The organism is Arthrobacter sp. SPT-J7, assembly GCF_059089965.1.
In genome coordinates, this window is record NZ_JBNHFF010000006.1 from 171,899 (window position 1) to 274,528 (window position 102,630).

Sequence of the window (102,630 nt, forward strand, 5' to 3'; positions counted from 1 at the left end):
CGCCCAGCATCTTCTTGGCGATTTCCGGCAGCCGCGCGCTGGGAACCTTGCGGACCACGGTCAGGGTGAAGGCGCCGGCCACGTCGCCGTCGCGCTGCACGGACTCCAATGAGCCGCCGACCAACTCGCTGATGTGGCGCAAGAACGCCTCGTCGGTAAAGGTTTCGGTCACCTTGGCTGCGGGGTAGGGCAGGGTGGTGGATGCGCTGAGCGCCATGAAGACTCCCGGAATTCTCGGAACTGGTTGGGCCAGCATCCATCCTACTGTGCGCGGTAAAGTTGAATTTCTGACCCTCAGTTCTTGCGAACTGGAGGGTATTCGTGTTGCGCCCCGACCGGAAGAAGATGGAAACAATGAGCCTGAACGGACTGCGCACAGCCCTCGCCCAGGACGATTCGTTCGCCAAGGTGCGGCTGCAGTCGGCCCGGCCCGTGGCAGAGCGCAGCGAGGACCTGCAGATTGGTGCACCGCCCGGGTTGCGGGCAGCGTTGCTGGCAGAGATGGTGCAGGGGCTGGAATCGGATGGTGGATCGCCCATCGTGCTGGCGGTGACGGCGACCGGCCGGGAGACGGAAGACCTGGCCGCGGCGCTGCGGAGCTACCTGCCGGACGAGTCCATCGAGGAGTTCCCCAGCTGGGAGACGCTGCCGCACGAGCGGCTGTCGCCGCGATCGGACACCGTGGGACGCAGGCTCTCGGTGCTGCGCCGCCTCAAGCACGACGACGGCGCGGCGCCGCTGCGCGTGGTCATCGCGCCGGTGCGTGCGGTACTTCAGCCGCTGGTCCAGGGGTTGGGCGAGCTGCAGCCGGTTTCGCTGGCGGTCGGCGACGAGATTGCTTTCACCGATGTGGTCCGCCGGTTGTCCGAAGCGGCCTACGCGCGGGTTGACATGGTCAGCCGGCGCGGCGAGTTTGCCGTGCGCGGCGGAATTCTGGATGTCTTTTCGCCCACCGATGACCACCCGGTGCGGATCGAATTCTTCGGCGACGAAGTCGAATCGATGCGCTGGTTCGCCGTGGCAGACCAGCGGTCCTTGGCCGGCGAACACGTCAAACACCCCACCCGGCTGTACGCCCCGCCGTGCCGTGAGCTGCTGATCACCCCGTCGGTGATGAGTCGTGCGGCAAAACTCAAGGACCAGATGCCGGCCGCGGCTGACATGCTGGAAAAGATCGCCGGGGGCATCGCGGTCGAAGGCATGGAATCGTTGTCGCCGGTGCTGGTGGATGCCATGGTGCCCTTCGTCGGTGAGCTGCCGCCCGGGTCCATCGCCGTCGTGATTGAACCGGAAAAGGTGCGGAGCCGGGCACACGATCTGGAGACCACGAACGACGAGTTCCTGGCCGCTGCCTGGGCCACGGCGTCCGACGGCGGGGACGCGCCGCTGGATTTGGCGCTGCAGGGGGATTTGGAGCAGGCCGGCTTCCGCTCCCTGGCCGACACACGTACGGCCGCCGGAGAGCATCAGGTGTCCTGGTGGTCCATCACCTCGTTCAACCCGGACGACGAAACCGTGCTGGACATCGACACATTGACCATCGCGGCCCGGGAACCTAGGGGCTACCAAGGCGACGTGGCCGAGATGATGGAGTTTATTGGTTCCCGCGTGCGCGACCAATGGCGCGTGGTGGTGGCCACCGAAGGTCCCGGCCCCGCTTCGCGGATGGCCGAGCTCTTCCACGACGCGGAGATCCCGGCCACGCGGGTGGAATCGCTGGAGAACGAGCCTCAGCCGGGGATTATCGAAATCACCACGGCCAGCACGGGCAAGGGATTCGTCTTCGACGGGCTGAAGCTCGGCCTGCTGACCGAAGCCGACCTGCTGGGCCGGGCCTCCGCGCGCTCCACCAAGGACATGCGGAAGATGCCGTCGCGGCGGCGCAACGCCGTGGATCCGCTGCAGCTGACCGAAGGCGACTACGTGGTGCACGAGCAGCACGGCGTGGGCAAGTTCATTGAACTGGTGCAGCGCTCCACCGGGGCGGGACCCACCAAGGCCATGCGCGAATACCTGGTGCTGGAATACGCCTCGTCCAAGCGCGGCGCCCCCGGGGACCGGCTGTTCGTGCCCACGGACCAGCTGGACCAGGTCACCCGGTACGTGGGCGGCGAGACTCCCGTCCTGTCCAAGATGGGCGGCTCCGATTGGGCCAAGACCAAGAGCCAGGCCCGCAAGGCGGTCAAGGAGATCGCCGGCGAACTGATCCGCCTGTATTCGGCGCGGATGGCGTCCCGCGGGCACGCTTTCGGGCCGGATACTCCGTGGCAGCGGGAGCTCGAAGAAGCGTTCCCGTACATTGAGACCCCCGACCAGCTGACCACCATTAACGAGGTCAAGGCGGATATGGAGCGCGAAGTTCCGATGGACCGACTGGTCTCCGGCGACGTGGGTTACGGCAAGACCGAGATTGCGGTGCGCGCTGCCTTCAAGGCGGTGCAGGACGGCAAACAGGCGGCGGTCCTGGTGCCCACCACGCTGCTGTCCCAGCAGCATTTCGAGACCTTCAGCGAACGCTTCTCCGGGTTCCCGGTCAGGGTGAAGGCGTTGTCCCGCTTCCAAACGTCCAAGGAAGCCAAGGACACCATGGAAGGCATCAAGAACGGCAGCATCGACGTGGTGATCGGAACGCATCGGCTGCTCTCCAAAGAGGTCCAGTTCAAGGACCTGGGCCTGGTCATTGTGGACGAGGAGCAGCGGTTCGGCGTCGAACATAAAGAAGCGCTAAAGAAGATGCGCACCAACGTGGACGTGCTGGCCATGTCTGCGACGCCGATCCCGCGGACCTTGGAAATGTCGCTGACCGGCATCCGCGAGACGTCCACGCTGGCGACGCCGCCGGAGGAGCGCCACCCGGTGCTGACGTACGTTGGCCCCTACACGGACCAGCAGACGACGGCGGCGATCCGGCGTGAGCTGATGCGTGAGGGGCAGGTCTTTTTCGTGCACAACCGGGTCTCGTCCATCGAGCGGCAGGCGGCGCGGATACGCGAACTGGTCCCCGAGGCGCGGGTGGAAGTGGCGCACGGGCAGATGAGCGAGTCGCGGCTGGAACAGATCATCGTCGATTTCTGGGAAAAGCGGTTCGACGTGCTGGTCTGCACCACCATCATCGAAACCGGGCTGGACATTTCCAACGCCAACACGCTGATTGTTGACCGGGCGGACCGGTACGGGCTCTCCCAGCTGCACCAGCTGCGCGGCCGGGTGGGCCGCGGCCGGGAGCGCGCGTATGCGTACTTCCTGTTCGACGGCGAGAAACCGCTCGGCGAGGTGGCGCTGGAGCGGCTCAAAGCGGTGGCGGCGCACAACGAACTGGGCGCCGGCATGCAGCTGGCGCTAAAGGACCTGGAAATCCGCGGTGCAGGCAACCTGCTCGGCGGGGAACAGTCGGGGCATATTGCCGGCGTCGGCTTTGATCTGTACATCCGGCTGGTCGGCGAGGCCGTGGCCGATTTCCGCGGCGAAACCGAGCAAAAGGTTGCCGACATGAAGATCGAGCTCCCGGTGAACGCTCACCTGCCGCACGACTACGTGCCGGGGGAGCGGCTGCGGCTGGAGGCCTACCGGAAGCTGGCGCAGGCGGCAACCGATGAAGCCATTGATGAAGTGGTGGCCGAGCTCACCGACCGTTACGGCGAGCTGCCGGAACCGGTGGAAAATCTCGTTGCCGTGGCACGTTTCCGGGTCCGGGCCCGGGCCGCCGGTCTGACGGATGTGGCGGTGCAGGGCAACTTCATCAAGTTCGCGCCGGCGGCACTGCCGGAGTCCAAGGTGATGCGGCTGACCCGGATGTACCCGGGCTCGCAGGTGAAACCTGCGCTGGACTTTATTCTGATCCCCAAGCCCAAGACCGCCAGGATTGGCGGCAGGGACTTGGCCGACCGGCAGATCCTGGAGTGGGCGCAGGGCGTGGTCGACGCGGTCTTCACCGAATAGCGGCGCTGTTGGTCAGGCAGCCAAGGCTGCATAGCGTCCGTCAGCGTCCAGCAGCGTTTCGTGGTTGCCGCGTTCCACGATGCGTCCCGCCTCGAGGACGGCAATTTGGTCCGCATTCCGGACGGTTGAGAGCCGGTGGGCGATGGTGATGGTGGTCCGGCCGGCAGCCAGTCGGTCGAACGCCTGCTGCACGGCATGCTCTGTTTGGGTGTCCAAGGCGCTGGTCGCTTCGTCCAGCACCAGCACCGGCGGATTGCGCAACAGCGTGCGGGCAATGGCAATGCGTTGCTTCTCGCCGCCGGAGAACCGGTGCCCGCGTGAGCCGACGATCGTGTCGTATCCGTCCGGCAGCGCAACGATGTGGTCGTGGATCTGGGCGTCGCGGGCTGCCTGCTCGATTTCGGCATCGCTGGCATCCGGCTTGGCATAGCGCAGGTTCTTGCGCACCGTGGTGTGCAGCAGGTAGGTGTCCTGGCTGACTACTCCCACGATGCGTGTCAGATCGGCCAGGCGCATGGAGCGGAGGTCCACGCCGTCGATGGTGATGCGCCCCGCCGTCGGATCATGCAGGCGGGCCACCAAGGCGGCCAGACTGCTCTTTCCCGAGCCGGTCGGACCCACCAGAGCCAGGGTGGAACCGGCCGGGACAGCCAGGTTCACCTGCTGGAGGGCCGGCGTCTCGCTGTCCGGGTAGCTGAAGCTGACGTCCTCGAAGCGGACGTGCCCCGCTACCTGCGAGGCGTCCACTGGAGTCGGCGAGGCCGGCTCGGTGATCTCGACCGGCAGGTCCAGATACTCGAAAATCCGCGCGAAGAGCGCCAGCGAACTGGTGACGGTGATGGTCACGTTCAACAGCCCGAGCAGCGGCCGGAACAGCCCGCCTTGCAACGCGCTGAAGGCCACCACGGTGCCGATGCTGATGTTCCCCGCGGCCCCGGGCAGCCCGGCGGCGAAGTAAATGACGGCCGGTACCGCGGCGAAGATGATGCTCATGGTGGCCATGCGCCAGCGTCCGGCCAATTCCGAACGCAGTTCCAGATCGGTCAGCCGCTCGGATGAGGCAGAGAACCGGGCCGCGAGGTCGTTGCCGGTGCCCAAGGTCTTGCTCAGCTGGATTCCGCTGACCGAGAGGGACTCTTCGATGGTCACATTCATGTCAGCCAGTTCCCGCTGGCGGCGGGCGGTAAGCTCACGCCGCACTTTCGCCACCTTGCGGGTCAGCACCACTGCCGGCGGCATCACCAGCAGCGAGATCAGCGACAGCTGCCAGGACAGGGCCGCCATGGCTACGGCGGTCGCCACCACGGTGGTCAGGTTGGTGGCGATGCCGGTGGCGGTGGATGTCACGACGGACTGCATGCCGCCGATGTCTTGGGTGATGCGGGATTGGATTTCGCCGCTGCGGGTCCGGGTGAAGAAGCCAACGGACTGGCGCTGCAAGTGCGAGAAGACGTCGGTCCGCAGGCTATGCATCACGTGCTGGCCCACCTTGGTGGCGATCCAGGTCTGCAGGACACCGAGCAGGGCGGTGATCGCCGCAACGGCCAGCATGCCGGCGGTCAGCAAGGCCAGCAGCGGCAGTTGCTGCTGGGGCAGGGCCGTGTCGATGACGGCACGCAGCAGGAACGGCGAGGCCATGGCGGCGGCCGAGGAAGCAACGATGATGGCCGTGACCAGGGTCAGCTGTCCTCGGTACGGACGGAAAAGGGCCACAATCCGCTTGAGAGGAACGTGCCGTGCTTGTTCTTTTTCTGTGGCCGTCGGTTCCTTCAGGGGACCGCGGCCGGGGTTCATTCCGAATGTTTCCGTCGGAACCACCTCGTTTCATGATGCAGGGGCTGCGAACACGCCCTATTGCTGAGGTTACCTCACTATGAGGCTACAACAGGGAAAGTTGATAGCCTATTCCCTGTGGCTGATGAGAATCTATTAGATGCTTTCTGGGCGGTGTCGCGCCAGCTCCGGAGGGGCGCTCGGCAAGAAATGGACCCGCTGGGTGTGGCACCCTCGCAAGCCCGCGCGCTGCGCATGCTCAACCATCATGGCTCGTTGCGCCTGGGCGAACTGTCCGAGCGGCTGCGGATAGCACCGCGGTCCGCCACCGATATCGTCGACGGCTTGGAGGAGCGAGGCTGGTGCGTGCGCGAGCCTGATCCCACAGACCGTCGGGCCACCGTGGTTGCCCTGACCGAGGCAGGGCGGGAGATGGGCCAGGCCATCCGAAAAATCCAAGTGAAACACGCGGAAGAATACTTTGCCGCCCTGACTACAGCGGAGCGCTCCGAACTCTCCGCGCTTTTGGGCAAGCTGATAGCAGCAGAAGGCTAAACGCCTAGCGGCCGAACATGAACCACAACACGGCAGCCGCAGCGGCAAGCACGACAGCGGTGCCCACTGCCCATACGGTCCCGCGGGCTTTGCTTCGCCGGGCGCTGGGTTCAGGCTGGACCTCCGCGCGAACGTAGCGGGTGGTGCCGCCCGCCTGGCCGGCGGCCGGCGGGACCACCTGGATGAGGCCGGTGCGCAGCTCGCGGCGGGCAGGCAGGGGGGTTCCGGACGGTGCGGTGACCAACGGGACCACTGGGATCATCCCGGTGGGCGGGGCTGGTTCTGCGGCGCCGGTGCGGACGTCGCGGCGGCGCGGGAAGGGCGTGCCGTCGGCAGTGGGGCTCATTAACTCGACTTTCAACCGGGCATCCGGGGCAGGAAGGTTGGACAGCACAGTGGCCCGGTGATCTACACGGGATGGTGCCTACAGCCATCCTATGTCTGGAGCTGGCGGAATCCGGGGAAGCCATGGGTGCTGAACATCTCAATGCCGCATCATTTACGGCCAGCGGCCAGCAGATGGAGCCGCGCGGTGCTACTCGGGGCGCCCAGGGCGCGGTGCCGGTGCGGAAACCGGGGGAATCCTGCCAACCAAGCAGGCAGTGCCGACGGAATCCTATTGTGATGGATTGGCCCTGTTTGTTCCCGGGACCGACGCGTATCCTGACGCTATGGGAACGGATTTAAAGCCATCGTTCCGTCGTGATCGAAGGAGTGCTTCATCATGGTAGATATGGGCTTGGCGTGGCTGTTCGGCATTCTGCTGTTGGCCATCGTGGGCATGTTGGCCGTCCTGGTGGTCCGGGCTTTCATGGGCTTGCGCCCGGGCAGTGTTGAAGATGCGGTTGCGGTGGCCGCGGCCGCCGGGAAGATGGAAAGGCCGCACGGACGCAGCACGGCGAGACAGATTCTGGACCAGCGGTTTGCCCGCGGCGAGCTGACCGCTGACGCCTACCGTGAAGGTCTGCGGGTGCTGGGCGAGGACCGCTAAAGTACCCCTGGTTTCCCCGCGGTAGCGACGAACTGTTTGAACAGCCGGCGCAGGTCCTTGCCGGAAATATCCTCGGCGAGCTTCCGGAAATCCTGCGGGGAGCCTGAACCGTCCTTAACCCACTGCCGCACAATCTTGTCGAAGTCTTTGTTGCCGACTTCGATGCGCAACGCGTGCAGGGCCATGGCCGAGCGGGTCTGCAGGCTGCTGGAAAACAGGTTGTCCGCCCCCGGATCGGACAGCCTTACCTTCCAGAACGGGTCTGCAGCGTCAATGCCCGCATAAAAGTCGAAACTGTCCTGGGCGCTCCCGGGCTCCTGATCTTCCGCCCAGAGCCATTGCGCGTAGCTTGCCAAGCCCTGGTTGAGCCAACTGTCCTGCCACCGGTAGACGGGCAACTGGCTGCCGAGCCACTGCAGGGCGAGTTGCCGGACAATAAATGAGTCGCCACTGGCCTCGCTGTAGAAGTAATCCATCGGGTAGACCGGCCTGCCCTGGGTCTCCAAGGCGTACCCCAGCCCTTCCACGTTGTCCACGATGCCGCCGGCGCTTTTCAGCGGGTATTTGCCGAACACGGAGGAGAGGAACTTGACCATCTTCGGCTGCTTATCCAGCGACTGCTGGATCTTGTAGCTTTGGGACGGCGGCGTGCTGCTCCCGGCCGTCCATTCGTTGCCGTTTGTGCGGCTGCCCTTGGGTTCTCCTTTGGCAGTCCAGCCGTCCCAGCGGTCGCCGTCGTTGTCGAAGGACGTGGAGCCGTCGGCTCCGGACACCTTGATGTCCTCGACGAAGACGCCGTCGTTCTGTCCGGTGATGTCGCTGGCATAGGTGATGGAAAGTTCCACGTCCTCGCCGGCATAGTCAGCCAGATCGAACTCCCAATGCTCCCAGCCGTCGCTCGTCCCGGTGGCAGCCCACCACTGCCCGGTGGACCCCTGCGCTGAACAGGAGCCGGCGCCGTCGTCCTTCTGGTAATGCTTCAGGAACGGATGCACCTGGTGCCAGGCCGGGCAGGAATTCCCGGTGCCGTTCTCCGCGAATCCGGTGGTGTCCTTCAACGTGGTCCAGTTGTCCTCGCCGGGAGTGCGCGCCTCGACGAACGCGTAGTCCCAGCCGGGCTCGGTGTCGCGCAGCATCCAAAAGGAGAAGTCCGCGCCGGCCTCGGGCACGCTGACCGTGCGGGTGAGGCGTTTGTAGCTGGCGTCGTCGGTTTGCGACCAGGCTAGACCGTCCCCGTTACGCGGAATGACCGTCTTCTTCAACGCCGGGTCCATGGCGTCCACGTACCTGATGCCGTCCTTGGTGTACTTCGCCAGATCAAAATGCCCGACGGCGATGGTCGCCAGATGGGGCGGGAGCGGCTCAGGTGCCCGCCAAGTGTAGATGGTGCGGCCCGACTTCTGTTCAGTTCCGCCCGGTAAGCCGTTGGACACAGCCTGCCAGCCGTCCGGCACCGAGATGTTGAAGGTGTAGCTGGCGGGATCGCTGGGGTGGTTGTTCACCGGGAACCAGGTGGGGGCGCTGCTCGGATGACCGGTGACTAGTGCGCCGTCGTCGGTATGAATGAAGCCGGCGGGACCGGGGAGAGCAAGGGTGCGGGGAACGCCGGAATACTCCACCGTCACGGTGAAGCGGTGGCCTTTCGGCACGCCGCGGGCGGGAGTGATGGCGAGTTTGCTGCCGGTCCGGTCAAATCGGGCGCCCTGCCCGTTGACACTGACGGACTGGACGGCCAGCCCATCCAGATCCAGGCTGAACGCCGAAAGGTCCTGCGTGGCCTGCGCCGTGATGGTGGCCTTGCCGTTCAGCTGATCGGTGGGCGGGTTGTACTCCAGGTCCAGTTGGTAGTGGGTGGCTTGGTAGCCGCCGTTACCGGCGTCGGGGAAGTAGGCGTCGTGCAGGGTGGTGGCGCCGGGCTCATAGACGTGGTGGCCCGGATCCGGGGCTGCGACGGCTGGTTCTGCGGTCAGTGACAGACCTGACAGCCCCAAGGCTGCAGCCGCGGCGAGGGCAAAGCCCCTCCGAACCACCATTCGATGTCCCCCCCCATCGGCCGGCACATCTGGACCCGACCCATGTTGACCTAGGGTCGGCGGCTTTGGCGCTGGCCATCCACCTAACATGCTCCTGTTCGGGGCCCCTGTCAACGGATGCGGCAATGGGCCCGTACAGGCTGGCTGTACAGGCCCATTCTGGAATGCGGAACTTGGAAAAACGCTACGGGCGTCCAATTCCCTTGAACGTCCAGCCGGCTTCGCGCCAGGCCACGGGGTCCAACACATTGCGTCCGTCCAGAATCTTCTTCTCAGTGACTTGGTTGGCGACGGCGGCCGGATCCAGTTCGCGGTATTCCTTCCACTCGGTCAGGAGCACCAGGACATGGGCGCGGTCAATCGCGGTCTTCGTATCCGGCTCATAGCTGAGTTCCGGGAAACGCTGCTTGGCGTTCGCCAGTGCCTCTGGGTCGGTGACCGTGACCGTGGCGCCCTGCAACTGAAGCTGCGCGGCAACGGACAGGGCAGGGGAGTCCCGCACGTCGTCGGACTCCGGCTTGAACGCGGCACCCAGGACGGTGATCCGTTTCCCGATCAGCGATCCGCTGGCCAGTTCGCGGGTCAGTTCGACAACGCGGGTGCGGCGCCGCATGTTGATCGCATCCACCTCCCGCAGGAAGGTCAGGGCCTGGTCAGCCCCGAGTTCGCCGGCGCGGGCCATGAACGCCCGGATGTCTTTGGGCAGGCAGCCGCCACCAAAGCCCACCCCGGCGTTGAGGAACTTGCGGCCGATCCGCTCGTCCATGCCGATCGCATCGGCGAGGGCGGTGACGTCCGCGCCGGCGGCGTCGCACACCTCGGCCATGGCGTTGATGAAGGAGATCTTGGTGGCCAGGAAGGAGTTGGCGGCCGTCTTGACCAGTTCTGCCGTTGCATAGTCCACCACCAGCCGGGGGGTCCCCTGCGACAACGGCACCGCATAGACCTCGTCCAAGGCGGCAGTGGCTGCTTCGCCGGTGGGTCCAGCGGGCACGCCGTAGACGAACCGGTCAGGGGTCAGCGTGTCCTTCACCGCATGGCCTTCGCGCAGGAATTCCGGATTCCAGGCAAGTACTGCCTCCGGGGCCATCGCCCGGACTTCATCGGCCAACCGCGCGGCGGTGCCCACCGGCACGGTGGACTTGCCGACAACCACGTCACGGGGGTTCAAGTGTTCAGCCAGCGAGGTGAAGGCGGCGTCGACGTAGCGCAGGTCGGCGGCATTCTCGCCCTTGCGCTGGGGCGTGCCCACACACACGAAGTGCACAACGGCGCCGGCAGCATCCGCCATCTCGGTGCTGAAAGTCAACCGTCCGGTCTTCTGGACCTCGGTCAGCAATTCCGGCAGCCCCGGCTCGAAGAACGGGGCACGACCGGCCTGCAACTCGCTGATTCTGCGTTCGTCCACGTCGATGCCGACAACGTCGTGGCCAAGCTTGGCCATGGCGGCAGCGTGTACTGCGCCGAGGTAGCCGCACCCGATGACGGAAATACGCATGCTGGTCCTTTGTCTGTGCGGTGAGAGAGACTAGTTCGACTTTATCGTGTTACTGGGCGCCGGTTGCGCCGGCGCTCCAGCCAGGCATACGCCAGCACCGTGCCAAGCGCGGCACCCAGTGTGTTCACCCAGACGTCCTGCAGCGACGTATGACGGCCGGGCAGGAACGTCTCCTGGCACCATTCGATGGCGGCGGAAAACAGCAACGCTCCTGCAGGCGTCAGCCAGCGCAGTGCAGACGGTAGCAACAAGGCGAATTAGTACACCGAGCGGGATGAACATCACAACGTTGACCCCGGACTCGATCAAGTTGTAGTCGAACCAGTCCGGGGCGCCCGCGCGCTGCAGCGCCGACAGATTTAGTTCTTTTTTGTTCGTTTCCGCATCGAAACAGTTACAAACTCTTTTGCAATTGCTTCAGATCGGGTAGCTTCCGGGCAGGGTCTTGCTACGGGGATAGCGAGGTCCGTCATCGCACCTATGGGAGGAACCAGTATGAAAACCCACCGTCTCAGGCGCGGAGCGGCCATCACCGCCGCTACCGCTTTGGCGTTCGGTGTCGGGCTGCCAGCCCAGGCCGACAACGGAACGAATACCAGTGCGCTGCGGGAGGCTGTCACCGCAGAGAACATCTTTAACCACCTGCAGGCCCTGCAGGACGTGGCCGATGCCAATGGCGGCAACCGCGCCGCGGGTACACCGGGGTACGAGGCATCGGCGCAGTACATCGAATCGCAACTGAGAGCCGCCGGATACACGCCGGTCCGCCAGACATTCTCCTACGAACGCTTTGTGCTCAACAGCGCAGACTTCGAACAGGTTGCACCGACGCCCACCGTCTACACGGCGGAACAGGACTTCCTCGGGATGGATTACTCAGGATCCGGCGACGTCACCGCACCGGTAACGGCCGTGGATATCAATCTGGCGGGGGACAGAGCGTCCACCAGTGGTTGTGAGACCGCCGATTTTGCTGGCTTCCCCGCCGGAAACATCGCGCTGATCCAGCGGGGCACCTGCGACTTTGCCACGAAGGTGTCGAATGCAGCGGCGGCGGGAGCTGCGGGCGTGGTGCTGTTCAACCAAGGAAACGGCGGCACACCGGACCGGCTCGAACTGTTCGCCGGCACGCTGGGCACGCCCCAGACCATCCCGGCGGTAACCACCAGCTTCGATCTCGGCGCCGAATTGGCCGGCACGGAAGGTCTGGAACTGCGCATCGCGGTGGACGCCGAAATTGTCCAGACGGAGACGTTCAACATTTTGGCCGATACGGCCGGACGCGCGGACCGCACCGTGGTGGTCGGCGCCCACATGGATTCGGTCTCCGAAGGCCCGGGCATCAATGACAATGGCTCCGGCACCGCGGCGATTCTGGAGACTGCGCTCCAGATCGCAGCCAGCGGCGATGAGCCGCGAAACCGGGTGCGGTTCGCCTTCTGGGGCGCTGAAGAGGACGGCTTGCTCGGTTCCGAGTACTACGTCTCCCAGCTGACTAAGAAGGAGATCAAGCAGCACGCGCTGAACCTGAACTTTGACATGGTAGGTTCACCCAACGCCGTCCGCTTCGTTTACGACGGAGACGGCGACGCGTTCGGACAGACCGGGCCGAACGGCTCCTCCAATGTCGAGCGCATCTTCGAGGACTACTTCGCCTCGCAGGGGCTGGCCACGGAGCCGACGGCCTTCGACGGCCGCTCGGACTACTTCGCATTCATCAACAACGGCATCCCCGCGGGCGGGTTGTTCACCGGTGCCGAAGGGATCAAGACTCCGGAACAAGCAGCCATTTACGGCGGCACGGCAGGCGATCCCTATGATCCCTGCTACCACACGCCCTGCGATACGGTGGACAACGTTGACCCCGTTGTTCTTGAACAGATGGCCGATGCGATTGCGCACGCCACGCTGACTTTCGCGGAGACCACTTCGGCGGTCAACGGCACCGCGAAGGGCAATGGAAAGGGCGCCGGCTCCAAGATGGAGTTCAAGGGCCATCAGGCCATTCGGTAAGGTCAGGCATCGTCCGGCCAGGTGCCGGCACCGGCGGTTTGACGCCGGCATCTGGCTCAGGGAGGCCGCCTCCGGGCGGCCTCCCTTTTCGCCCGCTGCGGGATTGAATCGCGGAACGTCGTGCCGGCTCCGAGCACGCTGCTCAAGGTCAGCGTGCCGCCGAAACGAGCCGGAACCACCCCGGATCAGCTGGTCGCGCGCGGGTCCTGCTGATACACATCCGGCACGCCGTCGTGGTCGGCATCTGCGGTTTCCAACTCCTCGACCTGGCGGTAGTGCCGGTTGCGGGCGCGCAGGAGGACGGCAGCCAGCAGGGCGGAGACCAGGGAGCCGGCCAAAACGGCCACCTTCGCGTGGTCGTGGTGCTCGGAGCCGAGGGTGAAGCTCAGGTCGTTGACTAGCAAGGACACGGTGAAGCCCACGCCGGCCAGCACCGCAACACCAAGCACGTCGATCCACTTCAGCGACGGATCCAGGCTGGCCTTGGTGGACTTTGTCAGCAGCCAGGTGGTGAGCATGATGCCCAGCGGCTTGCCGATCACCAGTGCTGCCGCAATGCCTATGGCCACCGAATCGGTGAAGGTGCGGCTGATGCCTTCCCAGCCGCCGAGGGCCACCCCGGCAGCGAAGAACGCGAAGACCGGCACCGCGAACCCGGTGGAGAGGGGCCGGAAGCGGTGCTCAAGTTGCTCGGCCAGCCCGGGGCCGGCGTCCGGGCCGCCGTGCTTCTTGCTGCGCAGCACCGGGACCATGAAGCCGAGCAGCACGCCCGCGACTGTCGCATGCACTCCGGAGGAATGCATGAGGGCCCAAGTGACGATGCCGAGCGGAAGCAGGATGACCCAGGCGGCCAGGTGGTGTTGGGCGAAGAACTTGGGGAACCTATGGGTCAGGAACGCGAAGGCGCCCAGCGGCAGCAGCATCCACAACAGGTAGGGCAACTGCACGTCGGAGGAGTAGAAGAACGCGATGATGGCGATGGCAATCAGGTCGTCCATCACGGCCAGGGTCAGGATGAAGATCCGCAGCGCGCTGGGCAGGTGCGAGCTGATCACGGCCAGGACAGCGACGGCGAAGGCAATGTCTGTGGCCGTCGGGATGGCCCAGCCGCGCAGGGCTTCGGGCCCGGCGCTCAGGTTCACGATAACGAAGACCAGGGCAGGCACCGCGACGCCGCCGAAGGCCGCGGCGATGGGGACGATGGCGCGGGCGGGGGAACGGAGGTCGCCCGCCACGAACTCGCGCTTGAGTTCCAGGCCGGTCAGAAAGAAGAAGATCGCCAGCAGACCGTCCGAAGCCCAGTGGCCGAGGCTCAGGTTCAGGTGCAGGGATTCGATGCCGATCTGGAAATCACGGATCGCGAAATAGCTGTCGGCTGCCGGGGAGTTGGCCCAGGCGAGTGCCGCGACGGTTGCGACCAGCAGCAGGATCCCGCCGACCGTTTCCTTGCGCAGCAATTCACTGATCCGGAGGAACTCGGGATAGCTGCCGCGGCCGAGGATGGTCTTTTGGGCGGGAGGCGGGGGAGTGGCCATGCATGGCTCCTGACGGTTGGTCGCCCCTGAGGGCTCGTTCAATTACCCGACGACCAGACTTCCCGTCACACCGTAGGCCAGTTTACACGCCGGTGAACCGGGCAGCAGTGCGCACCGGCTTGGACGCGGACCGCGAGCAGGCACACCGCCGTCGTGATTAAAAAGCGCCGGGCGCGCATCCAAGGGGCTGATCCTGCCGTGCCCTTGGCTGCGCGCCCGGGAAAGCTTAGATGCCTTCTTAGGCCTTGTGGTAAGTGTCGGCCCGCCCCATGATTTGCTTGGGAATGAAGAAGGCCAGCGTGAACAGGCCCAGTCCGATGGCGAATGCCGGGATGGGGCCGATCACCGATTCCAAACTGAAGGCATACAGGGAACCGAAGAAGACCAGCATGATGATCACGAACGTGATGAGATTGCTGACCAAATGTCCCTCGCCCGAATGGGTGCGCTGCTTGGGATGGGCTGGCATGGGGTGTTTCTCCTCAGTAGTGCGATGCGGCATCAGTAGCCGCCGGCGGCTTGCTCACCCTTAACAATAGCCACTGATGAGCTGGCGCCAATTCGTGTTGCGCCGGCACGGAGCATGGCGCGTGCGTCGTTGATGGAGCGCACGCCGCCGGAAGCCTTGACGCCGAGGTGCGGCCCGACAGCATCCCGCATCAGCGCAATGTCCTCGGCGGTGGCCCCACCGCCGCTGAAGCCGGTGGAGGTTTTGACGAAGTCCGCGCCGGCCTCGGCCGCGGCTTCGCATACCATCCGCTTTTGCTCGTCCGAGAGCAGATGGGTTTCCAGAATGACCTTCAGGATGGCGCCGCCGGCATGGACGGCTTCGGCCACCGCTGCTATGTCAGCCAGGACCGTGTCGCGGTCGTTCGCGCGGGCGGCAGCGATGTTGATCACCATGTCGATCTCGTCGGCGCCGTCCAGGTTGGCGCCGCGGGCTTCGTAAACCTTCACATCGGTGGGCGTGGCGCCGAACGGGAAGCCGATGACGGAACAGGTCTTGACGCCGGAACCCTTGAGTGTGCTGTGCACCAGGGCGGTCCACAGGGGATTCACGCAGACTGCGGCGAAGCGGTATTGCATCGCCTCCTCGCATACGGTGAGGATGTCCTCGCGGGAAGCTTCGGGCTTCAGCAGGGTATGGTCGATGACCGAAGCGATCGACGTCGGGTCGTGATAGGTCTCGCTCGGCGCGGATCCGGGTGTGCTGTCTTCAGACATGGCCATCCCTTTCATCTGCTGGGTCCAGGAACATCCATCCTTGCATATCGTGCACACCTGGTGCGGGCTCGGCGCACCGCCCCGCCGGCAGGGGACGCAGGGCCGGTACCGGTCAGTGCCTGCCGCCCGTCGGATGGCCGTGCTTTTCGGCCTCGCGCCGGTGTTCCTCGAGTTTGTCCTCGGCGTCCTTCCGCCGGCGGGCGATGGCGCGCTCGTCGTCTACCGGGATGTGTTCCTCCGAGGCCCGATGTTCCGGCTTGTCGTCGGGGCTGGGGTGCCTGTCCCGCGAAGCTGGCGAATAGTCGTCTTCGATGACCATGGCAGCATGGTCCCACAGTCGTGCGGGGCGCAAAAGGGTGTTATTCCACCAGTCCGAGGGCGTCGCGGATCTCCGCCTTGATGGCTTCCAGCAGCTGGGCGGCCTCGGCGCGGACGCTCGGCAATTGCTCGGCGGATTCGACCGGCCGGACCACCTCCAGATAGCACTTGAGCTTGGGCTCGGTACCGCTGGGCCGGATGATCACACGGGTACCGTCCTGGCTAAGGAACAACATCCCGTCGGTGGGCGGCAGGGCTTCGCTGCCCAGGGACAAGTCCGTGCGGGCCGCTATCGGGGACCCGGCGAATGACGAGGGCGGCTGCTCGCGGAGCCGGTCCATCATGGTGGGAATCAGGGCCAGGTTGTCCACCCGGACGCTGAGCTGGTCGGTGGCGTGCAGCCCATACCGCAAGGCCAAGTCGTCGAGGGCATCGAAGAGGGTGAGGCCAGACGCCTGCAGGTCGGCGGCGAGCTCCGCGAGCAGCAGGGCAGCGGACATGCCGTCCTTGTCTCGGACCAGATGCGGTGCCACGCAGTAGCCCAGGGCCTCCTCATAGCCATAGACCAACCCAGGGACGCGGGAAATCCATTTGAAGCCGGTGAGGGTCTCCATGTGGTCCACGCCAGCGTCGGCCGCGATCTTGCCCAGCAACCGGGACGAGACGATGGAATTGGCGAAGAACCGGCTGTGGCCGGCCCTGTCGTTTTCCGGCGCCAGCTGGTCCTGGCCAGCGATACGTGCGGCCATGTGCGCGCCAAGCAGGGCGCCCACCTCGTCGCCCCGTAGCATCCGCCAAGCGCCGGTTGACGGATCTTTGGCCGCCAGGGCGGCGCGGTCGGCGTCGGGGTCATTGGCAATGACCAGATCGGCACCGACTTCCGCGGCGGTCTCCAAGGCCAGGTCGATGGCTCCGGCTTCCTCCGGATTGGGGAAGGCCACGGTCGGGAAATCCGGATCCGGATCTGCCTGCGCGGCCACCATCGTGACGTCGGTGAATCCGGCCTGCTCAAGGACGGCCCGCATGGTGGCTCCGCCCACCCCGTGCATGGGGGTGAGCACGATCTTCAGTTCCCGCTCGGGGAACAGCCGGGGGTTGGCCAGAGCGGTCACGGCCGCGGTGTAGTCGCCGGCGATCGCGTCGGGCAGGACCGTCCAGCCGTCCTCGGCCAAGCGGATCGATTCCAGCTCCGGGGTGTAGTCGATCCGGGCGGCAATTTCGGCGTCGTAGGGTGCCACAATCTGGGCGCCGCGTCCGCCTTCGTCCACGGCACGTCCGCCCAAGTAGACCTTGTAGCCGTTGTCGTTGGCGGGGTTGTGGCTGGCGGTGACCATCACGCCCGCTTCGCAGCCCAGTGCCCGGACCGCGTACGCCAGGACCGGCGTGGGCAGGGCCGACGGCATGAGGAAGGTTTCGATGCCGGCGGCAGTGAAGACGGCCGCGGACTCGGCGGCAAAAACATCCGAGTTCCGGCGCGCATCGAAGCCGACCACAGCGCGCGGGGTGTAGGCGCCGTCGGCGGTGTCCAGCAGGAACCGGGCCAAGCCGGCCGCGGTCCGGCGCACCACCACCCGGTTCATCCGGAACGGACCTGCGCCCAGGGCGGCGCGTAGCCCGGCCGTGCCGAAGGCGAGAGTGCCAGAGAAGCGGTCAGCGAGTTCGGTCCGGGCCGCTGCCGCCTCCGGGCCAGCGCCGTCCGCAGCTGATATCAGGTCCTGCAATTCCTGCCGGGTCTGCGGGTCGGGGTCCGTCCCCAGCCAGGCCGAGGCAGCGGCCCTGAGCTCGTCGGTTGTCGCGGTCATCTCGCCCCGGTTCACAGCTTGGCGACAATGCCGGCCAGCAGCCGGGAGATCCGCGGTCCGGCGGCCTGTCCCGCCTCGATGACCTCGGCGTGGCTGAGCGGTGTGGCGCTGATGCCGGCTGCCAGGTTGGTCACCAGCGAAATGCCGAATACTTCCATGCCTGCGTGGCGGGCGGCGATGGACTCCAGCGCCGTGGACATGCCGACCAAATCGGCACCGATCCGCTTGGCGTACTGCACTTCCGCCGGCGTCTCGTAGTGCGGGCCGGTGAACTGTGCGTACACACCTTCGTCCAGGCTTGGGTCGACCTCGCGGGCCAAAGCACGCAGCCGCGCCGAATAAAGATCCGTCAGGTCAACGAACGTAGCCCCTTCCAGCGGTGACGCGGCGGTGAGGTTGATGTGATCGCTGATCAGCACCGGCGTACCCGGTGCCCAAGCCGGGTTGAGTCCGCCGCAGCCGTTGGTCACGACCAGGGTCTTGCAGCCGGCCGCCGCGGCGGTGCGGACGCCGTGCACGACGGCCCGCACTCCCTTGCCCTCGTAGTAGTGGGTGCGGGCTCCGAGCACCAGAACACGTTTGCCGTCCGGGGTGAGGACGGACCGGATGGTGCCCACGTGGCCCTCGACGGCGGGGGCGGAGAACCCGGGGATGTCCGCGGCCGGAATCGTATGCGTCGTGGTGCCGATGAGGTCGGCGGCTTCGCCCCAGCCGGAGCCGAGCACCAGCGCCACATCATGGCTGTCAACACCGGTCTGCTGCGCGAGGAAAGCGGCGGCCTCAGCTGCCAGTTCAAAGGGATCTGTAGTCACAGCACTTAACCTACCCGGTGCCCAACTGCTGCTGAAAGCAGAAGGCACGGCACCGCCGTCGGCGATGTGGGCATTCCGGAAGTCCCCGGCCGGCCGCAAAACGGCGGCCGCGCCGCTGCCGGCCGCCATGCAGGTTGAGGCCGTGGGGGGCATGCGACACAATGAAGGGCGTGACTAGCCAAATAGATTTCAGTGCCCCACGTCTAGCGATCCTGGGCGGGGGCCCCGGCGGGTACGAGGCGGCCATGGTGGCCAATTCACTCGGCGCCAAGGTGACGATCATCGAGCGGCAAGGGCTCGGCGGCTCGGCCGTGTTGACCGACGTGGTCCCGTCCAAGACCCTGATCGCCACCGCGGATGCGATGCGGCGGGTGGCCAGCGCCCATGACCTGGGCGTTCGCTTTGATGAGCACTCGAAGGCTGCCTACGCCGATCTGCGTACCGTGAACGACCGCTTGCTCAAGCTCGCCGAAAGCCAGTCGGCGGACATCCATCGCGGTCTGGAGCGTGTCGGTGTGCGGGTCATCCTGGGCGAGGGCAAGCTCTCCGGGCCGAACGCGATCGTTGTCACCACCGAATCCGGGACGCAGACGGTGGAAGCCGACGCCATCCTGCTGGCCACCGGCGCGACGCCGCGGGAACTGCCCACCGCCAAGCCCGACGGCGAACGCATCTTCAACTGGGCCCAGGTCTACAACCTGACCGAGATTCCCGAACACCTGATCGTCGTCGGATCGGGCGTGACCGGGGCGGAGTTCGCCTCCGCCTACCGGATGCTGGGCACCAAAGTCACCCTGGTCTCCTCGCGTGACCGGGTGCTGCCGGGGGAGGATGCGGACGCGGCTGCTGTGCTGGAAGACGTCTTCGCCCGCAGCGGGATGACGGTGCTGTCCAAGTCCCGTGCCGCGGCTGTGGAACGGACGGACGACGGCGTGCTGGTCACCCTGGCCGACGGGCGCGTGGTCGAGGGCTCGCATTGCCTGCTGGCCGTCGGCGGCGTGCCGAACACCGCCGGGCTCGGGCTGGAAGAGGCCGGGGTGGCGCTAACCGAGAGCGGCCACATCAAGGTGGACGGCGTCTCCCGCACGACGGCGTCGAACATTTACGCGGCAGGCGACTGCACCGGCGTCTTGGCCTTGGCCTCTGTGGCCGCCATGCAGGGCCGGATCGCCGTGGCCCACCTGCTGGGCGACTACGTCAAGCCGCTGAAGCTCACCCAGGTGGCGTCCAATATCTTCACCAGTCCGGAAATTGCGACGGTCGGTGTCACCGAGGAAGATGTTGCCTCCGGCCGGTATCAAGGTGACATCATCAAACTTTCGCTGAATACCAACGCGCGGGCCAAGATGATGAATGTCTCCGACGGTTTCGTCAAAATCATCGCCCGCCGCGGCTCCGGCACGGTTATCGGGGGAGTGGTGGTGGCCCCGCGGGCCTCCGAACTGATCTTCCCGATCGCGCTGGCCGTCACGCAGAAGCTGCACGTGGACGACGTCGCCAATACCTTCACGGTGTACCCGTCGCTGACCGGCTCGATTTCCGAGGCTGCACGGCGCCTGCACGTCCATCTCTAGGCGGCAGACTTCCGCCGTCATTCCGGCTTTAAGTGCACCAATTTGTCTGACTATGCGACTACAATCACCAATAAGTAGTGATTGAAACGATGAATCATAGAAGATTAGTTGGGGGACAAGGAATGAGCGAGCAGCGAACTGCCGTCATTGTGGAGGACGACCTGGACATCAGGGAGTTGATTTCCACGGTGCTGTCCAGCTCCGGATTCACGGTTCATACTGCTTCCTCCGGCATGGAAGGCGTGGCCGCGATCAAGCGCCACAATCCCGACGTCGTCACCCTTGATCTCGGCCTGCCGGACATCGACGGCTTCGAAGTCGCCCGCCAGGTGCGGCGCTTTAGCGACACCTACATCATCATGCTGACGGCGCGGGCCGAAGAGCTGGATACCTTGTTGGGCTTGGAAACCGGTGCCGATGATTACCTGACCAAGCCGTTCCGCCCCCGGGAACTGCGCGCCCGGATCACCGCCATGCTGCGGCGCCCGCGCACCACCAAGGATAACGACGGCGGCGCGGCCAGCGGGGCGGCGCCCGGGGTGGCGGCCACTGCCGCCGCTGCAATGCCGGAACCCGCCCTCACAGCTGCCGGGCTGGGCGACGGCGGGCAATCCGACCTGCAGCTGTCGCCGTCCGTCGGCGCACCGGTTCCGGCCGCTGCCGGAGGCGGGACGGCGCTTGCGGTCGCGGCCGCCGTCGAGCCAGTCCTGGCCGCGGCGGTCCCGCCCGCTGACGGAGTGCTGGAGCACAACGGGATTGTGGTGGACCGCCGTGCGCGTACGGTCATCCGCTCCGGACGCGAACTGGACCTGACCCGCAGCGAATTCGACCTGCTCTACGCCTTGATGGAGAGCGGACGCGTGGTGCGGACGAAGGCTGATCTGGTTCGACGCTTGCGCAACGAGCCGTACAACACCGGCGGCTACATTTCAGACTCCGACGAGCGCACCATTGAAGTGCACATGGCCAACCTCCGCCGTAAGCTCGGCGACGATACCAAGGCCCCCCGCTGGATCAAGACCGTCCGCGGCGTGGGCTACAGCCTGGCGCCGAAGCGGTAACCCCACACATTCACGGTGCAGCGGGCAGCATCCATCCGCCGCGTGTCGCACGAACTCGTTGCGCGAGGCCGATCGGTGGTTACTGCGCCAGCTGGTAGCTGCGCAACTGTGCCGTCGTCGACATCCCGCAGACGCGCAACTCATCCAGCAGAGTAGCAGCTGCATCGAACAGCTGTCCGTGGACCAGCCCTTCCAAATGCTCTGCCATCCGGCCAAGCCGTCCTGCCCCGACCATGCTGCTGGAGATCTTCAAGCTGAGAATGGCATCCATGGCGTCGTCGGCATCGCGTGCCAGCACCGCACCAGACACCCTGCCGTAGCGGTGATCCCACAGCTCCACGTAGTTGGTGATGAAGCGTCGGCGCATACTGCCGTCGTGGTCGCCGAGATCCGTCGCCAGTTTCTCCAGCACGTAGTCCAACACCAGCGGAACCTCGGCTGCAACGGCAGTCATGCCGCCTCCCCAGAGCCGGAAGCGGAGGGGCGCCCGGAATCGAGCATGGCGCGGTGCTCCTTCCAACTGGTTGCGGTATCGAACTACCTCTTATCGTAGGCGATTGCCGAGTCCAACCTGGGCAGGTGCGGTCAACCTTGGGTAACTCTTGAGCACCACTTGTGCGTGCCGTGGTGTTCGCGGCAGATTGATCGACACTTTGGTGTTCCGCGGGCGGTTTTTGCGGTCGCCGGCACCGCCTGGGCAAGGGGCTGCTGCACCGGGCCGGCCGAGCGAAAACTGAGCGAGTCTTTCGGAAACCTCATGCGGATCTTAGGAAGCGTCGGCCATAGTTGTGTCAGCGGTCACAGCCCGAACCAGGCTGGGCCCAGTCTCCGCAAGTCCACCATCCGCTGATAACAGCTTCCCAGCACCTTGTGCATCGTCCGGAGGGAGTGCTCCGGCAGCGCAAGGTGCTGGGGCTGCTGGATCTATCTCCCCAGCCCGGCCCGCCGCAGGGCCTCGGCCATGGCCGTGTTCGCGGAAGCTCCGGTCCCGGCCTGACGGCCACCATTTCCGCTGGGCTTTTTGCCGTCACGGCGACCGGGCCTGCCCCCACCCGAGCCGGCCCGTGAGCCTTCCTTGACGGTACGGCCACTTCCGGGACGTCCCGACTGGGCAGACTCCGGCCGGCGTGGCTCTCCGGCGGGAACTTCGTCGTCGAGTCGGAGGGTCAGCGAAATGCGCTTCCGCTCCGGATCGGCCTCCAAGACCTTGACCTTGACGACTTGGCCGGACTTGACCACGTCGTGCGGATTTGAGACGAACTTGTCCGACATCGCGGAAATGTGGACCAGCCCGTCCTGATGGACGCCTACATCAACGAAGGCGCCGAAAGCGGCGACGTTGGTCACCGTGCCTTCCAGCACCAGGCCCGGAGTAAGGTCAGAAATCTTTTCCACGCCCTCGGTGAATGTCGCGGTCGTGAAGTTGGGGCGTGGGTCACGTCCCGGTTTTTCCAACTCGGAGATGATGTCCACCACTGTGGGGAGGCCGAAGTTTTCGTCGACGAACTGCTGGGGATCCAGTACGGCCAGGGACTGGCCGCCTCGTGCCGCTGCCGCGGCGGTGGTGCCGGCGGCGGCGAGGATCTTGCGGGCGACGCCGTACGCTTCCGGGTGCACGCTGGAAGCATCCAGCGGCTCGGCCCCGCCGGTAATGCGTAGGAAGCCGGCGCACTGCTCGAAGGCTTTCTCACCCAGCCGCGGGACCTTTTTGAGTTCGGCGCGCTTGGCGAACGGACCGTTGGCATTGCGGTAGGCGACGATGTTCTCGCTCAACTGCGTGCCGAGCCCGGCCACCCGGGACAGGAGCGACGGCGACGCAGTGTTCAGGTCCACACCGACTGCATTGACGCAGTCTTCGACCACAGCGTTAAGGGAACGCTCCAGCTTGGTGGCGGTGACATCGTGCTGGTACTGACCGACGCCGATGGACTTGGGGTCGATCTTGACCAACTCGGCCAGCGGGTCCTGTAAACGGCGGGCGATCGAGACAGCGCCGCGCAAGGAGACATCCAGTTCGGGCAGTTCCGCCGAGGCCAATGCGGAGGCGGAATACACGGACGCACCGGCCTCCGAGACCACCAGCTTCTGCAGCTTGCGGGTGGAACCCATCAGCTTGATCAGCTCGGTGGCCAGCTTGTCCGTCTCCCGTGAGGCCGTGCCGTTGCCAATGGCGACGAGCTCGACGGCGTGCTTGTCGGCCAGCCGTGCCAGCACGGCCAAAGACTCATCCCATTTTTTGGCAGGAGCGTGCGGGTAGATGGTGTCGGTGGCCACCACTTTGCCGGTTCCGTCGACGACGGCGACCTTCACGCCGGTGCGCAGCCCGGGATCCAGCCCCAAGGTGGCCCGGTTTCCGGCCGGTGCCGCCAGCAGCACGTCCCGGAGATTGGCGGCGAAGACCCGGACAGCTTCGTCTTCGGCTGCGGTGAACAACCGCACGCGAAGATCGATGGCCAGCTTGACCAGGATCCGGCGCCACCCCAGCTGCGCGGTCTGCATCAGCCAGCGGTCTGCGGGCCGACCGTGATCCGCCACGCCCATTCGCGATGCGACTGCGTTCTCAAACCGGCCGCGCGCCTGCGCGTAGTCCGCGGGATCCGCGGGGTTGCCCTCGCTGATATCCAGATTCAGCACGCCTTCCTTCTCGCCGCGCAGCAGGGCCAGCACGCGGTGCGAGGGAAGGCCGGCGGGGTCCTGGGCGAAGTCGAAGTAGTCGGCAAACTTCTGCCCGGCGTCCTCCTGGCCATCGCGCACTTCGGCCCGGACCAGGCCCTGCTTCCACAGCCGTTCCCGCAGTTCCGACACCAGATCGGCATCCTGGCTGACCTGCTCCACCAAGATGGCGCGGGCGCCGGCCAGGGCGTCCGCCGGCTCGTTGATGGCGTGCTCGGGATTGAGGAATTGCGCCGCAGCAGCCAAGGGATCCTGCGACGGATCCTCCAGCAGGCCAACGGCCAGCGGCTCCAACCCGGCCTCGCGGGCGATCTGTGCCTTCGTCCGCCGCTTGGACTTGTAGGGCAGGTAAATGTCCTCGAGCCGGGCTTTGGTGTCGGCCGCGTTGACGGCGGCTTCCAGCTCAGCGGTCAGCTTGCCCTGGCCGGCAATGGCCTCCAGCACAGCACGACGGCGGTCTTCCAGTTCCCGCAGATAGCGCAGCCGCTCTTCGAGATCTCGCAGCTGGGCGTCGTCCAGCGTCCCGGTGGCTTCCTTGCGGTAGCGGGCGATGAACGGGACGGTGGCACCGCCGTCGAGCATTTCCACGGCTGCTTTGACCTGCCACATGTTGACTCCCAGCTCCTGGGCGAGCTGGGCATAGATCCGCGCAGCAAGGGCGGCCGGATCAAGCGGAGGCAGAGTCGTAGGTGGGGCGGGCTGTGCAAGTGCGGATGTTTCGGTCACCGATCCATTGTGCCGCATGGGCTGCCTGCCTCAGGTGCCGGGATAGTAGTGGGCGTAGTCATCGTAGGGGTCGCGCCACCTGGATTCGTCCCGGTGGATGCGCCGAACCTTGCCGGCGGGAACCCATGCCGTCCGGGCAGAACCCTTTGCGTCGATCCACTTCAGCTGCACGCTGGTCCGGTCCCACGAGACTGCCTTGGCGTCAAGTAGCGTGCCATCCAGTTTCACCCGCACGTACGGCTCACGGCAGTAGGGCGCACGCACGGTCCGTGGGCGGTAGGCGGTGGCACCCGGGCCACGGCCACCCGCGGTCCTGGCGTAGCTGCTGGCGGTAACCACGTCGACTTTGTTCATGGCGGCAAGAATGCCAGCCGGGCCGGACAGTATGCGCGGGAGGATAGCTGGGGCCTGGGCCTGCATCACGCCGGGCGGATGCTCAGTATGCTGTCTGTGTGCATGGCGCGGGGGCAGCGGGTGGAGAAGAACAGCCCGGTGTTGACGCGCCGACGGGGGAAGGGCGGCTGGGCATGCTTCATCACATCGGCGCGGCGGCAGGGCGCACTTTTGCCGCTGTCTTTCGGGTGCTCAAGAGGCTGCGGCCGGTGCGGCCCATTCATTCCATCGGTCTTCAGCTCGACGGGCAGTTGGAGCGGCGGGGGGCGGACTCGGCGAGCGGCATACCGTGGCTGGATGGATCAGGGACCAACGACGTCGTCGCCCGGCTATCGCGGTCGGTGGGACTGCCTCCGCGGTGTCCCGACATTATCGGGTTGGCGCTGCGAGTCAACGTCGACGGCGAACAGGCGGATATTCTGCTGGCTTCCACCGGTGCCTCCCGGATTGGCCGGTTCCTCCTCGTGCCCCGGCGAAACCTGGCGACCGGGGCCATGACCACGTTGATGCCGTACCGGGGAGCGCACGGCCCGGTCCAGCTCGCCGCACGCACGCTCCGGCCTCTCGTGCCGCTTCCGGCGGATCCGGCTGGATTCCGCCAGGCGCTGGGCAGCGAGGAGTGGATCCTGGGCCTGTACCACGCCCAGCCGTGGGGGCGTTGGCGACAGTTCGCTACGTTGACATTGCGGCCTGGGAGCAACGGACAGGATACTGCCATCCGGTTCGACCCGATCCTGCAGCGGCTTCCGGATACCGGTATGTATGCGTGGATCGAGAAGTTGCGTGAGCCGTCCTACGCAGTGTCCCGCCGGCCGCTGCGTCACTAGCCGGCCTACGTCGATTCATCAGCTCGGCGCAGCTGGCCTTGCCCTCGTGTCTGCAATCCAGCTCCTGATCAGCCGGGCGGCGGAGTCTGGGTCCTCCTCGTGCCACCAGTGGCCCCCATCCACTTCGATGACCTTCAGCACGGTCACCCACTGTTCAAGCCCATCCACTAAGCGCGGCGAAAGGAACGGGTCCCGGATGGGGACTATCACCTCCACGGGCGTCCGGCAGTCGGCGTTGACCGGGGGTGCCTGCCGGCGGTGCCAGTTCGCCCGGTACAGGCTGAGGCCGCGGGCGCCGTTGTCGCCGATGCCCCGGCCGCTGAGTTGCTCGTAACGGCGGGTCAAAAGCTTTCGCCAGGCTAGTTCCGGAAGGACCGGCAGCTGGAACCCGACAACGTAGGAGCTTCGAATGGCCTGTTTGAGTGCCTGTGGCCACAGCGCGGGCCGCCGCGCTCGGTGGCGGAACCAGCGGTGAAAGTGGCCCAAATCCGGCCCCGAGATGCTGGTGAAACTTAGGATGCGGCCGTCGGCACGGGCGTCCTGAATAGCCGCCCAACCTTGGATCGACCCCCAGTCGTGGCCCACCAGATGCACTGCCCCGGCGCCGGAGGTACCTATCACCGCGAAAAGATCGTCGACTAGGACGGGAAGCCGGAAGGAACTGCGGTGGCTAAAGTCCGTCCGTGAGTCTCCTGCATTTCGGGTGTCATAGGCGATGACGTGGCAGTCGGCGCTTAGCTTGGCAGACACGGCAGCGAAGACGGAGTGGTCATCCGGGTAGCCGTGGATGAGCAGGACGGTTGGCACTCCGGCACCCGGCGGCGGACCCGAAGTGTAGACGGACAAGGTCGCGTCCGGCCGCACTACCGTCCGGGACCGTTCTTCGGCCATGATCACGCTCCTCCCTCGGCAAGCGTTGTCCGGTTCGGGCCAGATGGCGGCGGGCGCCTCCGGGCCGCGCTGTGGTCAGCACAACAGCAAACACCGTTCCGCGATTCCTCACCTACGCCCGGCGCGTAACTGGCACAGATTTTGTGACGCACCGCTCATTACCATAGGTGTCCACATATTGAAATGGTTGTCCGAAGTGCGGACTCGCTGGCATAGAATCTATCCGATATTCATCCGAGCGAAAGCCATCATTCAATGTCCACACCAGCACCAGTCACCAAGGGGGCGCCGGCTGCGCCGGTGAACTCCCGCGGCCGCGTTATCGTCGCCAGTCTCGTTGGTACCTCCATCGAGTTCTATGACTTCTATGTCTATGCCACCGCAGCCGTGCTCGTCTTCCCCGCGCTGTTCTTCCCGAATGCCAGCGGCGCCGTCGCGCTGTTGAGCTCGTTTGCGGTCTTCGGCGTGGCGTTTATCGCCCGCCCGCTGGGATCGATTGTGTTCGGACACTTCGGTGACAAGTACGGCCGCAAGGGCACCCTGGTGGCTTCCCTGCTCACCATGGGCATCGCCACCTTCCTGATCGGCTGCCTGCCCACGGCCCAGGTGGATGGCTGGTCGTTCTGGGCTCCGGCACTGCTGGTAGTGATGCGCTTCGCCCAGGGCCTGGCCCTCGGTGGCGAATGGAGCGGCGCGGCGCTGCTGGCCACCGAGAACGCGCCGGCGAATAAGCGGGCCATCTACGGCACCTTCCCGCAGTTGGGAGCGCCGATCGGCTTCATCATCGCCAACTCGCTGTTCCTGTTGTTGAGCATCAACCTGACCAATGACCAGTTCATGTCTTGGGGCTGGCGTATTCCTTTCCTGGCCAGCGCCGTGATGGTGATCATCGGCCTGTGGGTCCGGCTGAAACTGGTGGAAACTCCGGCCTTCCAGAAGGTAGTGGACAAGGGGGAAGTGACCAAGCTGCCGCTGGGCCGGGTGTTCAAGACCAGCTGGCGCCAGCTGATTCTGGGTACGTTCATTATGCTGGCCACCTACGTGCTGTTTTATCTAATGACCACCTTCACGCTCTCCTACGGCACCGCTGCGACCAACGTGGAGGACGCCGCCGCGGCGGCCAAGGCCGCCGGAAAGCCGTTCGACCCGGACACTTTTGCTGCCGGTCTGGGCTATGCCCGCAATGACTTCCTGCTGATGCTGATCATCGGCGTGGTGTTCTTCGGAATCTTCACTCTGGTGGCTGGCCCGCTCGCCGAGAAGTACGGCCGGAGGAAGACCCTGATCTGGGTCTCCCTGGGCATTGTGGCCTTCGGGTTCCTCTGGGTGCCGCTGTTCGGCGGTGGCTTTGCCGGCACCATGGCGCACCTGATCATCGGGTTCACCCTGATGGGCCTGACCTTCGGGCCGATGGGGGCGATTCTGCCGGAGCTGTTCCCGACCAACGTGCGCTACACCGGCTCCGCCGTGGCCTACAACTTCTCGTCGATCCTCGGCGCTTCCGTGGCGCCTTTCATCGCCGTGGCGCTGTGGCAGGCCGCGGACGGGAGCACCTTCCTGGTTGGCCTCTACCTCAGTGCAGCTGCGGTGTTGACCCTGATCGCACTGCTGCTGAGCAAGGAAACCAAGGACATGGACTACGAGAACCAGTCGAGCTGACTGGTCCGCTGGACACACGGGAGGACTCGCGGCTGGTGCCGCGGGTCCTCCCGTGCTTTGTGGATCCAGTCCTCCTCTGAACCGTCATCTCCGGGATCCGGCGCTAGGGGTGCCGGACCAGCAAAGCTATGGCCGTTGCTGCCGGCATCGTGCCCGGGCCGGCGTGGCCGCTGGTCTGGAGGTTGTCAGGTCACCTTGTGGGAAACCTGCGGGAAACACCGGCAGCGGGAGGGTCAAACGCCTCTGCGGGCACAGGCAACACGGACAAGCAGGAAGAGGCAGGCACAGCAAAGGCCCGCCGCCCCGTGGGGGACGGCGGGCCGGGTGCCGCTGAAGGAGCAGTTCAAGCGGCCACAGTTAGACCGTGCTGCTCCTCCTGTTCGTGATGAAGCCCCAGATCACCAGCACGATCAGGGCTCCGATGATGGCCCAGATCCACGATGCGAGGCTGAAGAAATCGTTCATGTCGACACTCGCCACCATGCCGCCAATCCATCCGCCCAAGAGGGCGCCGATGACGCCCAGGATCAGGGTGGCGATCCAGCCGCCGCCCTGCCGCCCGGGGAGGATCAGCTTGGCAATGGCTCCGGCAATCAGTCCAAGCAAGAGGAACGCTAGAAAACCCATGACGTGCATCTCCTTTACGTAGGTGATACTTCATTTCTCCCGAACAAGCCGGGCCCTGCTCCTTGTAACCATCACGCTACAGCATAGACAGCCTGCTTATAAGTTCCCTCGCCCAGTTGATACCTAAAACGTGACAGAACTACAACGGCTGATACAGTCCGCCCCGGAAAAACGCCTCTAGTCGGCGATGGTGGCCAGCACCGCGCCGGCCGAAACTGTGTCCCCGGGCTTGGCAGAAAGCCCCGAAATCGTCCCGGCCTTGTGCGCCGTCAACGGCTGTTCCATCTTCATCGCTTCGAGTACGACGACGAGGTCGCCTTCAGCGACCGTGTCGCCTTCGGCTACGGCAACTTTGACAATGGTCCCCTGCATGGGCGAGGCCAGACCGTCACCGCTCGCCGCCGCTCCCGCGGCCGCGCCGGAACGCCCGCCGCGGGCGCGCTTGGGCTTGCCGTTGGACTTGGCGGCGGATCCCGTGCCTGAGCCAAGGCCCGCAGGAAGCACGACTTCCAGACGCTTGCCCCCGACCTCGACGGTAACGCGCTGGCGCTCACCGTCCTCGTCGGCTGAGGCGGCCGCCGGAGTGGTCTGGAAGGCAGGAATGTCGTTGTGGAACTCGGTTTCGATCCAGCGGGTGTGGATGCTGAACGCCCCGTCTTCGGGGGCGAACGCCGGGTCGGCCACGACGGCGCGGTGGAACGGCAGCACGGTAGGCATGCCGCCGATATCCATCTCGTCCAGTGCCCGGCGTGCCCGCTGAAGGGCCTGGGTGCGGGTGCTGCCGGTGATGATCAGCTTGGCCAGCATGGAGTCGAAGTTTCCGCCGACAACTTCGCCTGCTTCAATGCCCGAATCAACCCGGACACCGGGGCCGGTGGGAAGGCGCAGCGTCTCGACCACGCCAGGGGCAGGCATGAAGTTGCGGCCGGGGTCTTCGCCGTTGATGCGGAATTCGAACGAGTGGCCGCGCACTTCCGGATCCTCGTAGCCGAGCTCTTCGCCGCGGGCCAGTCGGAACTGTTCGCGGACCAGGTCAATCCCGGTGACTTCTTCCGAGACCGGGTGCTCAACCTGCAGGCGGGTGTTGACCTCCAGGAAGGAAATGGTGCCGTCCTGGCCGACCAGAAATTCGCACGTGCCGGCGCCCTGGTACTTGGCTTCGCGCAGGATCGCCTTGGATGCTGCGTAGAGGCGTTCGTTTTGCTCGGCGGACAGAAAGGGCGCCGGGGCTTCCTCCACCAGTTTCTGGTTGCGCCGTTGCAGCGAGCAGTCGCGGGTGGACACCACCACCACGTTGCCATGCGCATCGGCCAGGCACTGCGTTTCCACGTGCCGCGGAGCGTCCAAAAAGCGCTCCACAAAGCACTCGCCGCGGCCGAACGCCGCCGTGGCTTCGCGTACCGCTGATTCGTACGACTCGGCGATCGCTTGGCGGTCACGGACCACCTTGATGCCGCGGCCGCCGCCGCCGTACGCGGCCTTGATGGCCAGCGGCAGGCCATGGGCATCGGCGAAATCGAGCACTTCCTGCACGCTCGCCACCGGATCAGGCGTGCCGGGCACCAGGGGAGCGCCGACCCGTTCGGCGATGTGCCGTGCTTGGACCTTATCGCCCAGCTGGGAAATGGCGTCGGGCGAGGGGCCAATCCAGGTCAGGCCTGCGTCGATGACCCGCTGGGCGAACTCCGCGTTTTCGGACAGGAAGCCGTAGCCGGGGTGGACCGCGTCGGCGCCGGCAGCCTGGGCCACCTGCAGGAGCTTGTCCATCACCAGGTAGGATTCGGCGGCAGTGTTCCCGCCGAGTGCGAAGGCTTCGTCCGCCAGCCGGACATGCAGGGCATCCCGGTCCGGGTCGGCGTAGACAGCGACCGAGGCGATGCCTTCGTCGCGTGCCGCGCGAACTATGCGGACGGCAATTTCACCACGGTTGGCGATCAGTACCTTGGTGATGCGCTGGGTCATTCAAAGCTCCTTCTATCCTTGAGGAGCCTAGCCTGCTTTTGCGGGAATCGCTCATGAATAATGCCGTTTGTGCGTGTGCAAGGGGTGTTCTTTGTAGGAGTCCTACAAAGACCGCCGACGGGTCAGTTCCAGAGGTCGGTGATTTGCACGTTGGCATTGGCCAGCAGCCGCCGCAGGGTGGAGACTGACAGCCCGACGACGGCATGCGGGTCGCCGTCGACCCGCTCGATAAAGGCCCCGCCCAGCGAGTCGATGGTGAAGGAACCGGCAACCTGCAGGGGTTCGCCGGTGGCCACGTAGGCGTCGATCTCGGCGTCGGAAAGCTGGGCAAAATGCACCGCCGCCGAGGCGACCGCACCCACGGTGGCACCCGATCCGGCGTCGTTGTCTGGGTCTTCGGAGTCGAAGGCGGTGGCGCGGCAGTCCACCAGCCAGTGGCCGGTGTGCAGCACGCCGTGCCGGCCGCTCATCTTGCGCAGCCGTTCGCGGGCGACGGCCGGCTCATAAGGTTTGCCGTACGGGTCGCCGTCGAGTTCAAACACCGAGTCGCAGCCGAGCACCAGGGCGCCGTCGGCCTCGGGAAGGGCGGCCACCGCTTCGGCCTTGGCCCGCGCCAGCAGCAGGGCCGTGTCATGCGGGTCGGTGACCCCGTAGCTGGCCGTGACAGCGTCCTCGTCCACCTCCGAGACCAGGACCTGGTGCGTGATACCGGCTTCGGTCAGGAGTTTGGTGCGGGCGGGGGAGGCGGAGGCGAGAATCAGGCGAAGGTCGGTCACCCAACCAAGCCTATCCGCTGCCGGAAAACCAACCTTGCTTAGCGTGTTTCCGCGTTGTGATCTGAACGTAAAGAACTGCCGCGGTTCTCCCCGAGCCGGTTGCCTGACCGTACGATTTTGGGCGGGAGCTTGCTCCCGCCGGAGAGTATGCCCCCAACGGGGCAGAAGGGACCCGGCACAGGAAAGGGCCGGTGCACCGTTGGGGGATGCATCGGCCCTCCTGTTTGCCCGCGCAGGTTGAGCGGTTGTCAGCTTTCTGCTGGAACCGGTTCGTCGCCCAGCAGCGCGCGCCGCAGGGTATCCAGCCCGACCGAGCCGATGTTCAGCGCCTGGCTGTGGAATGCCTTGATGTCGAACGCAGCGCCTTCCCGGCGCCGGCGCTCGTCCCGGATTTCCTCCCAGAGCTTCTGGCCCAGCTTGTAGGACGGGGCCTGGCCCGGCCAGCCCAGGTAGCGGGTGAACTCAAAGTCCAGTTGGCCCTTGCTGATCGCAATGTTCCGGCGCAGGAACTCGTAGCCCTTCTCCGGAGTCCAGGTTCCGGAACCCCAGCGTTCGGGGACTTCCAGCTCCAGATGGACTCCGATGTCGAACACCACGCGGGCCGCGCGCATCCGCTGCGCGTCGAGCATTCCCATCCGGTCGCCCGGGTCGGCCAGGTAGCCCAGCTCGTCCATCAGGCGTTCGGCATACAGTGCCCAGCCTTCGCCGTGGCCGGAGACCCAGCAGATGTTCCGCCGCCAGTTGTTCAACAGCTCGCGGCGGTAGGTCGCCGTCGCAATCTGGAGGTGGTGGCCGGGAACGCCCTCATGGTAGACCGTGGTGGTTTCTTTCCAGGTGGTGAAGCTGTCCTCGCCTTCCGGGACGGACCACCACATGCGGCCGGGCCGGGCAAAGTCATCGCTGGGGCCGGTGTAGTAGATGCCGCCTTCGTGCGTCGGCGCGATCATGCACTCCAACCGGCGCATCGGCTCGTAAATGTCGAAGTGTCCGGACAGCTCGTCCACGGCCTTGTCGGACAGGTCCTGCATCCAGGCCTGCAATTCATCCGTGCCGTGCAGCTGCCGCTTCGGGTCAGCGTCCAGCAGTTCCATCGCTTCTTCGATGCTGGCGCCGGGCCGGATCTGCCCGGCGACGGCTTCCTGTTCCGCGATGATCCTGTCCAGCTCGGCCACGCCCCAGGCGTAGGTGTCCTCCAGATCCACCGCCGAACCCAGAAACCGGCGCGACATCAGCGCGTAGCGTTCCCGGCCAACGGCGTCCTTCTCCGGCGCGGCCGGCAACACCTCGGTTTCCAGCACGGTAGCAAGCTGGCCGTAGGCAGTGGCCGCGGCTTCGGCGGCCGCAGCCAGCCTGTCGCGCAGGTCCTGGGACAGCTCGCCTTCTTCGGCCGCAGCCTGCCCGGCCAGGGTCCGGAAGAAGCCGTCCTCGGCCGCATACGCTCCGGTCTGCTCCATGACAATGCGCACCTGCCGCTTGGCAGCGACCAGCCCGCGGTCCTTGGCTTCGCGGAGGGAGGATACATAGCCGGCGATCGCATCGGGGACGTGGGCCATCCGGCCGGCAATGTTGTTCCAGTCCTCGGCGGTCCGGGTGGGCATCAGGTCGAAGATGGCGCGGATGTCCTGGGCCGGCGAGGCGATGTTGTTCAGGTCGGCCAGGTTCCAGCCGGTCTCGTGGATCTCCAGTTCGAGGCCAAGCCGCTCGTGCATCGCGTCCAGCGTAACGCGGTCAACGTGGTCGGTGGGTTCCAGGTCCTCCAGCCGCCGCAGGGCTTCCCGGGTGACCTCGGCGAAGGCCTCGGCGCCGGCCGGCGAGAAGTCGGGATACTCGGTCTCGTGTCCGGGGATGCCCAGCGAGGTTGCCAGCGATGGGTCCAGCTCCAACAGGGCTGCTGTGTAGGCGTCCGCCACGGCGTCGATGGCGGACGGAATGCGCCCGGGTTTCGGGGTCTTGGTCAGTTCAGATGTCTGCTCAGTCACACCGAGAGCCTACCGGCAACCCGTTGCCTTGGGCCACGTAACGCTGCGGCGGCGGTTCTTCAGCGCCTCGAATCACGGTCTGGCTCCAGTTGTCATCGGATCGTAGCTAGGGGCATCTGGCACCGATCCTCGCCAACGCCTAGGTTGGGGTCAACAGTCAGGAGAACATGGTGCAAAGAAGGACGACGGCGGCGCTTGCCGCTTTGGGGCTGGCGCCGGTCGTTATGCTCGGCGGCTGCGCGGCGCCTCCCGAACTGCTGCGGGCGGAGGGGGTTGCCCGGGCTGACGCGGCGAGCGAATTTCCGGCGGAAATCGACACATTGCGGCGATCCGCCTTCGCTTTGGGAGCAGCCATGCTCGCGGCTGCTCCGGAGCGGAACCAGGTGACGTCCCCGGCGAGTCTGCTCTACGCCGTGGCGATGCTCCGTGCCGGCGCCGGCAGCACCACCGCCGACGAGATGGACAGGGTTTTGGGTTTGCCGGAGCGGAACCTGGACGCTGCCTTGAACTCCCTGTTGGCCCGGTGGGAAGAGTTCGACGGCGACCCCGGCTCGGTCGATGAGGATGAACCGCCCAACCGGCCGCTGATGCATTTGGCGAACGGAGTCTTCGTGGACGCACAGACGCCGACCGGCGAGAACTACCTGCGCATTCTGGCGGAGCACTACGGCTCCGGCGTCTACCCGGTGGACTATTCCGATCCGTCGACGAAAGAGGCCATGGACGCATGGGTGGACCACCACACCGGCGGCCGGATCACCGAAGCACCGGGCAGTTTTAGCCCGGACAGCACGCTGACGCTGCTCAACGCGGTGTACTTCGCGGCTGCCTGGGAGCAACCGTTTGACCCGTCGGCCACTGAGGACGCAGATTTCACCACCGCGGCGGGGGAACGGGTTTCCGTGCCCATGATGGGCAACCTGGTCCAGGCCTGGTACGCCCGCGGGAACGGCTGGCAAGGCCTGGACCTGCCCTACGCCGACGGGTTCCTCATGCGGCTCATCCTGCCCGACGGCGGCACGCCGGTCATGCACCAGGCCGGACTGGTGGAGGTGGCGACGGTGATGGACGGCGCCGACGAGGCCATGGTCGTTCTCGAGCTGCCCCGCTGGAACCACACACACCGGCAGGACCTGTTGCCGGTCCTGCGCGGGCTCGGACTCGGCGAGACTTTCGGCCCGGCGCCGAACCTGGAGGCCATCCAGCCGGACGCATCAGTGACCGGGGCGGCACAGCAGGCCAACATCACCGTCGGCGAAAAGGGAACAATCGCCGCGGCTGTGACCGAACTGGACGTGCTGTCCGGTTCGTTGCCGCCGCTGCCCGACATCGAGCTTTCGTTTGACCGGCCCTTCCTCTACCAGATCATCCACCTGCCCACAGGTTTTCCGGTTTTCCTCGGCACCGTGATGGATCCGCGCGAATCCACCCCGCCGTCGGAATGACTTAACGGAAGGTGTGCCGCCAGGCTCCGGGTCCATGCGAGACGAACGGCCTCAGCAGCGGACGGCGGGGACGCCGGGCCCGGCGCGACGGAGTGCCCGCCTGGACGGAGGACTGGAGGGCGGCAACGACGGCGGTCAGGGCTGCGAGTTCCTCCGGCGTCGGGTTGCCCTTGGTCACCGTCAGCAGGGGTGGCAGCCGCACCGCATCGTCGCCGTGCTGCAGTCCGGCGGGACCGGATACGGTTGCTACAGTTTCTGGCCGAGTGCTCATAGCGGAATGTTCCCGTGCTTCTTGTGCGGCATGGTCGCCCGTTTGTCGCGCAGTGCGCGCAGCCCGCGGACCACTTGGAGGCGGGTGTCCGACGGCGCTATCACGGCGTCGACATACCCGAGTTCGGCAGCTTGATAAGGGTTGAGCAGCTCTTCCTCGTACTGCGCAATGATCTCCTGCCGGCGGGCCTCGACGTCGCCGCCATCTGCAGCTACGGCCGCTAGGTCTCGGCGGTAAAGGATGTTGACAGCACCCTGGGCACCCATCACCCCGATCTGCGCCGTGGGCCAGGCCAGGTTCAGGTCGGCGCCAAGCTTCTTCGAGCCCATCACGATGTACGCCCCGCCGTAGGCCTTGCGGGTGATGACGGTCAGCTTGGGCACGGTGGCCTCGGCGTAGGCGTAGAGCAGCTTGGCGCCGCGCCGGATGATGCCGTTGAACTCCTGGTCCTTGCCGGGCAGGAAGCCGGGCACGTCCACCAGGGTGAGGATGGGGACATTGAAGGCGTCGCAGTGGCGGACGAACCGGGCCGCCTTTTCCGAGGCGTTGATATCCAACGTGCCGGCAAACTGCATGGGCTGATTGGCGACGATGCCGACGGTGTGCCCTTCGACGCGGCCGTAGCCAATGATCACGTTCGGCGCGTACAGGGACTGCATCTCCAGGAAGTTGCCGTCGTCGACGACGTGCTCGATCACGGTCCGCATGTCATAGGGCTGGTTGGCCGAGTCCGGAATCAGCTCATCCAGGGTCAGGTCGTCGTCGGTGATTTCGAGTACTTCATCGAATTCGAGCGGCGGGGCCTCGGCCAGGTTGTTCGAGGGGAGGAACTCGAGCAGTTCGCGGACGAATTCGATGGCATCCGACTCGTCGGCGGCCAGGTAGGTGGCGGTGCCGGTGGTGGCATTGTGCTGGCGTGCTCCGCCCAGCGTCTCCATGTCCACTTCTTCACCGGTGACGGTCTTAATCACGTCAGGCCCGGTGATGAACATGTGGCTGGTCTTATCCACCATCACCACAAAGTCCGTCAGCGCGGGGGAGTAGGCGGCGCCGCCCGCGCACGGGCCCATGATCAGCGAGATCTGGGGCACAACGCCGGACGCGGCAACATTGTTGCGGAAGATGTCCGCGAACATGGCCAGCGAGGCCACGCCTTCCTGGATGCGGGCCCCGCCGCCGTCGTTGATGCCGATCACCGGGCAGCCGTTACGCAGGGCGAATTCCTGCACCTTGACGATTTTCTCGCCGTTGACCTGGGACAGCGATCCGCCGTAAACCGAGAAGTCCTGGCTGTACACCCCCACCAGGCGCCCATCGACGGTGCCGTAGCCGGAGACCACGCCGTCGCCGAGCGGCTTCTTTTTCTCCATCCCGAAGGCGGTGGACCGGTGCGTTGCCAAGGCGTCAAATTCGACGAAGGAACCTTCGTCGACCAGCAGCTCAATCCGTTCCCGGGCGGTGTTCTTGCCACGGGCATGTTGCTTCTCGATCGCCTCGGCGCCGGAGGGCTGCAGGGACTCCGCCTGGCGGCGGCGGAAGTCCGCAATCTTGCCTGCAGTGGTCTGCAGGTCAAGGTCTTGATCGAGGCTCATGAAATCTCCGGATTCTGCCGAGGGTGTCGGACGCTGGCGGCCTGCAGGCAATTAAGTAGGTTTCGTACAAAACAGCGGAGCACAGGCGCGTCGCTGAACCAAGTCTAGTGAGCAGCAGCGGGGCGCCTGCTGTAGGAACCCTACAATTTCGCCGCCGCTGCTTTTGGCCACCACTTGCGTTCAACGGGTGCCAGCAGGAGACCGAAGGGATCACGGCCCCGCCGACGCAGCCCCTCAGCTGCCTGCGATCAGTAGGATGGAACACATGAGCCAGAGTTTTTCCGACGTCGACCGACCCGCCCTGGACTTTGACGGTCTCAGCGACGCTCTCTGTGCCCCCTTGGGTCCGTACCGGAAGCTTGAACTGGTGGAATCCACCGGCTCCACCAATACCGATCTGGCCGCTCGGGCGGTGGCTGACAAGGTGGGCTGGTCGGACCTGAGCATCTTGATTGCCGAGGAGCAAACAGCCGGCCGCGGCCGACTCGAACGCCAATGGACTGCCCCGGCCCGCTCATCGGTGATCGTGAGCATCCTGCTGCGACCCTTCAACCGCGCCGGCAACCCGGTGCCCACCCAGAGCTACGCCTGGTTCTCGCTCTTGGCTGCTGCGTCGCTGGCGGAGGCGCTGGGCGAGTACGCGCAGCTCAAGGCAGAGGTCAAATGGCCCAACGACGTGCTGGTCTCCGGGCGAAAGATCGCCGGCATCTTGGCCCAAGTCGTCAATTACCCGGACGGCTCGCCCCCCGCCGTCGTGCTGGGCACTGGCCTGAACGTCACCCTCTCCCGTGATGAGCTACCTGTTCCCACCGCCACCAGCGTTGCACTGGAAAAGGGGCAGACAACGGACCGGAACATTCTGCTGATGTCCTATGTGCGGATCTTCGCAAAGCGCTACCGGCAATTCTGCGACGTCAACGGTGATCCGGCAGCTGAATGGAACGACGGATCCAGCCTCCTCGCACGGATGCGAGACGTCATGGTCACGCTGGGACAGCAGGTGCGGGCCGAGCTTCCGGACGGCCAACAGATCATCGGCGAGGCTTTCGGCCTTGACGCCTACGGGGCCGTCAAGATTCGTGATGCTGAAGGCACCGAACACGTTGTGGCGGCCGGCGACGTCGTGCACCTGCGGCCGCACGAAGGCCCGTGAGTTGACCTGGACCCCTTGCCGGATCCGGGAGCCGCGTTGCGGTTGAAACTGGATCCGGGGGAACGCGTCATTGTCATGACGCGGCCGCAGGCCCGGAAGCTGACTGTGCCGGTGGCGGCTGGGATGCTGGTGCTCGGTGTTGGCTTCTATCTGCTGGCGAACCTGAGCAGCTCCAACCCGCCGGCCTGGATTGTCGAGTGGCGCCCGCTGCTGCTCGCCGGACTGGCCGTGGTGATGGCGGCGCTGCTGTCACGCCTGTTCCTCTTGCCGCTGCTGCGGTGGATGAGTACCCGGTACTTGCTCACCAGCAAGAGGCTCATCGTCCGACGGGGCATGGGCCGGCGGCATGAGAGCCAGCTGCTGCTGGCGGCCATTGCCGAGCTGCACAGCGAGCAGTCGATCATGCAGCGGACGCTGCGCAGCGGCAACCTCACCATCGACCTGGGACATGGGCGGACCAGTCGGATAGTTGACGTACCGGAGGTCTTTCGGTTCAGGGCTCTGGTGGTGGAGGCCATTGAGCAGCTGCCGCGCACCGCCATGTTCGATGGTGTAGACATGGAAACAGAAAACGAGTGGAACAGCTGGGACAGCTGACAGAGGAGGATGCACAGGATGGACATCAGCAGCGCGCAGGATGAACCGCGCCGGCTACCGGTGCCGCGGGATCCCGAGCTGCCCCAACTGTTGCGCCGCGAAGTACCGCCGCCGGCCGCGGACGAGCCGGACGAAGAGCTGGAAGAGACCCGCCCGGAGGACCCGGAACCCATTCTGGAAGCCGAGCCGGTAGCGGAAGACATACGGACCACCGGGGGACACCCAGCCGGCGAACCCGAGCCGTTGACGTTGTCCATGCCCCGCGTGCCTTTGCCCGCCCAGACCGCTCCCGCCGGCGGCTCCAACGGGAAGGTGGACCGGCAGGCCATCAAGGACCTTGAAATCCGGCTGCTCGGCTCGGAACGGACCATGAAGCGCCGCGAGGTTGCAGCCGGCGCCGGGGTATCCCTGTTGTCGGCCCGGAAGATCTGGCGCGCCTTGGGATTCGCCAACCTCGGAGATGAGGATCTCGCCTTCACCCAGGCAGACCTGGACGCGCTGACCACCATCATCGACTTGGTCCGCGAGGAGCGCCTGACCGAGGACGCGGCCATCTCAATCACCCGGTCCGTAGGACAGATGACCGACCGCATGGTGGTCTGGCAGGTCGAGGCCTTGGTGGAAGAGATGGTGCACCAGCGGGGCCTCACCGATGCCCAGGCCCGCCAGCGGCTGGTTCATGAGCTGCCGAACCTGATCGACTCCTTGGAGAAGGTCCTGGTCTACTCCTACCGCCGCCAGCTCAATGCCGGGGTGGCCCGTCTGACCGTACGGGCCGAGGCCGGCCTGGGGGCAGGCACGGGCGCGGACGACGAGGACTCGCTGCCCCTGTTGCGTGCCGTGGGCTTCGCGGACCTGGTTTCCTACACCAGCCTGTCCCGTCAGATGAACGAGAAGACCCTCGCCCAGCTGGTCCAGCGCTTCGAGAACCGTTGTGCCGAGATTATTTCGGTGGGCGGCGGGCGACTGGTGAAGACGATCGGCGACGAAGTCCTCTACATTGCGTCCTCACCGCAGGCCGGGGCCGAAATCTCGCTGGCCCTGGCCAAGGCGATCGGCGACGATGATTTGCTGCCCTCAGCGCGAGTGGCCATGGTGTGGGGCAGGGTACTTTCCCGGCTGGGTGATATTTACGGCCCCACGGTCAATCTGGCCGCGCGGCTGACCACACTCGCCGAACCCGGGACCGTGCTGGTCGACGCCACTACTGCGTCGACACTCGCCGGCGACGAGCGGTTTGTGCTGATCCCGCAGAAGGTCCGCACCGTCCGCGGCTTCGGCGAGGTCAACCCGGTTACCGTTGCCCATGGCACCGGCAAGGGCCTCATCGTCGACTAGCTTCGGCTTGCCGAACGCTTGTGCCGCCTGACGCGCTCGAGCTCCAACTGCACCTTGCGCCGGCGCACCAATACCTTCATGGCCTTCTTGGCTTTATTGGCCGCAGGCTCGGCTTGGTGTGCCGACACTTGGAATGGCGTGCCGGGCAGGGGTGGTGCGGCGGAGGTGTAGGCGTGGCCGGTCGGCGTGGTCGTCTCCACGCTGCGCCGGGGCCCGGGGAGGGGTTTGGCGGACCAGCCGTCGGCTTCCTTCGATTGGTTGCAGCGCTCGCACAGCCCCTGCCCGTTGGCCAGGCTGGTGGGCCCGCCCTCGGCGTGGGCGACGATGTGGTCGATGTGCCGGATCGGCGCATCGCACCAGGGCCCGGTGCAGAACGCGTCCCGGGCCATGACCATCCGGCGGATCCCGTCCGGGAACTTCCGTGCCTTGGAGTCCATGCCCAGCAGCTGCCCGGTTCCCGGCGCGGTATACAGCCGCCGGATCCAGACATCCTCCACCCCGCCGACCTTCAGGTTCCGCAGCCTGTCCTGCCGGGCCTGTGCGCGGGCGGTCTTCCAGCCCGGCTCGGTCCCCGCCGGCGGGGCCTTCTGCCCGGTCCCCGCGCCAGGCGGGGCCTTCTGCCCGAAACCGCTGCCCGTCGGGCCGGACGCGGCGGGTTCGGGCGGCGGGTCCTGCGGCCGGCGGATCAGGTCGCGGGCGTACTGGGCCGGGACGATGCCGTAGCCGGTCAGCCAGGCCGGTTCGCTCCCGCCCTGCAGCAGCGCCCGGTCGGTCATCACCAGCTGCACCTCGAGCCGGGCCGGGTCCGCGGTGCTGCGCCCGGTGACGCGTTCGAACACGGTATCGGCCATCATCTGGCCCCGGCTCCTGGGGTCCCCGGCGTTGCGCAGCCGCTCCGCTTCCTGATGCAGCGCGGCCATCACCGCCACGCCCTGGGCCACCGGCAGCAGGGTGCGGACCGAGACCATCACATCCGGTTCCGGCCGGGAGGAAACATGCCGGTCCGCTTCGGCCTTCGCAGCCCGGCCGACCACCGCCCGAGGCTCCAGCCGGTACGCGATCCGTTTGGCTTCGGCCTCCAGCTGCCGGTTCCCCAGCCCGTGCAGGCGCTCCGGGGTCCCGGCCAGCTCCCGGTCCACCCGGGCCCGGTGCTCCGGGCTCAGGCAGTCGGTTTCCCGGACCAGGATCGCCGCCCGCCACTCATTCAGTGTCCCCGTTTGCAGTGCTTCGAGTGTGTGCGGCATCTGGTTGACCAGGACCCTGGCCCGGCCCAGCAGCAGGGCCGCCCGGTGCGGGGACTCCCGGCGCGCCAACCCGATCTGCTTCGCGATCCCTTCACCCCGCCGCCCGGCGGGAACGCCGGCGGCGGCGCGCTCGGCCCGAATCCGCTGCTCCAGCGCGACCATCAGCCTGGCCTGGTCCGCGGCGATCGCGTCCTTGGCATCCTCCCGGGCGGCGAGCTGGTCCACCAACTCCTCCACGGGAGCCTCCAGATCGACCGGCGGCAACGACACCGCCACACTGCTCACGGCGGCCGACCCCACCGGTAAGGGAGCGTCGGCCGAAGGCCCGGCAGCGGCGGCCGCAGGCGTCGATCCGGGCGCAGGCATGGCGCCGGGGCCAGCCGGGGCTGCGGCGGAAGTTTCAGGTGCTGCCGGATCAAACATCTTCAGCGTCTCAATCTTCAGCATGCCCATCCAGGGCACGGCATCGACTACGAACGGTCGCGGGGCAAAGCCCGCAGACGCCACCGGAAAACCAGACCCGGTGGCCAACGTTTGCTGCAGAACTGCTACTGAAAACAGCCTATAAGCCGCCACCGACGGTTTTTGGAGTGACCCTACGGACGTGAATAACTACCGTTCTGCGCTGCCAGTGTAGGACCGGTCGACGGTTGTGCGTCCAAGCCCTGGGCGGTGGAGCGACGTCAGGCTCCGCACAAGGACAGGCCTCCGCCCCGCGGCGTGACGCCTCCGCCCAAGAGGCACCACGCATCCGCCCCGAAGAGGTCAGACACGCCCCAAAGAGGTCAGGCACGCCCCAAAGACGTCGGGCACTCCCCGCCCCAAGGGCATCAGACTTCCACCCAAAGTGGCCGCGAATGAGAAGGGAAACACTAAGGGAACCACAAGGAAAGATCAGGCAGCGCTCAAACGGCAAGCACCGCCGTCGTGCATGGCGTTGGCTCACGAGGGGAGTTCTCCCCATGCCTCGGGTTTACGCTCTTTGGTTATACGTGCAATAGTCGATAAGGGTCCTTGGCATGCCAAGGGCCGTCTTTCGGTGCCTGCCGGCGGGGTCGTTGCCTGCGGTCGGGCACAACGAAATGGCGCGGGCTGACAAGGGAAGAATGACATTGCGGGGGAAAATGTTGGGGTGGACGCGGCGGCGCAAGACGCTGGCATCGACGACAACTTTCTCTGTTGCGACCGCCCTGGTGGTCGGCGGCGCCATCTACTACCAAGGTTTCCCCACCGCGGATGTGGATCTGAACGACGGCGGCGTGTGGGTCACCAACAACAGCCAAGGCATGGTCGGCCACCTGAACTACCAGTCCCAGGTGCTGGACGGCGGCTTCCGGGCCAACAGTGACGGCTTTGATGTCATGCAGAGTGCCGGCACGGTGTTCATGGAGAACCAAGACCAGGCCATGCTGAGCCCGGTGGACGTTGCACAGATGGAACGCGGGTCGGAGCAGCAACTGCCGGGCAACGCGGAGGTGGCATTCGGCGATCAGCTGCTGTCCATCACCGATACCGTCAAGGGACAGATCTGGATCAGCCCGGCCAACGAGCTGGGGTCCTTCAATGAGGAGACAGCGGAGCCGCTGCTAACCGATGCCAAGGGCAGCGTGGCCACGGTATCGAAGCAGGACACCGTCTTCGTTGCCGATCCGGATGCTGGCGAAGTGGTCCGCTACGAAGTCAATGAAGAAGGTTTAGCCGAACGGACGGGTGCCGATCGGGTGGACACGCTCGCCGGAGCCGGGGACCTGCAGATGGCCGCCGTGGGCGAAAAATCTGTGGTGTTCGACGCCGAGGCCGGCCTGTTGGTCCTGCCCGGCGGCCGCGAGGTCACGTTGCCGGAGGCGCGCGGCGGCGTGATGCAGCAAAGCGGCGACGAGAGCCCGTTTGTGGCAGTGGCTACCGAATCGGCGTTGATCAAGCAGCCGCTGAACGGTTCCGACGCCGAGATCCTGCCGATGGAAGGCACCGGAGCGCCGGCGGCCCCGGTCCAGTTGGCGGGTTGCCTGCACGCGGCGTGGGCAGGGATCAACCACTACCTCCGGGACTGCGGCAACGACGCCGATGATCTCGCGCAACCGATCCAGGGCATCGGCGCGAACGCGTCGCTGGTGTTCCGGGTGAACCGGGATGTGGTGGTGCTCAACGACGTGAACGCCGGCAATGTCTGGCTGGTGCTCGAAAACATGCAACTGGTGGACAACTGGAGCGATCTGATCCCGCCGGAGCAGGAGAACGAGGAAGACGAAGAGGACTCGGCGGACGAAAACCCGGTCAACACGCTGCCCGACCGGACCGAAGAAAACCAGCCGCCGGTGGCGCAGGACGATACGTTCGGCGTCCGGGCCGGCCGCACCACCACGCTGACCATTCTGGACAATGATTCAGATCCCGACGGCGATGTGCTCACCGCACGCCTGCGCGGCGACGGCCCGGGCATCGGCGAGGTGCAGGGAATCTACGACAGCACTGGCCTGCAGATAATGGTCAACGGGGACGCGGCTCCCGGCCGGCACACCTTCGGCTACGAGGTCGACGACGGCCGTGGCGGCACCGATACCGCCCGGGTGGCCATTGACGTCCGCGCCGAGGGCAGCAACCTGCCGCCGGAACCGAAGCGGAAGACCACCATCTTGGTGGAACAGGGCCGCGAGATCAGCCAGAACATCCTCAGCGACTGGATTGACCCTGACGGCGACGACTTGTTCCTGGTCGAAGCATCCAATAGTGCAGACGGCGACCTGGTCCGCACCCGGCCCGACGGGCTGCTGACCTTCCAGGACGTGGGCAAGACCTTCGGCAAGAAGGACGTGGCGGTCAGGGTGTCAGATGGTTCCGAAACCACCGAAGGCGTGGTCGTTTTCGACGTCCGGCCACCCGGGGCGCTGCCGCCACTGGCGAACGCAGACCATTTTTCCGCGACCGTGGGGCAGGAAATCCAGATTGCCCCGCTGAAAAACGACCAGGACCCGAACGGCGGGGAACTGCGGCTGGCCAAAACCGGCTCCACCGCCGGTACCGCGATTGTGCCCGACTATGACGCCGGCACGGTCAAGTTCAGGGCGGAGAAGGCGGACACCTACTACTTCACCTATCTGGTCACTAACGGCCCGTCCAGCACCACCGGCTTGATCCGCATCGATGCGACTGAGGACAACGACGACGGCGCTCCGGTAGCGGTGCGGGACGTGGCGCTGCTGCCGGAAAACGGCCAAGTGCTGGTGGATGTGCTGGCCAACGACGCCGATCCGGCTGGCGGTGTCTTGGTGGTCACCTCGGTGGATGCGAACGGCGCGCCGGTCGCCGTCGAAGTGCTGGACCACAACATCCTGCGCATCTCCGATGTGAAGGGGCTGCATCAGCAGACCACGATCGGCTACACCGTTTCCAACGGCACCGCCTCGGCCACGGGCGAGGTCAGCGTGATCTCGGTGGACGCTCAAGACAAGCCGCTGCCGCCGCAGGCCGAGGCCGACACCGCCACTGTGCGCGTGGGGGATGTGGTGACTGTGGACGTGCTGGCCAACGACACGCATCCGAACGGCCACACGCTGGTGCTGGAAGATGAGCTCGCCGAAACCCCGGATTCCGCCGACGGCCGCATTTTCACGGCCGAGAACACCGTGCGTTTCATTGCCGGGCAGCAGGCCAAGACGGTTTATGCGGTTTACGAAGTGACGGACGGGACCCAGAAGGACTCGGCGCAGCTGCGGATTAACATCCTCCCGCGTGACGATGAATCGAATTCGCAGCCCGCTCCCAAGAACCAGGAAGCCCGGGCCATCGCCGGTTCCACCGTCAGGATCCCCATACCGCTCAACGGGATCGACCCAAACGGCGACTCCGTGTATCTGACGGGTGTCCACAAAGCACCCGAACAGGGCGCGGCGGTGGCCGGGCCCAACTACATCGACTACACCGCCTCTGCGCAGGGCGCCGGGACAGACGCATTCACCTACCAGGTCAAGGACCGGCTGGGCGCCATCAACACGGCCACGGTGCGGGTGGGAATTGCCCCCGCACAGGAGAACAACCAGAACCCGGTGGCGCTCGACGACGGGATCAAGATCCGGCCGGGCAAGACCGTCGCCGTGGACGTGCTGAAGAACGACTCCGACCCGGACGGCGACCCGCTCCGCCTAACCCCCAACAAGGTCGTCGGCTCGCCGGAGTCGATCGCCGCCAGGGCCGAGGACGGACGCGTGTATCTGACGACGCCCACCGAGGAAGGCACGGTCAACGCGCGGTACACGGTGGACGACGACCGCGGCGGCTCTGCCGTGGGTACCGTGACGGCCCAGGTGCGCGAGGATGCGCCGCTGCAGGCGCCGCTGGCCCGGGACGACCGGGTGGAATCGGCCGACATCAAAGGCCGCACCGCCGTCGATGTTCCGGTGTTGGAAAACGACGAGGACCCCGACGGCGTGGCCAAGGACCTCGAGGTCATTGTGGACGGCGCCTATCCGACGGCGCGCACGGTTGCCGACGGCCAGGTCAACGTGGAACTGACCGAGGACGTGCAGCTGATCCCGTACACCGTTCGGGACGTGGACGGCCTGCAGGCCACCGCGGTCATTTGGGTGCCGCCGCTGGGCGAGCAGTATCCGGTGCTGCGGGACAGCGGTCCGTTCGACGTGACCGCCGGGGAGGAGCTGCGGCTAGACCTGACCGAGCTGGTGGAAGTCCGTCCCGGCCGCACACCGCGGATCACCGAGGCGGCGAACATCCGTGCCATCGGCACCAGCGACGACGACTGGATGGCCGACGAGAGCACGCTCAGATATAAAGCGGACATCAACTACGCCGGCCCTGGCTCGATCACGTTTGAGGTGACCGACGGCTCGGGCCCCGCCGACCCGGAGGGGCTCAAGTCCACGCTGACCATCATGACCAAGGTGATTCCGGCCAAGGACCGAAATTTCCCGCCGGAGCTGACCACCGGCACGCTGGAAGTGGCCAAGGGTGAAGACGCCGTGAGCTACGATCTGCGCCCGCTGGCCACCGACCCGAACCCGGAGGATCTGGAGAAACTGCAGTTCGCCGTCGAAGGCGGTACGCCGGAAGGGTTCGACGTCAGCCTTGACGGCAGCGTGCTGCGCGTGGCTGCGGAGGCCGACATCGCAACGGGAGCCACCGGCGTCGTCAATTTCTCCGTCACTGACGGCCGCTCGGATAAGGTGACCAGCCGGGTGACGGTGGCAGCGACCGCCTCCACGCGCCCGCTGCCGGTGGCCAACGACGACGAGGTGCCGGATGCGGTGCAGGGCGAAGCGCTGCCGGTGGACGTGCTGGCCAACGACGTCAACCCGTTCCCGGAAACGCCGCTGACGATCGTGAGCGCGGCCGCCGGCAACGGCGGTACCGCCGAGATCGACGGCGAGCGGATCATCGTGACGCCCGGCGCGGACTTCTCCGGCACCATGAATGTTGAATACACGGTGGAGGACAAGACGCGCGAGGGCAGCCGGCAGGCCACGGCGAACATCTCGCTGGTGGTCAAGGGCCGCCCGGAAACGCCCAGCACGCCGCTGGTTGATTCGGTGCGCAACCAGAGCGTGGTCCTGTCCTGGACGGCGCCGAGCGACAACGGCGACCAGATCACCGGGTACACCGTGAATGCAACGGGTGGGGGATTCAGCCAGCAGTGCGCTACCACCACCTGTACATTGACCGGCTTGAAGAACGACGTCGAGTACACCTTTACGGTGACGGCGGAGAACAGCGTGGGCACGTCCGATCCCTCCGCCGAGTCTGCGGTGGCGCGGCCGGACGTGCGGCCGGCAACACCGGCGGCACCGCAGCTAAAGTTCGGCGACAAGTCCTTGAACGTCTCGTGGACCGCACCGGAGAACGAGGGCTCGGCGATCGAGAGCTACACGCTGGAGATCTCGCCGGCACCGCCGAACGGCCAACTGCAGAAGACGGGCCTGACCGGAACCAGCTACAAGTGGGAGGGGCTGGAAAACGGCCAAGCCTACGAAGTCCGGGTGCGGGCGCATAACCGGGCGCCGGAACCGAGTGAGTTCAGTGCCTACTCAGCTTCCGAGGTACCCGCCGGGCCACCGGCCGCGCCGACCGCGCCGGCTACCGAGCGCGTCAAGTCGGTGGGCGACCAGAGCCAGCTGAAGGTGAGCTGGTCAGCACCGTCCAACAACGGCGGCGAGATCCTTGACTACACCGTCCGCGAATACCAGGGCGGGAAGCTGAACCGGACCTTCCCGGCGGTGAACGCGACCTCGCAGACGGTGACGGCACCCAACTCGGAAACCGCGTACACCTACTCGGTCACGGCACGGAACAAAGCCGGCTCGGGCGAGGCCAGTGCGCAGTCCAATGCCCGCCGGGCGGTCGGTGCGCCGGAAGCACCGACGGGTGTTTCCTTGAAGGAAGCGCAGACTGGCGGCGCCGGGCGGTCAGTGACGGTGTCCTTCAACGAGCTCACCGCCGCACAGCGCAACGGCGCCCAGTCCGGCGAAATCAGCTACCGGGCGACCTTCAGCGACCACCGGACCATGGCCATCTCGAACGGGCAGCAAGTGGGCGGCTTTACCAACGGCAAGGCCGTCAACGTCCGCATCACTTCGGTGGCCAACAGCGACGGCGCGAGCTACTCCAGTGCCCCAAGCCCGGCATCCGCGAGTGCGACGCCGTACGGAACGCCCGGCACGCCGAGCGTCTCCGGACAGAACGGCGCTCGAGAACAGAAGAGCGTTAGCTTCAGCTGGAATGCGCCTGCGGTGGGCAGCCACGACGTGGCAAGAATCGAAATACGCACTTCGAACACGAGCAGCTGGCAGAAGGTCGCCAACTCCGGAACTCACACCGTCAATACCGGCGGCTACAACAAGCAGGTGAAGTTCGAAGCGCGGTCGGTGAACTCGCGCGGAACTAAGGGCGCGGTGGCTTCGGCCACAGCCCAATCCGGGGATGCCCCGCCCCCGCCTCAAACGAATTGGACGATCCGCGTAGGCGGTCAGGGCACGAAGCTCGACACGAACTATCGGACTTGCATGGACGAGAGGATCGGGACTAATTACAACCGAGCCGACGCTTCTTGCAGTGGCGATCATTGGGCCAACGCTTGGGGCACGACCCCGAACCTCGTGGTGAAATGTTGGATTACCCGACTCTCCGGCATCTACTGGTATCAGCAGAGCGACGGCGGAGGCCGGTCGATCAACGACGGACTCTACGTCAAGGGCACCGACGTCACGCTGGACGGTACGCACCATCTGGGTGGAACACATGTCAGCGGAAAGCCGTATGGTCAAGGCCCACCCGGCGGAATGAAAGAGTGCAAGTTCTAACTGTGACACCTTCCTCTGGTGCCGTAGCAGGCTTGCTCGGCCAAGTGATGAGAGATTTTGACACTGATGCAACACGAAGAGAGACCGAGAACAGCATGACGATGACTTCCGAGCAGGCCGAGTGGTTCGCCGAGACGTTCGGGAAGCTGGCCGCCAATGTGGGCCAGGCGGTGCTGGGCAAGAATCAGGTGGTGCGGCTGGTGCTCACCGCCATGCTGGCCGAGGGGCATGTGCTGTTGGAGGATGCTCCGGGCACGGGCAAGACGATGCTGGCCCGGTCGCTGTCCGCGACGGTGCAGGGTTCGAACTCGCGCATTCAGTTCACGCCGGATCTGCTGCCGTCGGACGTTACTGGCATTACGATCTACGACCAGAAGACGCAGAAGTTCGAGTTCCACAAGGGCCCGATCTTTGCCACGGTGGTGCTGGCGGACGAGATCAACCGTGCCTCGCCGAAGACCCAGTCGGCGCTGCTGGAAGTGATGGAAGAAGGCCGGGTGACAGTGGACGGCGTGACCTACGACGCCGGACGGCCCTTCATGGTCATCGCCACGCAGAACCCGATCGAACAGGCCGGCACCTACCGGCTGCCGGAAGCCCAGCTGGACCGCTTCCTGATCAAAACGTCAATCGGTTACCCTGACCGGGCTTCGACGGTAGAGCTGCTGGGCGGAGCGAGTACCCGTGACCGGTCGGCGGCACTGACTCCGATCATCACCACGGAGGCCGTGCGGGACATGGCGGATCTGGCGGCCACCAACCATGTGGACACCTCGGTGCTGGAGTACGTTTCGCATCTGTGCGAGGAAACCCGCAACGCGGCCGAGTCCCGCTTGGGCGTCAGCGTCCGCGGTGCGCTGGCCATGGTACGGGCTGCCAAGGTGTGGGCCGCATCCCAGGGCCGGAACTTCGTGCTGCCGGACGACGTCAAGGAATTGGCTCCGGTGGTCTGGAACCACAGGTTCGTGATGGACCCCGAGGCGGAGTTTGCCGGCGCTACACCGGAGGCCGTGATGTCCCGCGTGTTGGCCGAGGTGCCGGCCCCGCAGCAGCGGGTGACGGTCTAAGGCCGTGCCCGAGCTACCTTCGCTGCCGAAAGCGGCTGCATGACGGGGACGATGACGAAGCGGGCACCCGACCAGACCAGCAGGCTCTCCGGCCTTGGCGAAACGGTCCGCCGGGTAGCCCCGGAGAAAGGCAGCAAGCTGCATCCTGCCTCGCTGGTTTCCGAAGCGGCTTCGCTTACCGAACGGTACCTGCAGCCGGGCTGGCAGCGGATCCAAAAGGCCTCCGGGCACTACCTGAGGCCAGTATTGGAAACGGTCAGTCCGCTGGGCTGGGTGGTGGCCGGCGGCGCGCTGCTGTTGCTGGTGCTCGGAGCGTCCTTCGGCTGGCAGGAAGCCAAGATCGCAGCGCTGATGGGCTTGTTCCTGCTGCTGCTGGCCATCGGGTTTGTCACCGGCCGTTCTTCGTACGGCGTTGAACTGGATCTGGCACGGACCAGGGTCGCGGTCGGCGACCGGGCCGTGGGCAGTGTGGCGGTGACGAACACCGCAGACAAGCCGCTGCTGCCGGCCGCGCTTGAGCTGCCGGTGGGCGCAGCCACGGCGGTATTCCAGCTGCCGCGGATGAAGGCCGGCCAGGTGCATGAAGACCTGTTCACCATCCCGACCCAGCGCCGCGCCGTCATCGTGGTGGGTCCGGTCCGCTCAGTGCGGCAGGATCCGCTGGGCCTGCTGCGCCGGCAGATGATGTGGACGGAGCCGACCGATCTGTTCGTTCACCCGCGCACCACGGCGCTGGGCAGTTCGGCCTCCGGCTTCATCCGTGACCTCGAGGGCCTGCCCACCAAGGATCTGGCCAGCGCGGACGTCTCCTTCCATGCGCTGCGCGATTACGTCCCCGGTGATGACCGCCGCTACATCCACTGGAAGACGACGGCGCGCACCAACTCGCTGATGGTGCGCCAGTTCGAGGAAACACGCCGCGCGCACCTGGCCGTCGCGGTCTCCACCAACACCGAGGAATACAGCTCCGAGGAAGACTTCGAACTGGCTGTCTCGGTGGCCGCCTCGATTGGGTTGCAGGCTATCCGCGAGCAGCGCAACCTGAGCATGCTGACCCAGCGGGGCCCGTTGCGCAGCGAAACCGGCCGCATTCTGCTGGACGAAATGACCCGGATCGAAGGCAAGCCGCAGCGTTCCACCGCGGTGGAGCTGGCCCGGGGTACCGCCGAGGCCGTTCCGAACGCGTCTGTGATGTTCCTGGTCGTCGGCGACCGGGTCTCGGCCACCCAGCTGCGCCAGGCGTCATCCGCGGTGCCGGCCGGCATCCGCGCCTTCGCCATCCGCTGCGGTGGCGGACTCGAGGCGTCGCGCGCCACCATCGGCGACCTGTCGGTGTTGTCGCTGCCCAGCCTGGACGACCTGGCCATTGTGCTCCGAAAGGCCGCCGCATGAACGGCCGCCCAATGTTTCCGCAGCCGGGCCGGCGGCCTGCCCGCCCCCGGACCGCCGGGGGACTGGCGGCCTGGCTGCCGCGGCCGGGACGCCAGTTGGCCATCGACGCTGCCGTCCTGGTGCTGCTGCTCGGACTGGGACTGGCCGGCTTCCACCACGTTTTCGGCGGCAACGGCCGCTACCTGACCGCGGGTTTCGGCGGCATCGTCGTCGGACTGCTGCTGTCGCTGGCCTGCGCCCGCTACCGGTTGGGCCTGTTGTCCACGGCCACCGCAGGACTGGGCGCCTACCTGCTGCTCGGCAGCGCGTTCGCTGCTCCGACCGAAGCCATCGGCGGTGTGCTGCCGTCGCTGGAATCGCTGCGCACCGTGCTGACCGGCTTTGTCTTCGCGTGGAAGGACATCCTCACCGTTGCCCCGCCGGTGGGCGTCTCCGGCGGCATGCTGGTGGTGCCGTTCCTCGGCGCGTTGGCCGCCGCCCTGCTGGCCGGAACCCTGGCCTGGCGCGTCCGCAGACCGTACTGGCCGCTGCTGCCGGTGCTGGCGTTCTTCCTGCTGGGCATCGCCTTCGGCACCGACGTCCCGGTGCTGCCGGTGCTGCGCGGCGTGCTGCTGGTCGCGGCATCGGCGGCATGGCTTGCCTGGCACCGCCATCTGGCCCGCGGCGATGCGTCCGCCGGCGTGGCGGCCGGCCCGTCGCTGGCCGATCCGGCCGCGCACCGGGCGGGGCTGCGGCGCAGACTGGGCCTGGGCGCCGGCATGCTCGCAGCAGCGGTGGTGTTGACCGCGCTGGCCGGCCCCGCGCTCACGGCGCGGGGCGAGCGCGAGGTGCTGCGCGACGTCGTCGTTCCGCCGGTTAATCTGTATGACTACCCGAGCCCGCTGATGGATTTCCGCGGCTACGTGAAGGACCGGCCCGACGAGACGCTGTTCACCGTGGCGGGGCTGCCGAAGGGCCAGCGGGTGCGGTTGGCGGCGCTGGATACCTTCGACGGCACCGTATACAACGTCAATCCGGAAAGCGGCGGCAACTTCACCCCGGTGGGCGATGCCGGCTCGCTGGGCCAGGTGTCCGACGACAGTACCCGGCTGGACATCCGGATTGGAGATTACCGCGGCGTTTGGCTGCCGGTCGGCGGGCGGATCATTGCCATGGCGTTCGACGGTGAACGGGCGGGCGAGCTAGGCGGATCGTTGTTCTACAACGACGACTCGAAAACCGCGCTGACAACCCGGTACCTGCAGGCCGGCGACGGCTACTCGGTGCAGACCACTTTCCCGGGCCGCTGGGAAGACGCCCAGCTGGCCCAGTACGACTTCGCGTCCGTCCGCCTGCCGGAACCGGCCCGGGTTCCGGACATCATTGCGGTGAAGGCCAATGAGTTCGTGGGCGAAGCGACAGTACCGATCGAACAGGTCCGCCAGCTGGAGCGGAACCTGCACGAGAACGGTTTCTTCAGCAACGGCAAGGAAGACGAGGCCCGCAGCCTGTCCGGCCATCACGCCGGGCGGATGATCCAGTTGCTGGATGCCGAGCAGATGATTGGCGACGACGAGCAGTACGCCGTCGCCATGGCGCTCATGGCCCGGCACCTGGGCATCCCGGCTCGGGTGGTGATGGGTTTCTACCCCGATCCGCAGGACGACCGCTCCGGCTCTGAACCGGTGGAGATCAAGGGCGAGGACGTGCACGCTTGGGTGGAGGTGGCTTTCGAACATGCCGGCTGGGTGGCGTTCGATCCCACGCCGGACGAGGACAACGAGCCGACGCCGCCGCAGCAGGAGCCCAAATCGACGCCGAAGCCGCAGCTCTTGCAGCCGCCGCCTCCGCCGCAGGAACCGGCCGAGCTGCCGCCGGACACCGCTCCGGAGCCGCAGGACGCCGAGCAGCAGGACAAGTCATTCTGGGACCAGTGGGGCTGGCTCTTTGCCGCGGTGGGACTGGCAGCCATTCCGCTCGCCGTGTTGCTGGCGCCGCTGTTGCTGATCGCCTGGCTGAAGCTGCGGCGGCGCAAGCGGCGGGCCAACGAAGGCCTGCCCAGCCAGCGGGTGGGCGGAGGCTGGCGCGAAGTGATGTCGCTGGCCACCGACATGGGAGCGCGGGCGGGCACGAATGCCACCCGGCGCGAGCACGCTGCCGCCTTGGCGGAGCAATTCCCGACGACGGCGGCGGGCACCACGCTGCTGGCGCGCCGGGCGGATGCCGCAATTTTCGGGGCCGCCGAGCCCACCGAGGTCCAGGTGCAGCAGTATTGGGATCACGTGGACCAGTCGTTGGCGGACATGAAAGGCTCGCTGGGCTTCTGGCAGCGGCAGCGCGCCACATTCACGCCGCGCTCGCTGGTGGCCGACGCCAAGCGGCGTTTCGCGCAGCGCCGGCGTACACCGGCCGCCACTAGAATCCTTACAGTAGACTCACAGGCCGGACGGTCCGAAAAAGGCGGGAGCAGCACGTGGCGGCAAGACTGAATCTGGTCAGCGCTTCGGCCGGAAAACGGCTCGGGGCGTGGCTGATCGACAAGATTCCGCCGGCCATCCTGATGCTGGCCGCTTACGCTGCCAGCGTTCCCGCGGTGATGCAGGCAGCGGCCTCCGGCAGCGAATCCGCGGCCGCTTCGGCGGTGGGTGGACTGTTCCTTTGGGCCGGACTGGCTTCGCTGCTGTCGCTGGCCTACACCGTGTGGCTGTGGGGCTGGGAAGCAACCACCGGGAAGACCCCCGGCAACCTTGTGCTGGGCCTGCGCACCGCCAACGAGGACGGCCATACTGCCGGCTGGGGTGCCATCTTCCTGCGCGGCCTGATCATCGCCGTCGGCGGACTGGTGTTCGCGGTGGGCGCCGTCGTGGTGGTGGTCTCCAACCTGTGGGACCGGAACCACAAGCGGCAGGGCTGGCACGACAAGGTAGCCAAAACCTTGGTGTTGGATGTGGCACAGGGCCGCGACCCGCTGACCACCGGCGGCCTGTACGGGCCCGCGGCCTTCGCACCGCAGGGCACCGACGCCCACGCCGGCTTTGCCGCCGCCCTGCCGTCAGGACTGCATCCAGACGGGGCCTCCGCGGAGCCGACCCCGCGGCCTTCCGGCGTCATTTCCGCGATCCCGGGATTCGGTGCGGATGCGGCACCGGTGGCGGAGCCAGAGCCGACCGCTGCGCCGGAACCTGCGCCAGCGCCTGGTGACCCAGGCGAGAGGGAGGCAGAACCGTCGTACGCGCTGGCGACGGCGGGACCTGCAGCGGCCGGCATGGCTGCGGGCTATCCCGGCTCTGGCGGACATCCGGACGAAGAATTCGCCGCTACCTTGGTCCGCGCATCCAGCCTGCCGGGCCCGCTCACCATTACCTTCGACGACGGGCGCAACGTGGTACTTGAAACGACGGCCCTGATCGGGCGCAACCCGTCGGCGGCCGCCGGCGAGGACATCGACCAACTAATCGACTTCGCGGACATGGGACGTTCGGTATCGAAGACCCACGTGCTGCTGCGCCTTGAAGCGGGCACGGTGTGGGTCACCGACCGGAACTCCACCAATGGGACTGCGGTGACCGGTGCAGACGGCATCCGCCGGCAGCTGGTCCCGGGGCAGCCCGTGGCAGCGGCCCCCGGCGCCACCGTAGAGTTCGGCGACCGCAGCTTCACCATCGGAGCGGCATGAGCGCGGCAGCGGGTGCCGGCGATATCCGGCTCCACGTCGGGGCGGGCTCTGACCGTGGATTACGGCGGATGCTGAATGAGGACGCGTATTTAGCCGACGGCACGATGTTCGCGGTGGCTGACGGGATGGGCGGCCATGAGGCCGGGGAAGTGGCAAGCCGCATTTGTGTGGAGACGCTGCAAGACTATGTGGCCAGCCACGAGCTCGGCGCTCACGAACTGGAACAGCTGATTGCCCGGGCGGATGCGCGGATCAGGGCGGCGGCCGCATCCCGTGCGGGGACCACGGTGTCCGGCGCGGCACTGGTCTCCGAACGCGGTGTGCCCTACTGGCTGGTGTTCAATGTGGGCGACTCGCGCACCTACCGGCTGCACCAGGGCAGCCTCGAACAGATCAGCGTGGACCACTCCGAGGTGCAGGAACTGATGGAGGCCGGACGGATCACGGCACAGGAAGCCCTGGTGCACCCGCGCCGCCATGTCATCACCCGGGCGCTGGGCACCGGCGAAGACAACCAGCCGGATTTCTGGATGGTGCCGGTGGAACCGGGGGACCGGATCATGATCTGTTCCGATGGGCTGACCTCGGAGGTCAGCAATGACCACATCTACACCATCCTTACCTCGGTGTCCCACCCACAGGAAGCGGTCGATTCGCTGATCCAGGCCGCTCTGCGTTCGGGCGGCCGGGACAATATCACCGTGGTGGTGATCGACGCCGACGGCGACCAAGGCGACCCCGAGGACGCCTCCACCGCGCCCCGGCAGGAGGACACGACGACGCTGCCCCGGCTGGCAGCTTCCGGAGAGCCAGCCCCGGAGGAGGATGACCGGTGACGGACCTGACCTACTGCCCGGGGCAGTGGATCGGCTTGGTCAGCGGGGGTACCGCAGTGCTCCTCGAGCCGGACGCCGCAGATGACCTAGTGCAGCAGCTCTGGCAAGCGCTGGAGGCCGGCGCCACGCTGGAGTCCTTGCTGGGCACCGTCGTGTCCTGCTGCGGCGCCGATCTCTCTGCCCTGCCGCAGTTCGGCATCGTCACCTTGACTGACGGCATCCATGCGGTGCTCCGCGGTGACGTGGCGGTGTCTGCGGATTCGCACGGGCAGGAACTGAACGGACGCGGAGTCTCCAGTTGGACCGAGGGGCGGCTGGCGTCCGACAGGGCGATGATCGTGGCGGGATCCGGCGGCACCGGAACGACCGACCAGCCGGGCCGGTGGCTGCCGCTGCGCGCCGGCGCCGTGAAGATGGGAATGCTTCGGCTGGGCGCGGTACCCGCCGAGTTGTCGGCCGCTTCCGGACCGGCTGCCGCAGCGGCTCCCGCTGCGCAATCCGTCTCCGCGGCCCCGGCCGCCGCAGAGGCTCCCGCTGCGCAGTCCGTCTCCGCCGCCCCGGCTGCCGGCGCAACCGAGTCTGCACCGACAGAGCCTGCTTTCGCCGAGGCCGAGGTGAGTCTGGAAATGACCGGCATCTATATGCCGGATGATGAGCTGGACCACACGATTGTCCATACCGCCGCGCAACGGGCCAATCTGCCACCAGTACCGCAACGGCAGTCTTCAAATGCAGTCCAGGGAAGCGCCGCCGTCGGACTGGAGGGCCATGCACACCGGCCAGGCGGGAAGCCGGCCCAGCCGACGGACCTGATCGATGCCGTTCCCTGGTTGACGCGGTCCGCCTCGGCGCGTGCCGCGCCCTCGGCGACCCCGGTTCCGCAGCCGGTGGTCGCTGCGAACCGCGGCCCGGTGGCCGCGCAGCCCAAAGGGGCCGACGACGGCGACCACGACGGACAGACACTGATGCGCAGCGAACTGCCTGATGTTCCCGCCGCGCCCGCTGCCGCTTCCGCCGCGTCAGCGCCGGCGCCGAGCACCGCGCCGATGGTGCTGGCCCGGATGTGCAGCCACGGCCACGCCAACCCGCCGACCAGTTCAGCCTGCGCCCTCTGCGGTGCTCCGCTGGACGAGGACGCCCAGGAGGTGCAACGGCCGGTACTCGGGCGGATGCGGGTTTCCACCGGTGACGTGGTGGAGCTGGACCGGCCGGTGATCGTCGGACGGCAGCCCTCGGCCAGCCGGGTCCAGGGCAGCGTGATGCCGCGGCTGGTGCCGGTGCACAGCGCCAGCGGGGACATCTCGCGTTCGCATGTGGAAGTCAGGCTGGAGGGCTGGCACGTGATCCTGTCGGACCTGAACTCCACCAACGGCACGGTGCTGCTGCGCGGCCGGCAGGCTCCGCGGAGGCTGGGCCACGGTGAAGCGGTCATGCTGCTGGACGGCGACATCGCAGACCTCGGGGACGGCATCTCGCTGCGCTTCGAGGACCTGCCGTGAGCGCAAAGCGTCCGCCCGCTCCGCCGCCGGCCATTGAGGGCTACCGCTATGTCCGGTTGCTAGGCTCCGGCGGTTTCTCCGATGTGTACCTTTACGAACAGGACCGGCCCAAGCGCCGGGTGGCCGTCAAGGTGCTGCTGTCCGGACTAAGGACCGAGGACGCGCGCCGCCGCTTCGAGTCCGAGGCGAACCTGATGGCGCAGCTGTCCACGCACCCGTTTATTGTCACGATCTACGAGGCCAACCTCACCGCCGACGGGCACTCCTACCTAGCCATGGAGTACTGCTCGCGGCCGAGCTTGGACGCGCGCTACCGCAATGGACCGCTGGGGGTGGACGAGGTGCTGACCCTCGGCATCCAGGTGGCCTCCGCCGTGGAAACCGCACACCGGGCGGGAATCGCGCACCGCGACATCAAACCGGCCAACATCCTGGTCACCGACTACAACCGGCCGGCGCTGACCGACTTCGGCATCTCCTCCAGCACCGACGCCGCGGACAGCGACGCCGGCATGTCCATTCCGTGGTCGCCGCCGGAAGCTTTCAAGGGCGACGCCGGCAACGGCACCCGCAGCGATGTCTGGGCCTTGGGCGCCACGGTCTACACGCTGCTGGCCGGACGCTCCCCGTTCATGCAGCCCGGCGGGAACAACTCGCAGCGCGAGCTGATGGACCGCATCGCCCATGCACCGCTGCCGCCGCTGCGCCGTGCCGACGTGCCGGCCTCGCTGGAACTGGCTTTGGCCACCGCGATGGCCAAGTCGCCGGGTTCGCGGTTCAAATCGGCCCACGCCTTCGCGCTCTCCTTGCAGCGGGTGCAGGCGGAACTGAACCTTTCGGTCACCCCGTTCGAGGTGCTGGAGGAAGCGCCGTCGGCAGCCGACGACGGAGACGACGACGGAGAAGCCACGCGGGTGCGCGGGATCGTGTCGATCGACCCAACCGCGGCACCGCCGGCCGCGGGGTCGGTCTTCCCGGAACGCACCGAGCGGCTGCCCGCAGCAGGCCGGCGGCTGGAACTGGAACCTGAGGGATCCACCGTCTTGAGGGACTCGGAGCAAGACCGGACGGCGGATTCCGACGGCGGTACGCGCCGCCGTCCCTGGGCGTGGGCGGCCGGCGCGCTCGCCTCGTTGGCGGTGGCTGCCGGCGTCATCTTCGTGCTCAACGGTCCGGCGCCCGAGGCTGCCGTCCCGGATGCGCCGGTCAGCCGGGCGCCGGCCAATGCGTTGGAAGGCCTCTCCGGCAACGTGGTGCCGCCGGAGGACCTGGCCGGCCGGGTGCAAGGAGGCGAAGCCGTCTTCAGCTGGACCAACCCGGACCCGCGCGAGGACGACCTGTTCATCTGGACGCCCGTCACTGCGCTGGGCCAGGGCGAACCGGAGCGCACCGGCGAGCCGAAAGCGGCGCTGCCCTTGGCCGAAAACGACCGGACCTGCATCGAAGTAGTGGTGGTGCGGGCGAACGGCAGGGCCTCGGATCCGGTCCGCGGCTGCGCCGACGAATAGTCACCTACCCACTGGAATAGAGTTAGTAGCGCGGGTTCATGAAACGATCAACTCGCGTCGACCCGTTCGGTCAACACAACACATAGGGGGCTACCGGTGGCGGATGTGAGCATTGAGTTCTGCGGGGAGTGGTATGAACCCAAGGACGACGACGTGTTCACTATTGGGCGCGAAGGCGATCTGGAGATCGACGACAATCCGTACCTGCACCGCAAGTTCCTGCAGATCGTCCGCTACGACGACATCTGGTGGCTGTCCAACGTCGGATCGCTGATCTCGGCCACCGTCGCCGATTCCACCGGCGGCATGCAGGCCTGGCTGGCGCCGGGCGCGCGGATCCCGCTGGTCTTCAGCTTGACGAACATCGTGTTCACCGCCGGCCCGACCACCTACGAGCTGTCCGTCCACGTCAAGACGCCGTCCTTCCGCCAGGAACATCGGGACACCGACGCGGTGGGGGAGACCACCATCGGCCCGGTGATCTTCACCGATTCGCAAAGGGCGCTGATCCTGGCCCTGGCCGAGCCCATGCTCAAGCGCGACGGCACCGGACTGAGCTCGATTCCGTCGTCCTCACAGGCGGCCGCCCGGCTGGGTTGGCCGCTGACCAAGTTCAACCGCAAGTTGGACAACGTCTGCGACAAATTGGACCGCGTGGGCGTTGCCGGGCTGCGCGGCGGCGGCGGCAAGCTCGCCACCAACCGGCGGGCGCGGCTGGTCGAACACGCGGTGACCTCCCATCTGGTCACCGCAGCCGACCTTCCGCTGCTGGACCAACAGTTGGATGCCGAAGACTAAGCAGCACACCGCCGCACCTGCTGCAGCCACCGGGTGCTGCCGCGGGGCTGGAAGGCAGGCACCGTCGTCGTCGCCTGAACGGCACTCCTGGGGCAAGATAGTCAGGTGAGCACAGTCGAAACTTCTGCCAGCGAGACCCCCAGCGACGCGATCCGGGACGAATACGAGCAGCTGACCGAGAATGTCCGCAAGTACCGCTACGCGTACTACAACGAGGACGCCCCGCTGGTCTCGGACGCCGAATTCGACGCGCTGTACCGGCGGCTGGAAGAAATCGAGGCGCTGCATCCGGAACTGGTGGCCAATGACTCGCCCACCCAGGAAGTCGGCGGCGAGGTTTCGGCCGCCTTCGCCCCGGTGGAGCACCTGCAGCGGATGTACTCGCTGGAGGACGTCTTCTCGCTGGACGAGCTCAAGGCCTGGGTGGACCGTGCCACCGCCTCCGTGGCGAACCTGGGCAACGGCCGGAAACTGCGCTGGCTCAGCGAAGTGAAGATCGACGGGCTGGCCGTGAACCTGCTCTACCGCAACGGCGAACTGGTGCGGGCCGCCACCCGCGGTGACGGGACCACCGGCGAGGACATCACCCACAACGTGCTGACCATCGGGGACATCCCGCGCAAGCTCACCGGCAGCAACTTCCCCACCGAGGTGGAGATCCGCGGCGAAATCTTCATCCCCACCAAAGACTTCCTGGCCCTGAACGAACGGATGGTGGAGGCCGGCAAGGCGCCGTTCGCCAACCCGCGCAACTCTGCGGCCGGCTCGCTCCGCCAGAAGGACCCGAAGGTGACGGCGGAGCGGCCGCTGCACATGTTTGTCCACGGGATCGGCGCCCGCGAAGGCCTCGAAGCGGAAAGCCAATCGGATACCTACGAGCTGCTGAGCGGCTGGGGGCTGCCCACCAGTCCCTACTTCAAAGTGGTGGACAGCTACGAGGACGTGCTCGAGTTCATTGAGCATTACGGCGAGCATCGCCACGACCTGCTGCACGAGATCGACGGCATTGTGGTCAAGGTGGACGATTTCGGCCTGCAGCGGGCGCTCGGCCACACCTCCCGGGTGCCGCGCTGGTCGGTGGCGTACAAGTATCCGCCGGAAGAGGTCCACACCAAGCTGCTGGACATCCGGGTGAACGTGGGCCGCACCGGCCGGGTCACGCCCTACGGCGTGATGGAGCCGGTGAAGGTGGCCGGCTCTACCGTGGAAATGGCCACCCTGCACAACCAGGACGTGGTCAAGGCCAAAGGCGTGAAGATCGGCGACATCGTGGTGCTGCGCAAGGCCGGCGACGTGATCCCCGAGATTGTCGGCCCGGTCATGGCGCTGCGCGAGGCGCAGGATCCGCCGGTGCGCGACTTCGTGATGCCCACCGACTGCCCCTCCTGCGGCACGCCGCTGGCGCCCGGCAAGGAGGGCGACGTCGATCTGCGTTGCCCGAATGCCAAGTCCTGCCCGGCGCAGCTGACCGAGCGGGTGGCCCATCTGGCCGGCCGAGGCGCCTTCGACATTGAGGCACTGGGCTATGAGGCAGCGCTGGCGCTGACCCGTCCGGCCGAACCCGAGCAGGCCCCGCTCACCAACGAGGCCGGGATCTTCAGCCTCAAGCCCGAGGACCTGGCGGACGTGCGGATCCGGCGCGAGAAGAAGGTTCAGGGTGTGCCCACCGGCGAGACCGAGCTGGTGCCCTACTTCTACACCAAGGGCACCGCCAAGAAGCCCTCGGTTCCCACGGCCAATACCAGGAAGCTCTTCGAGGAGCTGGAGAAGGCCAAGACCCAGCCGCTCTGGCGCGTCCTGGTGGCTTTGTCCATCCGGCACGTGGGTCCCACCGCTTCCCGAGCCCTGGCCACGGCCTTCGGCTCGATGGACGCCATCCGGGCCGCCAGCGAAGACCAGCTGGCGCATGTCGACGGCGTCGGTCCCACCATCGCGGCGGCGCTGAAAGAGTGGTTCGCCGAGGACTGGCATGCCGGGATTGTCGATGCCTGGGCGGCAGCCGGTGTGCGGATGGCCGACGAGGTGGACGAGAGCATGCCCCGCACGCTGGAAGGGCTGACCGTGGTGGTGACGGGTACGCTGCCGAACTTCAGCCGTGACGAGGCCAAGGAAGCGATCATCATCCGCGGCGGCAAGGCCTCTGGCTCCGTCTCGAAGAACACCAGCTATGTGGTGGCCGGCGAGAACGCGGGGACCAAGCTGGACAAGGCCGAGTCCTTGGGCCTGACAGTGCTGGATGAGGACGGTTTCCGCCGGCTGCTGGAAACCGGCACGGCATGACGGGGGAGCGGCCAGGGCCCGCCGCCAGCTGGCAGCAGTTGCTCTCCGCCCTGGCCAGCGAGCGGCTGCGCGGGCTCTACGCCGCCCTGGTGCTGGGCCAACATCCGGAGATGACCCCCAAGGAACGGCAGAAGCTGGTTGCCTCCGGCCTCGTGACGGACGACGGCGGGGCCCTCGCCGTTGCTCCGGACGTCTTCAAGGCAGCGCTGGCGGCGGCGCGGACGCCGGGGCCTACCGGACCGGAGCGCTTCCTCGCCGGCGGCCTGGTGGTGCTGCCGCACCGAGCGGCCGACCGGCTGGAACTCTTGGGCTACCTGCGCGACCGCGTCATCGCGGCCGGGGAAACGATGACGGAAAAGGAATTAAACGCCAAGCTGGCGGCGTTCACGGAAGACGTGCCGATGCTCCGGCGCGCCATGGTGGACTACGGGTTCCTGGTCCGTGAGCCGGATGGCAGCGCCTACCGCCAGGCGACTGTGACCGGTTGACGGGGTCGCTAACGAGGGTCCCGCGCAAGGCCGTTGCCCATCGACTCGCGGAGTAGACCGAACCGGAAATGTAGACGTGACTCGCATCACCGGCCATGGGAGCATGGAGGTGTGGAGCGGCCATGAACGAGTTCTTCGCCGATGGTTTTCCCTGGTGGTTCATCTGGGTTGGCTTCGCCGTGGTCTCCGGCATGGGACAGCACGCCAAACGCGTCAAGCGCCAGCAGACCGGGAACCGGGCCGGGGGCCAGCGTCGGGAAACGGCTTGGTCGGAAGCAGCCCGGCGCGAGTCGGAGCGGCGGCATGCTGCCGCTGCCGCCCAAGAGCAGCGGCTGCGCGACACCGAGAAGCTGATGGCGGACCATCACGCGGTCAACGTCCGCTGGCTCGACTATGAGCTGGATGTAGCGAAACTGATCGATTATCCGATGATGTCCGACGTGCGGGAACCGCTGACCGTGGCCTTTTTGCGCGCCAAACGGACCGCCGACGGGCTGCTGCCGGTCACCGCGGCGGAAACCGCCACCGACGAGCGGCTTCACGAATACCGCGAAGCCGTCCGCGCCTTTGAGGTCGCGTTCGACATTGCCGAACGCGAGGCCCGCCGGATCCGCGACCAACATTTCACCGGCCCGGAACGGCTGCGGCTGAACACCGCCCGGCGGCTGCTGACGATTGCGGTGGACCGGGCTGCCACTCCGGCCGAGCGGCAACTGGCCTACGGCCGGGCGCGCAAGGAACTGGACGGGCTTTTGGCCCTGCCCGCCGAGGCGCTTGCAGCCCTGCAGCGGCAGGTGCATCCCGAATTGCTGGCGAAGCCCGACCCGCCAGCCGGTCCGCGGCGTGGCGACCACCCGGAGCAACGGCCTGGTCCCATCGCCGACCCGCAGCCCGGCTGACCGGACAAACAACCGCATTGGCGTGCACCGCCCGAGGTGCGGAAAACTGGTCAGGCAAGTACCGCCGTCGTGCTTCCCCCCATCCCTGACTTCCAGCTAGGACGCCCTTTACTCCCATGCACATCTCCATCCGCCCTGCCACCACTGCTGATTACGACGACGTGGCGCGCCTGACGCGCGAGGCATACCTGGCCGCGGGCCATTTTCCGGCAGCCGACCATCCGTACCTGGTGCACATCTCCGACGTGGCGCACCGTGCCGCGCATGCCGAGATCTGGGTGGCCGAGCGCGGCGGAGAAGTGGCCGGCGCGGTGACGCTGGCACTCGCCGGCGGCGAATACGCGGACATCGCCCGGGAAGGCGAGCTGGAGTTCCGGATGCTGGCGGTCGATCCGGGGCTGCAGCGCTCCGGCGTCGGGAGGGCGCTGGTGGAGGCGATCGTGGAACATGCCCGCACCCTGGAGGGGATCGACACGGTGAGCCTGACCACCGGCAGCGACTGGACCGCGGCGCACCGGCTGTACGAATCGCTGGGATTCGACCGCGTGCCGGAGCGGGATTGGCCGGTGCCCGGAACGGACATCCGGCTGCTGGTCTTCGCCAAGCGGCTTTAGGCCGCCGCGCACGCTCTCCACCGTTTCCTCCGCTTCTGTGGGAATTCCAGACCGTCCTGCGCCGGTAGACTGAACAGGAAAAGCAATCCATCCGCGTAGGAGACTCATGTCTGAGATCAATCGTGCGGCGGTGGCGCATCTGGCGCGCCTGGCCCACATTGAGATGACCGCCGAAGAACTGGACAAGATGGCCGGCGAACTCGACGTCATTGTCGATTCCATTAAGTCCGTCCAGGAAGTTGCCCGGCCCGACGTGCCGGCGACCTCGCACCCGATCCCGCTGGCCAACGTGTTCCGCGAAGATGTCGTGGGCGAGACCCTGAGCCAGGAACTGGCCTTGGCGAACGCACCGGACGCGGCCGACGGCCGGTTCAAGGTTCCGGCCATCCTGGACGAGGAGTAGGACGCACCGATGAATGAATTGATTACCAACAGCGCAGCGAAGCTGGCTGAACTGCTGGCCGCATCCGAGGTGTCGTCGACCGAGGTCACCCAGGCACACCTGGACCGCATTGCCGCCGTCGACGGCGACGTCAACGCCTTCCTGCACGTGAACACCGATGAGGCGCTCGCCGTCGCAGCCGAGGTGGACAAGGCCCGCGCCGCCGGCGAAGAACTGCACGCCCTGGCCGGTGTCCCGATCGCGATCAAGGACCTGATTGTTACCGTGGGCCAGCCCACCACCGCAGGCTCGAAGATGCTCGAGGGCTGGATGAGCCCGTACGACGCCACCGTGATCCAGAAGATCCGGGCGGCGCGGATGCCGATGCTGGGCAAGACCAACCTGGACGAATTCGCGATGGGCTCCTCCACCGAGCACTCGGCCTTCGGCCCCACCCGCAACCCCTGGGACCTGGAGCGCATCCCCGGTGGCTCCGGCGGCGGTTCCGCGGCCGCGGTAACGGCGTTCGAGGCGCCGCTGGCCCTGGGCACGGACACCGGCGGTTCGATCCGCCAGCCGGCCGCGGTAACCGGGTCGGTGGGCGTGAAGCCGACCTACGGCGGTGTCTCCCGCTACGGCGCCATCGCGATGGCCTCGTCACTGGACCAGATCGGCCCGGTCACCCGGACCGTGCTGGACGCTGCGCTGCTGCACGAGGTCATCGGCGGGCACGACCCGGCCGACTCCACCTCGCTGACCGATCCGGTAGGCGCGCTGGTCGAGGCCGCCCGGAACGGCGATGTGCGCGGCATGCGCATCGGCGTGATCAAGGAACTGCAGGGCGAAGGCTACTCCGCCGGCGTGCAGGCCCGCTTCGACGAAGCACTCGAGTTGCTGCGCGGCGCCGGCGCCGAGGTGGTGGAAGTGTCCTGCCCGAACTTCAAGTACGCGCTGGGCGCCTACTACCTGGTGATGCCCTCGGAGGCCTCCTCCAACCTGGCCAAGTACGACGGCGTCCGCTTCGGGCACCGGGTGCTGCCGGAAGACGGCCCCCTGACTATCGAGCGCGTGATGGGCGCCACCCGCGCCGCCGGCTTCGGCGACGAGGTCAAGCGCCGCATTATCCTGGGGACCTACGCCCTGTCCGCCGGCTACTACGACGCCTACTACGGCTCGGCGCAGAAGGTCCGCACCCTGGTGCAGCGCGATTTTGCCGCAGCTTTCGAAGCCGCGGACGTGCTGATCTCGCCGACCGCCCCGACCACGGCATTCAAGCTGGGCGAAAAGCTGGACGATCCGATGGCTATGTACCTCAACGACGTGGCCACCATTCCGGCGAACCTGGCCGGTGTTCCGGGCATTTCGGTGCCCGGCGGCTTGGCCGACGGACTGCCGGTGGGCATCCAGTTCCTGGCTCCGGCCCGTGAAGATGCCCGCTTGTACCGCGCCGGCGCCGGCCTCGAAAACCTGTTGGAAGCCACGTGGGGTGGCCCGCTGCTGGCCCAGGCTCCCGCTCTCGGAGGTGTGAAGTAAATGGCTGAAACTCAAGAACTGGTCGCCTTCGACGAGGCGATGGCGAAGTACGATCCCGTCCTCGGCTTCGAGGTCCACGTTGAGCTGAACACGAAGACGAAAATGTTCTCGGCAGCTCCGAACGCGTTTGGTGATGTGCCGAACACGAACGTGTCGCCGGTGGACCTCGGCCTGCCCGGCGTGCTGCCCGTGGTCAACAAGTCAGCGGTGGAGTACTCGATCATGATCGGGCTGGCGCTGAACTGCAAGATCGCCGAGTCCTGCTTCTTCGCCCGGAAGAACTACTTCTACCCGGATACCCCGAAGAACTTCCAGACGTCCCAGTATGAGGACCCGATCTGCTACGACGGCTACTTGGACATCGAGCTGGAAGACGGCGAAGTGTTCCGCGTGGAGATCGAACGGGCCCACATGGAAGAGGACGCCGGCAAGCTCACCCACATGGGCGGCGCCACCGGACGCATCCAGGGCGCCGAGTACTCGCTGGTGGACTACAACCGCGCCGGCGTGCCGCTGGTAGAGATCGTCACCAAGCCGATTGTCGGTGCCGGCTCCCGTGCTCCGGAACTGGCCCGCGCTTACGTGGCCGCGGTCCGCGAGATCGTCAAGAACCTGGGCGTCTCGGATGCCCGGATGGAACGCGGCAACGTCCGCTGCGATGCCAACGTGTCCCTGATGCCGAAGGGCGCCACGCAGTTCGGCACCCGCTCGGAGACCAAGAACGTGAACTCGCTTCGTGCGGTCGAACGTGCGGTCTATTTCGAAATCCAGCGCCACGCCGCGGTGTTGGAATCCGGGCAGAAGGTTGTCCAGGAGACCCGTCACTGGCACGAGGACACCCGGTCCACCACCTCCGGCCGGCCGAAGTCGGACGCCGACGACTACCGTTATTTCCCGGAGCCGGATCTGGTGCCCGTCGTCACCACCGAAGAGTGGATCGAGGAACTGCGTGCCCGGCTGCCGGAGCCGCCGGCCGAACGGCGCAAGCGGCTGAAGGCCGACTGGGGCTACTCGGATGCCGAGTTCCGCGACGTCGTCAACGCCGGCGTGATGGATTCGATCGAGGAGACCATTGCCGCCGGTGCCTCCGCCGCAGTGGCCCGCAAGTGGTGGATGGGCGAGATTTCCCGCCGTGCCAAGGAAGCCGAGGTTGAACCGTCGGAGTTGGGCGTGAGCCCGCAGACGGTGGTGGAACTGGACCGTCTGGTGCAGGCCGGCAAGATCAACGACAAACTGGCCCGCCAGGTGCTTGACGGCGTGCTCGCCGGCGAAGGCAGCCCGGAAGAGGTTGTGGAGAAGCGCGGCCTGGCCGTGGTGTCCGACGATTCGGCGCTGCTGGAAGCGATCGACGCCGCGCTGGCTGCCCAGCCGGAGGTGGCGCAGAAGATCCGTGGCGGCAAGGTCCAGGCTGCCGGAGCCATCGTCGGCGGAGTCATGAAGGCGACCCGTGGACAGGCCGACGCCGGCCGCGTGCGCGAGCTCATCTTCGAACGCCTCGGCGTTCAAGGTTAGTCGGGGCAGAGCCAGTGCATCCCATTGCTTGCAGCTCTGCCGGGACCGATGTCGGCCCGGTTCCCCAGCGCGTCGCACGCCGGGGCACGTCCGCCGGCACCGATATTGGACCGACGCCGCTGACCTAGCGGTCCCACAGCCATCGCCTGAGGTCGACAACGCCCCTGCCGTTACCGGCGGGGGCGTTGTCTGTGCAGCAGGCGAGTGAGCAGGCGTGTCTGGCTGGCCCCGGATGCTTCCGAATGATCTGATGGGAGTTCCCGCATTAGATCAGCAGGCACGCGATCGTCGGCGCCACGGCGGGGCTCTGCCTCACGATTGAAGGAAGTACGGACCAGATGGCCTTGATGCCCGCTGCGGAGATCGACATCAGCAACGACCTGGTGCAGCGGTTGCTATCCGACCAGTTTCCGGACCTGGCCCGGCACCCCCTGGTTCGGGTGGCCAACGGGTGGGACAACGTCACGTTCAAACTCGGCGGCGAGTTGGCCATCCGGCTGCCGCGCCGCGAGGCAGCCGCTGAGCTGCTGGTGAACGAGCAGCAGTGGCTGCCGTCGCTGGCCCCGGGGCTGCCGGTCGCCGTGCCCGCCCCGGTGCGCTGCGGCAAGCCGTCGTCGTACTATCCCTGGTCCTGGTCGGTGGTGCCGTGGCTCGAGGGCCGGGCCGCCTGGCGCCTCTCGGCGGAGGAACGGCGCTCGCTCGCCCCCGGGTTGGCCGCATTCGTGGCTGCACTGCACGTGCCTGCGCCGTCCGGCGCGCCGGTGAATCCGGTCCGCGGCGTGCCGCTGGCCTCGCGCAGCGCAGCCGTCCTGCAGCGGTTGGATTCGGGCGCGGTTCCGCAGGCCGAGCGCGTCGCGGCGCTGTGGCGTCAGCTCTCGGCCATGCCGGCCTGGGACGGGCCGGCGCTGTGGCTGCACGGCGACCTCCACCCGGGCAACCTGGTGGTGGAGGGCACCCGGCTGGCAGCCGTGATCGACTTCGGCGACATCACCGCGGGGGATCCCGCCACCGACCTGGCCGCCGCCTGGCTGGTATTCGATGCCGTGGGACGCCGGGAGTTCATCGCTGCGGTCGAATCGCGCACCGATGTGTCAGCGGAGAGCTGGCAGCGCGGCCGCGGCTGGGCGTTGGCGATGGCCACGGCGCTGCTAACCTCCTCCGACGACAACCGGTTGTTGCGCTCCGTGGGGGAGCGGGCACTGGCCGAGGTGCTGTCCGGCAACTAGTCGCTGTACCGAACCCGCAGTAGCATGACGGCACTGCGAGACAGATTGGTGGATCGGAGGAGGGACGATGCCCGGAGCCGGAGGATTGCGGCTGCACGCCACGGTGCTCGGCGCCCCTGATCCGTTGGCCCTGGCGGACTTCTACGGCCGGCTTCTGGGTTGGGTCATTCGCACCAAGGAACCGGACTGGGTCACGCTGGCCAACCCGAACGGCGGCCCCGGGCTGTCCTTCCAGTTGGAAGACGACTACCGTCGGCCGGTCTGGCCCGAAAAACCCGGCGAACAACAAATGCTGATGCACCTGGACATTCTGGTGGATGACCTGGCCGCAGCTTGCGAGCAGGCAGAGGCCGTTGGCGCCGAGCTGGCGGAATTCCAACCGCAGGACGACGTCCGTGTCTACTTCGACCCGGCCGGCCATCCGTTCTGCCTCTTCGAGAACTAGAAACGCACCGCCGCCCGCGAGCCCTCAGCCGCCGCCGTCGAACAGCCGGGAGCGGATCAGGAAGCGCTTGCCCTCCGGCGCCTCCACCGAGAACCCGCTGCCGCGCCCGTCCACCACGTCCACGGTCAGATGCGTGTGCTTCCAGTACGCGAACTGTTCCCGCGACATCCAGAAGTCAAGGCTTCCGCGGTTGGGAAGGTCGAACGTTCCCAGCAGCACGTCCGCGTCTGCCGTGAGGAATTCGCCCGCCGGATAGCACATCGGCGACGACCCATCGCAGCAGCCGCCGGATTGGTGGAACATCAGAGGCCCGTGGGTCTCCCACAGTTTCTGCAGCAACCCGACGGCCGGAGCGGTCAGCGCTACCCGGGAAAAGTCCTCCCCGGGCAGCGCTGCCGTGGCCTCGAGCGCCGCCTCGTGTTCGGCAGCGGGAGGGGCAGATGCACCCGGCCGCTGCGGTGAAGCAGACGCCATGACAGAACCTGTCTCTAGAAGAAGCCGAGCTTGTTCTCGTTGTAGCTGACCAGCAGGTTCTTGGTCTGCTGGTAGTGGTCCAGCATCATCGCGTGGTTTTCACGGCCAATGCCGGAGGACTTGTAGCCGCCGAACGCCGCTCCCGCCGGGTAGGCGTGGTAGTTGTTCACCCATACCCGGCCGGCCTGGATTTCGCGGCCGGCCCGGTAGGCCACGTTGCCGTTGCGGCTCCACACCCCGGCGCCCAGCCCGTAGAGGGTGTCGTTCGCGATCTCCAGGGCCTCCTCGTAGTCGCCAAACCGTGTCACGGAGACGACAGGTCCGAAGATCTCCTCCTGGAAGATGCGCATGCTGTTGTCGCCCTCGAAGATGGTCGGCTTCACGTAGTAGCCCTCGGCCAGGTCCCCGTCCAGAATGTTGCGTCCGCCGCCGGTCAGGACCTTCGCCCCCTCCTGCTTGCCGATGTCCATGTAGGACAGGATCTTCTCCAGCTGGTCGTTCGAGGCCTGCGCACCGATCTGGGTGTCCGTATCCAGAGGATTGCCCTGGATGATCGCCTCGGTCCGGGCCAGCGCGTCGGCCATGAACGAGTCGTAGATGGAATCCTGCACCAGCGCCCTGGACGGGCAGGTGCAGACTTCGCCCTGGTTGAACGCGAACAGCGTGAAGCCCTCCAGCGCCTTGTCGTAGAACGCGTCGTTTTCGGAAGCCACGTCGGAGAAGAAAATGTTCGGGCTCTTCCCGCCCAGCTCCAGGGTGACCGGGATCAGGTTCTGGGATGCGTATTGGCTGATCAGCCGGCCGGTGGTGGTCTCGCCGGTGAAGGCGATTTTTCGGATCCGCGGGCTGGACGCGAGCGGCTTGCCTGCCTCCACGCCAAACCCGTTGACCACGTTGACCACGCCGGCCGGCAGGATGTCCGCGATCAACTCCATCAGCACCAGGATGGACGCGGGGGTCTGCTCCGCAGGCTTAAGCACGACGGCGTTGCCCGCCGCGAGCGCGGGCGCCAGCTTCCAGGTGGCCATCAGGATGGGGAAATTCCACGGAATGATCTGACCGACCACACCCAGCGGCTCGTGGTAGTGGTAGGCGGTGGTGTCGTCGTCGAGCTGCGAGAGCCGGCCCTCCTGGGCGCGGATGGCGGAAGCAAAATAGCGGAAGTGGTCGGCGGCCAGCGGGATATCGGCCGCCAGCGTCTCGCGCACGGCCTTGCCGTTGTCCCAGGTTTCCGCCACGGCCAGCAGCTCGAGGTTCTCCTCGATCCGGTCGGCGATCCGGTTTAGCACCGCTGCCCGGTCCGCCACCGAGGTCTTCCCCCAGGACGGCGCCGCCTTGTGCGCGGCATCCAGGGCCAGATCGATGTCTTCGGCGGTGCCGCGTGCCACCTCGCAGAACGGCTTGCCGGTCACGGGGGAGATGTTCTCAAAGTACTGGTTTTTCACCGGGGCAACCCATTCACCGCCGATCCAGTTCTCGTAGCGCTGCTTGAAGCTGACCGGTGATCCCTCGGTTCCGGGCTGGGCGTAAACAGTCATGTTGACTCCTTCGGCTTCGGTTCCGGACCACGCTGGTCCGGGCAGACTGCAGTGTCTGTGGTGATCAGCCTAGGGAAGGCAAGGTTGCATCGAGGTTGCACGCGCCTTGGCCCGCTTAGCCGTCGGCGGTCAGCTGTCCCCGGCCTCCAGCTGCTCCAAGCGGGCGACGACGCCGGCCCGCCTGGGTGAGCGCGGCGGCAGGAGGCGGAGCGCCGCGTGCCAGGCATCGCCGTCGTTCTTCGCTTCAGGCAGCTGAAGGTAGCGCATCACCGAATCCGGCGAGGCACTGCTGAGCACTGACTCGCGCAGCGTGGCGCTGACGTGGTGGCGGAAATCGACGATGCCCGGCGCCTCGGACGCCGGAATGATCTGGCCCTGGTACAGATCGAGGGCCTGGCGGTAGGAGCCGCGGGCCAAGCACTGCAGGACCCGCTGCGCGTCAACGGCCAACGGCTGGCGCAACCGGTACGGCCGCGATTCGGGGACCGCGGTCGGGCTGAGGCCGGCCAGCAGTTTGCGCAGCCGGACCATTTCGGCCCGCAGCGTGGCGCCGCGGGCGTGCGGGTTGACTTGGTCGGCCAGTTGCTCGGCCGTCAGGCCGGCCGGGTGCAGAGCCATCAAGGTAAGGATCTCGGTGTGACGCTGAGACAATTCGATCCGCCGTCCGGCCAGCTCCAACATGCCATGGTCCCGGCCGGTGACGGTGAGCCCGGCAGGCTGTTGTCTCGCCCGGCGGCTGGGCGCCGCTTGCAGGCGGATGATCCGCAGCTCGGCCTCGGCCGCAGCCACTGCCGCCCGGACCAACGAGAGCGTGTGTGGAGCGGCGGCTTCCTCCCGGCCGGTCAGATCCACCACGCCGAGAACCGCGCCGGACTCGGGATCATGGATGGGGACGGCGGTGCAGCTCCAGGAATGGACCGCCCTGCTGAAATGTTCGGCGCCGGCAATCTGCACCCCGTGGCCTAAAGCGAGGGCAGTGCCGGGGGCGCTGGTGCCCACGGATGCCTCGGACCAGTCGGTGCCCGGCATGAACATCATGCCCTCCGCGCGTTCCCTGAGCTGGGTGTCTCCGTCCACCCAGAGCAGGCGCCCGTGTTGGTCCCCAACGGCCACCAGCATGCCCGCATCCTGGCTGGGTTCAACCAGCAGTCGGCTGAAGACAGGCATGATGGCGGACAAGGGATGGTTCCGCCGGAAGGCGTCCAGTTCATCGTCGGTCAGGACCAGCCGCGCCAACGCGCGGTCCGGATCGGTGGCATGCCGCAAGGAGCGTTGCCACGAGTCGCGCACCACGGGGCGCAGTCCTCCGAGGCGCAGGCTCCCGGGACCGCCGGCCAGCCGTTCCCGAGCAAGCCCTTCGTGGGCGATGTAGGCCCGGTCCTGCACGGGACGGGACGCTGGCTGGGCAGAGTACGGCACTGGAGATCCCCCTTGTACCGGATCACTGCCACGGATCTGTGGCAGGAGTCACAGTGTAGCCTGCGCTGATCGGGGCGATCCACCGTGCCGGGGCGCCCGCTCCCGCACACCGTCCGGCCCGGCGGGAGGCCGCAGCAGGCACGCGCTGGGCGCCGGCCCTGCGGGCGCGAAGGCTCAGGCCGGCACCAGTCGCAACGGCAGCGAGGCGTAACCCTTGAGCGTGTTGTGCAGGTACGGGACCGGTTCGCCGGTGAGTTCGATCCGCTCCACGTTATGGGCCAGCCAGGTCAGCACAACGTGCATCTCCAGCCGGGTGATCGGCTGACCAACGCAGCGGTGGATGCCGTTGCCGAAGGCGATCATGCTGGCGGCGTCGCGTTCAATCCGGAAGACGTCCGCATCCGGCCCGAACTGGGCCTCGTCCCGGTTGGCCGAGCCTAGGAACAGGGCCAGCTTGCTGCCGCCCGCCAGGCTGACCCCGGCGATCTTCGTGTCAGCGGACGTGGTCCGGTAGAAGGACTGGAACGGCGACTCGAAGCGCAGCACCTCATTGATGGCCAGCGACACCATCTGCGGGTTTTTGCGCAGGATGCGCCACTGTTCCGGATGCTCGGCAAACAGCTTGAGCGCGTTTCCGATGCCGATCACGGTGGTGTCCAGACCGGCCGACAGCAGGGCCCTGACCACCAGCGGTGCCATCTCCGCCGGCAGTTCGCCGCGGTCCACGTACTGCCACAATTGTTCGCCCATGCCGCCGGGGCTGAGATTTTCCCGCCGCGTCCGATCCATCACCCACTCCGGTGTCCCGGCACCTTGTTCGAAGTAGTAGCGGTGGCGTTCGTTTTCCGGGCCGAAGTGGCTGAAGTTCATCGCGCCATGGGTCAGCAGGTTCGCCTCGCGGCCTTCCCGCGGGATGCCCACGGCGTCGCCGAAAGCCCGGAGCGGGAACACTTCGGCCAGGTCTTTAATTCCGTCGATCGAACCGCGCTCCAGCAGTTCCGGCAGCAACTCGCCTGCATAGGCTTCGAATCCGGACCGCAGCGCGCGGGTTCCCTTGGGCGAGATCACCCCGGCCATGGCGTCCCGCATCAGCGTGTGCCGCGGCGGGTCGGATTCGAGGATGCCTTGTGGCCGCCAGTTCGGTTCCTTGAGCAGGTCCTTGGGTCCCACACCGGCGGCGGAGATGAAGGTCCGGTGGTCGGCGAGGATGTCGCGGCACTCGGCGTAGCGCGCGAAGGCCGGCACCTGGTACTTCTCCAGCCAGACCGCCGGGCCCGCTGCGCGCATCCGGCTGAACAGGCTGTACGGTTCGGCCAGCACATCGTCCGAGTACGGGTCGTCGGCCATCGCCGGAAGGATCTGGTGCGTAGTGGTTGCCACGGGCAGGTCTCGCTCACGTCGAAGGGAAGAAGTGCCTGCCAGCAAAGCTACAACTCCGTTGGCCGGACGGACAGTGTGACGCGCTCCACTTCTCCAAGACTCTTCCGTAGAGTTTCCCTAGTGACCCGGGCCACAGCCCGGGCGGCCGCATGTTCCCGGCCGGACCGAGAGAAAAGGACAACAGGTGAAGGCGCTCTTCAAGTCCGGCCCACAGGCCGGCTTCGAGCTGGTGGACCGGCCCGAACCGGAACCCGGTTTCGGCGAGGTCAAGATCAAAGTCATGACCACCGGCATCTGCGGCACCGATTTGCACATCCAGGCGTGGGACGACTGGGCAGCGGGCGCAGTGAACACTCCGCTGATTCCGGGCCACGAGTTCTATGGCGAAGTCGTGGCCGCGGGCCCGGGCGTTCGGGACGTGCAGATCGGGGACCGGGTCTCGGGCGAGGGGCACATCGTCTGCGGCACCTGCCGCAACTGCAGGGCCGGCCGGCGGCAGATGTGCATCCGCACGGTCAGCGTGGGGGTGCAGCGGGACGGCGCCTTCGCCGAGTACGTGGTGATACCGGAAACCAATGTCTGGGTGCACACCGATCCGGCTGTGACGCCGGAACTGGGCGCCATCTTCGACCCGTTCGGCAATGCCGTCCACACCGCCCTGAGCTTCCCGCTGGTCGGTGAAGACGTCCTGATCACCGGTGCCGGACCCATCGGGCTGATGGCGATTGCCGTGGTCCGCCACGCGGGAGCGCGCAAGATCGCCGTCACCGACGTGTCCGCGCCGCGGCTGCAGTTGGCCAAACAGATGGGCGCCGACATGGTGGTTGATGTCAGCCAGACCCGGCTGGCGGAGGCACAGCGGCAGCTGGATCTGGCCGAAGGCTTCGACATCGGACTGGAGATGTCCGGCCGCGCCTCCGCGCTGCGGGCGATGATCGACAACATGACCCACGGCGGCCGGATCGCCCTGCTGGGCCTGCCGGCGGAGGACATCAGCATCGACTGGGCCAAGGTGGTCACCCACATGCTCACGCTTAAAGGCATCTACGGCCGCGAGATGTTCGAAACCTGGTACGCGATGAGCGCCATGCTTTCGTCCAGCCCCGCACTGCACGCGGCGATTTCCTCGGTGATCACGGATGTGCTCCCCGCCGCCGAGTGGGAGCGCGGGTTCGAGACGGCGCGGCACGGCGAAGGCGGCAAAGTGGTCCTCGACTGGACCCGGAGCTAGGGAAGGCAAGCATGTACGGAACACTCAAGGAGCAGCTGGCCGCCGAACTGGACGAGATCCGCGATGCCGGACTGTTCAAGGCAGAGCGCCGCATCACCACACCGCAGTCCAGCCACATTGCAGCGGGCCCGGCGGGCGGATCCACCCGCGACGTGCTGAACTTCTGCGCGAACAACTATCTGGGCCTGGCCGACCATCCGGAGATCATTGCGGCCGCGAAGGCCGCGATGGACGAACGCGGGTTCGGCATGGCCAGCGTCCGGTTCATCTGCGGCACGCAGGACCTCCACCTGCAGCTGGAACAGGCGGTGTCCCGCTTCCTCGGAACCGAGGACACCATTCTGTTTTCGTCCTGTTTCGACGCCAACGGCGGGGTCTTCGAGTCGCTGTTCGGTCCTGACGATGCCATTATTTCGGACGCGCTGAACCACGCCTCGATCATCGACGGCATTCGGCTGTCCAAGGCGGCGCGCTTGCGCTACGCGAACCGGGACATGGCCGAACTCGAAGCCCGGCTGCAGGAGGCCGCGCAGCTGAACGACGGCGCGGGCGCCAGACGGACCGTCGTGGTCACCGACGGCGTCTTCTCGATGGACGGCTACCTGGCCCCGCTGGAACGGATCTGCGACCTGGCCGGGACCTACGGAGCACTGGTGATGGTGGACGACTCGCACGCCGTCGGCTTCATGGGGGCCAGCGGCGCGGGAACGCCGGAACATGCAGGGGTCTCGGACAAGGTGGACATCTACACCGGAACCTTCGGCAAAGCCCTGGGCGGCGCCTCCGGCGGCTACGTGTCCGGACGCCGCGAAATCGTCGCCATGCTCCGGCAGAAGGCCCGCCCCTACCTGTTCTCCAACTCGGTGGCCCCGGCCATCGTCGCGGCCACGCTGAAGGCGCTGGAGCTGGTGGGCGGTTCGGCCGAGCTGCGGTCCCGGCTGCAGGACAACACCGCGCTGTTCCGGCGCCGGATGGCGGAGGAAGGCTTCGACCTGCTGGAAGGCGTGCACCCGATTGTCCCGGTAATGTTCCACGACGCCGTCCTCGCCGGCCGGACGGCCGAGGCCATGCTGGACCACGGCGTGTACGTCACCGCCTTCAGCTACCCGGTGGTACCCCAGGGCGCGGCGCGGATCCGTGTGCAACTGTCGGCGGCCCACACGGCGGGGGACATCGAAGCGTGCGTCGCGGCCTTCGTCGCCTCCCGGCAGGCGGTACAGCCGGCGTGAGCGCGATCAGCTGCGACGTCCTGGTCATCGGCGGCGGCATCGCCGGGCTGTCACTGGCCGCCGAACTCGCCGGCCGGGTCCGCGTGGTGCTGGCGGAGGCTGAACCGACGCTGGGCTTCCACACATCAAGCCGGTCGGCAGGGCAGTTGGTCCCCAGCTACGGCCCGCCCGCCATCCAGCAGTTGACTGTGCGGACCCTGGACCTGCTGCACCGCCGGGACAGGGAGGCCGGGCTGCAGATCCTCAGCCACCGGTCGTTCCTGCTGATCGGATCGCAGGCGGCAGTAAAGGAGCATGCCAGCGGCCAGATGGAGTTCATCGACCCGGCCGGTGCACGGGAGCTAAGCCCGGAACTGCGGCCCGATTCGTTCGAAGCCGCCGGGCTGGACCGGACCTCGTTCGGCTGCCGCACCGACGTTCTGCTCGAGCACCACCACAGCACGGCGCGCGCCGCAGGGGCACGGTTCCTGACCGGGGCGCGCGTCGACAGCGCCCGCCGGCGCGGCAGCGGCTGGGAGGTGGCCGCGGGTCAAGAGATGATCGAGGCCGGAATTGTGGTGGACGCTGCCGGTGCCTGGGCGGACCAGGTGGCGGCGCTGTTCGGGGCGAAGCCGATGGGGTTGGTGCCGTACCGGCGGACCGCAGCGGTGGTGGACGTGGCGTGGCCGCTCTCACCCGGACAGCCCATGGTGGCTGCGGCGGATAACAGCTTTTACTACCGGCCGGAGAACGGACAAGTGTTGATTTCTCCGTCCGAAACCGAGCCGAGCGAACCCGAGGACGCCCGCCCGCGGGAGGCCGACGTGCAGCGGGCCATAGCCCACATCGGCCGGTGCACCACGCTGGCCATCACCGGCGTGGCCAGAGCCTGGACCGGGCTACGGACAGAACCTGCCGACGGGCATCCGGTGGTGGGCTTTGACGCCGAGGCCGAAGGCTTCTTCTGGCTGGCAGGGCAGGGCGGTTACGGCTTCCAGACCTCGGCCGGAATCGCCGAGCTCGCGGCGGGACTGATTCTGGGAGAGCACGACGGCGCCGGTGACGTTCCCGCTGCGCTCAGCCCCCGCCGTCGTACTTTGCCGCTGTAGAAGGACGCTGCCCGGCGCTGCTATACGGGCTGTCCGGCGGCCTCGGCCTCGAAGGCGCCGTAGAAGCGCAGCCCCAGTTCCCGGGCACCGGCAGCGTTGTAGTGGATCTGCCCTTCGTCCTGGCCGGCGCCGGAGGGACCCTCGACGAACGCCGTCCGCGGCCGGAGCGAGGGGATGGCACGGTGGGCCGCATCGATGCCGCGGCGCCTCGGATCGCTGGGGAGCCACTCCGGCACCATGCCGCCGATCAGGAACGGTGCTGGCCCCAAGCCCTCGCGGACCAGGTCGATGATCTGCAGCAGCTTGGCCTGGTACCACGCCTGGGAGGAACCCAACACGGCGTCAGCCTCGCCTTGGTGCCAAAGGACCGCGGCCAGCCGATTGTGCGGATTCAGGGCCAGCGCGCGGCGGCCGGCCTCCAGCGCGCGATGGAACAGATTGGTCCGCGCACTGGTGTCGTCCGGGTCCCAGGAGTAGTCCGGGTTGCCGGTGATCGACGTGCCGCCCAGGGCCGCGGGCACCAGCAGCACCTTGCGGCCGGCCGGCTGGGCCAGCCACAGCTGGCGGGCGAATTCGAGCCCGGGGCCGACGGCGGGCCGGCCATCCACCCGCACGCTGGCGACGTGGCAGAGCGGTTCGCTGGCGATGATGACCTGGCCTGCGTGTGGACCGGAAGCGGCCAGCTGGTCGATGCCGTCCAACTCCACATCAATCGCAGGGTCAAAAGGCAGGCCGCAGCCCTGCATGTTGGACTGGCCCAGCAGCAGGACCACGTCGTAACCTGCCTGCCGGGGGTCGATCCGCCCGTTCGGGCTGGTTTTCGCCGCCGGAGTGGCCGTCGGGGCCAGGAGCTGGACCAGCGCTCGGTGGGTGGCCGACGTCGGATCGAGGACCAGCCGGGCGAGCTGCTCGTCGCCGGACACGGCATCCGGCCGGCCCGCCGCTGCCGCGCCAGCCGTGCCGAGGACCCCGGCGCCGATTCCGGCGGCGAGGACAGGGACGGTTCTCTGCAGCAGCTTGCGGCGGCTTGGCCGGGCCTCGGGTATCTCGGCGCCCATGCTGCAGGTCCTTCTCCGGCGCCGGCCCCCAATGATCCCGACGTTGGTTCCGGCCCGGCGATCCGGAACCAACGTATTTCCGGCACCAGTGTAGTGCCGTTCGGGTCAGTTCAGTGCGCTGCCCGCGGCCTGCTCGACGGCGTCCAGCAGCACGCCGCTGTCCACCAGCAGGCGGACGGCCTCGATCTCCGGGGAGAGATACCTGTCGGTGCCCGGCCCCGCCACCACGGTGCGGATTTCACGGCGCACGGCGGTGACCGCCGGCGCGGACTTGGACGAATCCACGCCGCCGTCGCGCATGTCCAGGGCACGGGCGCTGGTGAGCAGTTCGATGGCCAGCACCCGGGTCAGGCCGTCCAGGGCGCGGCGCAGCTTCAAACCGGCGGACCAGCCCATCGAGACGTGGTCTTCCTGCATGGCCGAGGACGGGATCGAGTCCACCGATGCCGGATTGGCCAGCCGCTTGAGCTCGCTGACAATCCCGGCCTGGGTGTACTGGGCGATCATGTGCCCGGAATCCACGCCCGGGTCGTCGGCCAAAAAGGCATTTAGTCCGTGGCTGCGCGCACTGTCCAGGAACCGGTCCGTGCGCCGTTCGCTCATCGAGGCAAGGTCCGCTACGGCGATGGCCAGGAAATCCAGCGCGTAGCCAACCGGAGCACCATGGAAGTTGCCGTTGGACTCCACCCGGCCGTCCACGGTGACCACGGGATTATCGACGGCGGAGGACAGCTCGTACCCGGCCACCGATTCCACGTGGGCCAGGGTGGCGCGTGCTGCGCCGTGCACCTGCGGGGCGCAGCGCAGCGAATACGCGTCCTGGACCCGGGTGAACCGGTGCTGGCCGTGCTTCTGCTCCTCGATCAGCGCGGAGCCCGCCAAGACGGTCCGCATGTTGGCGGCGGCGGCAATCTGGCCGGGGTGCGGCCGGAGCGCGTGCAGGTCTTCGGCCAGCACCGCGTCGGTACCCAGCAGGCCTTCAATGCTCATGGCGGCGGCGAGGTCGGCCGTCTTCAGCAGCCGGTGCAGGTCCGCCGAGGCCATGATCAGCATGCCCAGCATCCCGTCGGTGCCGTTGATCAGCGCCAGGCCTTCCTTCTCGCGGAGTTCCACCGGTTCCAGCCCGGCGGCTGCCAGCGCCTCGGCGGCAGGCACCAGTTCACCCTGGTTGTTGCGGACCTGCCCTTCGCCCATCAGCGCGAGCGCACAGTGGGCCAGCGGGGCCAGGTCGCCGGAGCAGCCCAGCGAACCGTATTCGCCGACAACGGGGGTGATGCCGGCGTTGAGGATCCCGGCATAGGCCTGGGCCACCAGGGGGCGGACGCCGGTGCGGCCGGTGGCCATGGTGGACAGCCGGTTGAGCATCAGCCCGCGGATGACCTCCCGGTCCACTTCGGCGCCGGAGGACGCGGCGTGGCTGCGGATCAGGCTGCGCTGCAGTTGCGTGCGCAGCTGAACCGGGATCTGTTTGGTGGCCAGGGCGCCGAAGCCGGTGCTGACTCCGTAGTGCGGCACGTCGTCGTCCACCAACGCCTCGATCACCTTGCGCGATGTGGCCATCGCGGCGAGCGACTCCTCGCTGAGTTCCACGGCGGCACCGTGACGGGCGACGGCGACGACGTCGGCGGGGGAGAGCGGTCCGACGGAAACGGAGACGGAAACGGTCTGGAGCTGGGACTGGGACATGGTGCCTTTCAAGCTGTGACGGGCGGGACGGGTGCGGGCGCGGGGACTAGTCGGCGATCAGCGCTTCATAGTCGGGGTCGTTCTTCAGGACCCCGTATTTAACCGCGGCCGACCCCAGTTTCTGCAGGCCTTCCTTGTTGATCTCCGGATACCAGCGGGACATCACGACGGTCTCTGCGAGCTCGGGCGTGATCTTGGCGTAGTCCTGGATGACGGAGCGCACCTCGTCGTCGTTCTCCGCAGCGAACTGGAAAGACTTCTCCAGTGCCCGGCGGAAGCGCTCCACGAGTTCGGGATTCTCCTGCATGGTCTTCTCCGACGTGAAGTAAAAGGCCGAATCGAAGTCCTCGGCGAGGTCCGTCATCGGGCTGGCCACGATCTCGCCGCCGGCCTCAAGGATCTGGGTGCGGAAGGGCTCTGTGGTCCACGCTGCATCGACGTCGCCGCGCTCCAGGGCCGCCGGCATGTTGGGGTAGGGCATCTCCACGAAGTCGACGCCGTCCGGGTCGCCGCCGGCTTGCTCAACGGCATTCCGGATGGTGACATCGGCAAAGTTGTTCAGTGCGTTGACGGCAACCGTTTTGCCCACCAAATCGGCCGCGTCCTCGATTCCGGCTTCCGGCATGGCGGCGACCTCGGTCACGTCTTTGCCGGGGACGTTGGTGGAGCTGGATCCATTGGAGACCACCGTGATCGGCAGCCCCTTGTCTCGTGCGATCAGCAGCGAGACGACGTTGGAGTAGCCGAACTGGTATTCGCCGGTCATCACCGCCGGGACGATCGCGGCACCGCCCTGGGCCAACTGGACAGAGAGCTGGATGCCTTCGTCCTCGAAGTAGCCCTCCTGAATGCCCAGATACACCGGGGCCACGTCCGTGATCGGGATCAGCCCCAGATTCACCTGGTCCAGCTGAGCGTCAGCGGACGGGGCCGCAGGTTGCGTCCCGCCACCGGTCGACGAGGGGCTGCCGGAGCCGCAGCCGGTCAGCAGCAGGGCACCGGCCAGCACCGCTGCCGAAGCGGTAGCCAGAAGGGGGCGGCGGACGGTGGGGGCCGCGGACAAGAGTGGGCGCATCAAGGTCTCCTTTGTCTGCCGATGCATGGCATGACCGTTTCTCAGAGTGAAACGAATCGACTGATACCCGAAACTACCCAGCCAACGTGCCGGGGTCAATACTTTTTCTGAACTTCTTGCCGCTGGATGAAATCGATGTTTTACTGGCTGCAACAAAGTCGATCCCAGCGGAGGAGCAGCATGGTGCCGAAATCGGGCGCGGATCCCACCACCAGGGCGGCCGACCGCGCGCTGGCCCTGCTGCGCATCGTCTGCGAGAACGACGGCGTCAAGCTTGCCGATGCGGCCAAGGCCGTCGGCTTGTCCGCCTCAACGGCGCTGCGCCTGCTGCGCACACTGGAAGCCAACGGATTCGCGGCCAAACGCGGTAACGCCTTGTATCGTCCGGGCTTTCGGATGGTGCAGCTCGGCGTGCAGGCGCTGAGCCATGAGTCGCTGGTCGACGCCGGTCGGGATGTCCTGCGCACGTTGGTGGACCGGACCGGCGAATCCGCGTACCTGAGCGTGACTGCCGGCAACGAGCACGGGCTGTACGTGGCCATTGAAGAAGGCACCCACACCGTGCGGCACGTGAACTGGGTGGGCCGGACCTTCCCGATCGCGGGCAGCGCTGCGGGAGCGGCACTCAGCGGGCAGGTCGGCCGCGGCACGTTCACCGTCATGGCGGACAGTGTGGAGGCCGACGTGACTGCCGTCGCGGCTCCCGTCTTTGCCGGAGACAAAGTCGTCGCGGCGCTGAGCATCGTCGCGCCGAGTTACCGCACCACAACCGAGGCAGCCGAAAAATTCGGACTGCTATTGGCCGAACAAGCCGGCGCACTCTTCACCGAGCCGGAACCTACGTCCTAGCTAGATACGTCCCAGCCACCTTCGTCCCATCCAGAAAGGGCACAACAATGACGTTCACCCAGCACGATCCCTCCCGGACGATCCGGGCCTCCCGCGGCACCACGCTGACTGCTAAGAGCTGGCAGACCGAGGCGCCGCTACGGATGCTCATGAACAACCTGGATCCCGAAGTGGCCGAGCGCCCCGAGGACCTCGTGGTCTACGGCGGAACCGGCCGCGCCGCGCGGTCCTGGGAAGCCTATGACGCGATCGTCAAGACGCTGGCGGACCTGGAAGAGGATGAGACGCTGCTGGTGCAGTCGGGCAAACCGGTCGGCGTGCTCCGGACCAACCCCTGGGCGCCGCGGGTGCTGCTGGCCAACTCCAACCTGGTGGGGGACTGGGCAAACTGGCCGGAGTTCCGCCGCCTGGAAGCCGAGGGCCTGATGATGTACGGCCAGATGACCGCCGGTTCCTGGATCTACATCGGAACCCAGGGCATCCTGCAGGGCACCTTCGAGACTTTCGCGGCCGTCGGGTCCAAGCTGCACGAGGCCGGCAAGACCGGTTCCTCCACGCTGGCCGGAACGCTGACACTGACCGGCGGCTGCGGCGGCATGGGCGGGGCCCAGCCGCTGGCGGTCACCCTCAACGACGGTGCCTGCCTGATCGTCGACGTGGATGAAGCGAGGCTGCGACGCCGGGTGGGCAAGCGCTACCTGGACGAGGTCGAGACGGACCTGGACACCGCCATCGCCAAGGTCATGAAGGCCAAGGAAGAAGGCCGCGGCTGGTCCGTGGGCTACGTGGGCAATGCCGCCGAAGTGTTCCCGGAGATCCTGCGCAGGCACCGGGCCGGCGAGCTCACCGTGGACGTGGTCACCGACCAGACCTCCGCCCACGATCCGCTGTCCTACCTGCCCGAGGGAATCTCGGTGGCCGACTGGCAGCGCGAGGCGCAGGCAGATCCCGAGGGGTTCACCAAGAAGGCGCAGGCTTCGATGGCCCGGCACGTGCAGGCGATGGTGGAGTTCCAAGACGCCGGCGCCGAGGTCTTCGACTACGGCAACTCCATCCGCGACGAGGCGCGCAAGGGCGGCTATGAGCGGGCCTTCGAGTTCCCGGGATTCGTTCCGGCCTACATCCGCCCGCTCTTCTGCGAGGGGCTCGGCCCGTTCCGCTGGGTGGCCCTGTCCGGCGATCCGAAGGACATCGAGGTCACCGATGCCGCGCTGAAGGAACTCTTCCCGGAGAACGAACACCTGCACCGCTGGCTGGACGCCGCCGCCGAACGGGTGGAATTCGAAGGACTGCCGGCGCGCATCTGCTGGCTGGGCTACGGCGAGCGCCACCAGGCCGGCCTGCTGTTCAACCGGCTGGTGGCAGAAGGCAAGGTCTCGGCGCCGATCGTGATCGGCCGCGACCATCTTGACTCCGGGTCTGTCGCTTCGCCCTACCGCGAGACCGAGGCCATGGCCGACGGGTCCGACGCCATCGCCGACTGGCCGCTGCTGAACGCGCTGACCGCGGCGAGCTCCGGGGCCACCTGGGTCTCCATCCACCACGGCGGCGGCGTCGGCATCGGACGTTCGATCCACGCCGGCCAGGTCTCCGTCGCCGACGGCACGGAACTGGCGGCGCAGAAGCTGGAGCGGTTGCTGACCAACGACCCGGGCATGGGTGTGATCCGGCATGTGGATGCGGGTTACGATCGGGCGGTCGAAGTGGCGGCGGAACGTGGTGTCCGAATCCCTATGGCGGACTAGCGGATGGCCTGCGCCGGCTTTCGCCGGAGCCGGAACCGCACGCCGCTTAGACACCTCCGCTCGTTCCTCGCTGCGGCGATGCGCGGCTTAGCGGTTCCGGCCTCCGGCCGTCTCCACAACTGCTCTGGCGTGCCGGCATGCGCGCCTCCAGAAAGCCGGCCTCCGGCGACTACAGCTAACGAAGGAAAGTTTGTTCATGGAAACGGTCACGTCACTCCTTGAGTCCATTGCCGATGTTGGGCGGGACAGGCAGCGCGGGGGGTATTCGCGCCCGGTGTTCTCCAGTGCCGAGCTGGACTTGCGCGGCTGGTTCATCGAGCAGGCCGGGCGGCGCGGTCTGGACGTGGAGACGGACCGCAACGGGATCATCTGGGCATGGTGGGGCGAGCCGCAGCGTGGCGCGCTGGTCACCGGAAGCCATCTGGATTCGGTACCGGGCGGCGGCGCCTTTGACGGCCCGCTGGGCGTCGCTTCCGCGCTCGCCGCCGTCGACGTGCTCAAGGAGCGCGGGGTGCAGCCAAACCGGTCGCTGGCCGTCACGGTCTTTCCGGAAGAGGAAGGTTCGCGGTTCGGCGTGGCGTGCCTCGGCTCGCGGCTGCTGGCCGGGGCCATCGACCCGGACAAGGCCCGGAACCTGCGCGATGAGCACGGCACCAGCTTCGCCGATGCCGCCCGCGCCAACGGGCTGGACCCGGCGCACCTCGGCCGCGACGACGAGGCGCTGGCGCGCATCGGCGACTTCATCGAGCTGCATGTGGAGCAGGGCCGCGGTCTGGGCGAGGACGGCCCGGCGATCGCCGTCGGCAGTTCCATCCTGGGCCACGGTAGGTGGCGGATCAGCGTCGCGGGCCAGGGCAACCACGCCGGCACCACGCTGATGGCGGACCGTGCGGACCCGATGGTCGCCGCCGCGCAAATCATCCTGGCCGTGCAGCAGATTGCCGCCAAACAGTCCGACGCCCGGGCCACGGTGGGACGGATCCAGCCGGTTCCCGGCGGCACGAACGTGATCGCCTCGCGGGTGGATTTGTGGCTGGACGCCCGGCACCCGGACGACGCGGTCACCGCGCAGCTGGTCGAAACCATTCACGGCAAGGCCCAGAAGATCGCCGCCTTCGAAGGCTGCTCGGTGTCGCTCACGGAGGAGTCCTACAGCGGCACGGTGCACTTCGACTCGGCCCTGCAGCGCCAGCTGGAGAATGCGCTGCCCGGTGCCCCGGTACTGGCCACCGGCGCCGGGCACGACGCCGGCGTGCTGGCCGCGCGGGTGCCCTCGGGCATGCTGTTCGTGAAGAACCCCTCCGGTATTTCACACTCGCCGGAGGAATACGTGGAACCCTGGGACGCCGACGCCGGCGCCGCCGCCCTCGCCGATGTACTGGAGGCACTGCTGTGAGCAGCATCTGGTGCGAACGCGCCTGGCTGGGGCCGGAGGGCGTAACGGATGGCCTCCTGCTGGAAACCGACGACGGCGGTGCCATCACCCACGTGCGCACGGCACCGCGGCCGGACCCCGCCCCCGGTGTTCTGGTGCTGGACGGCGTGGTCTTCCCGGCCGCCGCCAACGCGCATTCGCACGCCTTCCACCGTGCCCTGCGCGGCCGAACGCACGCCGGCCGCGGCGACTTCTGGACCTGGCGCAAGCAGATGTACCAAGCGGCCGGCGCGCTGACCCCCGCGAAGTACGAGCGGCTGGCCACGGCCGTGTTCGCCGAAATGGTGGCGGCCGGTTTCAGCAGCGTGGCCGAATTCCACTACGTCCACCACCGCCCGGACGGCAGCGCGTACGGCGGCGGCGCCGACGGACCTGGTCCTGACGGCGATGTCCACGCCGACGAGCATGCGATGGAACTGGCGCTCTGCCGGGCTGCTGCCGCCGCCGGAATCCGCTTGACCCTGCTGGACACCTGCTACCTGGCCGGCGGCATCGGCCAGCCGCTGGCCCCTGAACAACAGCGGTTCGGAGACGGCGACGTACATACCTGGCTGGACAGGCTGGACTCCCTCCGGAAGGCCGTCGCAGCCAGGTTCGACCCCACCCAGATTACTGTCGGGGCGGCGCTGCACTCGGTGCGCGGCGTGCCCGAATCCGCGCTGCCGGTCATTGCCGACCGGTTGCCACCGGAGCTGCCGCTGCACATCCACTTGTCCGAGCAGCCGGCTGAGAATGAAGCCTGCCTGGCCGAGTACGGCGTCACGCCCGCCGGCCTGCTGGCTCGGCACGGTTTGCTATCGCCCCGGCTAAGCGCGGTCCATGCCACCCACCTGACCGCAGAGGACATCGCGCTGCTGGGCGGCGCGGGCGCCACGGTGGTGATGTGCCCGACCACCGAAGCCGACCTGGCCGACGGCATCGGCCCGGCCCGCGCTTTGGCGGACGCCGGCGCACCGATCGCCCTCGGCACCGACCAGCACGCCGTCGTCGACCCGTGGCTGGAAATGCGTGCGCTGGAGCACGGCGAACGCCTAGCCAGCGGGCAGCGCGGCCGGTTCACACCGGACGACCTCCTGCACGCAGCGTCGTCCGGCGCCAGAGCTGCCATGGCCACCCCGACTGCAGGCATCGCCGTCGGAATGGCTTGCGATCTGGTTGCGGTCAATCCGAACTCGATGCGCACGGTGGGCTCGGACCCCGGCCAACTGCCGTTGACGGCAACGTCAGCCGATGTCACCGCCGTCGTCGTCGCCGGGGAACTGCTGGCGGTTAACGGCATCCACTCGCGGCTGGGCCAACCGGCCGATCTGCTGGCCGCTGCACTGAAGGAGATTGCGTGAGCACCATCATCACCAATATCGGCGAACTGCACACGCAGGACCCGGCCCGTGGCGCTGATTCAGTGCTCCGCGATGCCGCAGTGATCATCGAGGGGGAGCGCATTGCCTGGCTCGGCTCCTCGGCGCAGGCACCCGACGCCGACGAACAGGTCGATGCCGGCGGGCGGGCCCTGTTGCCCGGCTGGGTGGACTCGCACACGCACCTGGTCTTCGCCGGCGACCGTACCGCCGAGTTTGAAGCCCGGATGGCCGGCCAGTCCTATCAGGCCGGCGGGATTGCGGTCACCACCGGCGCCACCCGCGAAGCCAGCGATTATGAGTTGACCCGGCTGCTGCTGGCCCGGGTCGCGGAGGCAGCGGCCGGCGGCACCACCTACCTGGAGACCAAGACCGGTTACGGACTGGATGTAGAGCAGGAGGCACGCAGCGCCCGGATCGCCTCCACCGTGGCCGACGAGGTGACGTACCTCGGCGCGCATCTGGTCCCGGCCGGCATCGACCCCGACGAGTACACCGACCTGGTCTGCGGGGAGATGCTGGCTGCGGTCAGGCCGTACGTGCAGTGGGCGGACGTGTTTTGCGAACGGGGTGCCTTCAACGAGGAGCAGTCGCGCCGCGTCCTCGCTGCCTGCCGCGACGCCGGCCTGGGACTGCGCGTGCACGGCAACCAGCTGGGTGAGGGCCCCGGCGTGCGGCTGGCGGTGGAATTCGGCGCGGCCAGCGTGGACCACGTGAACTACCTGTCCGACGACGACGTCGCAGCGCTCGCCGGAAGCTGGGCAGGCTGGGACCGGGCCAGTGGCACGGGGGAGCGCGGCACGGTGGCCACCTGCCTGCCGGCCTGCGATCTGTCCACGCGCCAGCCCCTGGCACCGGGACGGCAGCTGCTGGATGCCGGTGCGGAAATTGCGCTGGCATCCAACTGCAACCCCGGCACCTCCTTCACCAGTTCCATGAACTTTTGCGTGACGACGGCGGTGCTGCAGATGGGATTGAGCGTCCACGAAGCGGTCCGCGCGGGGACCTACGGAGGTGCCTTGGCATTGGGCCGCCACGTGGGCCGGGACGAGGATGGACAGCGGGCGGTGGGCTCCATCGCCGTCGGTCACCGGGCCGACCTGCACCTGCTCAACGCGCCCTCGGCCACCCATCTGGCCTACCGCCCCGGCATGCCGCTGACGGCGGCCGTGTGGCGGGCCGGCGTGAAATCGGCCGGGAGGGGCTGACGGCTGCACCGCGCTGTGTCGAGCGCAGCGGTTTTTCAGCCGATGGGCTCGTAGCGGTTGGGGTCCTTGACGTCGTGGCAATGTGCCAGGACCTCGACGGCGCGGGCGGCATCCTGGTCTTTGAGCGCTTGGAGGATGCTGCGGTGGTCGTGGATGACCTTGGCCTGGTGTTCCGGTCCCTGCCGGTAGGTCAAGGTAATCCGGTGCTGGATGGGGTGGTTCCAGATGGAGGTTATGACGCCGCGCAGGTAGTCGTTGGCAGCGGGCTCGATCAGGGCCAGATGGAACGCACGGCCCAGCCGGAAGAGTTCGTCGCTGTCCTGCGGATTGACGATTTCCGTCTCGTCGATGAGACCGCTTAGCCGCACCAACTGCTGGGGGGTGTAGGAGCCGATGGCGTTCTGCACCGCGAGGGATTCCAGGGCGTAGCGGACCTCAAAGACGTTCTCGATCTCACGCTCGTCGAGCTGGTTGACTATATAACCCTTGCCCGGGACGAGGGTGGTCAGTCCCTCCATCGTCAGCTGGGTGAGCGCATCGCGGACAGGGGTGCGGGACACGCCGTACTGGGCGGCGACCACCTCTTGGGCCAAAGCCGAACCCGGCTTGATGGACCCGCTGATGATGTCGGCGCTCAGCTGCTCATGGACGCGGACTGACAGCGGTCTCACGTCGTTCGGTATCGCAGCCATAGCGGCCCCCTTCTGTTGTCCATTGTGCACTTTACCGTCCGGGTCAGCAGCCCAGGCGGTGCGGTGCGAATTTGGGTGAAACGGATGAAGCAGAACGTTACGTGAAAGTGCTTGACGTCACATCTGCGCTCTGAATACAGTGTATACACACGTGATGGAGGAGAACTGAACATGTATGTGCTGAACACTTGGTATGTGGCGGCGTGGTCGACGGAGGTCACCCGCAAGCCGGTGCGCCGGGTCATCTGCGAGCAGCCGATCGTCCTGTTCCGAACACAGGACAACGAAGCCATTGCCTTGGCGGACCGCTGTGCGCACCGCGCCTTCCCGCTCTCCGAGGGCCGGACCATCGGTGATTCGGTGGAGTGCGGCTACCACGGTTTCACTTACGGCCCGGACGGCATGTGCACCAAGGTGCCGGCCCAGACCTCGATCCCGGAACGCGCAAAGGTGCGCAAGTACCCGGTGGTGGAGCAGGACGGCTGGATCTGGGTCTGGACCGGCGATCCGGAGCTGGCCAATCCGGCCGACGTCCCGGACACCCACTGGATGGTGGACCCGGAGTGGGCAACCGTGACCCACTCGTACCACTTCAAGTGCCGGGCAGACCTGATCCACGACAACCTCCTGGACCTGACCCACGAGTCCTTCCTGCACAAGACCACCGTGGGCGATGACTACATCTACGAACACGGAATCACCGTTGAGGTCGACGGCAACGTGGTCAGCGTGGACCGCCTCATGCCCTCGGTCGAGGCGCCGCCGCTGTACGCCGAAACCATGGACGCCCGCGGACTGTTCGACCGCTTCCACTGCACCGAGTTCTTCGTCCCGAACCTGCATGTGCTCCACTCGGGCATCACCGGCGAGGGCAAACCGCGTGAAGAGGGCTTCCTGATCAAGGTGCTGAACGGCATCACGCCGATCGACGCGCACAACTCCTGGTACTACTACGCCTTCAGCCGCAACTTCGCCGTCGACAATGAGCAGGCGACCGAAGACCTGCGCGTCGGCCTGGCCACCGTGCTGGACGAGGACGCCTCCGCACTGGAGGCACAGGAGATTGGCATGCAGACCCGCCCCGAGGGCGAGTTCGACGTGCTGATCGCCCAGGACGGCGGCGTGGCCCGGGCCCGGCGCATCCTGGGTGCGCTGCTGAAGCAGGAACAGCAGGCGAAGGCTGCGGCGCAGCCGGCCGCCCGCCGGGAGCCGGTTGCTCCCAGGACGGCCTAGGTCCCGCCATGTGGATGCTGATCAGAGCCAACCCGCTCGGCGGCGAAACTGCCTCCGCAACGGGCGCCAAGATCCTGGCCGCGTGTCCGGACTCAGCCGAGCGCGGCGACCCGTGGCGCTGGACGGTGCAGTTGAATGAAACCGGCCCCGAGCCCACGGTGGAACTGGAAGCCGATGCCAGCTACATCGCCTCCGAAAGCCACCGCTACACCGGCAGCTATACGGGCACACTGCAGCGCGGGCCCGGCGAGCAGCTGATTGTGACCGGACTCGGCGGCGAAGCGCTGGTCGCGGCGGTGGACGGACCGTGGGAACGCTGGTTGCGGCCCGGCGACGTCTTCATCGTGGAGGGCGAGGAAGCCGAGGCCATCCGGCTCTCGCTCGCCGCCGGAGAATCCGCTGTCCAGGTCATTACCTTGGCCCCGCGGAAGGCCAAGGTCCTGAGGTGGGTCCCTTGACAGAGGCCCGCCGCCTTCGTCACTAGTCGCCGGACGCACCCTGCTGCACGTCGAATCCGAAATTTTCTTGCACCGAGGTACTGGTCGTCTCCTGATCAGTGCGGATATCCACCACCGGACAACGCCGTCCGGACCATGAAAGGAAAGTCCATGCGTCATTCCCGTCACCGTGCCACCCGTTCCTCTCTCCTGGCCGGATCCGTCCTGCTGGCCGTTTCTCTGACCGCCTGCACCAACGCCTCCGGTGCTGCCACGGGCGCTGCGGACACTGCTGCTCCGGTTGCGTCGGGCGCCGGGGTGGAAGCCGTGCAGGTCAACGAAGCAGCCCGGAACTTGCTGCCGGAGGAGGTCCTGGCTGCCGGGACGCTGAAAGTCGCTTCTGACCCGACCTACGCTCCGTTCGAGTTCTACGACACCGACAACAAGACCATGATCGGTTTCGACGTGGACTTCTCCGATGCCGTCGGAGCGGCCTTGGGGCTGAAAGTGGAGCACGTTCCGGCAACGTTCGACACGATCCTGGCCGGGCTGGCCTCCGGTAAGTACGACATGGCGTTGTCGGCCTTCTCCGTGACGCCGGAACGCGAGAAGATCGTCGACTTCGTCGAGTACCTGCACACCGGCACAGGGATCGCCGTCGCTCCGGGAAATCCGCTGGGGATTTCCATGGACCCCTTGAGCATGTGCGGGAAGAAGATCGCCGGCCAAAAGGGGTCGATTCAGTCGATGGAACACCTTCCTGAGTTCTCCAAGGAATGCACGGCCAACGGAAAGGAAGCGATCAAGATCCAGAACTTCCCCGGACAGACCGACGCCAACCTGGCGCTGGCTTCCGGCCGGGTAGACGGGGTGATCGCCGACAGCGTGCCGCTGGCCTACCAGGGCAAGGAAGCCAAGGGACAGTTCGAACTGGCCGAGGGCGAGGACTACGATGCCGTACCGTTCGGGATTGCCCTGGCCAAGGACGCCGGGATGACCGAAGCCGTAGCCGAAGCGGTGAAGGGCGTTATCGCCGGGGGCCATTACCAGGAAATCGGCGACAAGTGGGACTTCCCGGAGTCGGTGCTGATCACGGCCGACACGCTCGAGGCCAAGTAGCGAAAGAGGGATCAACCCCATGACTGCCGTGACTACGCAAACCCAGCCGGTGGCCCCACCGGTTGATGGCTACACCATCGTCAAGGCGAAGCACCCAGGCCGCTGGTTGGCCGCAGCGGTGATCTTCCTGGTGGGCGGATTGCTGCTGAACTCCATCTTCACCAATCCCAACTTTGGCTGGGACGTCGTGGCCATGTACCTGCGCGACATCTCCATCGGCAACGGCATCCTCGTGACGCTGGGGCTCACGGTCATCAGCATGGCCATTGGGATCGTGCTGGGCGTGGTCTTGGCCGTCATGCGGCTTTCGGTCAATCCGGTGGTGCGGGGCGCGGCCTTCGCCTATGTGCACTTCTTCCGGGGAACGCCGGTGCTGGTCCAGTTGTTGTTCTGGTTCAATCTGGCGGCGCTGTACCCGGTCATCACGCTGGGCATCCCGGGGGTCCACTTGGACGCGAACCAGTTCATCACTCCGATGACAGCGGCGATCTTGGGCCTCGGCCTGAACCAAGGTGCCTACATGTCCGAGATTGTCAGGGCCGGCATCCTCTCCGTTGACCACGGCCAGACCGAGGCCGCCGGGGCGCTTGGCATCACCAAGCTGCAGACCATGCGACGCATCGTGCTGCCGCAGGCGATGCGCGTGATCATCCCGCCCACCGGCAACGAAACCATCGGCATGCTCAAGACCACCGCCTTGGTCAGCGTGATCTCCGTGCCGGAATTGCTGTACTCGGCGCAGATCATTTACGCACGCACGTTCGAGACGATCCCGCTGCTCATGGTCGCCAGCCTCTGGTACCTGCTGATCACGTCCGTCCTCACCATCGGCCAGTACTACCTGGAGCGGCGATTTGCCCGTGGCAACCAGCGGAACTTGCCGCCGACGCCTCTGCAGCAGCTGAAGCGGTTCTTCGCGACGCACGACGCTCTCTCCCTGAAAGGCGGCAAGAAATGACGGCCATGAACAACGCCGAACCGATGGTCAAAGCTAACGCGGTGTGCAAGAACTTCGGCTCCAACCAGGTTTTGAAGGGCATCGACCTGCACGTCCGACAGGGCGAGGTGGTCTGCCTGATCGGCCCGTCCGGATCGGGAAAGAGCACGTTCTTGCGCTGCATCAACCACCTGGAAGCCATCGACGGCGGAAGGATGTGGGTCAACGGGAAGATCGTCGGCTACGAACTCAAGGGCAACAGGCTCTACGAGCAGAGCCACAACGAGATCTGCCACAGCCGTTCGGATGTGGGCATGGTTTTCCAACAGTTCAACCTCTTCCCGCACATGACCGTTCTGCAAAACCTCATCGAGGCGCCGCGCCTGGTCCGGAAGGAGCGGAAAGCAACAGCTGTGGCGCGGGCCAAGTCGCTGCTCGAAAAGGTCGGCCTGAGCGAGAAGGCGGACGCATATCCCCGCCAGCTCTCCGGCGGCCAGCAACAACGGGTGGCGATTGCCCGTGCCCTGTGCATGGAACCGAAACTCATGTTGTTCGATGAGCCGACCTCCGCACTGGATCCCGAACTCGTAGGCGAGGTCTTGAAAGTAATGAAGGATCTGGCCACATCCGGCATGACGATGGTGGTGGTCACGCATGAAATGAACTTCGCCCGCGACGTCGCCGACCGAGTGGTCTTCATGGACGGTGGGCACGTGGTGGAAGAGGGGCCGGCCCGCGACGTCATCACCAACCCTCAAAACGAACGCACCAAGGCATTCCTGGCTTCGGTTCTCGCCGAACCGGCCGCCGCCTGAGCACCCGAGGTGAAGGAATCATGAACGAAGACTTTTTCGACGTCGAAGTCCGGTCGATCACGCGCGAATCCAACTGCGTGGTGTCGCTGCAGCTGGAACATCCGCTGGGCGACGAGCTGCCCGAGTGGGACGCCGGATCGCACATCGACGTGCTCCTGCCCAACGGCCTCCTGCGCCAGTATTCGCTCTGCTCCGTGCGGACGGACCGGTCAGTCTGGCGGTTGGGAATACTGCGCGAGCCGGAGGGGCGCGGCGGCTCGGCCTACGTGCACGACCTGTTGAGGCCCGGGACCAAGATCCAGGTACGGGGCCCGCGCAATAACTTCGTCCTGGCACCCGCGGACAGCTATGTCTTCATCGCCGGCGGCATCGGCATCACCCCCGTGCTGCCGATGATCCGCGAGGCTGCCGAACTTGGCGTACCGTGGCGCCTGGTCTACCTGGGACGCAGCCGCTCCTCGATGGCGTTCCTCGAAGAGATCCAGGCATTCGGCGGAGACATCCACATCCACGCCGACGACGAGAGCGGTTTCTACCCGCTGGCCGAGCTGTTGGCGGAGCAGGGCGCCGGAACTCACGTCTACGCCTGCGGTCCCGGCCCGCTGCTCAATGTCATTCAGTCGATTGCCGACGGCTGGGAGGATCCCGGGCGGTTCCACTGCGAGCGCTTCGCCGCAACCGGCGAAGTCCCGGAGAACGACGGCGAGTCCGCCTTCGTGGTCGAACTGACCGACGGGACTGAGGTCCCGGTGGGACCGGACGAGTCCATCTTGCAGGCACTCGAAGCGGCCGGGCTCAGCCCGCTGAACTCCTGCCGCGAGGGAATCTGCGGTACCTGTGAAACGCCTGTGTTGGGCGGCGAAATTGACCACCGCGATTCGCTGCTGTCCGATGCGGAACGCGACGCGGGAGACACCATGATGATCTGCGTCTCCCGGTGCAAGGGCAAGCGCTTGCTGCTGGACTTGTAGCGAGGCCTGGTCCCGGAGCGCCCGCGCCGCAACGAAAGCCGATTCAACGGCGGGGGAGGGTGGAACACGAATCCCTTCCGGATGTCCCCGGCCCGGGTTCCCTTGGCAAGATGGAGGCTATGGACAAGCAGAAGGTGGTCACCGCGAGTGCACCGCGCACGCTGAGCTACTACCGGGCGGAAGTGCTCATTGTGCTCGGGGTTTCGCTGGGGCAGTCGGCTGTCTACGCCGTGGTGAACCTGCTGGAGAAGATGACCCGCGCGCCGCTGGCCTCGCAAACCACCACGCTGAACCCGGTACTGAACAAGCGGGAGATCTTCGATTTCGTCTACCAGATGCTCGGCATCTGCTTTGCGCTGGTGCCGGTGGCCTTGGTGCTGCTCCTCATGACCTCGCCCGGCCAATCGGCCTTCCGCTCGATCGGGTTCACCTTTTCCCGGCCCAAGGTGGACTTCGGTTTAGGCTTCCTGCTGGCGCTGCTGATGGGTGCCGGCACGTTGGTCGTCTATGCCGCCGGCCGGGCGCTTGGGATCACCACCGCCATTGTCCCCGCGGCCTTGGACGAATATTGGTGGACCGTGCCGGTACTGGTGCTGTCAGCACTGCGCCACGCCATCCTCGAAGAGGTGGTCATGGTTGGCTACCTCTTCAACAGGTTCGCCAAGTTCGGCTGGGGGATCTGGACCACGATCTTCGTCAGCGCCGCCCTGCGCGGGACCTACCATCTGTACCAGGGGATTGGACCGGGCATCGGCAACTTCCTGATGGGGCTGGTATTCGGGTACGTCTACACAAAGGTAAAGCGGGTGATGCCGCTGGTCGTCGCTCACGCACTGCTGGATATTGCCGGCTTTGTCGGGTATGCGCTGGTGGGTCCGGCCATCGGCATCGGGACCTGACCCGCCTGCACGCCCCGCGGGAGTCCGGGCGTTCTCTCCCCGGACAGGCCAAAGGCTCCCGTTCTACCTCTTGCGCCACCGTGGGTGGGAGCAAGAGGGCGGAATGGGAGCCCCTGCGATAAGCGCGAGTCTTGGTACCGTGCCAGCCGGGACCGGAAGCTTAGAGTTCGACGATGCCGTTCGCGGTTTCGAAGCGGACCGACATGATGCCGGGTGTGCCGTTGGGTGCGGTCCAAGCAACCTTGACGTCGTCGAGAAGGTCATCTACCGGGGTGCCCAGCCAGTCGGCCACGCGTTCCGAGGATCCGGCAATGGTCAGGCCGATCAGCTTGACGGTCGCGGGGCGCGCGTTGGACGGGTGCAGTGCCTCGGTGCCGTCATCCCAGCGCAGCATGTAGGGGACCTGCGGGTCGGCGATCAGGCCCTTGATGCCGATCTGCTGCCAGCTCAATTCCTGCCCGTCCGGAAACTTTCGGTTCCCGGGAACCGCATGACGGCCCAGCCGCTCTTCGAACGGGGTCAGATCGTCCACTTCCACACACCAGCCCATCCAGCCGCCGCCGGCTTCGGACCGGGCACGAACGGCTTGGCCGAAGGGGGCCTTGTCGGACGCGGGGTGGTCCAGGACCTCCACCACTTCCAGGTAATGGTGGTCGGTCAGCGGGAAGATCATGTTGCGGGTGCCGAAGCGGGGGTGTACCCCGCCCTTGACCGCGTCGATACCCAAGGCCTTGGAAATCCGCTCTGAGGTGGCAGCCAGGCCGTCGGGCTCTGCAGCATAAGAAACGTGGTCGAAGCGCATAGGCATATCTTGGCACTTTGTGAACCAGCGCTCGACTTAGGGTGACCTAAGTCACTGTGCTTTCGCGGTGAATCTTGACGTTAGCCCTTTACAGCCAAGGGCAGGTCTGGCCCCCGGCAAGGCAGGGGAGGGGCGGTCACAAGATGTCATATTGTTGCGGCCGGCCGGGCTCTCCGCCGAGACTGGACGCAGGTCATGAGTGCCAGCGTGAAACCCCGGTTTGCTGGCCGGCAACCCTCCAACCGCGGTGGGGTGCCCCGGGTGAAGACCAGGCAGCCGCCACAAGGCGGTGCGCAAGCGCGGGTCACACCCGGGACGGATATACCGGCACGGCCGGATCCCGGATGACCCCTTCCGTTGAAGGAGTTGCACCATGTCCAATGCAGACTGGTCTTTTGAAACTCGTCAAATCCACGTCGGCCAAGAGCCGGATGCCGCCACCGGTGCCCGCGCACTGCCGATCTACCAGACCACGTCGTTCGTGTTCCCCAGCGCGCAGAGCGCCGCGGACCGCTTCGCCCTGTCCGAATTGGCACCCATCTACACCCGGATCGGCAACCCGACGAGCGAGGCTGTGGAAACCCGGCTCGCCAACCTGGAAGGCGGCGTCGGCGCACTGCTGCTGGCCTCCGGCCAGGCTGCGTCCACGTTCTCCATCCTGAACCTGGCCGAGGCCGGCGACCATATCGTAGCCAGCCCCAGCCTGTACGGCGGTACGTACAACCTGCTGCGCACCACGCTGCCCAAGTTCGGCATCGAAGTCACCTTCGTTGAGGATCCGGACAACCTGCAGCAGTGGCGCGACGCCGTGCAGCCAAACACCAAGGCCTTCTTCGGCGAGGTGGTCTCCAACCCGCGCCAGGACGTGCTGGACCTGGAGGCCGTCAGCAGCATCGCGCACGAGAACGGCGTGCCGCTGATCGTGGACAACACGCTGGCCACCCCGTACCTGATCCGCCCGATCGAGTGGGGGGCAGACATTGTGCTCCACTCGGCCACCAAGTACCTCGGGGGTCACGGGACCGCCATCGGCGGCGTGATCGTGGACGCCGGCACCTTTGATTTCGCTGCCGATCCGGAGAAGTTCCCTGGCTTCAACACCCCGGACGACACCTACAACGGGCTGGTCTTCGCCCGCGACCTGGGTGTCGGAAGTGCGCTCGGCGCCAACCTCGCCTACATCCTCAAGGCCCGCGTGCAGCTGCTGCGCGATCTGGGCTCTGCCATTTCCCCGTTCAACGCCTTCCTGATAGCCCAAGGCCTTGAGACGCTGAGCCTGCGGGTCGAGCGGCACGTGGCCAACGCGCAGAAGGTGGCGGAGTTCCTCGAAGCGCACGACGACGTTGCTTCCGTTGCGTACCTCGGCCTGCCCTCGAGCCCCTGGTACGAGCGCGGCCGCAAGTACGGTCCGAAGGGCACCGGCGCCATCGTGTCGTTTGAGATCAAGGGTGGACTGGAGGCCGGCAAGCGCTTTGTGGACGGACTGGAACTGCATTCGCATGTGGCCAACCTCGGCGACGTGCGCTCGCTGGTGATCCACCCGGCGTCGACCACGCACGCCCAGCTTTCGGCCGAGGAGCGGTTGTCCGCCGGCGTGACCGACGGACTGGTCCGGCTCTCGGTGGGCATCGAGAACGTCAACGACATCATCGCCGACTTGGAGGCCGGGTTCCGTGCCGCCAAGGGCGCGGACGACTAGGCAAGCAGGTAGAACGCAGCGTGACGATAGTGCAACCGCAGGAACTCGTGGACCAGGCGACGGATGGCGTCCTGCGCAGGATGCCTGTTGGTGCGCTGGAACTGGAAGCCGGCGGCTACCTGCCCGAGGTCGTTCTGGGCTTTGAAACCTGGGGCACCCTCAACGCGGATGCGTCGAACGCGGTCCTGATCGAGCACGCCCTGACCGGCAGCACGCACGTGGCCCGCGGCACCTCCGACGAGGACGGCTGGTGGGACGACCTGATCGGTCCCGGTGCCACCATCGACACGGAGCGCTATTTCGTAGTGGCCGCCAACATGATTGGCGGCTGCTACGGCTCCACCGGTCCCGCGTCGCCGGCACCGGACGGCTCGCCGTGGGGGTCGCGGTTTCCGTTCGTCACCATCCGCGACTCGGTTCGGGCCGAGGCGCGGCTGGCAGATGCGCTGGGTATTCGCCGCTGGCATGCCGTCCTCGGCGGCTCGATGGGCGGGGCGCGCGCGCTGGAGTGGGCGGCGACGTTCCCGGAGCGCACGGCCCGGTGCGCCGTCATGGCCTGCGGGGCAGCCAGCACCGCCGAACAGATCGCGTTTGCGCAGGCGCAGGTCGCCGCCATCCGGCTGGACCCGCACTTTGCCGGCGGCGACTATTACGGCGGTCCCGCCCCCGAAGCCGGACTGGGCATCGCCCGGCGGATCGCCCACATCAACTACCGCTCGGAACCGGAACTGGAGTACCGGTTCGGCCGCTCGGCGCAGGCGGAGGAACAGCCGTTCGGCGGCATCACGCCGGCGGCCCGAGGCCGCTACGCAGTGGAAAGCTACTTGGACTACCAGGCGGAGAAACTGGTTTCCCGCTTTGACGCCAATAGCTACATCCTGCTCACCGAGGCCCTGGTCAGCCATGATGTTTCCCGCGGCCGCGGCTCGCTGGAGCAGTCCCTGGGCGGCCTTGAGGAGACGGAATTCTTCATCGCGGCGGTAGATTCCGACCGTCTCTACTTCCCGGAACAGTCACGGCAGCTGGCCGAGGCGCTGCCGGGGTCCGTCAAGGTGCACACCATCGAAACGCCGCTGGGCCACGACGGCTTCCTGACCGATGTACATCAACTGCATGACGAACTGACGCAGGCGTTTTTCCAAGCCTGAGCCGGCGGGCGCTCGGTGAGGTTCGAGCTGCGTCCGTTCCAGTTGTTGACCCTCCGCTTCCGCAGCGCGGGCGGCGGCTGACAATGGCCCTTCAGGCCAGTTCCAGCGTGAGGGGCCGCCGCAGGAACGCCGCGTAGCGAGCCACGGCGCGGTCAACGGACTGCCGCTCGGCGGGGCTGAACGCGCGCAGCGGCTTGAGCCGCAGCTCGGCGGAGCCGGTCTTGAGCACGTGTTTCCAGTTGCCGGCCATCTTCCCGTCCAGCAGCAGCACATGCTGCGGCACCGTGCTGCTCAGCGCCGCCGGGGCCGACCCGCCCAGGTAGCCGCGCGTTTTGGTGTAGCCCATGACGTATTCGTCGTAGCACTGGATCAGGTCGGCGCGGGGACGTTCGTTCGCTGCAGTGGGTGCGCCGCCGGTCCCGGCTGCGGGGGAGAACCAGAGCTCCACCCCATCGGCTTCGGTCCGCTCCAGTCCTTCCTGCCCGCCGGCTTCCAATCCGCGCCTAATGTCGGCCTGCGGCAGCTTGCACCAGTCCGAGCAGTCCTTCACCGAGGCGGGCCCACGGCTGGCGAAGTACCGCGCGGTGAGCTGAGCTAGTGCTGCGTCCCGGTCAAAGTCCGCTGTCAACGGCGGGACGCGCTCGTCGAAGGAGGCATACGTTTGCTGCACGGTGCCGGATTCCGCCGACCGCGGCGTTCCGCTGACCAGGATCCGGTCCATCTCCGCGTGGAATACCAGATGCCCCAGCCGCTGGCCGCGCAGGGACGCACCGTTCAGCTTCACCCCGTTGTCCTCGAGCAGCTCCGCTGTGGTGAGTCGGGACGCGAGTTCATCCCGAGTGCGGTGCTGGCCGTCAGCGACCGCCGCGGCCAGCACCTCATTGCTGCGTGCGACCGTCGATTCATCCAGGCCCAGTTGCCGGTCCCGGCCTTTGTTGCCTGCCTTGAGCCGGGGTCCGGAGAGCAACATCAGCCAGTGCAGATCGTCGCGGTGCACGAAGTGCCAGGTGGGCCGCAGGACGTGGGTGCGCAGGATCGTTCCGGCGGCAATGGCCGCGTCGATGTCCGCCGCATTGTCCCGGGCCGACCCGCCCGCCCGTTGCGCCAGGGACCAGCGGGCATAAACGTACTCCTGCGACTGGAAGGCGAGGAGCCAGCGCAAGGCAGCGCCGGCGTCGTCCGCGGGATGGTCCCAGAGCCGCTGTGCCCGCAAACGGTGGGTGCGGATGGCCTGGGGATCCGGTTGCGGCACGGCAGGCTCGGTTATCCGGCCGTACCGGGAGGCATGCCCGGGCCGAAGAACGGGTCGGCAGCCGGACGCTTGGGCAGGATCCCGTCGCCGGAGGACTGGTGCCGGAGCCTGCGCAGCACCCACGGGACCAGATGCTGGCGGGCCCACACGAAGTCCTCGGTGCGCGCGGTGCGCCAGCGCTTGGGCGGCAGCGGTTTGGGTGCCTCCGGCTGCAGCGTGTGCTCGACATTGAGCGCGTCCAGCACCATGGCGGCAATGGTGTGGTGCCCGAGCGGAGAGAAATGCAGCCGGTCCGGCGCCCACATCTGCGGCGCCTTCAGTTGCCGCAGCGCCCACATGTCGGCAATGATGGCGTCGTGGCGGGCGGCCACCGTGCGCAGGTTCTCGTTGTAGATGGCGGCCTTGCCGCGGGCGCTGCCGAGCACCGGGGTGTCCCCGAAGTCGGGGGCGGTGAACAGCACGATGGTTGCACCGGAGGCAGCCAGTCTGGTGACGGCCCGGTCGACCTTCTCCGCCAGGGCATCCGGGTCGGCACGGGGGCGGATCACGTCATTGCCGCCGGCGCAGACCGAGATCAGGTCAGGCTTCAGCGCCAGAGCCGGTTCGATCTGTTCATCGATGATCTGCTGCAGCAGCCGGCCGCGGATGGCCAGGTTGGCGTAGGCAAAGTCCTCATGGCCGCGGGCAAGTTCCTCGGCCACGCGGTCGGCCCAGCCGCGGTAGCCACCCGGACTGCGCGGATCAGGGTCGCCGATGCCTTCGGTGAAGGAATCGCCAATGGCTACAAAGCGGCTCCAGGGGTGGCCGGCGGCGACCGCGGAGGAGGGGGCTTCAGGACGGGACAAGTTACTCACAAGTACATCCTCCCAAGAAGCCACCTGGGATGCACAGGCACGCCCGTAAGTATTACCTGAATCATCTTTCAGAAAAGCATGGTCCGCGGCGGGATCTTTGGCTAGGGTGTGAGCTGGAGGCGGCCACCTCGGCCGACTCGGTCTCGAGGAGCTGAGATGGAATTGCTAGCGGGAATCACTGCGCGGCGGGTGCCGACCAAGCGGCTGACAATGAACGTCTTGGAGCGCGCTGGCGACCTGCCGGACGGCATTCCGGTGGTTCTGGTGCACGGGAATGTCTCCTCCTCGCTGTTCTGGCAGGAGACCATGCAGGCGCTGCCGCCGGAGTACCGCGTGCTGGCGCCGGACCTGCGCGGATTTGGCCAGACCGACACGGCTCCGGTGGACGCAAGCCGCGGGTTGCGCGACTTTGCCGATGACCTGCACGGGCTGCTCCACGCGTTGCAGTTGGGCCCCGTGCACTTGGTCGGCTGGAGTATGGGCGGGGGTGTGGCGATGCAGTACGCGCTGGAGCACTCTGTCCTCAGCCTCGCGCTGCAGGCGCCGGTCTCGCCGTACGGTTTCGGCGGCACGGCAGGTCCGGAGGGGCGGCGGCTGACCGCGGACGACGCCGGAACCGGGGGCGGCGGCGCCAACCCCGATTTCATCGCGCGGCTGGAAGCAGGCGACAGGAGCGACGACGCACCCGCCTCGCCGCTGTCGGTCTACCGCTCCACCTATGTGCATGCCGGGTTCGAATCCCCGCATGAGCACATCTGGGTCGAATCGATGCTCAGCACCAAGACCGGCCCCGACAACTATCCCGGGGATTCCGTCCCGTCGCAGAACTGGCCGGGCTTCGCTCCAGGGCGCCGTGGCGTGCTCAACACGATGGCGCCGGGAGTCTTCAACACCAGCGCCCTGGTGGATCTGGCGGATAAACCGGACATTCTGTGGATCCACGGCGATAGCGACGCCATCGTGTCCGATGCTTCGTTCTTCGACTTGAACTGCCTGGGCAAGGCCGGCGTGCTGCCGGGCTGGCCGGGGGAGGAAACGGCCCCGCTGCAGCCGATGGTCTCGCAGACCCGGGCGGTGCTGGAAAAATATGCGGCCAACGGCGGACGCTTCACCGAAGTGCTGTTGGACAACTGCGGCCATTCGCCGCATCTGGAATATCCCGACCGGTTCATTACCGAATTGACGGCGCACATCGAGCGGAGCGGCGCGGCGGCGCAGGCGATTCCGGCCCAGGGGAACGACGGCGGTCCGCTTGCCGAAGAAACTCAAACTTTCAAGTAATAGTGATTCTGTGCGATCATGGACGGCATGACTGAAACTACTTATCAGCCCGTGGTCGCCTGGTCCAAGCCCGAGCAGGAACGGGCGGGAACGCCGCTGCTGGTGCTCTTCCATGGCTACGGATCCCACGAGCAGGACCTTATGGGCCTGGTGCCCGGTCTTCCGGAGGAATTCACCGTGGCGGCGGTCCGCGCGCCGGTGGCGATGGGGCCGGGCTTCACCTGGTTCCCGCTGATGCACGAGCCGGACTTCTCCGTGGACAAGGTGACCAAGGCCGTTGGCGATGTAGTGACCTGGCTGGACACTGTTAAGGGCCAGCACAGAAGCGTTTCCGTGCTGGGCTTCTCCATGGGCATGGCCGTGGCAACGTCGGTGCTCCGCCACCGGCCGGAGGAGATCGCCGCCGTCGTGGGGCTCTCCGGGTTCGCCGTGCCCGCTGACGGCAACGGGTTTTTCCGTGACGATGCGGTCAAGGCCATCAAGCCGCCGGTTTTCTGGGGCCGCGACCAGGAGGATCCGGTCATCACCGCGGACAAGATCGAGTTCACCCATGAGTGGGCGAACGAGCATGTGGACCTGACCAAGGTTCTCTATGCCGGGATCGGCCACGGCATCAATGCCCAGGAACTGTCGCACGTGAAGGAATTCCTGACCTACAAGGTACTGAACGCCAAGTAACACCGAGCGCTGGCCCAATGCCGGCATGCTCAGCGGGCTGCATACCCTCTGACATGTTTACGAGGACGTGGTTCTCTCGCCTGCCAGGCCCGGTAAGGGGCTTGGCGCCAGCAAAGGTTTGGAGGCTGGACGCCAGTTACCATCCGTTTCGCTCCCACGTCTCAGCGGTGGCCCACAACGATCTGCTAGTCAGCCACGTTTAAACGTTCTGAAACAAGGGAAGTTAGCCCTATACCTGGGAGCGAACCATGCGGAGGCCTGGATCTCCGCGATGCACGGCTCGTTCTGCAGCGAGGTGGTGTCACTCGTCCGGGGGGG

The 102,630-nt window shown here is 66.8% G+C and carries 83 protein-coding genes and 1 riboswitch (1 of these 84 running past the window's edge); of the genes, 49 read left to right on the top strand and 34 right to left on the bottom strand.

From position 1 onward, the window contains the following. On the bottom strand, window positions 1-217 hold the beginning of the coding sequence (locus tag AC5RWX_RS12105; protein ID WP_494097482.1) for a DUF2505 domain-containing protein. The gene continues 284 nt to the left of window position 1, outside the view; only the first 217 of its 501 coding nucleotides appear in the window; its start codon is at window positions 215-217; its stop codon lies off the left edge, out of view. Between the two features lie 137 nt (window positions 218-354). Here AC5RWX_RS12105 and mfd point away from each other — a divergent pair, with 137 nt between their 5' ends. Then, window positions 355-3,939 carry a transcription-repair coupling factor gene (gene mfd, locus AC5RWX_RS12110; RefSeq protein ID WP_493944352.1) on the top strand — a complete coding sequence of 1,195 codons (3,585 nt, stop codon included), beginning with the start codon at window positions 355-357 and terminating at the stop codon, window positions 3,937-3,939. A gap of 12 nt (window positions 3,940-3,951) precedes the next feature. On the opposite strand, the gene AC5RWX_RS12115 is transcribed toward mfd, so the two are convergent. Continuing rightward, the gene (locus tag AC5RWX_RS12115; protein WP_494097483.1) at window positions 3,952-5,733 is read right to left on the bottom strand and encodes an ABC transporter ATP-binding protein; all 1,782 of its coding nucleotides are present in this window, start codon (window positions 5,731-5,733) and stop codon (window positions 3,952-3,954) included. A 204-nt stretch (window positions 5,734-5,937) separates the two neighbouring features. Between AC5RWX_RS12115 and AC5RWX_RS12120 the strand changes: the two genes are divergently transcribed. Next, complete coding sequence (locus AC5RWX_RS12120) at window positions 5,938-6,267, top strand: MarR family winged helix-turn-helix transcriptional regulator (protein ID WP_494063065.1); 330 nt, start codon at window positions 5,938-5,940, stop codon at window positions 6,265-6,267. Between the two features lie 4 nt (window positions 6,268-6,271). Here AC5RWX_RS12120 and AC5RWX_RS12125 read toward each other — a convergent pair whose 3' ends face one another. Continuing rightward, on the bottom strand, window positions 6,272-6,613 hold the full coding sequence (locus tag AC5RWX_RS12125; RefSeq protein WP_494063064.1) for a hypothetical protein: 342 nt from the start codon (window positions 6,611-6,613) through the stop codon (window positions 6,272-6,274). Between the two features lie 378 nt (window positions 6,614-6,991). Between AC5RWX_RS12125 and AC5RWX_RS12130 the strand changes: the two genes are divergently transcribed. Then, a complete protein-coding gene (locus AC5RWX_RS12130; protein WP_493940871.1) occupies window positions 6,992-7,258 on the top strand; it encodes an SHOCT domain-containing protein in 267 nt (88 codons plus the stop codon). Here AC5RWX_RS12130 and AC5RWX_RS12135 read toward each other — a convergent pair. The 3 genes from AC5RWX_RS12135 to AC5RWX_RS12145 form a co-directional block, all read right to left on the bottom strand. Continuing rightward, window positions 7,255-9,291, bottom strand: coding sequence for a M1 family aminopeptidase (locus tag AC5RWX_RS12135; protein ID WP_494063063.1), 2,037 nt, complete (start codon window positions 9,289-9,291; stop codon window positions 7,255-7,257). The two genes, AC5RWX_RS12130 and AC5RWX_RS12135, sit on opposite strands and share 4 nt — an antisense overlap. Before the next feature lie 184 nt (window positions 9,292-9,475). Beyond that, window positions 9,476-10,789, bottom strand: a complete 1,314-nt coding sequence (locus AC5RWX_RS12140; RefSeq protein ID WP_494063062.1) for a UDP-glucose dehydrogenase family protein — start codon at window positions 10,787-10,789, stop codon at window positions 9,476-9,478. Between the two features lie 41 nt (window positions 10,790-10,830). Beyond that, entirely contained in the window at window positions 10,831-11,040 is a 210-nt protein-coding gene (locus AC5RWX_RS12145) for a VanZ family protein (RefSeq protein WP_493942493.1), read from the bottom strand. Window positions 11,041-11,284: 244 nt separating this feature from the next. Here AC5RWX_RS12145 and AC5RWX_RS12150 point away from each other — a divergent pair, with 244 nt between their 5' ends. Further along, window positions 11,285-12,802, top strand: a complete 1,518-nt coding sequence (locus tag AC5RWX_RS12150; protein WP_493942492.1) for a M20/M25/M40 family metallo-hydrolase — start codon at window positions 11,285-11,287, stop codon at window positions 12,800-12,802. A gap of 185 nt (window positions 12,803-12,987) precedes the next feature. On the opposite strand, the gene nhaA is transcribed toward AC5RWX_RS12150, so the two are convergent. From nhaA to AC5RWX_RS12180, 6 genes are all read right to left on the bottom strand, one after another. Next, the gene (nhaA, locus tag AC5RWX_RS12155; RefSeq protein WP_494063061.1) at window positions 12,988-14,337 is read right to left on the bottom strand and encodes a Na+/H+ antiporter NhaA; all 1,350 of its coding nucleotides are present in this window, start codon (window positions 14,335-14,337) and stop codon (window positions 12,988-12,990) included. 238 nt (window positions 14,338-14,575) lie between these two features. Further along, complete coding sequence (locus AC5RWX_RS12160) at window positions 14,576-14,806, bottom strand: hypothetical protein (protein ID WP_493941215.1); 231 nt, start codon at window positions 14,804-14,806, stop codon at window positions 14,576-14,578. A 32-nt stretch (window positions 14,807-14,838) separates the two neighbouring features. Then, window positions 14,839-15,561 carry a deoxyribose-phosphate aldolase gene (deoC, locus tag AC5RWX_RS12165; RefSeq protein WP_494063060.1) on the bottom strand — a complete coding sequence of 241 codons (723 nt, stop codon included), beginning with the start codon at window positions 15,559-15,561 and terminating at the stop codon, window positions 14,839-14,841. Between the two features lie 112 nt (window positions 15,562-15,673). Beyond that, entirely contained in the window at window positions 15,674-15,880 is a 207-nt protein-coding gene (locus AC5RWX_RS12170; protein WP_494063059.1) for a hypothetical protein, read from the bottom strand. 40 nt (window positions 15,881-15,920) lie between these two features. Then, window positions 15,921-17,681, bottom strand: a complete 1,761-nt coding sequence (locus AC5RWX_RS12175; protein ID WP_494063058.1) for a phospho-sugar mutase — start codon at window positions 17,679-17,681, stop codon at window positions 15,921-15,923. An 11-nt stretch (window positions 17,682-17,692) separates the two neighbouring features. Then, window positions 17,693-18,493 carry a purine-nucleoside phosphorylase gene (locus AC5RWX_RS12180; RefSeq protein WP_493957238.1) on the bottom strand — a complete coding sequence of 267 codons (801 nt, stop codon included), beginning with the start codon at window positions 18,491-18,493 and terminating at the stop codon, window positions 17,693-17,695. Between the two features lie 170 nt (window positions 18,494-18,663). Here AC5RWX_RS12180 and AC5RWX_RS12185 point away from each other — a divergent pair, with 170 nt between their 5' ends. Next, window positions 18,664-20,067: an NAD(P)H-quinone dehydrogenase gene (locus AC5RWX_RS12185; RefSeq protein WP_494063057.1), complete on the top strand. Its 1,404-nt coding sequence runs from the start codon at window positions 18,664-18,666 to the stop codon at window positions 20,065-20,067. Between the two features lie 122 nt (window positions 20,068-20,189). Continuing rightward, window positions 20,190-21,128: a response regulator transcription factor gene (locus AC5RWX_RS12190; RefSeq protein WP_494097484.1), complete on the top strand. Its 939-nt coding sequence runs from the start codon at window positions 20,190-20,192 to the stop codon at window positions 21,126-21,128. A 79-nt stretch (window positions 21,129-21,207) separates the two neighbouring features. On the opposite strand, the gene AC5RWX_RS12195 is transcribed toward AC5RWX_RS12190, so the two are convergent. The 3 genes from AC5RWX_RS12195 to AC5RWX_RS12205 all read right to left on the bottom strand — a co-directional run bounded on the left by AC5RWX_RS12195 (window position 21,208) and on the right by AC5RWX_RS12205 (window position 24,881). Beyond that, window positions 21,208-21,582: an Hpt domain-containing protein gene (locus AC5RWX_RS12195; protein WP_493944341.1), complete on the bottom strand. Its 375-nt coding sequence runs from the start codon at window positions 21,580-21,582 to the stop codon at window positions 21,208-21,210. Window positions 21,583-22,052: 470 nt separating this feature from the next. Next, the gene (locus tag AC5RWX_RS12200; RefSeq protein WP_494097485.1) at window positions 22,053-24,545 is read right to left on the bottom strand and encodes a Tex family protein; all 2,493 of its coding nucleotides are present in this window, start codon (window positions 24,543-24,545) and stop codon (window positions 22,053-22,055) included. Between the two features lie 12 nt (window positions 24,546-24,557). After that, window positions 24,558-24,881 (bottom strand): hypothetical protein, encoded by a 324-nt coding sequence (locus tag AC5RWX_RS12205; protein ID WP_493941224.1) that lies wholly within the window; start codon window positions 24,879-24,881, stop codon window positions 24,558-24,560. 248 nt (window positions 24,882-25,129) lie between these two features. Here AC5RWX_RS12205 and AC5RWX_RS12210 point away from each other — a divergent pair, with 248 nt between their 5' ends. Next, window positions 25,130-25,747, top strand: coding sequence for a hypothetical protein (locus AC5RWX_RS12210; RefSeq protein ID WP_494097486.1), 618 nt, complete (start codon window positions 25,130-25,132; stop codon window positions 25,745-25,747). Window positions 25,748-25,765: 18 nt separating this feature from the next. On the opposite strand, the gene AC5RWX_RS12215 is transcribed toward AC5RWX_RS12210, so the two are convergent. Beyond that, the gene (locus AC5RWX_RS12215; protein ID WP_494097487.1) at window positions 25,766-26,638 is read right to left on the bottom strand and encodes an alpha/beta fold hydrolase; all 873 of its coding nucleotides are present in this window, start codon (window positions 26,636-26,638) and stop codon (window positions 25,766-25,768) included. Window positions 26,639-26,893: 255 nt separating this feature from the next. Here AC5RWX_RS12215 and AC5RWX_RS12220 point away from each other — a divergent pair, with 255 nt between their 5' ends. Beyond that, window positions 26,894-28,297, top strand: coding sequence for an MFS transporter (locus AC5RWX_RS12220; protein WP_493957242.1), 1,404 nt, complete (start codon window positions 26,894-26,896; stop codon window positions 28,295-28,297). Window positions 28,298-28,654: 357 nt separating this feature from the next. On the opposite strand, the gene AC5RWX_RS12225 is transcribed toward AC5RWX_RS12220, so the two are convergent. From AC5RWX_RS12225 to AC5RWX_RS12240, 4 genes are all read right to left on the bottom strand, one after another. Further along, entirely contained in the window at window positions 28,655-28,924 is a 270-nt protein-coding gene (locus AC5RWX_RS12225; protein ID WP_493941228.1) for a GlsB/YeaQ/YmgE family stress response membrane protein, read from the bottom strand. A 177-nt stretch (window positions 28,925-29,101) separates the two neighbouring features. Further along, window positions 29,102-30,886 carry an acetyl/propionyl/methylcrotonyl-CoA carboxylase subunit alpha gene (locus AC5RWX_RS12230; protein ID WP_494063049.1) on the bottom strand — a complete coding sequence of 595 codons (1,785 nt, stop codon included), beginning with the start codon at window positions 30,884-30,886 and terminating at the stop codon, window positions 29,102-29,104. A 122-nt stretch (window positions 30,887-31,008) separates the two neighbouring features. Continuing rightward, complete coding sequence (locus AC5RWX_RS12235) at window positions 31,009-31,662, bottom strand: Maf family protein (RefSeq protein WP_493941230.1); 654 nt, start codon at window positions 31,660-31,662, stop codon at window positions 31,009-31,011. A 248-nt stretch (window positions 31,663-31,910) separates the two neighbouring features. Then, on the bottom strand, window positions 31,911-33,641 hold the full coding sequence (locus tag AC5RWX_RS12240; RefSeq protein WP_494063048.1) for a DUF885 domain-containing protein: 1,731 nt from the start codon (window positions 33,639-33,641) through the stop codon (window positions 31,911-31,913). A 167-nt stretch (window positions 33,642-33,808) separates the two neighbouring features. Between AC5RWX_RS12240 and AC5RWX_RS12245 the strand changes: the two genes are divergently transcribed. Beyond that, window positions 33,809-35,086, top strand: coding sequence for a serpin family protein (locus AC5RWX_RS12245; RefSeq protein ID WP_493941232.1), 1,278 nt, complete (start codon window positions 33,809-33,811; stop codon window positions 35,084-35,086). 1 nt (window position 35,087) lies between these two features. Here the strand turns inward: AC5RWX_RS12245 and AC5RWX_RS12250 are convergent, their stop codons facing one another. Both AC5RWX_RS12250 and AC5RWX_RS12255 read right to left on the bottom strand, forming a co-directional pair. After that, a complete protein-coding gene (locus AC5RWX_RS12250; RefSeq protein ID WP_493941233.1) occupies window positions 35,088-35,357 on the bottom strand; it encodes an acyl-CoA carboxylase epsilon subunit in 270 nt (89 codons plus the stop codon). Beyond that, the gene (locus AC5RWX_RS12255) at window positions 35,354-36,949 is read right to left on the bottom strand and encodes an acyl-CoA carboxylase subunit beta (RefSeq protein WP_493941234.1); all 1,596 of its coding nucleotides are present in this window, start codon (window positions 36,947-36,949) and stop codon (window positions 35,354-35,356) included. Before AC5RWX_RS12255 ends, AC5RWX_RS12250 begins: the two co-directional genes overlap by 4 nt. A 265-nt stretch (window positions 36,950-37,214) precedes the next feature. Between AC5RWX_RS12255 and AC5RWX_RS12260 the strand changes: the two genes are divergently transcribed. The 3 genes from AC5RWX_RS12260 to AC5RWX_RS12270 all read left to right on the top strand — a co-directional run bounded on the left by AC5RWX_RS12260 (window position 37,215) and on the right by AC5RWX_RS12270 (window position 40,037). Then, window positions 37,215-38,102, top strand: coding sequence for a biotin--[acetyl-CoA-carboxylase] ligase (locus AC5RWX_RS12260; RefSeq protein WP_493941235.1), 888 nt, complete (start codon window positions 37,215-37,217; stop codon window positions 38,100-38,102). A gap of 42 nt (window positions 38,103-38,144) precedes the next feature. Next, window positions 38,145-38,699, top strand: a complete 555-nt coding sequence (locus AC5RWX_RS12265) for a PH domain-containing protein (RefSeq protein WP_493941236.1) — start codon at window positions 38,145-38,147, stop codon at window positions 38,697-38,699. Between the two features lie 255 nt (window positions 38,700-38,954). Continuing rightward, window positions 38,955-40,037 carry an adenylate/guanylate cyclase domain-containing protein gene (locus AC5RWX_RS12270; RefSeq protein WP_493941239.1) on the top strand — a complete coding sequence of 361 codons (1,083 nt, stop codon included), beginning with the start codon at window positions 38,955-38,957 and terminating at the stop codon, window positions 40,035-40,037. Here the strand turns inward: AC5RWX_RS12270 and AC5RWX_RS12275 are convergent. Continuing rightward, window positions 40,034-41,728 carry an HNH endonuclease gene (locus tag AC5RWX_RS12275; protein ID WP_494097488.1) on the bottom strand — a complete coding sequence of 565 codons (1,695 nt, stop codon included), beginning with the start codon at window positions 41,726-41,728 and terminating at the stop codon, window positions 40,034-40,036. The genes AC5RWX_RS12270 and AC5RWX_RS12275 overlap by 4 nt on opposite strands. Before the next feature lie 677 nt (window positions 41,729-42,405). Between AC5RWX_RS12275 and AC5RWX_RS12280 the strand changes: the two genes are divergently transcribed. From AC5RWX_RS12280 to AC5RWX_RS12365, 18 genes are all read left to right on the top strand, one after another. Then, the gene (locus AC5RWX_RS12280) at window positions 42,406-48,588 is read left to right on the top strand and encodes an Ig-like domain-containing protein (RefSeq protein WP_494063047.1); all 6,183 of its coding nucleotides are present in this window, start codon (window positions 42,406-42,408) and stop codon (window positions 48,586-48,588) included. 95 nt (window positions 48,589-48,683) lie between these two features. After that, window positions 48,684-49,655: an AAA family ATPase gene (locus AC5RWX_RS12285; protein ID WP_493944327.1), complete on the top strand. Its 972-nt coding sequence runs from the start codon at window positions 48,684-48,686 to the stop codon at window positions 49,653-49,655. Between the two features lie 51 nt (window positions 49,656-49,706). Continuing rightward, entirely contained in the window at window positions 49,707-51,047 is a 1,341-nt protein-coding gene (locus AC5RWX_RS12290) for a DUF58 domain-containing protein (protein WP_493944326.1), read from the top strand. After that, a complete protein-coding gene (locus tag AC5RWX_RS12295) occupies window positions 51,044-53,515 on the top strand; it encodes a DUF4129 domain-containing transglutaminase family protein (RefSeq protein ID WP_494097489.1) in 2,472 nt (823 codons plus the stop codon). The genes AC5RWX_RS12290 and AC5RWX_RS12295 overlap by 4 nt, the downstream gene beginning before the upstream one ends. Further along, a complete protein-coding gene (locus AC5RWX_RS12300; RefSeq protein WP_494097490.1) occupies window positions 53,500-54,702 on the top strand; it encodes an RDD family protein in 1,203 nt (400 codons plus the stop codon). Before AC5RWX_RS12295 ends, AC5RWX_RS12300 begins: the two co-directional genes overlap by 16 nt. After that, the gene (locus AC5RWX_RS12305) at window positions 54,699-55,538 is read left to right on the top strand and encodes a PP2C family protein-serine/threonine phosphatase (RefSeq protein ID WP_493941684.1); all 840 of its coding nucleotides are present in this window, start codon (window positions 54,699-54,701) and stop codon (window positions 55,536-55,538) included. The genes AC5RWX_RS12300 and AC5RWX_RS12305 overlap by 4 nt, the downstream gene beginning before the upstream one ends. Next, window positions 55,535-57,037: an FHA domain-containing protein gene (locus tag AC5RWX_RS12310; RefSeq protein WP_493944324.1), complete on the top strand. Its 1,503-nt coding sequence runs from the start codon at window positions 55,535-55,537 to the stop codon at window positions 57,035-57,037. The genes AC5RWX_RS12305 and AC5RWX_RS12310 overlap by 4 nt, the downstream gene beginning before the upstream one ends. Then, the gene (locus AC5RWX_RS12315; RefSeq protein WP_493944323.1) at window positions 57,034-58,545 is read left to right on the top strand and encodes a serine/threonine-protein kinase; all 1,512 of its coding nucleotides are present in this window, start codon (window positions 57,034-57,036) and stop codon (window positions 58,543-58,545) included. The genes AC5RWX_RS12310 and AC5RWX_RS12315 overlap by 4 nt, the downstream gene beginning before the upstream one ends. A 96-nt stretch (window positions 58,546-58,641) precedes the next feature. Then, a complete protein-coding gene (locus AC5RWX_RS12320) occupies window positions 58,642-59,343 on the top strand; it encodes a hypothetical protein (protein ID WP_493957254.1) in 702 nt (233 codons plus the stop codon). Between the two features lie 105 nt (window positions 59,344-59,448). After that, window positions 59,449-61,623, top strand: coding sequence for an NAD-dependent DNA ligase LigA (gene ligA / locus AC5RWX_RS12325; protein ID WP_494097491.1), 2,175 nt, complete (start codon window positions 59,449-59,451; stop codon window positions 61,621-61,623). After that, complete coding sequence (locus AC5RWX_RS12330; protein ID WP_494097492.1) at window positions 61,620-62,111, top strand: DUF2087 domain-containing protein; 492 nt, start codon at window positions 61,620-61,622, stop codon at window positions 62,109-62,111. The genes ligA and AC5RWX_RS12330 overlap by 4 nt, the downstream gene beginning before the upstream one ends. Window positions 62,112-62,233: 122 nt before the next feature. Then, window positions 62,234-63,010: a hypothetical protein gene (locus tag AC5RWX_RS12335; RefSeq protein WP_494097493.1), complete on the top strand. Its 777-nt coding sequence runs from the start codon at window positions 62,234-62,236 to the stop codon at window positions 63,008-63,010. A gap of 116 nt (window positions 63,011-63,126) precedes the next feature. Then, on the top strand, window positions 63,127-63,624 hold the full coding sequence (locus AC5RWX_RS12340) for a GNAT family N-acetyltransferase (RefSeq protein WP_494097494.1): 498 nt from the start codon (window positions 63,127-63,129) through the stop codon (window positions 63,622-63,624). Between the two features lie 106 nt (window positions 63,625-63,730). Next, entirely contained in the window at window positions 63,731-64,027 is a 297-nt protein-coding gene (gene gatC, locus AC5RWX_RS12345) for an Asp-tRNA(Asn)/Glu-tRNA(Gln) amidotransferase subunit GatC (protein WP_493941692.1), read from the top strand. A 9-nt stretch (window positions 64,028-64,036) separates the two neighbouring features. Further along, complete coding sequence (gene gatA / locus AC5RWX_RS12350; RefSeq protein WP_493941693.1) at window positions 64,037-65,539, top strand: Asp-tRNA(Asn)/Glu-tRNA(Gln) amidotransferase subunit GatA; 1,503 nt, start codon at window positions 64,037-64,039, stop codon at window positions 65,537-65,539. Next, entirely contained in the window at window positions 65,540-67,051 is a 1,512-nt protein-coding gene (gene gatB, locus AC5RWX_RS12355; protein ID WP_493944320.1) for an Asp-tRNA(Asn)/Glu-tRNA(Gln) amidotransferase subunit GatB, read from the top strand. 338 nt (window positions 67,052-67,389) lie between these two features. Next, window positions 67,390-68,277 carry an aminoglycoside phosphotransferase family protein gene (locus AC5RWX_RS12360; protein ID WP_494097495.1) on the top strand — a complete coding sequence of 296 codons (888 nt, stop codon included), beginning with the start codon at window positions 67,390-67,392 and terminating at the stop codon, window positions 68,275-68,277. A 67-nt stretch (window positions 68,278-68,344) separates the two neighbouring features. Beyond that, on the top strand, window positions 68,345-68,722 hold the full coding sequence (locus tag AC5RWX_RS12365; RefSeq protein ID WP_493957257.1) for a VOC family protein: 378 nt from the start codon (window positions 68,345-68,347) through the stop codon (window positions 68,720-68,722). Window positions 68,723-68,746: 24 nt separating this feature from the next. Here the strand turns inward: AC5RWX_RS12365 and AC5RWX_RS12370 are convergent, their stop codons facing one another. From AC5RWX_RS12370 to AC5RWX_RS12385, 4 genes are all read right to left on the bottom strand, one after another. Continuing rightward, window positions 68,747-69,196 carry a DUF779 domain-containing protein gene (locus tag AC5RWX_RS12370; RefSeq protein ID WP_493957258.1) on the bottom strand — a complete coding sequence of 150 codons (450 nt, stop codon included), beginning with the start codon at window positions 69,194-69,196 and terminating at the stop codon, window positions 68,747-68,749. A gap of 14 nt (window positions 69,197-69,210) precedes the next feature. Beyond that, the gene (exaC, locus tag AC5RWX_RS12375; protein ID WP_493957259.1) at window positions 69,211-70,734 is read right to left on the bottom strand and encodes an acetaldehyde dehydrogenase ExaC; all 1,524 of its coding nucleotides are present in this window, start codon (window positions 70,732-70,734) and stop codon (window positions 69,211-69,213) included. 129 nt (window positions 70,735-70,863) lie between these two features. Next, on the bottom strand, window positions 70,864-72,153 hold the full coding sequence (locus AC5RWX_RS12380) for a helix-turn-helix domain-containing protein (RefSeq protein WP_494097496.1): 1,290 nt from the start codon (window positions 72,151-72,153) through the stop codon (window positions 70,864-70,866). A 174-nt stretch (window positions 72,154-72,327) separates the two neighbouring features. Then, on the bottom strand, window positions 72,328-73,533 hold the full coding sequence (locus tag AC5RWX_RS12385) for a cytochrome P450 (RefSeq protein WP_494097497.1): 1,206 nt from the start codon (window positions 73,531-73,533) through the stop codon (window positions 72,328-72,330). Between the two features lie 184 nt (window positions 73,534-73,717). On the opposite strand from AC5RWX_RS12385, the gene tdh reads away from it, so the two are divergent. Genes tdh through AC5RWX_RS12400 form a run of 3 tightly spaced genes read left to right on the top strand, consistent with a single transcriptional unit; the run spans window position 73,718 to window position 77,081 of the window. After that, window positions 73,718-74,764: an L-threonine 3-dehydrogenase gene (tdh, locus tag AC5RWX_RS12390; protein WP_493957262.1), complete on the top strand. Its 1,047-nt coding sequence runs from the start codon at window positions 73,718-73,720 to the stop codon at window positions 74,762-74,764. A gap of 11 nt (window positions 74,765-74,775) precedes the next feature. Beyond that, the gene (locus AC5RWX_RS12395; RefSeq protein WP_494097498.1) at window positions 74,776-75,993 is read left to right on the top strand and encodes a glycine C-acetyltransferase; all 1,218 of its coding nucleotides are present in this window, start codon (window positions 74,776-74,778) and stop codon (window positions 75,991-75,993) included. Then, window positions 75,990-77,081: an NAD(P)/FAD-dependent oxidoreductase gene (locus AC5RWX_RS12400; RefSeq protein WP_494078526.1), complete on the top strand. Its 1,092-nt coding sequence runs from the start codon at window positions 75,990-75,992 to the stop codon at window positions 77,079-77,081. The genes AC5RWX_RS12395 and AC5RWX_RS12400 overlap by 4 nt, the downstream gene beginning before the upstream one ends. Before the next feature lie 20 nt (window positions 77,082-77,101). On the opposite strand, the gene AC5RWX_RS12405 is transcribed toward AC5RWX_RS12400, so the two are convergent. The 3 genes from AC5RWX_RS12405 to AC5RWX_RS12415 all read right to left on the bottom strand — a co-directional run bounded on the left by AC5RWX_RS12405 (window position 77,102) and on the right by AC5RWX_RS12415 (window position 80,900). After that, the gene (locus tag AC5RWX_RS12405; protein WP_494078527.1) at window positions 77,102-78,139 is read right to left on the bottom strand and encodes a sialate O-acetylesterase; all 1,038 of its coding nucleotides are present in this window, start codon (window positions 78,137-78,139) and stop codon (window positions 77,102-77,104) included. A 105-nt stretch (window positions 78,140-78,244) separates the two neighbouring features. Beyond that, window positions 78,245-79,825: a histidine ammonia-lyase gene (gene hutH / locus AC5RWX_RS12410; RefSeq protein WP_493944310.1), complete on the bottom strand. Its 1,581-nt coding sequence runs from the start codon at window positions 79,823-79,825 to the stop codon at window positions 78,245-78,247. A gap of 46 nt (window positions 79,826-79,871) precedes the next feature. Then, a complete protein-coding gene (locus AC5RWX_RS12415; protein ID WP_494078528.1) occupies window positions 79,872-80,900 on the bottom strand; it encodes an ABC transporter substrate-binding protein in 1,029 nt (342 codons plus the stop codon). A 180-nt stretch (window positions 80,901-81,080) separates the two neighbouring features. On the opposite strand from AC5RWX_RS12415, the gene AC5RWX_RS12420 reads away from it, so the two are divergent. From AC5RWX_RS12420 to hutI, 5 genes are all read left to right on the top strand, one after another. Then, window positions 81,081-81,749, top strand: a complete 669-nt coding sequence (locus AC5RWX_RS12420; protein ID WP_493940685.1) for an IclR family transcriptional regulator — start codon at window positions 81,081-81,083, stop codon at window positions 81,747-81,749. 47 nt (window positions 81,750-81,796) lie between these two features. Then, window positions 81,797-83,494, top strand: coding sequence for a urocanate hydratase (gene hutU, locus AC5RWX_RS12425; protein WP_494097499.1), 1,698 nt, complete (start codon window positions 81,797-81,799; stop codon window positions 83,492-83,494). Window positions 83,495-83,690: 196 nt separating this feature from the next. Continuing rightward, the gene (locus AC5RWX_RS12430; protein ID WP_494078530.1) at window positions 83,691-84,890 is read left to right on the top strand and encodes an allantoate amidohydrolase; all 1,200 of its coding nucleotides are present in this window, start codon (window positions 83,691-83,693) and stop codon (window positions 84,888-84,890) included. Continuing rightward, window positions 84,887-86,269, top strand: coding sequence for a formimidoylglutamate deiminase (locus tag AC5RWX_RS12435; RefSeq protein WP_494078531.1), 1,383 nt, complete (start codon window positions 84,887-84,889; stop codon window positions 86,267-86,269). The genes AC5RWX_RS12430 and AC5RWX_RS12435 overlap by 4 nt, the downstream gene beginning before the upstream one ends. Beyond that, a complete protein-coding gene (gene hutI / locus AC5RWX_RS12440) occupies window positions 86,266-87,495 on the top strand; it encodes an imidazolonepropionase (RefSeq protein WP_494078532.1) in 1,230 nt (409 codons plus the stop codon). The genes AC5RWX_RS12435 and hutI overlap by 4 nt, the downstream gene beginning before the upstream one ends. Before the next feature lie 35 nt (window positions 87,496-87,530). Here the strand turns inward: hutI and AC5RWX_RS12445 are convergent, their stop codons facing one another. Continuing rightward, entirely contained in the window at window positions 87,531-88,187 is a 657-nt protein-coding gene (locus AC5RWX_RS12445; RefSeq protein ID WP_494078533.1) for a GntR family transcriptional regulator, read from the bottom strand. Window positions 88,188-88,358: 171 nt separating this feature from the next. Here AC5RWX_RS12445 and AC5RWX_RS12450 point away from each other — a divergent pair, with 171 nt between their 5' ends. From AC5RWX_RS12450 to AC5RWX_RS12480, 7 genes are all read left to right on the top strand, one after another. After that, window positions 88,359-89,420, top strand: a complete 1,062-nt coding sequence (locus tag AC5RWX_RS12450; RefSeq protein WP_493940691.1) for a Rieske 2Fe-2S domain-containing protein — start codon at window positions 88,359-88,361, stop codon at window positions 89,418-89,420. A 14-nt stretch (window positions 89,421-89,434) separates the two neighbouring features. Then, complete coding sequence (locus tag AC5RWX_RS12455; RefSeq protein ID WP_493957273.1) at window positions 89,435-89,878, top strand: hypothetical protein; 444 nt, start codon at window positions 89,435-89,437, stop codon at window positions 89,876-89,878. Between the two features lie 150 nt (window positions 89,879-90,028). Next, complete coding sequence (locus AC5RWX_RS12460; RefSeq protein ID WP_494078534.1) at window positions 90,029-90,976, top strand: ABC transporter substrate-binding protein; 948 nt, start codon at window positions 90,029-90,031, stop codon at window positions 90,974-90,976. A gap of 19 nt (window positions 90,977-90,995) precedes the next feature. Then, window positions 90,996-91,934 carry an amino acid ABC transporter permease gene (locus tag AC5RWX_RS12465; protein WP_493940694.1) on the top strand — a complete coding sequence of 313 codons (939 nt, stop codon included), beginning with the start codon at window positions 90,996-90,998 and terminating at the stop codon, window positions 91,932-91,934. After that, window positions 91,931-92,728 (top strand): amino acid ABC transporter ATP-binding protein, encoded by a 798-nt coding sequence (locus tag AC5RWX_RS12470; protein ID WP_493940695.1) that lies wholly within the window; start codon window positions 91,931-91,933, stop codon window positions 92,726-92,728. Before AC5RWX_RS12465 ends, AC5RWX_RS12470 begins: the two co-directional genes overlap by 4 nt. A gap of 20 nt (window positions 92,729-92,748) precedes the next feature. After that, window positions 92,749-93,699 (top strand): PDR/VanB family oxidoreductase, encoded by a 951-nt coding sequence (locus tag AC5RWX_RS12475; protein ID WP_494063028.1) that lies wholly within the window; start codon window positions 92,749-92,751, stop codon window positions 93,697-93,699. Between the two features lie 119 nt (window positions 93,700-93,818). Beyond that, the gene (locus AC5RWX_RS12480; protein ID WP_494078535.1) at window positions 93,819-94,598 is read left to right on the top strand and encodes a CPBP family intramembrane glutamic endopeptidase; all 780 of its coding nucleotides are present in this window, start codon (window positions 93,819-93,821) and stop codon (window positions 94,596-94,598) included. A 160-nt stretch (window positions 94,599-94,758) separates the two neighbouring features. On the opposite strand, the gene AC5RWX_RS12485 is transcribed toward AC5RWX_RS12480, so the two are convergent. Beyond that, window positions 94,759-95,400, bottom strand: coding sequence for a VOC family protein (locus AC5RWX_RS12485; protein WP_493940698.1), 642 nt, complete (start codon window positions 95,398-95,400; stop codon window positions 94,759-94,761). A gap of 191 nt (window positions 95,401-95,591) precedes the next feature. Beyond that, window positions 95,592-95,706, top strand: a riboswitch (SAM riboswitch). Between the two features lie 67 nt (window positions 95,707-95,773). Here AC5RWX_RS12485 and AC5RWX_RS12490 point away from each other — a divergent pair. Together AC5RWX_RS12490 and metX are read left to right on the top strand one after the other, a co-directional pair. Next, window positions 95,774-97,099 carry a bifunctional o-acetylhomoserine/o-acetylserine sulfhydrylase gene (locus AC5RWX_RS12490; RefSeq protein WP_493944299.1) on the top strand — a complete coding sequence of 442 codons (1,326 nt, stop codon included), beginning with the start codon at window positions 95,774-95,776 and terminating at the stop codon, window positions 97,097-97,099. Between the two features lie 80 nt (window positions 97,100-97,179). Continuing rightward, window positions 97,180-98,247 (top strand): homoserine O-acetyltransferase MetX, encoded by a 1,068-nt coding sequence (gene metX, locus AC5RWX_RS12495; RefSeq protein WP_494078540.1) that lies wholly within the window; start codon window positions 97,180-97,182, stop codon window positions 98,245-98,247. Window positions 98,248-98,338: 91 nt separating this feature from the next. Here the strand turns inward: metX and AC5RWX_RS12500 are convergent, their stop codons facing one another. Together AC5RWX_RS12500 and AC5RWX_RS12505 are read right to left on the bottom strand one after the other, a co-directional pair. Next, on the bottom strand, window positions 98,339-99,499 hold the full coding sequence (locus tag AC5RWX_RS12500) for a winged helix DNA-binding domain-containing protein (protein ID WP_494078536.1): 1,161 nt from the start codon (window positions 99,497-99,499) through the stop codon (window positions 98,339-98,341). 11 nt (window positions 99,500-99,510) lie between these two features. After that, entirely contained in the window at window positions 99,511-100,344 is an 834-nt protein-coding gene (locus AC5RWX_RS12505) for an SGNH/GDSL hydrolase family protein (RefSeq protein WP_494078541.1), read from the bottom strand. Window positions 100,345-100,509: 165 nt separating this feature from the next. On the opposite strand from AC5RWX_RS12505, the gene AC5RWX_RS12510 reads away from it, so the two are divergent. Together AC5RWX_RS12510 and AC5RWX_RS12515 are read left to right on the top strand one after the other, a co-directional pair. Beyond that, on the top strand, window positions 100,510-101,634 hold the full coding sequence (locus AC5RWX_RS12510; protein WP_494078537.1) for an alpha/beta fold hydrolase: 1,125 nt from the start codon (window positions 100,510-100,512) through the stop codon (window positions 101,632-101,634). Between the two features lie 27 nt (window positions 101,635-101,661). Beyond that, on the top strand, window positions 101,662-102,312 hold the full coding sequence (locus AC5RWX_RS12515) for an alpha/beta hydrolase (protein WP_494078538.1): 651 nt from the start codon (window positions 101,662-101,664) through the stop codon (window positions 102,310-102,312). The last annotated feature ends 318 nt before the right edge of the window (window positions 102,313-102,630 follow it).

Bases quoted from the DNA above. Each gene is read 5' to 3' on its own strand.
- mfd (WP_493944352.1), top strand. From the start codon at position 355: ATGAGCCTGAACGGACTGCGCACAGCCCTCGCCCAGGACGATTCGTTC.
- AC5RWX_RS12115 (WP_494097483.1), bottom strand. From the start codon at position 5,733: ATGAACCCCGGCCGCGGTCCCCTGAAGGAACCGACGGCCACAGAAAAA.
- AC5RWX_RS12125 (WP_494063064.1), bottom strand. From the start codon at position 6,613: ATGAGCCCCACTGCCGACGGCACGCCCTTCCCGCGCCGCCGCGACGTC.
- AC5RWX_RS12130 (WP_493940871.1), top strand. From the start codon at position 6,992: ATGGTAGATATGGGCTTGGCGTGGCTGTTCGGCATTCTGCTGTTGGCC.
- AC5RWX_RS12135 (WP_494063063.1), bottom strand. From the start codon at position 9,291: ATGGTGGTTCGGAGGGGCTTTGCCCTCGCCGCGGCTGCAGCCTTGGGG.
- AC5RWX_RS12140 (WP_494063062.1), bottom strand. From the start codon at position 10,789: ATGCGTATTTCCGTCATCGGGTGCGGCTACCTCGGCGCAGTACACGCT.
- AC5RWX_RS12150 (WP_493942492.1), top strand. From the start codon at position 11,285: ATGAAAACCCACCGTCTCAGGCGCGGAGCGGCCATCACCGCCGCTACC.
- nhaA (WP_494063061.1), bottom strand. From the start codon at position 14,337: ATGGCCACTCCCCCGCCTCCCGCCCAAAAGACCATCCTCGGCCGCGGC.
- AC5RWX_RS12160 (WP_493941215.1), bottom strand. From the start codon at position 14,806: ATGCCAGCCCATCCCAAGCAGCGCACCCATTCGGGCGAGGGACATTTG.
- deoC (WP_494063060.1), bottom strand. From the start codon at position 15,561: ATGTCTGAAGACAGCACACCCGGATCCGCGCCGAGCGAGACCTATCAC.
- AC5RWX_RS12170 (WP_494063059.1), bottom strand. From the start codon at position 15,880: ATGGTCATCGAAGACGACTATTCGCCAGCTTCGCGGGACAGGCACCCC.
- AC5RWX_RS12175 (WP_494063058.1), bottom strand. From the start codon at position 17,681: ATGACCGCGACAACCGACGAGCTCAGGGCCGCTGCCTCGGCCTGGCTG.
- AC5RWX_RS12190 (WP_494097484.1), top strand. From the start codon at position 20,190: ATGAGCGAGCAGCGAACTGCCGTCATTGTGGAGGACGACCTGGACATC.
- AC5RWX_RS12195 (WP_493944341.1), bottom strand. From the start codon at position 21,582: ATGACTGCCGTTGCAGCCGAGGTTCCGCTGGTGTTGGACTACGTGCTG.
- AC5RWX_RS12200 (WP_494097485.1), bottom strand. From the start codon at position 24,545: ATGCGGCACAATGGATCGGTGACCGAAACATCCGCACTTGCACAGCCC.
- AC5RWX_RS12205 (WP_493941224.1), bottom strand. From the start codon at position 24,881: ATGAACAAAGTCGACGTGGTTACCGCCAGCAGCTACGCCAGGACCGCG.
- AC5RWX_RS12215 (WP_494097487.1), bottom strand. From the start codon at position 26,638: ATGGCCGAAGAACGGTCCCGGACGGTAGTGCGGCCGGACGCGACCTTG.
- AC5RWX_RS12220 (WP_493957242.1), top strand. From the start codon at position 26,894: ATGTCCACACCAGCACCAGTCACCAAGGGGGCGCCGGCTGCGCCGGTG.
- AC5RWX_RS12225 (WP_493941228.1), bottom strand. From the start codon at position 28,924: ATGGGTTTTCTAGCGTTCCTCTTGCTTGGACTGATTGCCGGAGCCATT.
- AC5RWX_RS12230 (WP_494063049.1), bottom strand. From the start codon at position 30,886: ATGACCCAGCGCATCACCAAGGTACTGATCGCCAACCGTGGTGAAATT.
- AC5RWX_RS12245 (WP_493941232.1), top strand. From the start codon at position 33,809: ATGGTGCAAAGAAGGACGACGGCGGCGCTTGCCGCTTTGGGGCTGGCG.
- AC5RWX_RS12250 (WP_493941233.1), bottom strand. From the start codon at position 35,357: ATGAGCACTCGGCCAGAAACTGTAGCAACCGTATCCGGTCCCGCCGGA.
- AC5RWX_RS12255 (WP_493941234.1), bottom strand. From the start codon at position 36,949: ATGAGCCTCGATCAAGACCTTGACCTGCAGACCACTGCAGGCAAGATT.
- AC5RWX_RS12260 (WP_493941235.1), top strand. From the start codon at position 37,215: ATGAGCCAGAGTTTTTCCGACGTCGACCGACCCGCCCTGGACTTTGAC.
- AC5RWX_RS12270 (WP_493941239.1), top strand. From the start codon at position 38,955: ATGCCCCGCGTGCCTTTGCCCGCCCAGACCGCTCCCGCCGGCGGCTCC.
- AC5RWX_RS12275 (WP_494097488.1), bottom strand. From the start codon at position 41,728: ATGCTGAAGATTGAGACGCTGAAGATGTTTGATCCGGCAGCACCTGAA.
- AC5RWX_RS12280 (WP_494063047.1), top strand. From the start codon at position 42,406: ATGTTGGGGTGGACGCGGCGGCGCAAGACGCTGGCATCGACGACAACT.
- AC5RWX_RS12285 (WP_493944327.1), top strand. From the start codon at position 48,684: ATGACGATGACTTCCGAGCAGGCCGAGTGGTTCGCCGAGACGTTCGGG.
- AC5RWX_RS12290 (WP_493944326.1), top strand. From the start codon at position 49,707: ATGACGAAGCGGGCACCCGACCAGACCAGCAGGCTCTCCGGCCTTGGC.
- AC5RWX_RS12295 (WP_494097489.1), top strand. From the start codon at position 51,044: ATGAACGGCCGCCCAATGTTTCCGCAGCCGGGCCGGCGGCCTGCCCGC.
- AC5RWX_RS12305 (WP_493941684.1), top strand. From the start codon at position 54,699: ATGAGCGCGGCAGCGGGTGCCGGCGATATCCGGCTCCACGTCGGGGCG.
- AC5RWX_RS12330 (WP_494097492.1), top strand. From the start codon at position 61,620: ATGACGGGGGAGCGGCCAGGGCCCGCCGCCAGCTGGCAGCAGTTGCTC.
- AC5RWX_RS12335 (WP_494097493.1), top strand. From the start codon at position 62,234: ATGAACGAGTTCTTCGCCGATGGTTTTCCCTGGTGGTTCATCTGGGTT.
- AC5RWX_RS12340 (WP_494097494.1), top strand. From the start codon at position 63,127: ATGCACATCTCCATCCGCCCTGCCACCACTGCTGATTACGACGACGTG.
- gatC (WP_493941692.1), top strand. From the start codon at position 63,731: ATGTCTGAGATCAATCGTGCGGCGGTGGCGCATCTGGCGCGCCTGGCC.
- gatA (WP_493941693.1), top strand. From the start codon at position 64,037: ATGAATGAATTGATTACCAACAGCGCAGCGAAGCTGGCTGAACTGCTG.
- gatB (WP_493944320.1), top strand. From the start codon at position 65,540: ATGGCTGAAACTCAAGAACTGGTCGCCTTCGACGAGGCGATGGCGAAG.
- AC5RWX_RS12360 (WP_494097495.1), top strand. From the start codon at position 67,390: ATGGCCTTGATGCCCGCTGCGGAGATCGACATCAGCAACGACCTGGTG.
- AC5RWX_RS12365 (WP_493957257.1), top strand. From the start codon at position 68,345: ATGCCCGGAGCCGGAGGATTGCGGCTGCACGCCACGGTGCTCGGCGCC.
- AC5RWX_RS12370 (WP_493957258.1), bottom strand. From the start codon at position 69,196: ATGGCGTCTGCTTCACCGCAGCGGCCGGGTGCATCTGCCCCTCCCGCT.
- exaC (WP_493957259.1), bottom strand. From the start codon at position 70,734: ATGACTGTTTACGCCCAGCCCGGAACCGAGGGATCACCGGTCAGCTTC.
- AC5RWX_RS12395 (WP_494097498.1), top strand. From the start codon at position 74,776: ATGTACGGAACACTCAAGGAGCAGCTGGCCGCCGAACTGGACGAGATC.
- AC5RWX_RS12405 (WP_494078527.1), bottom strand. From the start codon at position 78,139: ATGGGCGCCGAGATACCCGAGGCCCGGCCAAGCCGCCGCAAGCTGCTG.
- hutH (WP_493944310.1), bottom strand. From the start codon at position 79,825: ATGTCCCAGTCCCAGCTCCAGACCGTTTCCGTCTCCGTTTCCGTCGGA.
- AC5RWX_RS12415 (WP_494078528.1), bottom strand. From the start codon at position 80,900: ATGCGCCCACTCTTGTCCGCGGCCCCCACCGTCCGCCGCCCCCTTCTG.
- AC5RWX_RS12420 (WP_493940685.1), top strand. From the start codon at position 81,081: ATGGTGCCGAAATCGGGCGCGGATCCCACCACCAGGGCGGCCGACCGC.
- hutU (WP_494097499.1), top strand. From the start codon at position 81,797: ATGACGTTCACCCAGCACGATCCCTCCCGGACGATCCGGGCCTCCCGC.
- AC5RWX_RS12430 (WP_494078530.1), top strand. From the start codon at position 83,691: ATGGAAACGGTCACGTCACTCCTTGAGTCCATTGCCGATGTTGGGCGG.
- AC5RWX_RS12445 (WP_494078533.1), bottom strand. From the start codon at position 88,187: ATGGCTGCGATACCGAACGACGTGAGACCGCTGTCAGTCCGCGTCCAT.
- AC5RWX_RS12450 (WP_493940691.1), top strand. From the start codon at position 88,359: ATGTATGTGCTGAACACTTGGTATGTGGCGGCGTGGTCGACGGAGGTC.
- AC5RWX_RS12455 (WP_493957273.1), top strand. From the start codon at position 89,435: ATGCTGATCAGAGCCAACCCGCTCGGCGGCGAAACTGCCTCCGCAACG.
- AC5RWX_RS12460 (WP_494078534.1), top strand. From the start codon at position 90,029: ATGCGTCATTCCCGTCACCGTGCCACCCGTTCCTCTCTCCTGGCCGGA.
- AC5RWX_RS12465 (WP_493940694.1), top strand. From the start codon at position 90,996: ATGACTGCCGTGACTACGCAAACCCAGCCGGTGGCCCCACCGGTTGAT.
- AC5RWX_RS12470 (WP_493940695.1), top strand. From the start codon at position 91,931: ATGACGGCCATGAACAACGCCGAACCGATGGTCAAAGCTAACGCGGTG.
- AC5RWX_RS12475 (WP_494063028.1), top strand. From the start codon at position 92,749: ATGAACGAAGACTTTTTCGACGTCGAAGTCCGGTCGATCACGCGCGAA.
- AC5RWX_RS12480 (WP_494078535.1), top strand. From the start codon at position 93,819: ATGGACAAGCAGAAGGTGGTCACCGCGAGTGCACCGCGCACGCTGAGC.
- AC5RWX_RS12485 (WP_493940698.1), bottom strand. From the start codon at position 95,400: ATGCGCTTCGACCACGTTTCTTATGCTGCAGAGCCCGACGGCCTGGCT.
- AC5RWX_RS12490 (WP_493944299.1), top strand. From the start codon at position 95,774: ATGTCCAATGCAGACTGGTCTTTTGAAACTCGTCAAATCCACGTCGGC.
- metX (WP_494078540.1), top strand. From the start codon at position 97,180: ATGCCTGTTGGTGCGCTGGAACTGGAAGCCGGCGGCTACCTGCCCGAG.
- AC5RWX_RS12510 (WP_494078537.1), top strand. From the start codon at position 100,510: ATGGAATTGCTAGCGGGAATCACTGCGCGGCGGGTGCCGACCAAGCGG.
- AC5RWX_RS12515 (WP_494078538.1), top strand. From the start codon at position 101,662: ATGACTGAAACTACTTATCAGCCCGTGGTCGCCTGGTCCAAGCCCGAG.